This is a genomic window from Mesorhizobium sp. M1163 (assembly GCF_040318415.1).
Taxonomy (GTDB): Bacteria; Pseudomonadota; Alphaproteobacteria; order Rhizobiales; family Rhizobiaceae; genus Mesorhizobium.
In genome coordinates, this window is record NZ_JAMYMF010000023.1 from 1 (window position 1) to 109,650 (window position 109,650).

Genomic DNA, 109,650 nt, shown 5'->3' on the forward strand with positions numbered 1-109,650 from the left:
CCCTGCGCGCCCGCCCACCGAAACGGGAGCGCCCCCCACCCCCCGCTGAGCGCCAAAACCCGGACGGCCCCAAAGGCCGGCTTCTGGTGGGGCGGCGGCGCCCGCGGCGACGACGAGCCGATCGTCATCGGCGCCGACACCAACGTGCAGGAGCACACCATCATGCACACCGACGCCGGCTTTCCGCTGACCGTCGGCCAAGGCTGCACGATCGGCCACCGTGCCTTGCTGCATGGCTGCACGATCGGCCACAACAGCCTGATCGGCATGGGCGCCATCGTGCTGAACGGCGCGAAGATCGGTAACAACTCGCTGGTCGGGGCTGGTGCACTGGTCACCGAAGGCAAGCAATTCCCCGACAATTCACTGATCGTCGGCTCGCCCGCGCGCGTCGTCAGGACGCTCGACGAAGCCGCAATCGCCAGGCTGCGCGCCTCTGCCGCGAATTATGTGGCCAACGGCAGGCGGTTCAGGGCTGGGTTGAAGAAGGTTTAGCGGTGATTGATATTCATGGCATTGACGGGGTAGGCTTGGTTGTTGAGCGTACGATAAGATAAGAAGAAATGACAGATCAAGATCCAGAGGCCGCATTCGTCGAACGCCGCGACAGATACTTTCGTGTTCTTGAGCCCTTGTTTCTGCCATCTTCTCTGTAGCAGGCTTAGCTTTCTCGTCTGTCTTGTCACAGTAGACATATCGCGAGAGAGGAATCGGCGGGCTAACCGAGGTATCGGCTCTCATTGTGCCAGCGCAACGCTGCCGCATCCGGTTGCTGGCTCCTGTTGGCCGGCAGTGAGATCTCTGATCCGTGCAGTTCGTAGTAGTGCCGACCGTTCTCAAATTCCTCTCGGATCCGACGGCTCACCTCAAATCGGTGATCTGGCGACACCGTGACATAACCCTGATCGAAGAGGCTGTGGATATCTCGTCGCATGAGAATTCCATTGCTCGCAGCGTGTTCACCGCCTTCCGCGTAAGGGCGAATGTGTGCTGCTTCCAGAGCCGGTAACGTGCGCTCCTTGGTTATAGCGCAACGTCTTCCGTACAAGTCTGTCACAACCAGGCGAAATGCTCCCTGACCAAGCCGTGGCCGGATCAACGTCGGCTCTCCGTAGCGTACTTGTGATTCGGAGAAGCCTGCGGATTCGATAGCTGGTGCCATGGCATCTTGAACGCGTTCCCAAAGTGCCCGGCCTTCTGCTTGGTCTGTGCCGTATCCCCGAAATGACACAAGGTTTCTTGCCCAAGAAACAGGAGGAGGAAACCACTGGCTCTCGGGCAGAAAAAAAGGCTGTGTGAGTATTCGGCACCCGATCTCCACCGGCCCTGCTGTAGCCGGATCCACCTTTCGGTAGTGAAGAATGCGAGTCCGCATTTCAGCGAGGCTGGTCACGCCGTTCGCTATCCCGAAGGCGTCCCAGGCGAGTGACAGCGGCATAATCGTTGATGAAGCAAAGATGCCACCACCAACGATCATGTTGATGGGATAGTGCAGTTTGAACAGGAACAACTCGCCCGGTTCCAAAGCTCGGAATGATTTTGGCGAAGGCGACCAGAAATTGACTTCAGTAAGGTCCGGTTGACGGCGCAACTGATTGAACCAGTCGCCATCCGTTACGGCTACCACGATCGTGACCGCCATTGAGACCCCCAACCACTATCATGCAGCGTCGCAGACGGTGATCTTAACACCATACACGTTTCGGAGGTGTCACGGCGATGCCGGGCCGTTTTGCAATTAGCGCCAGCTGCTCCCAGAAATGGTGGAGCCGGCCCGGGGACGGGGCCGGCTCCTAAACCCGGTCGTTGGGGACGGGGAGGGTGGGGACTCGACCGGGTTTTCCGTCGCGTCCTCAGCGGACGCTGGCGACCGCGTCGGAGCGGCCGTCGTTGATCGTTACCCAGGCGCCGGAATTGCGGTCGGACTGGCGCTTCAGGTAGGTGTAACTGGTATTGGTCCAGGACAGCACCTTGGGCTGGAGATTGTCGAGGATGAACTCTCCAAGGCTGGTGCGCACGGTCAGCACCGCATGGCCGTCGCCGTTGCGCTGGCGCACGACCGTCATCAGCAGATCGCCGGCCGGCACGCCGATGCTCATCAGCTCGCGGCGCTTTTCCAGCGCGTAGTCCTCGCAGTCGCCGAAGCCTTTGGGAAATGACCAGACTTCTTCCTTGCCCCACATTTCCATGTCGGTGCGCGGCGCCACTTTGCTGTTGACCGAATTGTTGATCTTGACGATCGTTGCCCACAGCTTGCGGGTGAGCTCGACTGGTGCCCGGTTCGGCGTCCTCTGATTGCATTCCTGCGGAATCTGCTGGCACAATTCGTAGTGACCGACCGGCTGCGTGGTGCGACCGCCGGTGTGCATGAAGGCCGGCTCCGCCGCGTTTGCAGTCCCCCAGCCGAAAAGCTGCATCGCTATTGCCGCCAGCAACAGCTTGCCCCTCGTCTTTTTCATTATTCAGTCTCCCCGTTTGAGGAGACAATGACACGGCTGGATTTATTTGACGCAAAAGCGCGAAGTAGACATTAAGTAAAACGCCAGTAGAATAAACATAAAATTTGACGCGATTAAGTATAGAATTATTTAAGGATTCTAGCCGGGTGCATTCCCATGCTTCGTCGCACCGTTCGAACAGCTAGGATGGCGATCCTTCGCGATGGTGCTAAAACTTTCGCGTCAGCCGCGCGGCGAGCTGAATTCGGTGTCGAGCGTTTCCGGCCGCTGGACGACGGCGAACTCGATGGCGACGCCATCTTCGAAATGGCGCACCACCTGGCCGCGCATGGTGCCCAGCGTCACCTGGACGCCGATGGCCGGCTTGACGTCGATCTCGATCGCGGCGCCCGACAGCGACAGATCGATGATGCGGCACTGGTACTGCCGTCCGTCAGCAAGTTGCAGCACGCTCGTCGGGTTGCGCGGTGCCACGCGTTCATGGCGGCGGTCTTCCGGCAGGTCGAGCTCGTGCTTATTGGCAAGCCAGGTCAGTTGCGCGGCGAGCTTGTCCCTCTTGCGGTCCGATGCGATGACGGTCATCGCAAAGCCATCCTGCAAAGTGCGGGTGATGACGCCTTCGATGCGGCCGATGTGATCGATGTAGGCAATGACCTTTTCACCCGGCAGGCCGGCGCGCTCGGTGCGCAGTGCGACGTTGCCGGGCGACATGTCGACCACCTGGCAGGGATGTTCGGTGCGGTCTTCCAGCATGAAACGTCCGTAAATCTTCACGCGGACGCGCTGAAAGTTACGCCTTTCAGCTTGGGACGGCGCATGGTCGACCGCCGCTGACCTCATCACTGCCATACCCCGTTCGGCATTCCGCGCATGGATGCGGGGAATTTCAGCGGAAAACTACAACAAAGCAGGTTAACAAAGGGGAAAGCCCGGCACTGTTGCTTTAAGCTTTGGCATCATTCTTCGCGTCCGCCGTCGAAGACGACCAGGTGACGGATGCGACGGGCCTGGCCGAGCGCCGAAATCGTCTCGGGCGGGTCGAATTCCGATGGGGCGAGCGAGGGAACTTCGATCGCCGGGCGGTTCTTCAGGAACATCGGCTCCTTGTCGGGATCGACGACACGGATCGAATCGATCAACGCGTCGAGAACCGGGTCGGCACCCAGCCAGAAGGGCTTTTCAACGGCGCTTATAACGCCGAGGCAACGCGGGCTCTCGACACCGCCGTCGAGCGGCAGTGCGAGCAGCTCGAACCTGTTGGAACGGCCGTTGCGGCTGAAACCCTCATAGGTGATGAGCACCACCGATTTCAGGTCGAAGATGCCATCGGTCAGCTTCGAAATCAGCCGCTGGTCCTTCTCGCGCCACAGCGAAGGGAATGAAAACCCCTTGAGTTCGCGGCCGTAGACCGCGCAGAGCCTGGTGCCGGCGAGCCGGAACACCGCTTCGCCGCGAGTGTCCTTTTCCAGGATGAACGTGTCGGCCAGCAGCGACTTGATGTCGGCCGGTTCGACTTCCGAGCGCTTCGGGGCAGGGCGTCCGTCACGCAATCGGTTCCAATAATGGAACAGCGTGATCGATCCGGTCTGGTTCATGCTAATGCTGCTCCGCGCATTCTGTCTTCTGATGTCCCATCGGTGAACAGAAGGGCGCCCTCCGAAGACCTACATGCGTTGCGGAGCAGGATGCGTGCCAGCATCGTTAATACTTGTTCACGGGTCGGGGCGGTTAAGGTTAACAACTGGTTTACGTTGCGCGCCGGCCAGGCCTGTGGCACACCAAAACCACTCCAGAAGCGGTCGTTTTGCGACGATCGGCAGCACTTCAGTCAAGAGTTCAGGGGGAGCAAGGGGGCTCGACCAGCCGTTCAAGGGAAACCTTGGACGGCTTCTTTTTTGATTCGGAGCTGCTGATTCGGCGTTTGTGATTCGGTTGGCCGTGATCTACATGCTCGCGAAGTCCAATCCAGCGACTGAGTGCAAGCCATATGAGCGACCCAGAAAGCCCCCCGGAGATCGAGCAGGGGGAGAGTGGGCCTGCCGCCCGCGAACCGGAGCAACGCCGTGAACCGGTGTTCAACCTGCCGCCCGTGGTGCTGGCGGTGATCGGCATCTGCGTCGCCGTCCATCTGATCCGGGTCTATTGGCTGACCGACGACCAGGACTTCGAACTGCTTGTCCGGGCAGCCTTTGTGCCGATCCGCTATTCCGGCCGCTTCGACCTGGATTTCTTCGCGTTTTCAAGCCCTTTTACCTATGCCTTTCTGCATGGCGGTTTTGCCCATCTTGCCATCAACATGGTGTGGCTCGCGGCCTTCGGCTCACCGCTGGCCAACCGCTTCGGCGCGTTGCGCTTCAGCCTGTTCTTCGCCGCGACCGGACTGGCGGCGGTGGCGCTGTTCTGGGCCATGCATCCGCTTGGCGAAGCGCCGCTGGTCGGCGCCTCCGGCGCGATTTCCGGCATGATGGGTGCGGCGGCGCGCTATGGCTTCCGCATCGACCGCTCGTCGGGCAAGGCCGCCTTCGCCGGCCAGCCTTTGCCGATGGCGGCGGTGCTGCGCTCGCGCGGCGTCGTCACCTTTCTCGCCATGTGGATGGTGATCAACCTGGCGACCGGCCTCTTCGGCCTGGCGCCCGGCATTGACGGCCAGATCGCCTGGGAAGCCCATATTGGCGGCTTTCTTGCCGGCTTCTTCGGCCTGCGGTTCTTCGATCGGCGAGAGCAGGCGCTCCAACAGGCGGACGAGCCGGACACCTGAGACCTCCGCACTTGAAATGAAACCGATCGCGGCGCACCATGTTCATACTAGGGAAAGCCGGCCAAGGCAGGAGCCGGCAGGAAATGCAGAGGAGGACGTCATGACTGTTAAGGCAATTCTCGAGGCAAAAGGCCACGACGTGGTGACGCTCGGGCCGAACGAAAAGCTCAGCGAAGCCATCCGCATGCTTTCCGAACACAGGATCGGCGCGCTGGTCATCACCAACGGCGATCACAAGATCGTCGGCATTCTTTCCGAGCGCGATGTGGTGCGGGTTCTCGCCAAGGAGGGGGCGGCGGCGCTCGACCTTGCCATCCGCTCGGCGATGACGCCCAAGGTGAAGATCTGCAATGAGAACCACACCGTCAACGAGGTCATGGAGATCATGACCAAGGGCCGCTTCCGCCATCTGCCGGTGGAAAAGAACGGGCTGCTCGACGGCATCGTGTCGATCGGCGACGTGGTCAAGCGGCGCATCGAGGATGTCGAGCGCGAGGCCGAGGAAATCAGGGCCTATATCGCCACGGCATAGGTGAGGGCGGCCGGGTTGCCGGCCATTGAATTTTTTCAAGCTGCTATAGCAGTCCATCGCGGCAGGTGCGGGCCTGTGCCGCGTCGGCGCCCGCGGCTTTGCGCTTGTCTCTCTTGGCGGTTTGCACTAGCGAAGTTGCACATCAAAATATGCGTTCTCGCATATCCGCAATTCCACTATGCAGGCCACTATGACCCTCATCGATACCCGCACGCCCGACGCCAAGCGCCTGGTTCCCGGCGCCACCGGCGACTGGGAGATCATCATCGGCCTCGAGGTCCATGCGCAGGTGACCTCGCAGGCAAAGCTGTTTTCCGGCGCCTCGACCATTTTCGGCGCCGCGCCCAATGCCAATGTCAGCCTGGTCGACGCGGCGATGCCCGGCATGCTGCCGGTCATCAACGAGGAATGCGTCAAGCAGGCGATCCGTACCGGGTTGGGCCTGAAGGCTGAGATCAACCACAAATCGGTCTTCGACAGGAAAAACTATTTCTATCCCGATCTGCCGCAGGGCTACCAGATCTCGCAGTTCAAGCAGCCGATCGTCGGCGAGGGCAAGGTGATCGTCTCGGTCGGCCCGGACCGGCAGGGCGAATTCGAGGACATCGAGGTCGGCATCGAGCGTCTGCACCTGGAGCAGGATGCGGGCAAGTCGATGCACGACCAGCATGCGACAATGTCCTATGTCGATCTCAACCGCTCCGGCGTGGCGCTGATGGAGATCGTCTCCAAGCCGGATATGCGCTCCGCCGATGAAGCCAAAGCGTATGTCACCAAGCTGCGCACCATCGTGCGCTATCTCGGCACCTGCGACGGCAATATGGACGAAGGCTCGTTGCGAGCCGACGTCAACGTCTCGGTGCGCCGGCCCGGCGGCGAATTCGGCACGCGCTGCGAGATCAAGAACGTCAACTCGATCCGTTTCATCGGCCAGGCCATCGACTATGAAGCGCGCCGCCAGATCGCCATCCTCGAGGACGGCGGCAGGATCGAGCAGGAAACACGGCTGTTCGACCCCAACAAGGGTGAGACGCGCTCGATGCGCTCCAAGGAAGAAGCGCATGACTACCGCTATTTCCCGGATCCCGATCTTCTGCCGCTGGAATTCGACCAGGCCTATGTCGATGAGTTGGCAAAGGACCTGCCGGAACTTCCCGACGCCAAGAAGGCGCGGCTGATCTCGTCGCTTGGCCTGTCGACCTACGATGCCTCGATCCTGGTATCGGAAAAGGCGGTCGCCGATTATTTCGAGAAGGTGGCGGCCGGGCGCGACGGCAAGCTCGCCGCCAACTGGGTCATCAACGACCTCCTGGGGGCCTTGAACAAGGCCGGCAAGGATATTGAAAACGCTCCTGTTTCGCCCGACCAGCTTGGTGCCGTCATCGACCTGATCAAGGAAGGCACCATCTCCGGTAAGATCGCCAAGGATCTGTTCGAGATCGTCTGGAACGAGGGCGGCGATCCGCGTCAGCTGGTCGAAAGCCGTGGCATGAAGCAGGTCACCGATACCGGCGCCATCGAAAAGGCGGTCGACGAGGTGATCGCGGCCAACCCGGACAAGGTCGAGCAGGCGCGTGCCAAGCCGACCATGGCTGGCTGGTTCGTCGGCCAGGTGATGAAGGCGACCGGCGGCAAGGCCAATCCGCAGGCGGTTAACGAGCTGGTCAAGGCCAAGCTCGGGATCGAGTAGGATGTTCGTCCGCACCGCCGGCGAGCGCGATCTGGCGGCGGTGCGCGCATTGCTGATCGAGACATGGCATGCCACCTATGACGCCATCTACGGCGCGGCGCGGGTTACCGAAATCACCGATGAATGGCATTCGATCGCCGCGCTCAAAGCACGGCTGACGCGGCCGAACTCGGAGTTCCTGGTCGCCGACGACGGCAAAAGCATCGGCGGCATGGCTTTCGCCGCCGCCACCACGGATGCCAGGATCGTCATGCTGAACCAGCTTTACGTGCATCCGGCCTGGCACAGGCAAGGCATCGGCCAGGCGCTGCTGGACGAGATCGAGGCCAGCTTTCCGGAGGCCCGAACGCTACGCGTCGAGGTCGAGGAAGCAAATGCCCCGGCCATCACCTTCTACCGCTCGAGAGGGTTCTTGCCCGCCGGCAACACGGCCGATTGCGGCGGCGCCACAGGGTTGCCGGCGCTGGTTTTGGAGAAGGCGATCGGCTAGCTCGTTCGCCTGACGCTCAGTTGCGTTTCACAGGCAGGTTGGAGCAGCCGGCAGCGAGAAACTCGCACGGCAGGCTGCCGCCGCCGCCCGACGTGTGCGGGGGCGTAGCGGCTTCGATTTTTTCGACCTCGTAATATTTCGAGGTGACACCCCATTTTTTGACGCCTTGGCACGTCGAGCGCACGCCAACCTCCGTCGCCTTCGCCGCCGTCTTGTAATAGGTGGTGATCCGGCAGGATTGGCTGACCGGCAGCGCGTTCGCCGGGCTCGTGACCGGCGGCACGAGGTTCGGGAAAGCAAGCAGCGAGATTGCCGCAATGATCCGGGCGGCGGGCATGGTGTGGGGAAGGTGCAGCATCGTTTGTCTCCATCGATGGCGCCGCTCGCTCGTGGCGAGCGGCGCGTTTGTTCCCGCAAGATCAGGCCATGAAGCAGGCGCTGCCGCATCTGCCGCGCGGGGGATGGCGGCAGCGGTCCGAACCGCAGCCGTCATCCGCGAGCGACCGCGTCAGGGCATTTTCGGCTTGATGAGCGTCTTTATCGGAACGGCGACTTTTGGTGGCCGGACCGCACTGGCTCCACCGTCGACGGCCAGCCCGCCGCTGTTGAGATAGCGCACCGTATAGTGCAGCTCGTAGCCCGGAACTCTGATCCATGTAGGCTTGTGATTGAACTGGTCCGGAGGCCTCGAATACCACTTCGGGATCTGCATGATCTTGGAACCGGCACCGAATCCCGCACTCTTGGCCGCTACCGCGAAGGCGCTGTCTCTGGGATCGTTCGGCGGCTGGTCGACATTGCCGATGACGACCAGCGAATCGTATTTTCGCGCGTCGAGCCTGAGTGCGGGAAGGTTCAGCGCAGCCACGTCGCCTTCGCGCATCGTCAGCGCCTTCTGAAGGCCGTCCTCATTGGCGTAGACATTGAGGTTAATGGCCTCGGATTCCGCATAGACCACATTGTTGTGGAAGTCGCGGGCCGCCAGACGCGTGAGGCTGTCGAAGGTCACTTCAACCGTCGGCTTGGCTATGGCGTCCGTCACAATCAGGTTGCGTCGCGGCACCGTCCAGAAGATGAGATCGTCGCCGGTGGCTTGCGTGCCGGCATCGGACCCGTCGATTGCCGAGCATTTCGAATTCGGAACCGGCGTCGTCACCGGCAGGGGTGCCGAAAACGAGCTGCGTACCTGGGCATCGATGTAGTTGCCGATGTTGAAAACATCTTCGAGGATGTTGCCGCCTTCGAAGCTCGCCGGGCCGGGTTGCGAGCGGATGATGACCTGGCTGGAATCGGTCTGCCAGCGGCTGCAGAAGACGTTGACGTCTATGGGAATGCCGATGTGACGGTCGGACGTCAGCGGGATCGAGACCTTGATGGTGAGGATATAGGGAACTTTGACAAACCAGCTGTTCGGCTGGTTCAGCATCTGCGTCGCAAAGCGCGACGGCCGCCATTGCTTCAGCGATTCGATCGATGCGCGAGATGATCGTCCCTGGGCGGCTAGCTGTGCGTTGGTGGCGTCGACCTTGGCCTGCGCCAGGTTGCGGACGGTGTTGGTGATCAGGAACACGCCGAGTTCGGCTTTGCAGGGCCTGTTCGATTGTGTGGGGTTGCATGGGGCAAGTGCCGCACTGGCAACCGGCGGCCCCGAAGGCGGCGGCTGGGCGGCCGCGGTGGCCGCCATCAGACCGAAGAACAGCATCGTGCAGGTTTTCAACATGGTATCCTCGCTCTGTCGTTGGAAACCACCCTCCGGCTAGACAGCAGCATTTGTCCGCTGGCGGTTCATCGCCCGCACGGGGGATGAACCGCGAAAACATCGGGCGGGCCTAGCGACGTCGAGCCGCCGTCCTTTCGGATTGGATGGCTACTGCTTCACGACGCCTTTGGTCGTCGCCTTCGGCGCGACGACCTTGGGCTTGGGGATTTTCGGACCTGGGTCGACTACCAATGCGGCCGTGCAGGAGCATTTGCCCGAACCGCAGTTCAGGTCGCCCTTGCACATTTTGGAATGCCGCATGTCGGTGCAGTCGGCGGTCCCGGAGCAGGAGCAACTGCCTTGCCCGATCGTACCCGACTGACATTTGAAGCTCCATGCCGGATCGGCAGCAAGGCCGGCCACAGCGAGCGATAAGACAAAAAGCGTTGTCGAGATGAGCTTGCGCATGAATACCTCCCGGTTCTATCGAGCGATGGAACCACGGAGCAGCAACGCCTTCATCTCCCGCGCGGGAGATGAATTCGCGTACCGGTGACGATCGTCAATGCTGTCCCTTCAGCACGACGAGATAACCGCGTTCGACGCGAAGCCGGAACGCGATTTGCCCTGCGGTGCCGGGATCCTTGGAAACCTTGTCGATGACATAGCCGCTGGGATGCGAGCCAAGCCATTCTTCCGGTTTGTCGGTGGTTTCGAATGGCTTTTGCAACCGGGCCAGGAAGCCGACTTCGCCTTGATAGTCGAAAGCCACGGCCCAGTCCGCATCCTTTCGCTCGTCGACGAAGTTGGCGAGCGGCGTCAGGTCATAGCGTTTGAACGCGGTTGCCGATGCCACCGCGTGGCCGATGCCGAAAATGACAAGCATGACGACGGCCGAGCTTTTCAGCCTGGCGAGCGGGATCTCCGCCATGAAATACCCGAATAGGATGGTCACGAACGGCAACATCGGCACGACATAGTGGGGCTGCTTGCCGGATATCGCGCTGAATGCCAGCAACACGGCAACGAACGAGAACGACAGCAGGCGCAAGGCGCGCAGATCGGGCGACTTCGTCTCGATCAGGCTGCGTATCCGCGTGCGCAGCTTCAATCGCCATACCTCAGGTATAAAAATCCACGGTATGAACATGACCGGCAGCAGCAGCAGATAGAAATAGAACGGCCGGCCGTGCGAATTGCGCAAATTGCCGGTGACGCGCCCCGCCGATTGGTTCCAGACCAGATCATAGACGAAACTGCCCTTTGTCAGGATGGTCGCCGGCACCAGCCAAATCGCCACCGGAATTAGCGCGGCGAGCACTGCCAGGCCCACTCCAGCGAGGAAGTTCGGTGTCGCCAGTCCCGCCCGCCGGTCGCGCCAGAACGGGTAGAACAGGATGGGCGCGCCGATATGGATGAGCACCACCGGGCCTTTCGTCAGCACGCCCATGCCGATGAACAACCCGGCCAGAACGGCCTGCCAGCGGTCGCCGCTCCGGGCAAAGGCAATCAACGACAACAGCGCGGCGAGCACGAAGACCGTCAGCAACAGGTCGAACAGGATCAGCGTCGAATAGATGACGAACACGCTGCTTCCGACGACCAGCCAGGGGACGCGCCGTGCGATGTCGTCGCGGCCGGGAAACAGGGTCCTTGCCAAAGCCGTCGTCAGCCAGATGACGAGTGAGGAGGCGGCGAAGATGACCAGCATCGCCGCCGGCCGGCTGGCGCCGAAAACGGTCCAGACAAGGTCGATAAGCCAAAACAGCAGCGGCGGCTTCTGCAGATAGGGCGCGAAATTCATCGTCGGGACGAAGATCTGTCCGCTCAGATACATTTCCCAGGTGACGCTGAGATATCGCGTTTCGTCGACGGGCAGCAGTGGCCGGAAAGCGACCGCGATGACGATCAGCCCAAGCAGGAAAAGGTAGGGGAGCAGCCGCTCGGTAGATGTCGGTATCAAAGATCGAGATCCGCGCCAGAAACCATTTTCTTTCCAGCCGAGCATAGTGCCGCGTTTCTGGACCGCGAACGACCGCACCATGATTTTGGCCGAATTGCAACGATGCCGGTTTCGTTTTGCAGATTTTGCGGATGATGTTCTTAAAGGCTTGGAAAACTTACCGGCCGAGCCTTTTGGACCACGGCCGGTCCGGGGGATCTGCGCAAATCAACTGGAGCGCAACGGCGGCGACAATTCGCGCATCAAGAGTTCGAGCTCGCGCTGATCGTCGGTACCGGTCTTGTCGAAGATCGTTGCCAGCTGCGACTTGACGGTGCCGTCCGAGACGCCGCCGGCTGCGGCGATTTCCTTTCGCGTCAGGCCGGCGGCAATGTGACCGGCGACGCGCCTTTCTGCCGCGGTCAGTCCGAACAGCGCCGCAATGGCGTCCAGCGCCGGGATTGGTGCCGAACCGGCCGCGGCGATGAAGATCGCCGCGGCGGCGCGCTGCGAGATACGCGCCGAGATTTCACGCCGCGCCAGCGGCATCACATGGGCCACTGCCGGAACGGCCGTCTTGGCCAGCGGAATGTTGATGCCGCAAGGTCCGAGCGCGAATTCGTCGCGCGTGCCGAGCTGGACGGCACGGCCGATCGCGGCATTGGCGTTGGCATAGGTGAAGGAAAGCTGTCCGCGCACGCAAGCGACCGAGATGTTTTCGGCGAGCAGCGCTTCGGCTGTCGGGTTGGCGAAGATGATGGTCATGTCTTCGGCGACGATCAGCACGGGATGGTCAAGGCTTTCGATGATGGAACGGAAGATTTCGGCCTTGCGCCGCTCCGCCTCGAACAGGTCGCCGATGGTCACCGCGCGCCGCACATGCGGCGCCAGCAGGCAGACAAGCTGGAGGTCCTCGCTGGAAATCTGGCGCCTGTCCTTGTCGGTAACCACCATCAGCGTGCCGATCCGGGTCGGCCGCTTCATCAACGCCACCCAGAAGAAATCGTCCAGCCGGTTGGGTTGCACCCATTCGCGCACGATGCGGCTTTCGAGCCATCTCTGTCGCGTATCCGGACCTTGCAGGGCGTAGATCGAATCGACAGTGAACGGCACGTCGATCTCCATCTTGGGAACCGCCGCATAGAACGGCACTTGCGAGCCGTAGTCATGCTTCAACGGCTCAAGAACTGCGGGATCGCCGCAAGACACCGAAAACCGCGCGGAACTGCTGATCGTGTCGATGACGGCGAGCATGGCAAGCTGGCCTTCCGCCAGGCTGCAGATGGCCTCGAGTGTCGCTTGCCAGCGGCCGACGTCGGCAATCGAATCGTAGATCGCCTCAACGACCTGCGGCAATGCGCGACCGGCCGTGCCCGCCAGCGATGACATGAGCCCCTCTCATTTGCCGCCCTTGAGGCGACGAAGCATCAATTCCTAGAATAACGCTGCGTAAGGTTGCCAACAACCCATTTCATCTGCTTCGCGCGGACGCGAGGATCGCATGAACGTATAGTTTGCCCGCCAGCCATTTGCTCGTCGGTTGCGGCAAGACCCTTGCCTTCGCAATGCCGTGACGCCATAAGCAGGAACAGGCGCCGCGAGGACTTGCTACAAGGACTTGCCACGAGGATTTGGATGAAAACTTTCCTTCTGCAGTTTTTCACCTGGTGGAACAGCCAGACGCTGGGAACGCGCTTCCACACCTGGCGGCACGGCAAGATGGTCGGGCAGGACGAGGTCGGCAACGTCTACTACGAGGGCGGCGTCGATTCGGAAGGCCGCACCCGCCGCTGGGTCATCTACCGCGACTATTCGGAAGCCTCGGCGATTCCGCCCGGCTGGCATGGCTGGATCCATCACCGTGTCGACGTTGCGCCGCCAACGGAAGACTACAAGCCCCGCGACTGGCAAAAGCCGCATGTGCCGAACCTCACCGGCAGCCCCGCAGCCTATCGCCCGAAGGGCTCGGTGCTGACCAACCAGCATCGTCCGCAGGTGACGGGCGACTACGACGCCTGGACGCCCGGTTCGTGATCGATCGCCGCGACACGCGCGCGGTTCCCACAGGCACCGTCCCCACGGGCGCGGTCCTTTGTCGCCACAATTGCTGTTTAGCTGTTTGCTGATCCGACAGCAGCAACTAGCCTTGGCGTTAAGAGAATCACCCGGGCGCAAACCACCGGACCTTGCATGAGCATGTTCAGCCGAATTTTGACGGGCGGATTAACCGCGGTCGTTCTCGCTTCTATGGTGGCGCTTGCTGCTGCGCAGGAGTTGGCGCCGCCTGCGCCGGACGCGTCGGTGGCACCCGCAGCACCCGCAGTATCCGAGCGCATCACCAATCCCGTCGCTGAATTCGCCGGCATCGACAAGATCACCGGCCGGATCATCACCTTCGACGTCTATATCGACGAGACGGTGCAATTCGGCGCTTTGCAGGTGACGCCGCGCATCTGCTATTCGCGGCCGGAAAACGAAGAGCCGAAGACGGATTCGTTCGTCGAGGTCGACGAGATCACGCTCGACCGGAAAATCCGCCGTATCTTCACCGGCTGGATGTTTGCCGAAAGCCCCGGGATCAACGCCGTCGAGCACGCCGTCTATGATATCTGGCTGAAGGGCTGCAAGCAGAAGTCCGACGTGCCGGCACCCGCTGCCCCCAAAACCAACTAGAACCTGTCAGCGCGGCGGATACGGCGTCTTGCGGAACCGCCTTGTTGTCGGAGCGTTGGGGCTTCTCTAGGGAGGAGGTTGCCATGATGATGGCCAACAAAAGCGAGCTTCTCGACATCGAAAAGGGATTCTGGACCGGCGACGCCGACTATTTCAAGGCCAACGCCGACACCGAATGCCTGGTGGCCTTCCCGCAGATGGCGCGGGTGATGAGCAACGCCGATCTGGCCAAAACCGCGACGGAGCCGAAGCGCTGGCGCGAGCTCGACATCGACCTCAAGGGCATCATCGAGCCCGGCAGCGACATCGTCATGCTGACCTACGAGGCGCGTGCGACCCGGCAAAATGGCGAAGCCTATGCAGCACTGGTCAGTACCGGCTATGTCCACCGCGTCAATGGCTGGAAGATGATGTTCCATGCACAGACACCGCTGGTGACGGCGACCAAGGGCTGACCGGCCGGTAGAGCAATTCCAGGAAAAGTGTGAACGGTTTTCCGTGCGGAATTGCGTCAAAACACAAAATAGACCGGTTCGGCGTTTCCGTGAAACGCTGAACCGTTCTAGATCACGGAAAAAACACAGCCTCGCCCTTTAGCGCCTCGGCCAGCATCTTCTCGTACTTGCCACGTGGCACGTCGATTGCGCCGAAACGTTTGAGATGCTCGGTCGTGAACTGCGTATCGAGCAGCGCAAAGCCGCGCGCCTTCAGGCGCTCGACCAGATGAACCAGACAGGCCTTCGAGGCGTCGGTCTCCCTGGCAAACATGCTCTCGCCGAAGAACACCCGGCCGAGCGACACCCCGTAGAGCCCGCCGACCAGCCGGTCGTCGTGCCAGGCCTCGACCGAATGGCAATGGCCCATCCGATGCAGCTCGACATAGGCTTCGCGGATTGGTGCGTTGATCCAGGTCGACCGCCGTTCCTCGCGTCTTTCGGCGCAGGCGTCGATCGTCGCCTCGAAATCGAAATCGATGCGGAATTCGAACAGATCCTTGCGGATCGTCTTCCTCAGGCTCTTCGGGATGTGGAAACCGTCGAGCGGAATGATGCCGCGCGTCTCCGGCCGCACCCAGAACACCTCGGGGTCATTGGCATTTTCGGCCATCGGGAAGACGCCGGAGGCATAGGCTTTGAGCAACAGGTCGGTCGGGATGCGATAGCCGGGTGCGTAGGGGCGGGTCATCGCGTCGCCCCTGTGTCACTCGCCTTTGGCCAGATATTTTTCCAGCCAGTGGATGTCGTAGTCGCCATTGGCGATGTCGGCGTTGCCGACGAGGTCGCGAAACAGCGGCAGCGTGGTCTTGATGCCGTCGACCACGAATTCATCGAGCGCGCGTCGCAGCCGCATCATGCACTCGACGCGGTTGCGGCCGTGCACGATCAGCTTGCCGATCAGGCTGTCGTAGTAGGGCGGGATCTTGTAGCCGGAATAGACGCCGGAATCGACGCGGATGCCGAGGCCGCCTGGCGTGTGGAAGTGGGTGATGGTGCCCGGCGAGGGGGTGAAGGTGCGCGGATCCTCGGCATTGATGCGGCATTCGATAGCATGGCCGTGGAAGCGGATATCTTCCTGGCGCACCGAAAGCCCGCCGCCCGAGGCGACGCGGATCTGCTCGTGCACAAGGTCGATGCCGGTAATCGCCTCGGTCACCGGATGTTCGACCTGCAGGCGCGTGTTCATCTCGATGAAATAGAACTCGCCGTTCTCATAAAGGAATTCGATGGTGCCGGCGCCGGAATAGCCGAGATCGGCGATCGCCTTGGCGCAGACGCCGCCAATATGTGCGCGCTCCTCGGCATTGAGCGCCGGCGAGGGCGCTTCTTCCCAGACCTTCTGGTGGCGGCGCTGCAGCGAGCAGTCGCGCTCGCCGAAATGCACGCCGCGCCCGGCGCCGTCGCCGAACACCTGCACTTCGATATGGCGCGGCTTCTGCAGATACTTCTCGATATAGACGGCGTCGTCGCCGAAGGCGGCGCCCGCCTCCGAGCGTGCCGTCTGCAGCGCCACCTCGAGGTCGGCCTCGCTATGCGCCACTTTCATGCCGCGCCCGCCGCCGCCGGCCGACGCCTTGATGATCACGGGGTAGCCGATCCCGGCGGCAATGCGCTTGGCCTCCTTTTCCTCGGTGACCGCGCCGTCGGAGCCGGGTACCACGGGAATGCCGAGGCGCTTTGCGGTGCGCTTGGCCTCGATCTTGTCGCCCATGATGCGGATATGGTCGCCGGTCGGACCGATGAAGGTGATGTTGTGCGCGGCGAGGATGTCGGCGAACTTGGCGTTCTCCGACAAAAAACCGTAGCCGGGATGCACCGCGTCGGCGCCGGTGATCTCGCAGGCGGCGACGATCTGGTGGATGTTGAGATAGCTGTCGCGCGACGGCGGCGGGCCGATGCAGACGCTCTCGTCGGCGAGACGCACATGCATGGCGTCGGCGTCGGCGGTCGAATGCACCACCACCGTCTGGATGCCAAGCTCCTTGCAGGCGCGCAGCACCCTGAGGGCAATTTCGCCGCGATTGGCGATGAGGATTTTCTGGAACATCTTTCGCCTGTTCCCGGCTCTACTCGATCACGACGAGCGGCATGCCGTATTCGACCGGCTGCGCATCTTCGAACAGGATCGCCGTCACCATGCCGGCGCGCGGCGAGGGGATCTGGTTCATCGTCTTCATCGCCTCGATGATCAGCAGCGTCTGGCCTTCCTTGACCTTCTGGCCGATTTCGATGAACGGCTTGGCGTCGGGCGACGGTGCCAGATAGGCGGTGCCGACCATTGGCGAGGCGACGGCGTTCTTCGACACGTCGGGCGTCGCCGGCGCGGCCGCTGCCGCAGGCTGCGCTGCTGCCGGGGCATAGGCTGGCGGCGCTGCGGCGATCGCATGGACGGCCGGCGCCTGCCGCGAGACGCGCACCTTCAGATCGCCCAGCTCGACCTCGATCTCGGTCAGGTTGGTGTCGTTCAGTATGCCCGCCAGGTCGCGGATCAGCTGCTGGTCAACACCGTTCTTCTTTATCGACATTTTCGAGCCTTCTGTTTGTTGGCCGGTCATAGGCGTGCAGCCAGCGCCTGCAGCGCCAGCGTGTAGCCGAGCGGCCCGAACCCGCAGATCATGCCGACAGCCACCGGCGCGACCATGGAGACGTGGCGGAATGGTTCCCGCGCATGGATGTTGGAGAGATGCACCTCAGCGACCGGCAGCGGCGCGACGGCGCGGATGGCATCGTGAATGGCGATCGAGGTGTGGCCGTAGGCGCCCGGATTGATGACGATTGCGGCGGCCTTGTCGGCGGCCTCGTGGATCCAGTCGACGAGGTCGCCCTCATGGTTCGACTGGCGGAAATCGATCTCCAGCCCAAGTGCGGCACCCGCCTGCTTGCAGTCGTCGGCGATCGCCGCAAGCGTCTTGCCGCCATAGATGCCCGGCTCGCGCTTGCCGAGCGCGTTGAGATTGGGGCCGTTCAGGACGAAAACCGTTTTCAAAAAATGCCGACCTTTCCCGGCGCGGCTAAGCCGGCGCGCCGGACCTCTATAATGGGCATAGACGCTGGCGAAAAGAGCGCAAGTGCGTTCTTTCGCCGTCCACAACAGCCGGAAAACGGCCCGCGCCGGAAACCCGCAGCCTGATCGAAACCCGAACCCTAATCAGAGCGCGGCCTTCGCCGCCTCGATCTTTTCGGCCAGCACTTCCTGGCCGAGCGCGCCGAACACAACCTCGTTGCCGACGACATAGGACGGCGTTCCGGTGATGGCGAGCTTGGTGGCAAGGTCATAGGTCTTGGAGAAGGCCTCGGTGATGCTCTGGTCCTTCATCTTTTCGCGCAGCGCCGCCTCGTCGGCGCCGAGCGACAGCGCCACCTTGATTGCCGCCGCCTCGGTGGCGCGTCCCTGGCCGCCGAGCAGCGCGTTGTGGAATTCGCCGTATTTCTCCGGCTTCATCAAGTGGAAGGCCATCGAAACGACGCTCGCCTTCTGCGAATCAGGGCCGAGGATCGGGAATTCCTTGAGCACGAAACGCAGGTCCGGATCGACCTTGGTCAGCGCGCGCATGTCATCGATGGCGCGTTTGCAGTAACCGCAATTGTAATCGTAGAACTCGACGATGGTGACCTTGCCGTTCGGATTGCCGACAACGCCGTCGAAGGCGGAGTTGAAAATCTGGTCCTTGGCGTCTTTGATGACGCCGAGACTGGCGACGCGCTGTTCTTCCTTCTGCTTGGCCTCGAGCGCCTGCTGGGCTTCCAGAAGCACTTCCGGGTTCTTCAGCAGATAGTCGCGGACGATGCCTTCGACTTCGGTGCGGTCGAGCTTGGTTTCCGAGGACGCCGTCTGGACAAGCTGCGCCGTGCCGGCCGTCGCCGTCTGCGGATTTCCGGCGACGAAGCCGAACGCCAGCATGGCGAGGGCGGCTGCCACTCCGGTAGTGCCCAGCAGAATTGCCTTGGTCATGATCCTCGATCCTCTAGCCTGTGTTCGGGTCCGCTCGGTTCGGCTGTGTCGCAGCGTGCGTCCGAAAGGTTCACTTCTTCTTACCTGATGGTGCGTAGTTTATAATGTCCTGCGCGCGAAGCCAGCCCGGCTCGCCCCGCTTCATGCTCTGCTGCGCCCGCATGGCGAAGATCTTCGCATTCTTGTAGTCGCCGGAATAGAAATGCCCTTCGGCGGTTGCAAGCTCGGCCGCCGGGATGTTGCCGAGTTCGCCATAGGCCTGTGCCAGATAGCGGTATCCGGCGGCGTTTTCGCGATCCCGCCCGAGGCCCGTGTTGATCTGCGCCACCGCCTTCTTCAGCGAATCCGGCGTGCCGATAGCCATCAGCGCCTGGCCGTACGAGACCGGCAGCAGCCCGGATCGCGCCGGATCGAGGCTGACCGACCTGGCATAGGCGTCCGCCGCATCCTTCGGCCTGTTCGCCTTCATCAGGATGTCGCCGCGCAATTCCTGGAAATAGGGATTTTTCGGCTGTTCCTTGATCAGTGCGTTGGTCTTGGTGAGCGCCGAGGCCAGATTGCCGAAGAGATAGGTCATCTGCGCGTCGCCATAGCGCGAGGCGAGACTGCCGGGGTTCTTGCGTATCAATCGCGACGCCGCGGCCTGTCCTTGCATATAGGCGGCGATCTTGATGCGCATCATGTCGTGGCGCTGCTGCAGTGTCGGTGGGTCGACCTTGTCGAGGTAAGGGCTCTGCTTCACCAGCACTTCGAGATTGGCGATACGCTCCTGCGGCATCGGATGGCTGATCTTGTAGGGATCGACTTGGGCGCCCGAGAGCGACAATGCATTCTGGAAACGGCTGAACGTCTTCAGCATGCCCATGCCGGACTGGCCGGTAGCATTGAGATAAGCGATTGCCGAGCGGTCGGCGGTCATCTCTTCGGTGCGCTGATAGGCGAGGATACTGCGTTGCGCCATCTCGCCGCCGCCGGCCATCACGCCCATGCCGGCCCCAGCGAGGCCGCGGCTATTGCTGGTGGCGCCGGCCACCATGGCGCCGGCGCCAAGCAGCGTCGCCAGGATTGCCATCGTCTTGGCGCGCTCGAGCTGTTCGCGCAACTTTTGCTGGTGTCCGCCGGCGATATGGCCGGCCTCGTGGGCGATGACCCCGATGATCTCGTTCGGGGTTTCGGCTGTCATCAGCGCGCCGGTGTTGATGAACATGCGGCGGCCAGCAACAAAGGCGTTGAAGCTCTGGTCGTTGACCAGCACGATGTTGATGGCGTCGCCCGATAAGCCGGCCGCTTTGAAGATCGGCCGTGCGTAATCCCGCACCAGCGCCTCGATCTCGGCATCGCGCACCACCGGCACATTCTGCGCAAACGCGTTGACCGAGCCAGCCATGGCTAGCACCGCGGCAAGCGAAAGCGTCGCGAAGGCGCGCGCTGTCCTGGCGATCGTCGATCTGGGTCGGCTTAACATGGCAGGTCCACTGGTAGACGAGCGGGCGAAGGATGAAAAGTCGGCACCTTAAAACTTACCGAACTTGTGATCCCCACATCAATCGGGCATTTGTGCGGCGCGGCCTGCATGGCCGGCACGTGCGGACAAGTGTGGTGGATTGAAAAATGGTTGTTTCGCTTTCGCGCCGCGGCGCCGTCGAGCCGTTCCACGCCATGGACATCCTGGCCGAGGCGAATCGGCTGAAGGCCAAGGGCGTGCCGGTCGTTTCCATGGCAGTCGGCCAGCCGTCCGACCCGGCACCGGCCGGGGTTCGCGAAGCGGCGGCGAGCGCCTTGAAAGCAGGCCGCATCGGCTATACCGACGCGCTGGGCCTCGCCGGCCTGCGCAAGGCAATCGCGGCCCATTATGGCGAGCATTACGGGCTTGACGTGCCGCCCGAGCGGGTAGCCGTTACCACCGGATCGTCGGCTGCCTTCAACCTTGCCTTCCTGGCGATGTTCGATCCGGGCGACCGCGTCGCCATCGCCGCGCCGGGCTATCCGGCCTATCGCAACATCATGGCTGCGCTCGGCATCGACATCGCCGAGATCGAGCTCGGCGGCGCCGCCTATCTTCATGCCGAGCACCTGAAAACCGCGCACCGCGAAAAACCGCTGAAAGGCGTGCTGTTCGCCAGCCCGGCCAATCCGACCGGCGCGGTCATTCCCGCCGGCGATCTCGAGGCGCTGGTCGAGACGGCGCGCGAGCTTGGCATCGCCGTGATCTCAGACGAGATCTACCACCGGCTGGCCTATGCGGCGCCCGACACGACGGCGCTGTCTTTCGGCGCGGACGTGACGGTGATCAATTCCTTCTCGAAATATTATTGCATGACCGGCTGGCGCATCGGCTGGATGGTGCTGCCGCAGGATTTGGTGCGGCCGATCGAGCGCATCGCCCAGAGCCTCTACATCTCGCCGCCCGAACTGTCCCAGATTGCCGCGATCGAAGCGTTCAAGGCGACAGAAGAGCTGGAGGCGGTGAAGGCGCGTTACGCCTGGAACCGCGAGCTCTTGATGCAACGCCTGCCGGACCTCGGCTTTGCGCTTGCCGCGCCCATGGACGGCGCCTTCTACGCCTTCTGCGACGTCACCCGGCACACCAACGACAGCATGGCGTTTGCGCGCAGGATGCTTGCCGAGGCGCATGTGGCGGCGACGCCCGGCCGCGATTTCGATCCGCTGCAGGGCCATCGCACGATGCGCTTTTCCTACGCCGGCAGCCACGACGACATGGTCGAGGCGATGGCGCGTATCGAACGCTGGCTGAAGTAGCGGGGACGACGATGCCGGAGCTTGAACAGGCGCCGCAACGCGGACAGGCGCCCCAACTTGGACAGGCGCCCCAGCTTGAACAGGCGCCCCAGCTTGAACAGGCACTGCGCGAGGTTGCCGCCGAAATGGCGGAGCGTGCCGATCGCGGCGACGTTGCCAGCTATATTCCGCAGCTGAGCAAGATCGACCCGAAAAAATTCGGCATTGCCGCGGTGACCAATGACGGCCGCGTGCTGACCGCGGGCGACGCCGACGAGGCATTTTCGATCCAGAGCATCTCAAAGGTATTCACGCTGACGCTGGCGCTCGGCAATGTCGGCGACGCGCTATGGCAACGGGTCGGACGCGAACCGTCGGGCAATCCGTTCAACTCGATCGTCCAGCTCGAGCACGAGAACGGCATTCCGCGCAATCCGTTCATCAATGCCGGCGCCATCGTCGTTTCAGACATCCTGCTTGCCGGCCATCAGCCGCGCGAGGCGATCGGCGAGATCCTGCGCTTCATCCAGTTCCTGGCCGATGACGACACGATCATCATCGATCGCGAGGTCGCGGCGTCCGAACGTGCCACCGGCTTTCGCAATTTCGCGCTTGCCAATTACATGAAATCGTTCGGTAATCTCAATCATGCGCCGGAACTGGCGCTGGGCGTTTATTTCCACCATTGCGCGATCGCCATGAGCTGCCGGCAACTCGCCCTGGCCGGGCGCTTTCTCGCCAATGGCGGCAACAATCCGGCGACCGGGCATTCCGTCGTCTCGGCCGAGCGCGCCCGCCGCATCGGCGCGATGATGCTGACCTGCGGCCATTATGACGGCTCCGGCGACTTCGCTTTCCGTGTCGGCATTCCCGGCAAGAGCGGCGTTGGCGGCGGCATATTGGGGATCGTGCCGGGCGTCGCCTCGCTTGCGGTGTGGTCGCCTGGCCTCAATGCCAATGGCAATTCCAGGCTGGGCTCGATCGCGCTGGAGAAACTGGCGAAGATGATGAACTGGTCGATCTTCGCGCCATAGTGCCTGTCGCCTGGAATTGGCACGAAGAAATCCCGCGCAGCCAGTCGGCAGCGCGGGATTCTTTTAATCAGAAAGTCTGGCTAATACACGGAAAAGCTTAGAAAAAGCCCTTCCGCTGCCACCAGCCGGCACGCTTCGGCTTGTCCTCGGCCTTTGCTTCCTCGGTCTTTGCCTCGTCGGGGACGATCGAGGAGACGACCGGCACGACCGGAGCATCCACCGGTGCGGGTTTGCGCCGCGACGGCCGGGCTTTCGGCGTTTCCTTGCCAGCCGCCACTTCGGTCTCCTGCCGAACCGGCGCAGCGGTCTCGCCGGAAGCCACCGCCGCGGCTTCGGCGGCCGATGTCTCGGCGCCCGCAATCTCGGCAACTGCTTCCGCCGCGGCCTTCTTCGGCTTGGCGGCACGGCGCGGCTTCTTCGGCTTTTCGGCGCTCGGCGTGTCGTCGTTCGCCGGAGCACGCACCGCAAGCTCTTCGGCAGGCGGCGCACCTTCCGGCTCGCCAGTCACCGGCTCTGCTTCCGATACGGCACCTTCTGTCATGCCGGCCGGCTCGCCGGCGCTGGCTTCGACGCCGTCCTCACCGTCTTCACGGCGATTGCGCTTGCCGCCGCGCTTGCCGCGCCGGCGCTTCTTGCCGTGACCGTCGTCCGCCGCTTCCGCAGTTTCGGCAACCCCGGCCGGCGCTTCACGTTCCGCTTCGGCGCCTTGATCGCCGGCGGCTACGAGGGCGTCGTCCGTCGGCGCCGAAACGGAAGCACCTTCCCCGGCAGCGGCCTGTTCGCGGTCCCCGTGTTCACGATCCCCGTGTTCGCGATCCCCGTGTTCGCGATCCTTGCCGCCGCGCCGTCTGCGGCGCTTGCGGCGCTTGCGATCGCGGCCTTCGCCGTCCTCGCCGGACCTTGGCTGCTGCGGCTGCTGGGCAGGGCGTGGCTGCTCAGCCTGCACCGGTGCCTCCTCTTCCTCCTCGATGACGATCTCGTCCTCGGGTTCTTCCGGCTCGACATAGGCCGGGAACGTGCGGGCCTCGACAAAGCCTTCCGGCTTTTCGGCCAGCGCGCCGCGGAAGATGGCATAGTGTTGTGCACCGACCGTGTCATCGGCTTCGATGGTGATGGTCACGCCGAAGCGGTGCTCGAATTCCACCAGCGTGCCGCGCTTGTGATTGAGCACATAGAGCGCGGTCGCTGCCGGCGTCCGCACCGTGATGTGGCTGCGCGAATCCTTGAGCAGGAATTCCTCGATTGCCCGCACCACCATCAGCGCAACCGACGAATCGGAGCGCACATGGCCGGTGCCGCCGCAATGCGGGCAAGGCTTCATCGTCGATTCCAGCACGCTGGCACGGATGCGCTGACGCGACATTTCCATCAGCCCGAAATGCGAGATGCGGCCGACCTGGATGCGGGCGCGGTCGTTCTTGAGGTGATCCTTCAGCCGCTTCTCGACGGAGCGGTTGTTGCGGTTCTCCTCCATGTCGATGAAGTCGATGACGATCAGGCCGGCGAGATCGCGTAGCCTCAATTGCCGGGCGACTTCCTCGGCGGCTTCCAGATTGGTGTGAAGCGCGGTGTCCTCGATCGAGTGCTCCTTGGTGGAACGGCCCGAATTGACGTCGATGGCGACCAGCGCTTCCGTCTGGTTGATGATGATGTAGCCGCCGCTCTTCAGCGTCACCTGCGGCTGCAGCATGCGGTCGAGCTGTGCTTCGATGCCGTTGCGCACAAAGATCGGCGTCGTGTCGCGGAACGGCTGTACCACCTTGGCGTGGCTCGGCATCAGCATGCGCATGAAATCCTTGGCCTCGCGGTAGCCTTCTTCGCCGGAAACCAGGATCTCGTCGATATCCTTGTTGTAGAGGTCGCGCACCGACCGCTTGATCAGGCTGCCTTCCTCATAAACCAGGGCAGGGGCCGTGGATTGAAGCGTCAGATTGCGGACATTTTCCCAAAGCCGCATCAAATATTCGTAGTCGCGCTTAATCTCTGCCTTGGTGCGGCTTTCGCCGGCCGTACGCAGGATGACGCCCATGCCTTGCGGCACTTCGAGATCGGCGACCACTTCCTTCAGCCGCTTGCGGTCCTGCGCATTGGTGATCTTGCGCGAAATGCCGCCGCCGCGCGCCGTGTTCGGCATCAGCACCGAATAGCGGCCGGCCAGCGACAGGTAGGTGGTCAGCGCTGCACCCTTGTTGCCGCGCTCTTCCTTGACGACCTGCACCAGCAGGATCTGCCGGCGCTTGATCACTTCCTGGATCTTGTATTGGCGGCGTACCGGCTTGCGGCGGTTGCGCACTTCTTCCAGCGCGTCTTCGGCGCCGACCGATTCGACCTCGTGATCGTCCGAATGCGAGGATTGCACCTCTTCCAGCATGCCGCGATCATTGTCTTCGGACGTCGCTTCGCCGCTTGTCTCAGCCCCGCCTGTCTCGACCTCCTTTGTCTCTACTTGCGGGACGGCTTCCGAGATTACGTCGGCGTCGACGCTGGCAGCGATGGAACTCGATCCGCCTTCGGACGGCTCGGTCTCGCCGCTATCGGCGACTTCATCATTCTGTCCGGCGGCATCCTCGCTCTGTCCGACAGTGTCGGACATAGTATCGCCGCCGTCGGCAGTGGCATCCAGGTTCTCTGCGACGGCGTCTTCGCCGCTCTCGTCATTCTCACCGTCGGACGCGCCTGCCTCGCGCCTGTGCTCGCCGCGGTCGCGGCTCTTGCCGCCACGCCGGCGTCCGCGCTTGCCGCGGTCGCGGCTCTGGCGGTCGTCGCCCTCGGCGGCTTCCTCGTCCTCTTCGTCCTGGGCTTCCTGTGCTTCCGCACGCAGCAGCGCCTGACGGTCGGCGACCGGAATCTGGTAATAGTCGGGGTGTATTTCACTGAAGGCGAGGAAACCGTGACGGTTGCCGCCATATTCGACGAAGGCTGCCTGGAGGGAAGGTTCGACGCGCGTTACGCGGGCGAGATAGATGTTTCCTTTGAGCTGCTTCTTGTCCTGGGATTCAAAGTCGAATTCTTCAATACGGTTACCGCGAACGACGACAACGCGTGTTTCCTCCGGGTGGGAGGCGTCTATCAGCATTTTGTTGGGCATTATTTCGTTTCCCCCCGGCAGCCGTCGGCCGCAGCTTGCGGGGCAATGCCCGCTGCCGTGGACCTGGAACATGGGTGCCGGACAATTGAACGTCCGCCGGCCGCTGCCTGAGCGCCATGGCGGTGCCGCCCGCAGCCGTAGTGGCGCGGTTTGTTGCGGACCTTTCCATGATTGCGCTTGAAGCCATCGTAACCAGCAGAACCTTTTGAACCAAAGCCCGGGAAAAACCGGACCAGCTTGTTTGCTCATACAGAGCCGGCACGGGACAATCCCGGCCGTTTTGCTCACGCAGGCGATTCCCCCGCCACGGGAGCACGCCTGCGAAAATCGTCGCGATCACCGATGCCTTCTTCGCCTGAAGCGAAAGGAGCCGTCTTGCGTCTGACCTGTAGCAGGAAGCTGCGGAGGAGGACGGTTCCAGGATTGCAGTGATCCACCATCGCTTTTATGATTTGGCGGGTTGGAAGGCAACCCCGATTCCCGACGCCGGCAAAAAGCCGTTCCGCAACGGAAGCCCAGGTTCCAAGCCTTCCATGAAAAGGCTTGGTTAACCTTCTCTGGATACCAATCGTTAATCGAGTTCGCGGCCTGCCGGCACTTTGACAAGCAATAGGGCACTTTGACGAACGATCGGGCATGACGCCAAACAGGAGCGACTGGTAGAAAGATGGGACTGGCAGGCTTCGCAGACAAGGGCCGTCATCATGGAGGCTGGTTGTTCCGCACCGCCTGCCTGCTGCCGCTGATCCTGGCTTGCCTAGTCTTTCCGCCACTTTCGCGTGCTGCCGACGTACCGATCGGCGCCACAAGCTACAAGATGGCCGGCGATGCCACCAAGATGCGCATCGTCATCAATTTCGACCGCGATCCCGACATCAAATGGTTCCTGCTGCGCGGCCCCAATCGTCTGGTCATCGATATGCCGGCCACGAGATTCGCCCTCAATGCCAAGGATGTGAAGCCGCGCGGCCTTGTCCGCGCCGTGCGTTACGGCGGACTCGGCGAGGGGAAATCGCGGCTGATTCTTACCGGCAAGGGACCGTTCGCCGTCGACAATCTCGACGTGCTGAAGAACGATGACGGCAACGGCTACCGCATCGCCATCGACATGTCGGCGGCGTCGCAGCGGGAATTCGATGCAGCGCTCGCCAATCAGGCGCTGACCACCGGCTCGACAGTCTCTGCCGACAAGGCCGGCAGGGTCGGTACCGGGCCGGTCTCCAATCCGGGCCATCGTTTCACCGTCGTCGTCGATCCCGGCCACGGCGGCATCGACGGTGGTGCCGAGGGCCTGAACGGCACTGTCGAGAAGAACGTGACGCTCGCCTTTGCCATGGAACTGCGCGACAAGCTCACCGCCAGCGGCAAATATGACGTGTTCCTGACGCGCGAAACGGACGAGTTCCTGCGGCTCGACGATCGCGTGCGCATTGCTCGCCAGCATGAGGCCGACCTGCTCATCTCGATCCATGCCGACACGATCAGCCTCAAGGGCATTCGCGGCGCAACCGTCTACACCGTGTCCGACAAGGCTTCCGATCCCGAGGCACAGGCGCTTGCCGACCGTGAAAATCTTTCCGACCAGTTCGCTGGCATGGAGATCAAGGACGACAGCAAGGAAGTGACCGATATCCTGATCGACCTGATCCGCCGCGAGACGCATAATTTTTCGATGAGCTTCGCGCACACTCTTGTCGGCCAGCTTTCCACCAGCGTCGGCCTGATCAACAACCCGCAGCGTTCTGCCGGCTTCAAGGTGCTGAAGGCGCCGGACGTTCCGTCCGTGCTGGTCGAACTCGGCTATCTGTCGAACGCCAAGGACGAAGCGCAGTTGCTCAGCGCCGATTGGCGCAACAAGGCGACCCAAAGCATAACCAACGCCGTTGCACTGTTTGCTTCGGCCAAGAGCGGAACGGGGGCCGGAGGCTGAAATGCCCGCCGGCGCCCACAACCTGAGGCAGCGTTGCACGGCGACAACACCCTGTGCTTTTATTTCCGGCATTCGAAACCGAAATTCCACGCTGCCGTATTTTGCCCACATGGTCGCGACATGGCTTTTGCGATTACGGGTTGGGATCGTCCCGAAAGCTTGCGCGAAGGGCGGCTTCGTTTAGGAAATTCCCGAACCAAGGACTGGAGCGGGTATGATTCGTCTCATTGGCTATTTCTTCGGCATCGGCACGACGCTGGCCCTTTTGGTCGCGGCGGGCGTGGCGATCTATATCGGCCATTTGTCGAAGGACCTGCCCGATTACGAGGTGCTGGCCAAATACGAGCCGCCGGTGACGACCCGCATCCACGCGTCGGATGGCGCGCTGATGGCCGAATATGCGCGTGAGCGGCGGCTTTATCTGCCGATTCAGGCGATCCCGGATCGAGTCAAGGCGGCCTTCCTGTCGGCCGAGGACAAGAACTTTTACAATCATCCCGGCATCGACGTGACCGGCCTTGGCCGCGCCATTGTCGTCAACCTGCAGAATCTTGGCTCGGGAAAGCGCCAGGTCGGCGCCTCGACCATCACCCAGCAGGTGGCGAAGAACTTCCTGTTGTCTTCAGACCAGACCTACGAGCGCAAGATCAAGGAGATGATCCTCGCCTTCCGCATCGAGCAGGCCTATTCGAAGGATCGCATTCTCGAGCTCTATCTCAACGAGATTTTCTTCGGTTTCGGTGCCTATGGCGTCGCCGGTGCTGCGCTCACCTATTTCGACAAATCGGTGAACGAGCTCACCGTGGCCGAGGCTGCCTATCTTGCCTCTCTGCCGAAGGGGCCGAACAACTATCATCCCTTCAAGCATGCCGATCGCGCCTTGGAGCGCCGCAACTGGGTCATCGACCAGATGGTCGAGAACGGTTACGTCACCCATGAAGAAGGCGAGAAGGCCAAGGCCGAGCCGCTCGGCGTCACGCCGCGCCGCACCGGCAACTATCTCTTCGCCGGGGAATATTTCACCGAGGAAGTGCGTCGCCAGATCATCGCGCGCTACGGCGAGAATGCGCTCTACGAGGGCGGCCTTTCCGTCCGTACCACGCTCGATCCGAAGATGCAGTTGATTGCCCGCAAGGCCATGCAGAACGGTCTCATGAAGTTCGATACGCTGCGCGGCTACCGCGGGCCGGTCACGAGCATCGATGTTTCCGGCGACTGGGGCGTGCCGCTGGGCAACGTCAAGCGACTGGAGGACGTGCCGGAATGGTCGCTTGCCGTCGTGCTCGATAGCTCGGCCACCGGCCTGTCCATCGGCCTGCAGCCGACGCGCCAGATCTCCGGCGAAATCGTCAAGGACCGCCTCGAAGGCACCGTCAGCAAGGAAGACATGAGCTTCGCCATGCGCCACGTGGTCGACGGCAAAACCGTCAAGGCGAAGTCGCCGGCCGACGTGCTGAAGCCGGGCGACGTGATTTTCGTGCAGAGGAACGACGGCTCGGACAACAGCTACAGCTTGCGCCAGGTTCCCGAAGTGGAAGGCGGCCTGATCGCCATGGATCCGCATACCGGACGCGTCCTGGCCATGGTCGGCGGTTTCTCCTATGCGCAGTCGGAGTTCAACCGGGCGACGCAGGCCATGCGCCAGCCGGGGTCGTCGTTCAAGCCGATCGTCTATTCGGCCGCCCTCGACAATGGCTATACGCCCGCCTCTGTGATCATGGACGGGCCGATCACCATCCAGAGCGGCAACACGACCTGGACGCCCAAGAATTACGACGGAACGGTGGCCGGTCCGGCGACCTTGCGCTCCGGCATCGAGAAATCGCGCAATCTGATGACGGTGCGGCTTGCCAACGACATGGGCATGAAACTGGTCGTGGAGTATGCCGAGCGTTTCGGCGTCTACGACCATCTCGCGCCGTATCTGCCGATGGCGCTGGGTTCCGGCGAGACGACGGTGATGCGCATGGTATCGGCCTATTCGATCATGGCCAATGGCGGCAAGTCGATCAAGCCGTCGCTGATCGACCGCATCCAGGACCGCTACGGCAAGACCGTCTTTAGGCAGGACGAACGCGGCTGCTCAAACTGCAACGCCGCAGAATGGCAGAACCAGCCAGAGCCGGAGTTGGTCGACAATTCCGAGCAGGTGCTCGATCCGATGACCGCCTACCAGATCACATCGATGATGGAGGGCGTCGTTCAACGCGGTACCGGCGCCACCATCAACGAACTCGGCCGTCACATCGCCGGCAAGACCGGAACGACCAATGACGAAAAGGACGCCTGGTTCATCGGCTATACGCCCAACCTCGTTGTCGGCCTTTATATGGGCTACGATCAGCCGAAAGGTCTTGGCAAGGGCGCGACCGGCGGCGGCCTTGCTGCGCCGATCTTCAAGGATTTCATGCGCGTAGCGCTGGACGGCACGCCCAATGTCGACTTCAAGGTTCCCGAAGGCATGAAGCTGATTGCGATCAATCGCAAGACCGGCATGCGGGCCAACGAGGGTGACGCCGGAACCATCATCGAAGCCTTCAAGCCGGGTACCGGTCCCGCCGACAGCTATTGGGTGATCGGCATGGGTGCGGACGGCTCCAACGCCACCGGCGGGGCGCTGTCGCCGCAGGCCAACCAGGCTATCCAGTCGGGCGGCGGCGGGCTCTACTGACAATCGTTACATCCGGTCGGGCCGGCTTGACGATCATGGTCGAGCCGGCCCATCCCGCTTTACAGGGGCCGGTGCTTTACAGGGGACATTGCCGTCCCTATGTATCGCGCCACCAAACCGCCATTCAGCAACAGGACAGAACAGCCAGCCATGCGCGCGGAAACGCAAAATATTGTCGACGAGATCAGGCAGGCGATCACCCTGCTGAGGAGGCATCTTTGACTGGGACCAGGCCATAAAGCGGCTTGAGTACCTGAATGTCCGCGCCGAGGATCCGAGCCTCTGGAACGAGCCGTTGGAAGCGCAAAAGCTGATGCGCGAGCGTCAGGGCCTCGAGGAAGGCATTGCCGCGGTCAAAGGCCTCACCCAGGCTCTGGAAGACAATATCGGCCTGATCGAGCTTGGCGAGGAAGAGGGCGACGAGGGCGTCGTCGCGGAGGCCGAGGCGGCGATCCGCTCGATGCGCGGCGAGGCCAAGGCGCGCCAGATCGAAACGCTGCTGTCGGGCGAGGCGGACGCCAACGATAGCTATCTGGAAGTCCATGCCGGCGCCGGCGGCACCGAAAGCCAGGACTGGGCCTCGATGCTTCTGCGCATGTATACGCGCTGGGCCGAGCGCCGCCGCTTCAAGGTCGAGGTGCTGGAAGTGCATGACGGCGAAGAGGCCGGCATCAAGTCAGCCACGCTGCTGATCAAGGGCCACAACGCCTATGGCTGGCTGAAGACGGAATCCGGCGTGCATCGTCTCGTGCGTATTTCGCCCTATGACAGCAATGCGCGCCGCCACACCTCCTTCGCCAGCGTCTGGGTCTATCCCGTCATCGACGATACGATCGACATCGACGTTTCCGAATCTGACGTCCGTATCGACACGTATCGTTCTTCGGGATCGGGCGGCCAGCATGTCAACACCACCGATTCGGCGGTCCGCATCACCCATCTCGCCACCGGCATCGCGGTTGCCTGCCAGGCGGAGCGCTCCCAGCACAAGAACAAGGCCAAGGCCTGGGAAATGCTGCGCTCGCGGCTTTACGAGGAAGAGCTGAAGAAACGCGAAGCGGTGGCGAACGCCACCGAAGCGTCGAAGAGCGATATTGGCTGGGGCCACCAGATACGGTCCTACGTGCTGCAGCCCTATCAGCTGGTGAAAGATCTGCGCACCGGCGTCGAGAGCACCAGCCCGTCGAGCGTGCTCGACGGCGACCTCGACGATTTCATGGAGGCCTCGCTGTCGCAGCGCATCGAGGGTGGCGCCGGAGAAACGGTGGCCGACATCGACTGAAGGCGGGCACCAACCCGGCAATTTCAATCCATCACGCGAGAGTTACGGCCACGGCGCGAGAGTGACGAGTTCTCAGCTTGAACTTACCTGTCGTTCTACAACTTTGTTTTTCATCAGAATTTCCAAAATCGATTTCCGCTTTTGACGCGAATGCTTCGAGCCTGCCGGTGCCGAGCCCGGAACCACTGCGAGCCGAATTCCGTTATTGGCAACCCTCGCTGCCGGGGGTGATCGTACCAGTCTCGTCAACCCGGCCGGCAGGCTGGTTCCGGCCGCAGAGGTCGGCGTTCGGTTTGCGACAGCAATTCCTTGCGCCGACCAAGGAATCAGCCCAGCATCCAAGCGCTGGGGAGGAAAAAAGCATTTATGGCCGGGCGCGGCGTATCTGCGACCTGACGATCCGGCCACTGGGAAGACACGTTCCGGGAACGGGCAAGCGAGATGCTTGACAACCGTTGATAGGAACTGCGCCCATGCCTGCTCTTACAACCAGACCGGCCCATGCCGTTCACACGGCGCGCCGATTTCTGAATTCCCTTGTCGCGGCAGTGGTTTTGATAGCTGCCGCGATGCCATTCGCGGCGCCTGCTCTGGCGCATGATGCCAAGCCGACCGCGGCGATGCCGCAAGGCTGGAGCTATCCGTTCTCCTGCTGCTCGGGCTATGACTGCCGCGAGGTTGCGCCGATATCTATCGGCGAGCGCCCCGAAGGCTATGTCATCAAGGGGACAGGCGAAGTCGTGGCCTATAGCGACAAGCGCATCAAGAATTCGCCCGACGGCGCATATCACTGGTGCTCGGTCGCCGGCGCCAATGACGGAAAGACCATCTGTCTGTTCGTGCCGCCATCGTCCTATTGATGCATGTCGCCCCCAAAAGCTTGCCCTTGGGCTTGACCCGAGGGTGTGCAGGGTTTTTGGGATCGACACGCCCTCGATTGGGTTACAACACTTTTGAAACTGCGCATTGCAGACGACAGATCTGCTGACGGAGAGTTGTCAGGAGCGTTTCTTTATGGTGCCTTGCCGTAGGGCGGCGGGCATTGTGAGGGACCTAATCCATGACCATCAAGGCAAGCTGCCACTGCAAGGCGACCACGTTCGAGGTTTCGCAAGCGCCGCAGACGGTGACGCGATGCACCTGTTCCTTCTGTTCGAAACGCGGGTCGTTGTGGGCCTATTACACGCCATCGCAATTTAGACTTACCAGCCCGCCGGAGAATGTTTCGTTCTACCGATGGGGATCGAAAACCATAAAACACGGTTTTTGCGCCACCTGCGGCTGCGGCACCTTCACCGAAACGCCGGACTGGTCGACGGGCGAGCCGAATTTCGACAATCCGAAGATCAGCGTGAATTCGCGGCTGTTCGACCATTTCGATCTCGACAAGGTCGAAGTGGTGGTCATCGACGGCAAGAATCTCTGGTAGACGGTCGAATTGCGGTGGTCACGCGAGCCGCTGGCAGCCGGGTGGAATGAGCCGGGGAAAGCCGCCGCAGCGGCTTTTGCTGGTCCGCTTTTCGCCGCATTTCATGTTACAAGTCGCTGGAAGGGCTGATGCGGTGCGCCATTGCGCGGCCGTGGAATGGAGAGGGACCACCATATGAAAAAGATTGTGCTCGCCGTCGTGGCGACGGCTGTGCTTGTGAGCGCATGCACCACCGATCCCTACACCGGGGAGCAGAAGGTTTCCAACACCGCTGCCGGCGCCGGTCTGGGAGCGCTGGCGGGTGCCGGGCTCGGTATGCTTGCCGGCGGCAACGACCGCCGCAACGCGCTGATCGGCGCCGGCATCGGTGCGCTTGCCGGCGGCGCCATCGGCGCCACCATGGACCAGAACGAGGCCGAACTGCGCCGGCAGCTTGAGGGCACCGGCGTCAGCGTCACCCGCACCGGCGACCAGATCATCCTCAACATGCCGTCCGACATCACCTTCAACGTCGACCAGGATGCGGTGAAGGCTGGTTTCTATCCGGTGCTGAATTCGGTTGCCCTTGTGCTGAAAAAGTTCCGGCAGACCACCGTCGACGTGTTCGGCCACACCGACTCGACCGGCGGCGACGAGCACAATTTCGACCTGTCGCAGCGCCGCGCCCTGGCGGTCGCCAACTATCTGTCCGGGCAGGGCGTCGATTCCCGCCGCTTCGCCGTCACCGGCTTCGGCAAGACGCGTCCGATCGCCTCCAATGCGACCGCTGCCGGCCGGGCACAGAACCGCCGCGTCGAGATCCAGCTGTCGCCGCTCACCTGAGGCAAGCGCATGAACCGAGAGCGGCCCCGTACGGGCCGCTCTTATGGTATGCCGGACCGCCCGGCCGCCGGCGCTCTTCGTTCGTGATATCAGGACCGGGCCGGCTGATCGACAATCGCGGCAACGATCCGGCGCACGATCGGAAGCACAATCAGCAGGCTGGGAAACGCAACAAGCCATGAAGCGCCCCATGCATAGCTCCAGGCCGCAATAAACCCGTCCGTCCAGCCTGCGCCGATTGCCGTCGAAACCGCCGAGACAATCGAGGACATCAGAATCGAAAGAACCAACGGCATCACCACCGCGCCGTAGGAGGGCGGCAGCTTTCTCAATTTGAAGGCTCGGTCCGGTGATGCTTGCATCGAAATCTCCTAATCAGAACGTGTGCGTAAGCGTTATTGTGGGGACGATCAGGCGGCATGTGCCACCGGCAGCGCCAATTCCCGAATGAAGCTTCGCAGCGAACGCGGCTCGCGGCCAAGCGCGGCGCGCAACGCCAGGCTGTTCCCGCCGAGGCCGTATTTGGCGTAGTGGCTGTGTACTTTGGCCAGCATCTGCAACTGCCGGTCGGTATAGGGAAGGCGGGCTTTCGCCGCCCAGTCCTGAAATGTCGGCTCGCCTGCTGAAACCGGCCGGCCAAGCGCCTCGCTCATCATGGCAACGACCTCTTCGCGGCTGTGCATACCGTCGGCGCACAGCTCGAGGGTCGCATAGGACAAACGCGTTTCGGTCAGTGCGATCGCTGCCACTTCAGCCACGTCGCGATAGTCGACGCGGGCCAGCTTCGCCGTCTTTGGAAACGGCTCGGCGAAAACGCCATGCTCGACGATGGACGGCCAGGCCGCCGCGATATTTTGCATGAAATTGGCCGGGTGCAGAATGGTGTATTCCATGTTCGTCGAATAGAGGGCGGCTTCGACCGGTACCTTGCTTGCGTGGTTCTCCAGCCTCGTGTTGGTGGGCTGGATCACCGATGAGAAGACGAATTTCCGAACGCCTGCACGCGCCGCTGCCTCAACCATGGCAACCCCCATGGCGGCTTCGTCGGGAGCAAAGGCCGGTCCGATGTGGAAGACACCGTCGACACCTTCGACGGCCTGTTCAAGGCTTTGATGGTTGCGCAGATCCCCGATCGCGATCTCGGTTGCGCCGGCTTTCCGGGCTTTTTCGGCAGCCGCGGCGTCACGAACAAGCGCTCTAACCCTGGCATTGCGGCGGGCGAGTTCAGGCACCACCAAACCGGCAACGCGGCCTGCGGCGCCTACGACCAGGACGGTTGGACTGGGTGTTCGCATGACGATCTCCTTCCCTCGAGTCTGCCTTTCGGCCTGTGCAGGGAAGATAAAATCTAGCGAACTGCGTTACAATTGATCGATTTTGCGATAGTTTATCCCGATTTTCGGGAGAAATACGCAATGAGCCGGATAGATGATTTCGAAGCCTTCATTGCCATTGTCGAGCATGGCAGTCTGACGGCTGCCGCACGCCGGCTGAACCGCTCACTGCAGTCGGTCAGTCGGTCTTTGGCGACATTGGAGGAATCCATCGGGGTCGAGCTTCTGCACAGGACGACGCGCCGCTCGACGCCGAGCGAAGCCGGTGCGGCCTTTTTCCAACGCATCAAGCCTGCCATCGAGGAAATAAACGAAGCCAGGTTTCAGGCGGCCAACCGACGATCCGAGCCGTTCGGCATCCTGCGTGTGAGTGCCCCGGTTCTGTTCGGCCCGGATTTCCTGATGCCGGTCATCGCCGACTATATGCGGACATATCCCCAGGTTGAGGTTGACCTCCAGCTTTCCGATGAATTTGTCGATCTGGATGCCGTGGGTCTCGATCTGGCGGTCCGGATCGGCGATTTGCCGGATTCCAGTCTACGGGCGAAGCGGCTGGGGGCGTTGCGGCGCGTCGTGTTCGGCGCACCTGCCTACTTTCGACAACGCGGCCGACCGGCCCATCCGCTTGAATTGCGTGAGCATGAATGCATCGTACGAACTGTTGACGGCCGCCCGGGCGAATGGATGTTTCAGATTGAAGGCAAGCCCCGGCCGGTGAAGGTCGCGGGCACCTTCCGGTCCAATTTGATGATATCGATCTATGCAGCCGCGGTTCACGGCTTGGGTCTGGGCTACTCCCCGCTTTGGCAGGTAAAACACCTGGTGGACGATGGCCGCCTGGAACTGGTTCTGACCGAATTCGAGCCGGTGCCGGTGCCGATACACGCCGTGTGGCCGGAAGGCAGGTCGTCCTCGGCCAAAGTACGCGCTTTTCTGGACCTGTTGGCATCTCGCCTGGAGCTCAGGAACCTTTAGGGCCCAAACCAAACTGAGCGCCGATCTTACCTCATCGATATCAAGTTCGTGATCAGAACTGCCTTGACGGCGTCGGGTGCTGGTTGATGGACCTCCAAATGACCGATGTCGTTCAGCTGATCGATCGTCAAATCTGCCAGTGCCCTGCGTCTTGCGGCGGTCCGCCGCCATCTCGTGAATGCAGCGATCATCATTGCTGCGCTTTTCAAGCCAGACCCAAGCAAGCGTTTGGACATGCCGCGGGCGGCGCGAGTTTCCGTGTGAGCCATTGTTTTGGTCTCCCATTTCGAGTTTGCGGATGGGAGCGTGCCACGCAGGTGTTTTCGGGCTGTTCGGCTGTGTGTGAACAATTGGGAGGAGTCCGACGATCCGCCGTTAAATCGGTGTTAAATCGATCCACCGAGATGCTATTCTGTCGCCGCGGTCAAAGTCTGGAGACGATTTGTGCGCATCCGGTTGCTTGGTGGCCTGGAGGTTACTTCCCCGGAGCGCCGGCCCGTCCGGTTCGCCACACGCAAGACTTCGCTTCTTTTTGCTGCTCTGGTTCTCGCAGGCCGCCGCGGCCATCGTCGCGAGCAGCTTTCCGAAGCCTTTTGGCCGGGGCGAAGCAATGGGCAGGCCCGCAATAGTTTGCGTCAGGCGCTGGTCGACATCAGGCGCACGTTCCCCGCCAGCTCGGATGCCACCGTCTACATCGATGGGGATCAGGAAACCGTCGCGCTTATTGCCGGTCCGGATGAGGCGGACATCTCGATCTTCGACCGGAAGCTGGAGGAGGGCCGGACCACTGATCTCGCCTTCGCCGCCGATCTGTACCGCGGTGAGCTGCTTGCCGGGCAAGCCATTCCTGACGAACTGGACGAGTGGTTCAGACCTTATCTGAGCAAGTATCAGCGCAAAGCGCTGCAGTTGGTCGATCGGCTGAGCCTGGCGCTGCCCGCACCCGGCTCAGCGGAAGAGACGGCCTGCGAAGGGCTCGCGGAGAGATTGCTCGCTCCGGATCCGACGGCGGAGGCGGCCCATCGGGCGCTGATCCGCATCCACGCTCATCGAGGTCACGAAAACGCCGCCTTACGCCAGTTCGAGCTGTGTCGGGCAGCTTTGAAAAAACATCTGGATGCAGAGCCTGAGGAGCAGACAAGCTCGCTGGCGGCTTCTCTGCAGTCCCGTGAACGACCTGAACGTCCGCGGCCGGAGCCAAGCTCCGGCGTCGCATCACTGGCGCAGGTTCTGGCGGCCCCGACGAGGCGCGACGACCACCCATCGATAGCGGTGCTGCCGTTTCAGAATCTAAGCGGTGATATGGAGCAGGAATATTTTGCCGACGGTATGGTGGAAGACATTGTCACGGCCTTGGCTCACTTTCGTCACCTGTTCGTAGTCGCACGGAATTCGAGCTTCACCTACAGGGGACGGTCCGTAGACATAGAGCAGGTCGGGCGTGAGCTGGGCGTGCGCTATGTGGTCGAGGGAAGTGTTCGCCGGGCTGGCGACCGCCTGCGCATCGCCGGGCAGCTCATCGACACCTCGACAGGGGCCTATCTCTGGGCCGACCGTTTTGACGGAGCGCTCGCCGAAGTCTTCGATCTGCAGGACCAGGTCGCCTCGAGCATTGTCGGCGCAATCACACCGAAAATGGAGGAGGCTGAGATCGAGCGTGCCAAACGCAAACCGACTGAAAGCCTCGACGCCTATGACTACTATCTCCGCGGGCTGGCGGCCTTTGACCGGACGATCACTAGTAGGTCGGCCATTGACGATGCCTTGCGCCTCTTCATGAAGGCGATCGACGGTGACCCGGAGTTTGCCGCAGCCTATGCGCGGGCGGCGCGGTGCTATGCTACCCGAAAAAGCAACGGCTGGATGGTCGACCGCGCGAAAGAGAATGCCGAGGCTACTCGACTGGCCAGGAGAGCGGTCGAACTCGGAAGGGACGATGCGATTGCGCTTTCCTTCGGTGGATACGTGCTCGGCTACGTAGGTGGCGACCTTGACGACAGTGCGGCTTGCATCGATCGCGCGCTCGTTCTCAACCCGAATCTAGCGGCCGCGTGGGGCCTAAGCAGCTGGGTCAGGGCTTGCTTTGGCGAGCCAGGCAAGGCCGTCGAGCACGCCGCGCTTGCCATGCGCCTAAGCCCATTGGATCCACGCCTGTTCGCTTGCAATTCAACACCGGGCTCGCTCATTTTTGTGCCGGCCACTACGATGACGCCGCCACTTGGGCGGGAAAGTCGCTGCGGTACCAACCGAACTACGTGAGCTCGATGCGTGTAGTGGCGGCGAGTCATGCCCTTGCGGGGCGCCTGTCGGAAGCGCAGCAGATGATGGCCCGGGTCTGCGAGCTCGATCCCTCGCTGCGGCTTTCGAATCTTGCCGAGGTGCTGCCGCCGTTTTATCGACCGGACGATCGCAGCAGGTACATCGAAGGCCTTCGCAAGGCGGGCCTGCCGGACTAACGCCATCTCAGCGTGAGGCGAGGCCGTCTTATGCCGGCTTCGTGCTTCGCGCGTCGGCGGGACGCGCGAGCGCTGTGGTATCAGACCTTGGCGACGATCCGCATGAAGGCCGGCATGTCGTCGCCGAAGCCCACGGTCGCGTCATTGTCTTCCTGGCGCTGACGGGCAGGGCGCTCGCGCTGTGGCCTGGTATCGCCGCGTTCCGGCGCGCGCCGCTCGCTGCGATCGGGCGAAGCCTTCCGTTCAGGTGAAGCTTGGCGCTCGCTGTTTTCCGAGCGGATCGCCTCTTTGCGGGTACGCCGCTCGCCGATGTCGGCGACCGCGGCTTCGGCCACGACCGGCTGTTCCTCGCTTACCGCTTCCGGCGCCGTTTCCTCGCCACGTTTGGCGTGGCGTTCACGCGGCTTGCGCTCGCCCCTGTCCTTGGCGTCGTCCTTGCGCCCGGCGCGGCGTGGCGCACCACGGCCACGGCGGGGGGCCTCATCCTCGCCGCCTTCGCTGACGACGACCGTCGACAGGTCGCCGTCATGCCACTCGATCTTGGTGCCGATCAGCCGTTCGATGGCGTCGATGTATTTGGTGTCCGATTTGGTCGCGATGGTGAAGGATTTGCCGGAGCGTCCGGCGCGGCCGGTACGGCCGATGCGGTGGACATAATCCTCGGCGTGGATCGGCACGTCGTAGTTGAAGACATGGCTGACGTCGGGAATGTCGAGGCCGCGCGCCGCGACGTCCGAAGCAACGAGATAGCGCAGCTTGCCGTCACGGAAATTGGCCAGCATCTGCATGCGCGCGCGCTGGTCCATGTCGCCGTGCAGGGCGCCGGCGTCGAAATCATATTTCAGCAGCGAGCGGAACAGCTCCGACACCTCGACCTTGCGGTTGCAGAAGATGATGGCGTTCTTCAGCTCGGCATCCTCGGCCTTCATCAGATTGCGCAGCGTCTCGCGCTTGTCCCAAGGCTTTGGCCCGGATTTCACCAGCCGCTGGATGATGTTGGTGGCGGCCGATGCAGCCTTCGACACTTCGACGCGCACCGGCGCGTGCAGGAACTTCTCGGTGAGCTTGGTGATCTCCGGCGGCATCGTCGCTGAGAAGAACAGCGTCTGCCTGGTGAACGGGATCATCTCGCAGATGCGCTCGATGTCGGGGATGAAGCCCATGTCGAGCATGCGGTCGGCCTCGTCGATGACGAGGATCTCGACGCCATTGAGCAGGAGCTTGCCGCGCTCGCGATGGTCGAGCAGGCGGCCGGGAGTCGCGATCAGCACGTCGGCGCCGCGCTCGAGCTTCTTGTCCTGCTCGTCGAAGGACACGCCGCCGATCAGCAGCGCGATGTTGAGCTTGTGGTTCTTGCCGTATTTGACGAAGTTTTCCTCGACCTGCGCGGCTAGCTCGCGCGTCGGCTCGAGGATCAGCGTACGCGGCATGCGGGCGCGGGCGCGGCCCTTTTCCAGCCGGGTGAGCATCGGCAGGACGAAGGACGCCGTCTTGCCGGTGCCGGTCTGGGCAATGCCCAGCACGTCCTTGCCGAGCAAGGCGTGCGGGATAGCACCAGCCTGGATCGGCGTCGGCTCGGTGTAGCCGGCATCGGTAACTGCGGAAAGGACCTTCGGCGACAGGCCGAGGTCTGCGAAGGTCAACGCTTCTTGAGCGATCTGGGTGTCTGAGGACAAGTTTGGCTGTCTTTGGCTGGTTCGGGGGCGCAACATAAGCAGTCGCGGCAAGCGCCGCGCGCCTGCAAGATTGGTATTGCAGGTAGGCGCAAGCCTACGATTTGTCAACACAAACGGGCGGCATTGGCGCGATTGTGAAGTCGTAACCTTAATCGCGATGCTTAATTTGCGCAGTGGCTGCTGCGCCGGCTCAGTAGCGGAACTGTTCGGCGAGAATGCGCTCGTTCCACGAATGGTTGGGATCGAACAGCAGCGTCGCCGTCGCCGTCGGCGATTCCCTCACCGTGACCGTCGTCACCGCCTTGACCTCGGTGTGGTCGGCGGCGGCATTCACCGGCCGCTTTTCCGGCTCCAGAATGTCGAAACGCACGATCGCCTTGTTGGACAGCAGCGCGCCGCGCCAGCGGCGCGGACGAAACGGGCTGACCGGGGTCAGCGCCAGCAGCGGAGCGTCGAGCGGCAGGATCGGCCCGTGCGCCGACAGATTATACGCGGTCGAGCCGGCCGGCGTCGCAATCATAACGCCGTCGCAGTGCAATTCCTCCAGCCGCTCTTGCCCATCCACGGTGATGCGGATCTTGGCGGTCTGGTAGGACTGGCGCCAGAGCGCGACCTCGTTGATCGCCAGCGCCGAAATCGTCTCACCCTCCGCCGTCACCGCCTGCATCTCCAGCGGACGGATCGTTTCGGCGACCGCAGCCGCGATGCGCCCGGTCAAGCCGCTGGCGCGGTATTCGTTCATCAGGAAACCGATGGTGCCACGGTTCATGCCGTAGACCCTCTTTCCCGTGCTCATCGTCTCGCGCAGGGTCTGTAGCAGAAAGCCGTCGCCACCGAGCGCCACGACGATCCCGGCATCCTCGACGGATGCCTGGCCGTAGCGTGCCGAAAGGCTTTCCAGCGCTGCATTGGCGTCGGCTGTACCGGATGAGACGAAGGCGAAACGGCTGGCGGTTTTGCTCATGGCTCTCAACGACAACCGATTGGCAACGACCGATTGGTGGCGACCGGTTGCGGGGTCGCGCCAGCGCCGGGTTAGCATGGGCGGGCATTTCTGCAAAGGGAGGGAGGTGTCTTGAGATGGCGGCCAAACAGGCGCGCTCGCGCATCATGTCGGGGGACAAAATGATGTGATGGTTAAGACCTGCCTTAAACTCTCGTAAAGCCGTATCGATCATGTTAGCCGGCAGTGGATGGGCGGCGTGGGGCTAACCAGTCGAGGCCGATCTATTGCCGCTGGCACGCTTGATTATCGTCTTCCTGATGCTGGCAAGTTTTGCCCTGGCTTTCGCGGAACTGGTGCGTCAGTCGGAGGAAAAGAGTTTTAGACCCGAGCCCACGGCCTCACGCTGCGGCGACGCGGCGGGCACACCCTGCCCGCAAAGGGCGCTTTGACGCTACAACGCTAGTCCCTATCGGGCGAGCAGATGGCAGCCGGCCTGGCGCTTCTGCGCGAGATACTCGTCGACAAGCTGGCGATAGCGGATTTTGCCGAAGCTCGGGAAATGGCCGCCATGCACGACCGAGACATCGAGATCGCGCATGCGCAGCAGCGTTTCGACATAGTCGTCGATATCGGAGTGATAGACATCGTCGATCAGCGGGCCGTCATAGATGATGTCGCCGGAAAACAGGATGCCCGTCCTGTTTTCGTAGAGCGCAATGCCGCCGGGTGAATGGCCGGGCGTATGGATGACCTCGAAGGTACGGTCGCCAAGATCGACGATGTCGCCTTGTTCGAGCAACCGGCCGGCTGGTGCGGGTAGGATCCGGTAGCGATTCGTGTCCCAGCCTTGCGGCGTGCCGTCGAACATCTCCTCGGTGGCATAGCGGTCGGCAACCGTCCATTCGTTGCGCGGGTCGGCGAGGATCTCGGCCTCGGCCGGGTGCACGCAGCGGTCGGGAAATTCGTGATGGCAGCCGATATGGTCGAAATGCGTGTGGCTGGCCACGCAGGTGAGCTTGCGTTCCGTGACCAGCGGTACGTGGCGGCGCAGGCTGAAATGGCCGAGGCCCGTGTCGAACAGCAGGTCGCGGTCGCGGCCCCGCACATGCCAGATGTTGCAGCGGAAGAACGGCTTGATCCACGGCTCGTGGATCAGCGTCACGCCATCGCCCATGCGGATGCTTTCGTACCAGTGGCCGGCGTCGATGATTGGAAGCGTGCTCATGTTCAGTCCGCAAGCAGGATGACGTCGCCAGCATCGCACGATACGGCGACAACGTCGCCCGGCTGGACGGCCGATGCGGAGGGGACCTTGGCGATGAAGTGCAACGCCGGGTCGGTCGTGGAGGTTCCCAGCACGCGCTTGAAGCTACCTTGGAAGACGACGTCGCTGACCTTGGCCATGCCAAGCGCTACAGGGCCGCTGGCAGCGCCGAGGACAAGATGCTCAGGCCGGACGGCCAGCGCAACCGTCGAGCCGGCCGGCAATGTGCCAGCCAGCGAGAGCGACCCAAGCTTCGTGGTGACGGTGATTTTGCCGCTCTTCGCCTCGGTCACTGTTCCGGAAATCAGCGTGCTTTCGCCCATGAAGGTCGCGGAAAAGCGCGTCGCCGGCCGTGCATAGACGCGCTCTGGTGGCCCTTCATCCTCGATGCGCCCGTCATTCATCACCACGCAATGGTCGGCCAGCGCCATCGCCTCTTCCTGGTCGTGGGTGACGTGGATGAAGGCGGTGCCGACACGCTTCTGGATCGCCTTCAACTCGTCCTGCATCTGCCGGCGCAATTTGAGGTCGAGCGCACCGAGCGGCTCGTCGAGCAGGAGCACCGCCGGCTCGACCACCAGGGCGCGCGCCAGTGCCACGCGCTGCCGCTGCCCGCCGGAAAGCTGGTGCGGCTTCTTGTCGAAGGCGGTGGCGAGGCCAACCAGCGCCAGCGCCTCGCGCGCCCTTGCTGCCCGGGTTGCGCCATTGACACCCTGCATGCGCAGGCCGAAGCCGACATTGCTGCCGACGCTCATATGTGGGAACAGCGCATAGTCCTGGAACACGGTCGTCGTCGGCCGCTTCGCCGGTGGTACTGCGGTGCAGTCCTCGCCGCGGATCAGCACCTTGCCTTCGCTCGGCATGACGAAGCCGCCGAGAATGGACAAAAGCGTCGTCTTGCCGGAGCCGGACGGCCCAAGCAGGATCGTGTAGCTGCCCGGCTCGATCGTCAGCGAGACGTTCTTCAGCACCGTGTGCTGGCCGAAGCGATGCGAGACAGAGCTTATATCGACCAGTGGCGCCGTCATGCCGGCTTCCTCCGCAACAGCATCAGTTCGAACAATACCACCAACACGATGGAGACGGCGAAGACCAGCGAGCCGACGGCGTTGGTCTTGGGATTGAGACCGGAGCGCAGCAGGTTCCAGATCTCGACAGGCAGCGTCGTGTCGAAGCGCGTCAACAGGAACGAGATGACGAATTCGTCCCAGGAGAAGGTCATCGACAGGAAGAAACCGGCGAAGATCGCCGGCGCCATCACAGGCACGGTGATCAGCAGCAGCACCTTCCATTCGGGCGCGCCGAGGTCGCGCGCGGCGCGCTCGATATTGATCTGGTGGTCGCCCATCTGACTGTAGACGATGGCAAAGCACAGCGGCAGGTTGATCACGACATGGCCGATGCCGGCGGCAAGAAGCGACTTCGGCACGCCGGCCCAGTTGAACAGCACCAGCAGCCCCATGCCGATGATGAGATAGCTGACGGTCAGTGGCAGCGTGATCAGTCCACGCATCAGGCCCGAGCCCGGCAAGGCGAAGCGTGCAAAACCCCAGGCCGAGAGAAAGCCGAGCGTGACGGCGACAGCCGAAGAGAGGACGGCAACCAGCAGCGAGTTGACCAGCGCCGAGGTGAGCCGCGTATCGGCGAGCACGGCCTCGTACCAGCGCAGCGACGGCCCGGTGAAGGGCGGGATCGGAAACGACGTCGCCTGCAGCGAAAACAGTATCAGCACAACCACCGGCAGGAAGATGAAGCCGTAGATGGCGATGGCGTAAAGGCCGGAGACGAGGCGGATGAGAGCGCGCATGGTCAAGCCCGCTCGATCTTCAGCCAGCGGGCGCAGGCGAGATAGGCGATGGTGACGACCGCCATCAGGATGATCGACAGCGCCGAGGCGAGCGGAAAGTCGCCGCGCCGGCCGATCTGCATCATGACGAGCTGCGGCATCAACAGCTCATTGTTGCCGCCGAGGATCTGCGGTGTGATGTAGTCGCCGATGCACAGCACAAAGGTGAGGAAGGCGCCGACCATGATGCCAGGCAGCGTCAGCGGCAGAACGACATGCAGGAATGTCCGGATCGGCCCGGCGCCGAGGTCGGCTGCGGCCTTGCGGTAGCTGGGGCTGAGCTGCTTCAGATTGGCGAAGATCGTCAGCGTCAACAGCATGACGAAGAAATGCACGAAGCCGGTGACGGTCGCTAGCCGCGTATTGGCAAGCTGCAGCGGTTCGCTGAACAGCCCGGAGCCGGTCAACGCGCGGTTGACGACGCCGTTCTGCGCCAGCACCAGCAGCCACGAATAGGAACGCACGACATAGGAGGTCCAGAACGGCAGCACCGCCAGCATCAGCGCCAGCCGCTGCCAGCGCTCCGGCACCTGCTCGGCCAGGATCCAGGCGAAGGGATAGGCAAGCAGCACCGAGATCACGGTGACGATGGCCGTGACCTGCAGCGAATTCACCATCGCCTGCCAGTAGGATGGATTGGCAAAAAACTGGCTGTAGTTGGATAGCGTGAAGCCGCCGCCTTCATGCGCCGTCAGGCTGGATACCGCCATGGCGACGAAGGGCAGCACGAAGAACAGCAGCGTCCAGCCGAGCGCCGGCGTGACCAGCGCCCAGGGCAGGGCACGCCCGCCCTTGCTGGAAAAGTTCACGACCGGCAGCCGGTCATTGCGCCTGCAGCATTTCGGTCCAGACGTCCTGCATCTTCTTGTCGAGATCGGCGTTCGGCGCCGGATAGGACTGGGCGCGGGCAAGGAACTCCGGCTGCTCGTCGAAGCGCAGGATCTTCTTCTGCTCGTCGCTCAGCGCCGCTTTGGTGTTGGCCGGCATGCCCCAATAGCAGGACGAGGTGGCGAGCCGCGCCTGGCCTTCGGGGCTCATAATGTACTGGATGAATTTAAGTGCCAGGTTCTTGTTCTTGGAATCCTTGAACATTGCCAGCGACTGCGACCACAGCACGGCGCCTTCCTTCGGGATCGAGAAGTCGAGCGCCGGGTTTTCCTTGGCCAGCCCCGCCGTCACCCATTCGCCACCTCCGACCAGTATGTCGACCTCGCCGGTCGCCAGCGCTGTCTGGCTGGCGGTCACTTCGCCGACCAGCTTGGCATTGGCCTTCATTTTGAGCAGCTGTTCCTTGATGGCGGGAAGGTCGGCTTCGGTCAGTTCCGCCGTCTTCTTGCCGATCGCCAGGGCGGCCATGCCGATGACCGGCAGGTAATAGTCGTAGATGGCGATCTTGCCTTTGTATTTATCGCCGGTCAGCGCCGCCATCGACTGCATGTCGGCCGGGTCGACTTTGGTCTTGTTGTAGCCGATCGTGTTGTAGCCGAACTTTTCGGTGATGCCGTAGCGCTTGCCGTCGACCACGGTGGAGCTATCCATCTTCACCTGCGGAAACAGGTCGGCCAGCGGCAGCTTGTCTTCCGGCAGTGGCTCGAACAGGCCTTTTTCGACGCCGCGCGGTATGTCGATGCTGTCGATCACCATCACGTCCCAATCGCCGGGCTGCGATTGTTCGACGATCGCCAGGCCAGCGCCGGTGCCTTCGAACTCCTTGACATTGACCCTGACGCCGTTGGCCTCCTCGAAAGGCTGCAACAGCGCCGGATCGGCGTGATCGCACCAGATCAGCGCGTTGAGGTCCTGCGCCTGAGCGAGGCTGCCCGTCGCCAGCAGCAGTGCCGCCGCGGCACATGCGCTGTGGAGATGGCTCTTCAGAACCGAAATCGTATTCCTGGTAGTTGGATTGGGGGTCTTTGGATTGATGGACATCGAGTGTTCTCCCTTGCCTTTTTGGCTTGTGGCAAAAAATTGAACCAATTCTAAAATTGAGTCAATTCTGTTTTTGTGGCAAACAGCCGCTATGAGCGGATTGCGGGCAAGGCAGAAGGCGGATCGGCACCGCCGCATCATCGAGGCGGCAGCGGACCTATTCCGCGATGCCGGTTATGAAGGCGCCAAGATCGAGACCATCGCGGCGCAGGCCGAAGTCTCGGTCGGCACGATCTACAATTACTACCAGAACAAGGGCGACATCCTCGGCGCCATCGTCTCGCTGGAGGTCAACGAGGTGCTCAATGCCGGGCGCGGCGTCGTCGCCAACCCGCCGGCCAATGTCGGCGACGCGCTGGATACGCTGCTCGGCATCTATATCGAACATTCGCTGCATTATCTCAGCAAGGAGATGTGGCGGCAGGCGATGGCGATCTCGACGCAACTGCCGGACAGCCCGTTCGGCCAGGCCTATACCGCGCTCGACCGGGCACTGACCGAGCAGATCCGTGCGCTGATCGCCCGCCTGCAGGCGCTCGGCCTGGTGCGCCGCGACATCGACGGGCCGGCGCTCGGCGAACTCATCTTCAACAACATGAACATGATGTTCATCGAATTCGTGAAGCGCGAGGAGGCGAGAATTGCCGAACTGCGCACGGCGATACGCAGGCAGAACAGGATATTGGTGGCGGCGATTGGGGTTTGACTGCAGTCACCCAGCCGAAAGACCTGCCCGAGCGAGGGCTTCGGGCGCCGGCGTGACGTGCCCGTGCGGCTTGCAGTAGACGGGGTCGATCGCGTGATAGCCAAGCAGATGGCCGAGTGGCGCCAGGATCCCCAGCGCCACTCGCTGAATCGCAGGTGGCGGGTGCGTGAAGACGATCACGTCGGCAAATTCCCTGGCGATGACTGCTGCCTGAAGCGGCGAAGGCCTGCCTTTTTTGTCCACCTTGCCGGCATTGGCCAGGCCGAAGAGCATGCCAATCAGCAGCTCGAAACGGTTCGGGTCGATATCATCCGCACCTGGTGCCCGGTCGACTTCGACCAGGACATGCGCTTCTTCGGTTTTGCTGCTGTTCCACCAATCATGTGCGACGCCTGCTTCGATCGCGGCGGATTGGCCAGGCCCCAGAGACAAAGTCTTTCCGGCGATGCAAGCGTCGAGCCGGCCGCCGAGGACGGTAAACCGTTCCGTCAGGTTCGGGTGGAAGTGCTCGCCCACCACTGCGGCTCCCGGCCGAGCGGTCAGATGGGCGATGCCTGGCCCATCTCCGCGGTCTTCCGTGCCACGCAGGATGACAGCATATTCGCCGGTCACCTTGTTCTCGTAGACATCTCCACAGCGTGACATGGATCAGCTCGTGGGTTCATAGCATCAGCGCCGCCAACTATACGGTTGAAGGCATGGTGCTTCAACGACTACAGGCGCCGACGTTCTGTTAACACAGGCGCGACGCCCTACCGAATATGCTTTGGAGGCCGCGCTCGCGGAAACGGCACGACCGTCAGTGGCGCCTTGCGGAATTCCGCGATGGCTATTTCTTCAATCAGCGCGTCGAGGGCCTCGTTGACGCGTCGGCTCGTTTCATCCGCGCCGCAGAGGCGGTTTTGTGCGCACTCCAAAAGCTCGCGCGCCGCAGCGAAATCGCTTCGCATGACAACACCCTTTGGTTTTTGGCCCGCCGCACCGACATTGTCGGCGCGCTTAATTGAGCGAGTGCTAATATACACAGGAGCAATTTAATCGAATGGTACGAGATGGCCGAGGCCGGGAGAGCGGGCCGAAACGACGGCTCTGCAACGGCGAAGTCACGCCCGGGCTAAGCGTCTCCAGATATGAGATGCTAACTCGTTGTCTGGCGACAGATTTTGCCAGCAATTTCACGGAAGTTTCTGGTGACCTGACGAGCCCGACACGTACGCCCTAATACGATCTTGGGCGGCTTAGATATTCTCTGGCGGCGGCAATCTGGCGTCGATGCTCGCGAAGGAAGGCCGCACCGAAACAAATGGCAAAGGCCAGTACGGAAAGGCTTGTCGTTGCTCTTGATGCTGGATCGGGATCGGGACTTATCAGGAAACGGAAACCAAGCGCGAAGGCGAAGACGACAAGGCCGCCAAACATACCGTTGATGAAGGGGGCGGTCGTGCGTTTCTGCTCCAACGGAAACTCCCATGGTTTCCGATGGAGTATATGCGTTTGAACTGATGTGCCACCGATCCAGACGAGCAGACCCTGTGGAAATCGGGGATGACCAGATATCGATGCCTGTTGGGAAGTCCTCGCAAGGAGCCGTTGATTGCTGGTGCCCCCGGACGGAATCGAACCGCCGACCTTCGGTTTACAAAACCGCTGCTCTACCAGCTGAGCTACAAGGGCACGGCGCTCCGGTTACCATATTTGCTGCGCCAGTAAAGACAAAACTCCGTTTTCGGCTGCCGCGACCGCGCCGGTTCTGCCGTCAGGGCGTCCTGAAAACGGCCAATTCGCTTCCTATATTGATCGAAGGTGCAATCGCATCAGCGAGGCTGTCGCATGATCAGGTTTGTCATCATTCTCACGCTCGTCGTCGTGGCCTGGGTTCTCCTGGTGAAGCTCGTCAAGGATCTGAAGCGCGCCAATATCGACTGGACCGGCGTCACCACCATCATCGGCTTCATCGCGCTCGCCTTCTGGCTTCGCCATATCACCGGCATGGGCTGAGGTCTGCCGATTGTTCCGGTGAACTGTCGACCGGCGACTGTTCGTGGTCGCGGCTGACGCATCAGGCCGGGCGATTTCTCCCTTCGAGAAAAAATCCAAAAAGATCTTCGAACCTTTTTCCTTGTTGCGACGACTGACGGTCAAGAGGCGGTTGGGTCGCCTCTCACAACAAGGAGATCGTCATGTTCAAGCGCACCATCGTTTCCGGCCTCGTCGCCACCACCGTCGCCGCCGCCATGCTGGTTGGTACGGTTCAGCCTTCTGCCGCCCATCACAAGCACAAGCACCTCGGCATCGGCATTGCTGCAGGTGTCGGCGGCTTCCTGCTCGGCAGCGCGCTCGCCCAGCCGCGCACCGTCTATATCGAGGAAGACGGCGGCTCCTGGCATGTCCGGCGCTGCCTCAATCGCTACCAGAGCTACGACCCGTACTCGGACACCTATGTCGGCTACGACGGTTATCGCCATCGCTGCCACCTTTGAGAGCCACTACCGCCCGCTTTGAGAGGAGGTGACCGTTTCAGGCAACCGGAAGAAGGGGCACCCATTGCCCCTTTTTCTGTATGTCTGAGTTCCTATTCGAATGGTCGACTGCCAATGTCGGCATAGCTCATCATTTTTGAATTGGGCGCCGTCGACGAAACTGCCAATCTCCCCCTTGCGGGGGAGATGCCCGGCAGGGCAGAGGGGGGTGCTGCCCCGCACTACTTGTCAATAGATGACAGTCAAGCCTACGCCAATTCCCAGTTGGAGTGGCTGAACATCGACGTCGGCGATCCTTCGCACCCCCCTCTGTCCTGCCGGACATCTCCCCCGCAAGGGGGGAGATTGGATTGCCGCACGGCTTTCGCCAATCGCCAACACTGAAAACTGCCTTATCCCGCCGTTCGGCTCTTGCCGATGTACAGGGGTTTCCCAGCAGCCTAATCTACAAGCCGAACAGCAATCTACTGCCGAGCCGAAACAGGGAGAGGGCGCTTGGGCGAGCACGATCCGAACGAAGAGCCGATCGAGACGATTTTCCGCAACGGCACAATCACCACCGTCGGCATCCTGCTGGCGTTCTCGCTGGGCTTCATCACGCATTGGGCCGCCAACCCGATACCATGGGAAATCTATCACCTGGCCGCCGTCGTGCCGATTTTGATCGGCATTGCCCTGCAGATACGAGCGCTGCGGTTGCTGCTCGATATAACGTCTCTACAACGGCGCGTTTATGAACGCGCCAATCGCATCTTCATTGCCGGCCTCATCTTCACCGCCTGCGGAGTTGGGCTGGCGATGCTGCTTGATTTCTACGACCTATCGACCAAGAGCGCGGTGCCCGGGGCCTAGCTCTGGCCATCCTGGCAGATGTCGCACCATTCGGCGCTGGTCAGCGCTGCCATGCGCTCGGTTCGCTGCCAAGGCCGGGAGGGGTCGGCAGCCCGCCGATCATCCTCGTCACCTCCGCCGCCGCATCGCGCACCAACGGGCCGATCTCGGCCAACCGTTCCGGCGTGACGCGCACCGTCGGCCCGGAGACCGAAACGCCGCCAATCGGCTCGCCGAATTCGTTGAAGATGGCGGCGGCAACGCAGCGCATACCCGGATGCCGCTCCTCGTCGTCGACCGACCAGCCGCGCAGCTTGATCGTCACCAGGTCGCGGGCGAGAGCCGAGATGTCGGACAGCGTGTTTTCAGTGAAGCGCTCCAGGCCGGCTCGGCGCAGGATGGTGGCGACGCGTTCCGGCTCGAGATGCGCCAGCACTGCCTTACCGATGCCCGAGGCATGGAAGGAACTGCGCGTGCCCGGCCGGAAGAAGGCGCGGATCGCCTGGTGTGTTTCGACCTGGCTGACGAAGACGACGCAATCGTCCTCGGCGACACCGAGATTGGCGGTCTCGCCGGTCTTCTCCATCAATTCCTGCATGACGATGCGGGCGCGATCGACCAGCTTGCGGCGGCGCAGGAACGCCGCGCCCATGCGATAGGTCTCGACGCCGATCGACCACAGCTGGTCGGTGCCGTCGAACTCGACCATGCCATGGTTCTCCAGCGTCGTCAGCATGCGGTAGGCGGTGGATGCCGGCAGACTGGAGCTGGCGGCGATCTCGCTCAGCGACAGGCCACTGCCGTCGGCCACGATTGCCAGGATGCGAAGCGCCCGGTCCAGCGACTGCACCGAAGCGGCCTCGGACGGTCCGTTGAAGGCGCGCGGCCGGCCGCGCTGGCGTTTTTCGGTGGTTTCCATGGATCCATTCTTCCCCTGTTCGCCCAAGCAAGCAATGAAAAAGTTTTTCATCGATTTGCGAAGCGAATTCATGGAAAACAGAAAGGCCAATCAATTCAATTCACAAGAGCCGCTCTCTAGAAATGAAAAAATATTCTGAAAAAATTGAAAAATAGTCGGCGCACTGGCATCATCGGCCATCAACAATTCCGTGGAGGCTGACATGGCCAAGATGCGCGCAGTCGACGCAGCGGTTCTCGTCCTCGAAAAAGAAGGCATTTCCTGTGCCTTCGGCGTGCCGGGTGCTGCGATCAACCCGCTTTATTCGGCGCTGAAGGCGAGGGGCAGTATCCGCCACATCCTTGCGCGGCACGTCGAGGCGGCTTCGCATATGGCCGAAGGATTTACCCGCGCCAGATCGGGCAATATCGGTCTGTGCATCGGCACTTCGGGTCCCGCCGGCACCGACATGATCACCGGCCTCTATTCGGCCGCTGCCGATTCCATCCCGACCCTCTGCATCACCGGGCAGGCGCCGCGGGCTCGCCTCAACAAAGAGGATTTCCAGGCTGTCGACATCGCCGCCATCGCCGCGCCCGTCGCCAAATGGGCTGTTACCGTCATGGAACCCTATCTGGTGCCGATGGCGTTGCAGAAGGCGTTCCATCTGATGCGCTCGTCGCGGCCGGGGCCGGTTCTCGTTGATCTGCCGGTCGATGTGCAACTGGCTGAGATCGAGTTCGACATCGATGCTTATGAGCCGCTGGTGCCGTTCAAGCCGGCAATGTCGCGCGCTCAGGCGGAGAAGGCCCTGAAAATGCTCAATGCGGCCGACAAGCCGCTGATCGTCGCCGGTGGCGGCATCATCAACGCCGATGCGTCGGACCTGTTGATCGAATTCGCCGAAGTCACCGGCGTGCCTGTCATTCCGACGCTGATGGGCTGGGGCGCGATCCCCGACGACCACCGCCTGATGGCTGGCATGTGCGGGCTGCAGACCTCGCACCGCTACGGCAATGCGACGATGCTCGAAGCCGATTTCGTATTAGGCATCGGCAACCGCTGGGCCAACCGCCACACCGGTTCGGTCGACGTCTACACCAAGGGCAAGAAATTCATCCACGTCGATATCGAACCGACGCAGATCGGCCGCGTCTTCGCGCCGGACCTTGGCGTCGTCTCGGACGCCGGTGCGGCGCTTAAAATGCTGCTCGACGTCGCCACCGAATGGAGGACGGCCGGGAAATTGCGCGACTGGTCGGGCTGGGCCGGCGAATGCCGGCAGCGCAAGAAGACGATGAAGCGCAAGACGCATTTCGACCAGGTGCCGCTGAAGCCGCAGCGCATCTACGAGGAGATGAACAAGGCGTTCGGCCGCGACACCACCTACGTCACCACGATCGGCCTGTCGCAGATCGCCGGGGCGCAGTTCCTGCATGTCTACAAGCCGCGCAACTGGATCAATTGCGGCCAGGCCGGGCCGCTCGGCTGGACATTGCCGGCGGCGCTCGGCGTTCGCGCCGCCGATCCGGACCGTACCATTGTCGCACTTTCCGGCGATTATGATTTCCAGTTCATGATCGAGGAACTGGCAGCCGGCGCGCAGCACAGACTGCCCTACATCCATGTCGTCGTGAACAATGCCTATCTCGGCCTGATCCGCCAGGCGCAGCGCGGGTTTTCGATGGATTTCGAAGTCAGCCTGGCCTTCGAGAACGTCAATCGACAGGGCGATGCCGAAGCTGGCTACGGCGTCGACCACGTCGCTGTCGCCGAGGCGATGGGCTGCAAGGCCGTCAGGGTGCGCAAGCCGGAGGAATTCGCCGGTGCCTTCGAGGAGGCGCAGCGCCTGATGAACGAGCACCAGGTTCCGGTTGTGCTCGAATTCATCCTCGAGCGCGTCACCAACGTTTCGATGGGCACCGAAATCGACAAGATCACCGAGTTCGAGGAGCTTGCCGAGCATCACGAAGACGCGCCGACGGCGATCGTCATGCTCGACTAGCTGTTTTATGAGGAATTACTGCCATGCCACGGTTTTCAGCCAATCTTTCGATGCTCTTTGGCGAGCACGACTTCCTCGACCGCTTCGATGCCGCCGCCCGAGCGGGCTTTAGGGGTGTCGAGTATATCGGTCCCTATGACCATGCGCCGGATGTCGTTGCGGCAAGGTTGAAGCAGAACGGGTTGACGCAGGTCCTGTTCAACCTGCCTGCCGGTGACTGGGCCAAGGGCGAGCGCGGCATCGCGATCCTGCCGGACCGCATCCCGGAGTTCCGGCAAGGCATTGCCAAGGTCGTCACCTACGCGCACGCGCTGGGTTGCGAGCAGGTCAATTGCCTCGCCGGCATCGCGCCGCAGGGCGTCGATCGCTCCGTGCTGGAAGACGTCTTCGCCGAAAATCTGGCTTTCGCGGCGGAAAAGCTGGAGCAGGCCGGCATCCGGCTGCTGATCGAGCCGATCAACACCCGCGATATCCCGGGCTTCTTCCTGAATTACTCGGACCAGGCGCTGGCGCTGATCGACCGCGTCGGCTCGAAGAACCTGTTCCTGCAATACGACATCTATCACATGCAGATCATGGAGGGGGATCTCGCCCGTACCATAGAGGCAAACCTCAACCGCATCGCCCATATCCAGCTTGCGGACAATCCCGGCCGTCATGAGCCGGGGACGGGCGAGATCAATTTTCCTTTTTTATACAAGCACATCGACAGGATCGGGTACCCCGGCTGGGTCGGGGCGGAGTACAAGCCGAAGGGCGGAACGGAAGCCGGGCTCGGGTGGTTTCGGGACGGGGCCGGGCAGGGGAGTGCGGCGGCATAGACGCTACGGATCGCACGTCGCGTTCCTGCGCGCCCCCCCTCTGGCCTGCCGGCCATCTCCCCCACAAGGAGGGAGATTGGATGTCACCGCCGCTTTCGCCAATTTTCGAGGTCGGGAAAGTTTAAGGGCCGGAGCGCGAACTGCCGATCTCCCCACTCGTGGGGGAGATGGCCGGCAGGCCAGAGGGGGGCGCGACAGAACGCGGCCTCAACAAAAAGACGGAGAACAACAATGGAAACCATCGGCTTCATCGGCCTCGGCATCATGGGTGCGCCGATGGCGGGGCATCTGCTTGATGTCGGCTATCAAGTCGTCGCCAGCGACCACCGCTCGAAGCCGCCGGCCGACCTCGTCGCCAAGGGCCTGAAGGCCGTCACCGGCCATGATGCCGTCGCGCGTGCCGCCGACATCGTCATCACCATGGTTCCGGACACGCCGCAGGTGGCCGATGTGCTGTTCGGCGAGAATGGCGTCGCGTCCGGCTTGACCAAAGGCAAGCTGGTCATCGACATGAGCTCGATCTCGCCGATCGAGACCAGGGCATTTGCAAAAAAGATCAATGATCTCGGCTGCGACTATCTCGATGCGCCGGTGTCGGGCGGCGAGGTCGGCGCCAAGGCGGCTTCGCTGACGATCATGGTTGGCGGTGAGGAAAAAGCCTTCGAACGCGCCAGGCCCATCTTCGAGAAGCTTGGCAAGAACATCACTCTGGTCGGACCCAACGGCGTCGGCCAGACCACCAAGGTCGCCAACCAGATCGTCGTTGCGCTGACCATCGAGGCCGTCGCCGAAGCGCTTGTTTTTGCATCGAAAGCCGGCGCCGACCCGGCCAAGGTCAGGCAGGCGCTGATGGGCGGGCTCGCAAACTCGCGCATCCTGGAAGTGCATGGCGAGCGCATGATCAAGCGCACTTTCGCGCCCGGCTTCCGCATCGAACTCCACCAGAAGGACCTGAATCTCGCCCTTGAAGGCGCGAAAGCGCTCGGCGTCGCCCTGCCCAACACTTCAACGACGCAGCAATTGTTCAACTCGTGCGCGGCGAATGGCGGGTCAAAGGAGGATCATTCGGCGCTGGTCAGGGCTTTGGAAAGAATGGCGAACTTCCAGATTGGCTAGAGAGTTTGCTGGCTGCTGCCAGTCAATTTGAACTTACCGACATTGGCAGCTATCCGCTCAAGGGCTGGGACAAGCGTGCCGTTCTCGAACGCTTCGCTAAGAGCTCCGTCAACCCACCTTTCATCGGCCAAGTTGCTGGCGACCCGATAATGGATCTCTGTGACGTCCATGGAGGCCAGGGCTTCGGCGTTCTCCGGCAACCAACTCTCCCGGCCGGCGTTGACGTCGAGAAATTTTCCAAAATCGGCTGGATTCTCAAGGCCGTGGACAAGCTGGAATATGTCATCCATCACGGCGTGGTAGCGGTCGTTCGCCTCGTCATAAAACTCCGGCGGAGTGAGTGTTCTTAATGTGCCGATCGTACTCGCGAGAAGCGCGAGCCATTCTCCCTGGTTTGAAAACGCCTTTAACATACCAATCGCTCGATCAATCCGCCGAAAGAAACTTCCTCGCCGCATAAAGCGCCACCGCCGCCGCATTCGACACGTTGAGCGAGCGGATGGCGCCGAGCATGTCGAGCCGGGCCAGCGTCGTCACCGTCTCGCGCGTCTTCTGGCGCAGGCCCTTGCCTTCGGCGCCGAGCACCAGCGCTATTCTGTCGCCGGAAAAACTCTTTTCAAGCTCCGCCGGTCCATCCGAATCGAGACCGATGGTCTGGAATCCGGCATCGTGCAGCTGGCCGAGCGCATCGGCGAGGTTCTTTACCTCGATTTGGTCGATATGCTCGAGCGCGCCGGAGGCCGACTTCGCCAGCACGCCGGATTCCTGCGGGCTGTGGCGCGCCGTGGTGATCAGTGCGCCGGCACCGAAGGCCACCGCCGAGCGCAGGATCGCGCCGACATTGTGCGGATCGGTGATCTGGTCGAGCACCAGCACCAACCTGGTGTCGCCGAGCGCATCGAGGCGTTTCGGTTTCAGCGGCTCGGCCTCGATCAGCACGCCCTGGTGCACGGCATCCGAGCCGGTGACCTTGTCGATGTCCCTGGGTTCGACCAACTCCGCCTTGAAGGGCAAAGCGCCGAGATCGGCGATTGCCAGCCGCTCGGCAGCGTTGCGCGTCACCAGCATTTTCTTGATCTTGCGGCGCGGATTGTCGAGTGCGGCCCGCACCGTGTGCAGCCCGTAAAGCCGCACCAGCCCGTCCGCCGCGTTCTCCCCGGGCGGCACCGGCTGGCGTGGCCTGAACGCCGGCGCGCCGCCGCTCTTCTCGTCGCGATGCGCGCGGCGCAGCTTGGCGTAGTGGGTATCTTTCGGGGTCTTCGATTTGTTATCGTTGCTCATGGCGGCCTCTATAGCCGTGTCGTCCGGCGATGGATACAGCTGCACAAGGTGCTTGTCAGGCGAGGTGCGAAATTCAGCGCTTTTTGCCGGGCTGTTGTGGTTGACAGTTTTGGGCGCTGCCGCCATAAGGCGCTTCGCGGAAGGGCTGCTTTGGCGGCCGCGACGCGTCGATGCCTCGTTGCATGGCTCCGGCGGCAGACTGGAGAGGTGCCCGAGTGGTTAAAGGGGACGGACTGTAAATCCGTTGGCTATGCCTACGTTGGTTCAAATCCAACCCTCTCCACCACTGCCGGCCCGGAAGCCCTGAAACGCAGAGCGAGCGTCGGAGCGTATCCGATGCTTGACTGAAAGGCGCGGGTATAGCTCAGTGGTAGAGCAGCAGCCTTCCAAGCTGAATATGCGGGTTCGATTCCCGCTACCCGCTCCAGCCATCCACTTGAAATCATTGATGAAATCGCTTTCCAAAAAATGCGCCGTGTCACGCGTGTCACTGGCGTGTCACTGTCTTAGCTTGGCCCGCGCCTCGGCCACTTTGCGGTTGTTGTCGAGATCGCCGTTGCGGACGTAGCCTTGCGTCGTCTTGGTGGTTGTGTGGCCGGCCATCTTGCGGGCCGATTCGAGATCGGTTGCGATCTCGGCTTCCGAAATCGCGCCGGCGCGGGTGTCCATCGACCAGACGCTTGCCGGCACCTTCGCCGCGGTCGCCACCTCGCGCCAGTCGGTGGCATAATAATTCTCCCGGTAGGGCAGGCCGGTCGCTTCCGAGACGATCAACGGTCCGAAGGCGGGCAGCTTGATGCGCTTCAGCACCATCTGCACCAAAGGGCATTTGCTGAGATCGTGCTCGGTCGCCGCCTTGTTCTTGGCGGTGATGGGCACGGTCAGGACATGGTCGGCGGAGATATCGGCCACCGTCAGCCCGCGCCATTTGGTGTTGCCCCGCACAATGCCGCCGGCATCGCCCACTTCCAGGGGAAGCCATTCGCCGATGATGTGGATGCGGCGCAGCGCCGTGTCCCACTGCAGCGCCTGCGTCAGCGCGATCGATGGGCGCTTCAGCCTGATCGCCGTGGCGCAGATGGCGAGCGCATGCCTGTATTCCATCTTGACGCGGCGCGGGTCCGGCGTGGCGAATTCCATCAAGGACAGGATCTCGCGCGCCTGGGAACAGCCAGCCAGGCGTTCCGTCGTGCCGAAGGACAGCACCGATCGCAGCTTACGGATGGCGCCATGCGCACGGCGCATGCGGCCCTTCGAACCCCATTGCTCGAACCAGCGACGGAAATCCGAGCCGACCAGGTTGCGCACCAGGCGCTTGCCGACGGTGTCGACGATGAGCCTCAGCGACGGGTCATAGTCGCGGATGCGCGTCGGGTGCTTCAATGCCTGATAGGGCGATTGCGGATGCGTCTTGTAGACCAACACCGCCGAGGCGACAGAACCGTCATATTCCGGGCTCTTGCCGTGGCCCTCCAGATCGGCGAGCAATTCATCGGTCCAGGCCTGGCAGATTTTCGAGATGGCATCGTCGACGCTTGTGACGTCCGGATGCTCAAGCAGGGCTTGGGCGATCGCTTCATCGGTGATCGGCCGCGGGCCGAGCGCTTTCGGCGCCTTCTTGCAGGCCCGCTGCGGCACCCAGTAGTGGGCGCGGCTGCCATCCGCCCTTGGCCGGTATTTGTAGCCGGGCCGGTCCTTTCGCTGTTCAGTCATTAAAATTTTCCTCTCCGTCCACGGCGGCGGGAATGCCGCCGGCACGGGAAGGAGAGTCCAAACCGGCGCGCCGGTCAAAGAAAACTTCGACGGAACGGCGATCGGTCTTGTTCACAAGCTCGTCGCGGCGTGGAAAATGGCGCGTGGCGCGCAGCCGGTCGAGCGCGCGCTCGGACAGGCCGAACCAGGCGCGCAGCTCCTGGTCTGTCATGAAACGCGGTACGAATCGCTCGTCCCGCTTCATGGCTTTGCCTTGCGGATGGCGTTGCCGCTGGTGACCATCTTGCAGCCGTCGGCGAACTCGACGCGGATCGAGTTGAAGCGAGCCAGCTTTGGTTGCCCGAAGCCCGGCAGCGCGAACGAGGCCGCGCCTGGCTTGCTTCGGGCCGTCACTGCACAGAGCTGGCCCTTGCGGCCGTGGCGATCCCAGCGATAGATATAGGGAAGGGCGATCAATCCGGCCTCCAGTCCCAAAAACCCTGCAAACCCTTGGCCGGCTGGATCGGCTCCAGCGGCACGATGTCGGTCAGCGGCCAAGCCCAGTTGGAATGTTCGTCGCGATCGCTGTCGTTCAGTTTCGCCCCGAATTCCGAAACGATGTCGAAGGAACGCTTCGGCTCGCCGAGCACGGCCGTGCCGAGGATCGAGGCGAGGGGCAGCGCGAAGGGGTTCGAATACCAGCGCTCGAGCATGGCCAGCGCCTCCGGCTTCAACGCCGTCGACCACGATTCGGAGGAGCGCAGGCGGACTATCAGGTCCGCCAGCTCGGCCTTGCGCACCGGACGGGCGCCGGCGTGAATGGCGATCCGCGTGCCGCGCAGCGCTTTTGGCGCTGGCCAGCCGCGAAACTCGTAAGGCTTGACGCCGGCGATGATCAGCGTCGCCCAGGGCTGCCAGATGGTGAGCGCTTTCATATAGCCACCTTCGGAAAATGGTAATGCTCGACGCCGTCGAGCAGGTTGCCGGAAGCGCCTTTGCCGACATGGCGAACGGCTACGAGCCTTTCGCCGTGGAAGCCGCAACCTCCGGCAAGGTTGAGGAACCGCGTAGCGCCTGGTCGCATCTGGTCGTCAACATGCGGAACGCGCCGCCAGTCGGGATCTTCGACCTGTCGATCGTAGAATGATGTCCAGGCGCCCCACTGCTTGAAGAAGAACGGCGCGCCGGCGGCCGTGCATTGGTCGCGGATTGATCTGGCCCAGTCCGGATGCATCGGCCGGGCGTTGTGGCCGCTCTCGCCGCCAACGATGATCCAGTCGAGGCGCGCTGAACGACCACCATGCGGGCGCAGCACTCCGTGCGTGCCGTTCAACGCGTCTATTTCGACGGGCGGATCACCGGGCTGGAGATAGCGGAAATCGATCGGTCCGAGCAGCGGCTCGGCCGAGACGAAGCGGATCGTCGCCAGCGTCGCCAGAAGGTCGGGCACGCGCTTGTCGGCGGAGGCCTGATCCTCGGCCGAGACGCCCAGCCAGACGTTCGGCAGCGGCAGCCATGGCGCGCGGCGGCCGAGGATCGGATGACAGACCTTCATCAACTCCGGGGTGGCTTCGAGACGGTGCGCGACCGCATTCATCCACAGGGCTTCGCGCTCGACATTTGCCATGTAGGCGCGCAAGCGCGCCGCGCGTTTGGTGAGAAAGATGAATGTGTGCTGGGGCGACAGTGCTGCGATGGCGAAGATATCGTCCAGCTCGGCGTCGCTGACAAAAGGCGCAAACAGGTCTGTCATCGAGCCGCAGAAGATGGTGCGCGCCGCCTTCCAGCGCAGCGGCGCGGTCAGCGTCTTCTCGTCGAGGAAGATCTCGATGTCGCGCTCATGGCCGGGCTTGTAGGCCAGGCCGGTGCCGAGGCGCAGGTTGAAGCCTTCGGCGTAGCAGAAGCGGCAGCCCTCGGAATCGTGGGTGCAGTGCCAGCCGACCTTGCCGGTGGCGCGGTTGCGCGCCCGAATCGGGTTCCAACTGGCGCCCTTGGTGCCCGGCCGCTGCGTCCACTCGATCGAGGTGCCGTCAGCCATTCTGGCCTCCCTGATCAACCAGGCCCCAGCCATACTCGCCGTCGACCAGGCGCGGCTCGATCCTGCCCTGCTCATAGAGTTGCAAAGTCGCTTCGAAGAGGTCTGGCGGCATCTCTGCGCGCGCGGCTGCAATGGCGCGTTCAGCAAAAGCGCCGGTGTCTTTGGGAGCGTCAGCCATTTAGCGCCTCCAGCGTCTTGCCATCGGCCGAGACGCGGAACTTCACACGGTCGGACCAATAGCCCATGTCGACGGTGATCCGCACGCCGTCGGCGGCGATCGGGGCGGACATGTCCGCGAGCGCCTTGGCGAATTCGTCCATCGTGTCCATGCAGGTTTCGTAGTCTTCGTCCCAGGCGAACCAGTTGGACGCGGCGATGCGGGCGGATGGCGGCAGGTCGACGGGCTGGACCGGCAGCGTCTCGGGCCGGAACATGTCGACGGTCTTGTCGTCGCGGGGATCGTCCAGCGACCAGGTGCCGTCGGGCATCAGCGTGATCTCGACGGAGCCGCGCGGTTCGTGCCAGACGAATTCAACGACCTCGCTCGGCTCCAATGTGGCGACGACACCGCCTTGCGGATCGTCGTCTTCATTGCGGATGATGGTAACGCCGGACACGGTCGGCGAAAGCCAGTCCTCGGCGCGAACGCGGCCGGGCGGCATCGATTCATCGAACAGGGCGGCTGGCCACCATTTGCGCGACGGGCGGAAGGTCGGAAGATCAAGCATCCTCTAAGCCTCCCCGCGATCGCGAATGCGTGTTTTCAGCGCGGATACGAAGTTCCAGAAGCCCTTCTCTGTAATGTAGTGGGTTTCAACATGCGGCCCGTGCTGGCGGCCGCCATGTTCTCGCCATAGCCTCCCTATGTCACCTTCGGTCAGTCGATTGGCCGAAGCCTCCGGCAGCGGCCCATGCTTCGGCTTGGCCGCCTGTTTGGCGCGGATCTTGTCGATCTTCGACCAGCAGCGGGTCAGCTCGGTCTCGCCGGCAATGTCCATGTCGATCTTGTGGGCGTTGCAGAGAGCGGCGAGCGTCACCGCGACGCCGCCGGCCTCCTGGTTAGGCTCGCCGATCGGACGCCCGAAGACATAGTCGACGAGCTGGTGCGCCTCGCTGGCGGTGCAGCCGAGCGCCTGGACCAGTTCGAGCGATTCCTCGAGGAAGCGATGGTTGCGTTCCATGCCGTCGGCGGCGATATCCGCGCCAAAGCAGGCGAGCATGAAGGAATGGACCCGGTCCTGGTAGCCGCCCTTCAGCGCCGCGCGGGCGTCGCGCGCCTCCTGCTGGTAGCGATTGTTGGCTTCCAGCAATTCGGTCACGCGATGGCCGACGTTCGCGTCGAACTGGTCGAGGGTGCTTTTGGCCTGCGTCCAGAAGTCGTCGGCGTCCGGGTTGGTGCGCGCACCCGTCGAGGGGTTTGGGGCAGGGTTTTCGGCCGTCATCTCTATACCCTCATTGGCATCAGGACGAAGAGCGGCTTCAGGCCGGTCTCGTCGGCGGTTTCCGGCTGGATCAGCGTCGGCGAGGCTGGGTCGCCGAGGCTGAACACCAGGCGCTTGCTTTCGCTGGCGTTGAGCAGGTCGAGGCAGTAGCGGCCGTTGAAGCCGATCTCGACGCTTGATCCTTCGCCATGCTCGATCGTGACTTCGTCATTGGCGCTGCCGGCGTCGGGATTGTTGGTGGTCAGCACCAGGTTGCCGCCAGCCTCGAAGGCGAACTTCACCGCGCTGCCGCGCTCGCTGGACACTGTGGTGACCCGGTCGACGGCGCTGGCGAGCGCTTCCCGCTCGACCGTGAAATGGTTCTGGTTGCCGGTCGGGATGACCCTGACATAGTCGGGAAAGCTGCCGTCGATTAGCTTCGACAGCAGCGCTGCCTTGCCGGTCTCGACGCGGATCTTCGTGTCCGACAGGCTGACCTTGACCACGCCCTTGTCACCCAACAACTGCCGGATCAGCCCGACCGTCCGGCGCGGGATGATGATGCCGGGCATGCCGGCGGCGCCCTCAGGCAGTGTCGCGGTGAACTTGGCCAGCCGGTGGCCATCGGTGGCGACGGCGTTCAGATAATTTTCGCCGGCATGCCAGTAGATGCCGTTGAGATAATAGCGCGTCTCCTCGCTCGATATGGCGAAAGAGACCGTGTCGAGCATGCGCTCGAACAGGCCGGCGTCCAGGTCGAAACTGTGGCTGAAGGTGCCCTCGCTCATCGTCGGGAAATCGGTCGACGGCAGCACCTGGATTTTGAACCGCGACCGGCCGGCGGTCAGCGTGGCGAAATCCTTCTCGGCCAGCAGCGCGATCTCCGCGCCCTCCGGCATCTTGCGCACGGCGTCGTGCAGGATCGACGCCGGCAGGGTGAAAGTCTCGTCCTTGCCGGCCTGGCAGGCAAGCGACGCGCGCAGCTCGCAGTCCATGTCGCTGCCGGTGATGGTCAGCGTGCCCGCCTTGGCATCGACGGCCAGCATGACGTTGGCCAGCACCGGGATGGTGGTGCGCCTCTCGACGGCCTTGCTGACCAGGCCGAGCGCGGGAAGCAAAGCTTCCCGCGCCATGATGATGGTGTTGGGCTTGCTCACGCCGCCATCTCCGGCGTGCCTTCATAGGTCGGCAGACCCGTCTTTTCCCGCGCCTCGCCGAGCACGTCGCGGACATGCTGGGTGATGAACTGGTCGGGCCGGTAGATCTGATAGAACCAGACGACCTTGCCGCCCGCTGGCCGGTAGCGCAGCCGCACCGGGATGCGCACCTTCTCGCCCATGAAGAACGGGGCGATGTTGAGCATGAAGATGCCCGGCACCTTCAGCGGCTTGCCGTCGGCTCCGTTATGCGTCTCCTCCCAGGCGATCTGGCCTTCGCCGCTCTGCAGTGTCGTCGAGGCCTTGACCTTGCTCTCGACATTGACCTGCAGGCCGCGCGACAACTCGACCAGCTGCGCCGGCGTGGCGATCGTGGTGGCGAAGTCGCGCTCGTACTGAAGCTTCTCGTCTTCAGTTGGCGACGACAGTTCGGCGACGCGATCCTCGAGGAACCAGGCGAAGTCGCCCTGGTCCATCTTGGCGCCATCGCCGGCCACCCATTTCTGCCATTCTTCCGACAGCGGGAAGGCATAGTGCACCCGGTGCTTGCCGAAATTGGCATGGCCTGCGTCAAGCTCGTGATAGTCGACGATCGTCGTCAGGGTCGGCTTGCGCCAATCCATGTTGGCGAAGATGGCGCTGTGCCCGGTCTGGTGGCGGACCGTCAAGTTGCAGAAGGCCTCGAAGGTCTGCGCCATCGCCTGGCCGGTCTTGCGGCTGGGGTACAGGCGGTACCTCTCGAACAGGCCAGACACGTCCTCGACACCGGGATGATCGCCGCGCTTGAGCGCGACGGGGATGACGTCCGGCAGGCCGGCCATTCTGGCTGCGTTGGTAAGGGTCGACAGCTCGACGCCTTCGGCTTTGGCGCCGAGCTTGGCTGCCGTGTCGAGATCGACGCCAAAGGGAGAAAGCAGTGCTTCGGCGGAAGTGCCGGCAGTATCGGTCATAGAGGTAATCCTTCGGGTTTGAGGGGCGAGGTTCAGGACTGCTGGCGATCGGCGGCCGCGCGCGGGCCGCCGAACATGTCGGTCTGCTGCGGATGCTCGGTCGACAGCGAGCCGTCATCCAGCACCCAATAGAAGGAAGAGCCGCGCGCCGGCTTCGGCCGCTTCGAATCGATCTCGCATGAAATGGTCGCCGTGCCGGCCTCGACCTCGAGATTGAGCTTGAGGGTGACGTTGCCCTTGATCTTGGTTTTCGGCCGGTCGCAGGACAGCTCCTTCAGCTTGGCCAGCGTCTCGGTGATCTCGGTCGACATGGCCGCGGCGACTTCGCCGCCTTCCAGCATGCCGATGATGGTCTGTGCATCGCGGATTTTCTTCATGGTGTCCTCACGGGCTTTTCTGCCCCCGCCCTTAAGCTTCGCTTCGCTCGCTGGCGGGGACCCCGAGCGCGCCTGCCGTCGAGTGTGACCGAACCGAAGGTGCCGGCAGGCTGGCCTCCGGACGGGGCGGGCAACGATGCCCGGCCCGCAGTCGCGGGCTAGAAGGGGATGTCGTCGTCGAGCTGCCGGCGCGCGATCACTTGCGCGTCAGCCTCGGTCAGCAGGCCGCTCAAGACCCTGATGGTCTCATGCGCACGGACGTTGCGATTGAGTGCGGCCGTCAGCTCCTGGTAATATTGCGAGAGGCGCGTTCTCGAGACGTTCGACCTCCGACTGCAACTGCAGGATCTGCTTTTGGTAGGCAGCATTGCCTTTGCCGCTGACGGCGATCTTGCGCGCGCGGTCCATTGCTTTGGCCTTGGCGACTGTAACCATAAGCGTTCTGCCATTGATCTTACGCTTGACGTGCGTCTGCATCGTCCACTCCTCAAAACGGGATTTCGTCGTCGAGCGTTTCGCGCAGGCCGGGCGACTGCTGGTCTGGAGACGGGCCACGCTCCTGGCGGCTCGATGCACCGCGCTGGGTGCCGTAATCGTCAGGGCTGCGCGCCGGATGATCGGCCTTGTCGAGCATCTGCAGTTCGCCGCGGAACTTTTGCAGCACCACCTCTGTCGAGTAGCGCGCGGCGCCCGACTGGTCTTCCCATTTGCGGGTCGAGAGCTGGCCCTCGACATAGACCTTCATGCCCTTCTTCAAATACTGCTCGGCGACCTTGCAGATGTTCTCGTTGAAGCAGACCACGGTGTGCCACTCGGTCTTTTCCTTGCGCTCGCCGCTGGTCTTGTCGCGCCAGCTTTCCGATGTGGCGATGCGGAAATTGACCACGCTGTCGCCGCTGTTCAGCCGGCGGATTTCCGGGTCGGCACCGAGGTGGCCGATCAGAATGACCTTGTTGACGCTGCCGGCCATCAGTAGCCTCCCGCCGCCTGGAGGCGGAGCAGCTTCGCCGTTTTCTTCAGCGTCGACGTGCATCCAGCCGGCCTACTACGGCGCGACATGTAATTCTTCGCGCCCGAGCCTTTCCAAATGACCGGGGTCCCCTTCGCGATCGGCTTGCGCTTCTTGCGGCTGACGGGCTGGCTGACCGGCGCCGAAAATTGCGGCATGATTGCTGGCATCGGTTGAAGTGCAGCCGCCGAGGCGAACATCGCCGCCGCCAGCAAGGTCGGCTTACCAAGTGAGAAGGCCATTAGGCAGTCCTTTCTTCGGGCAGGGTGATGAGCGCATGGCCGGCTGGCGCGTTCGGGTCTGGTGGCGTCAGCGCGGCGATCTGTGCCTCGATGTCGGCGATCAGATCCTTGCGCAGGCTGGCGGCGAACGGCGCGGCGAGCATGATCTCGCTCGAATTATAGAGTTTTTCCCCGATCAGCAGGCGCAGCGGCTCATTGGCGCGCAAGCGCTCGACGGTGTCGTGCCAATGGCGGATCGCGGCCTCGCTCATCAGATGAAGCCCTTCGACAGCGCCAGCCATTCCGGCATGGTGACGACGACGAGGCCGCCCGGCTTCTTGACCATCTCGATTTCGGAAACCGGCACCCAGACGGCCTTGGCGTCGTCCCCAGTTTCGGAGACGCGCACGGCCTTGCCGGTTGTGGCGTGCAGCGCCAGCGTCAAGTCGATCAGGTCGGAGCGGCCGCTGGTCATGCCGCCCTCACCACAATGCCGAGATAGCGATCAAGCCGGTCGAGGAAGGCGATCTCGGCCTTCATCGCGCCCCATGGTTCGATCGCTCCGGTCAGCCTTGGCGCCGACGCCACCTTGGGCAAGCACTTCTGGTCGGCCTTGGGCCCGAACAGGGCATGGGCTTCGGCGACCAGCATGCGATCGTCCATGTCCTTGACCTGGCGGACATAGAGCGGCATGCGATTGATGTCGGGCAGCCTGGCGGCTTCATAGATGGCGAGATCGATGCAGCGCTTCACCTCGCCGATCGCGCGATGGACGAGCTTTTCTATGAAGGCCGGGCGATCGAGCTTGGCTTCGGCGGCGAGTTTCGCCACCTGGTACTGGATCAGGTCGACGGCCGGCCGCGTCACATCGCCGAACGGATATTCGTGGCCGTCATGAATGACGAAATAGCCGGCCAGCACGCTGTCGCCGGTCTCGCGGAAGATGGCGTCCGCGCCCATCACCGAATGCTGCGCCACCGAATAGGCCGCACAGCGATAGATGCCATTGAAACGCGCGATCTTCGACAGCGCATTGGCCATGTCGGCGAAGTCGATGTCGGCGGCGGTCGGGCTGACAAGGTTGAACGCCGACCCGTCAGGCCGGAAGGCCGGGACAATTGAAGGAATGCGGTTGGCCGATTGCTTCACTGGGACACCTGCGGCAGCGCCTGTTCGACCGCCTTGATCACCGTTTGGCGGCTGGCCGGAAAGATCGGCAGCCGGTCCAGATAGGCGGAGAGCACCTTGAGGCAGCGCTCGCGCTGGCCGGACCACGGGTCGAGCACAAGGGCGGCGCGTGCCGTGCAATAGCGGCCCCAAGCCACGAGCAGTGCCTGTGTCTCCTTGGTGTCGCGCGGCAGCGGCGGCCGGTTCGGCAGAGGCGCGCGCGCCTTCTCGATGATGTCCGCCATCAGGTCGGGACGGCTGGTCAAATGGCGCACGCTGGCGTCTGTAGCGAGTTTCGCCGCGGCATCCTTGAACTCGACGATCTCGGCCCAAGTGAAGCCGGCGCCGATCAGATCCTTGGACCGGACGCCGCCGCCGACCGAAAACAGATCGCGCATCGCCTCGGCCATTTCGCGGCAGCGCGGATGCGCATCGTCGGCATCCTCGGGAAAGATCGGGCGCGTCTGCGTTGAGCGAAAGTCAGCTTGGCTAAGCATAACAATTGGCCTCCTGGGTACGTGCCATTGCGGAATGAAGTTCTGCCTGCCGGGCAAGCGCAGCCTGGTCTTCGAACCGGCCCTCGATGCCGGTGATGATCGTCGCGAGCTGGTCGTCGGACAGGCGGTCGCGCCAGTCGGTCCAGTCGCGTTGAACGCCGGGCATGGTGTCGTAGCCGAGGCATTCGAGCGTCTCGATCAGATCGCGCCTTTCGGCCGACATACCCTCAGGATGCTCGCCGACGTTCATCGGACGGCACCGAAGATCACGGCGGCGCAGAACAGGATCGCTGTGACCGCCGCCAGCGAGGCGAGATTCTTGGCCAGCGAGTAATCCTCGTGATAGCCTCGTGCGCGCTGCAGGCGCTCACCTTCGATGACGCCGAGATTGCGCGGGGGGACAGGATGCGACCATTGATACTGGCGGCGACGCTGGTGGCGGCTTGGGCCGGACAGGGGCGAGCAGACGATCCTTCCGTTCTCGGCCGGTCTGGCATGGAACGGGTCTACGTTTGGCTGGACTACGAATCGTGGAGCGAAGGGCTGGCGCTCATTCGGGCCGGTGTGCACGAGACCGACCCGCAAATGGTCCTTCGCCTGATGGCGTGCGTTGCCAGCAAGGGCGACCACGCGGTTGTCATCGGGCGTCCTTCCCTTGCGGCAAAGACCATCCTCGTCATTGACGGCGCCCAAAAGGGCTGTCGCGGTTTTGTGACCGACGAGGATCTTGGATTGCGATGACACTGAAGCGCTCCACCGAATGTGCGATGGGCAAAGTGTGAATTACTCACATCGAAGTGTCAAGCGTAAATGTGATAAACTCACACTTCAAAATGCGGGAGTGAGAATCATGCGGGTTTTATGGGGCCCGTTTGCGCGGCTTGGCGATTAGCACGGCCGCCAGTTCGCTCGCCAGATCGACGACCTTGGCGCGCTCCTCATCGTCGAGCGGCGCAAGGTAGGCGGCGATGACCTCTCCGAACTGCGAGGCCAGATCCTCTCCGAACGACCGCTCCAGCCTGTCGACCACCTCCCGGTTGAGGCTCTTGCCGCCGCGAACCGCCTCAAGCCGTGCTTTGAGTTCGGGCGGCAGGCGGACATGGAAGCTGGGGCGTAACGGTCGGGACATGACCCCGACTTATCGCCGAAAGGTCAAGTGTTCGAAATGGTTCCAGATTTTGTAGAAAACTGGTACTAGTTTCCCCGCTATTCACAGGGCATCGTTACAGGTTGAAACAATCTGGTGATCATTCAGCAATGGTTGTATGCGTACCGAAATGGGACACTGGACGGCGTGAAAAAACTGATTTGACAGCCTAGAGGAAATTGTTCCTAACTTCACTGCCGTTCGGTTTGGGAGAAGAGACAAGTGATCCAGTACGAATCGCGCGAAGCTGCGGGCGATCAGGCAATGGACAAATTGCGAGCGATCGCGACATCGCCTCAATCAAGAGCAGCGACGATCTCCGAGCGCATTGCCAGGGACACGCGATCAATCGCAGAGGCGATGAGTGAAATCCATGGTGGGCACTGGCGCGTGCTTATCGATCACGATGTTGGCGTGGTGGCGGTTTCGCGGGATTTCTCGGTGCCGCTCGGCTCGCCCAGCGCGAATCTGGCATAGGTCAGCACGGCGGCCTGGACCTCCCGTGGCGCCGCCGCCAAGCGCATGAAAATCTCGCGCAGCTCGTCGCTGCCGTCTATATCCTGCGGTGAGCCTTCGCCGGTGATGAGCCAGGCTTCCCTGACCCTGTAGGCGCGGGCATAGTCCTTGACCGCGCGGGTGATGCCGGTCCGACCGCTTTCGTGCTGGATGTAGGTGTTGTAGTTAAAGCCGAAACGCTTCGCGGCGGCCTTCGCATTGTCGAAGCCGCGCATCTCGCGCGCCTGGCGCAGCCGCGCCGCCTGCTCGTCTACTCGGGTTACATCCGTCATGGCGTGACTTTTTCACATTTCTGGTGTGAGTTTCTACTTGACAGATTGATGTGACTTTCTCACACTATCGGTCATGATGGATCATTCGTTCGAACTAGAGACGGTTGTCGACGTGGTCGCCCTGCGGGGCGAGCTCGGCTGGACGCAGCAGCAACTCGCCGAGCATTGCGGCGTCGACCGCTCGACCGTCTCCACCTGGGAGACGAGGCCGCCGACCAAGGGGCCGGCGCTGATCCTGTTGCGCCAACTCCAGGCGTCGCTTTCCGATGCTGCTCGCCCCGGCGGCGTCGCGGCCGGTCCCGAAAAATTCCCCCAAGCCGGGACCGGCCACCCTCTTTCTAGCGAGGCGGCCGAATGACCGCCGTCCGCTGCTCGCCTTCACTGACCTTGTTGCAGCCGCCAGCGGAGCCGGTTCGCCAGTTGCCGGCGCCGACGCTGCGCATGTTGAAGCTGCTAGCCGCCTTTGCCTGCGAGCATCCTGCCGACCTTCTGGCGCGCTTGTTGCGTGATGAGGCGCGGCGGACGCTGCGTTTGCCGAGGGAACCGCCGTGAGGCTGTGAATGCGGGTTTTCATGCCCGTGAGTTGAACCGCTTTCCACCTCGTCCCGCCATGGGAAATGCAGACAGCATTTCCCGCGCCGGGAAAACTGTGCCCGGAGCCCGACATGGCCGAAATTTCCAGTCAGTGGTTTTACCGCCTCAAGGCAGCGCAGCGCGACCTGATCGAACGCTGCGGCACGATCGAGCGCGCCGCCGCCATCGCGTCGTTGTCGAAGAGCCAGATGGGCCGCTTCAACAATGCCGGCGATCCCGAGCTGATGCCGCTGTCGGCGGTGCTTTTGCTCGAGGCCGAGTGCGGCACGCCGCTGGTCACCAGCGTCATGGCCGAATTGAACGGCCGGCGACTGGCCGATGCCGATGCGGCTGGTGCTGCCAACGCCACGATGATGGCGGCGCATGCCGATGTCGTCGTGCAGTTCGGCGAGCTGATCGCCGCCGCCGCTATGGCCTTCGCCGATGGCCGGCTGACGCCGGCCGAGCTTGCCGGCATCGACCGCGGCGCGGCGAAACTGGAAATCGCGATTGCTGAACTGCGCAAATCGGCGGCGGCGGCGCGCGGCGCCGGCGGCCTCAGCATTGTCAGCGGTGCGGCATGAGGCTCGTCAAGCAGTTGTTCCGGCACGATCCGGCAAACGGTGTCTGGGGCGATTGCGCCCGCACCGTGATCGCATGCCTTTGCGACGTGCCGGCCGAAGAGGTGCCGCACTGGCACGAGGACCTGTCCGGAGCTGAGCAATCAGCAAGACACGACGCCTGGCTGCGAGAGCGGGAAATCCTGCGTATTTCGATTCCGGTAGTAGCCGATGCGCTGGAAAAGGCCCTCGAATGGGGCGCGTACTATAGCCGGGGAATGGCCTACATCCTCGCCGGCAGGAGCCGCAATGATACCAATCACGTCGTGATCTGCCGCGGGCAAGAGATCATTTGGGATCCTGCCATAGATGACAGCGGCGTCGTAGGGCCGTGTTCCGACGGCTACTTCTGGTTCGAATTTCTGGTTCGGCCGCTGGAGGGGGCATCCGGCATGAGCGAGTGGTCCGCCGAAGATCTGCAGATGCTGCGCGATCTGGCCGGCCAAGGGCTTTCTGCCGCGCAGATTGCCGCTCGCCTGCCGGGTCAGCGCAGCCGCAATGCCGTCATCGGCAAGCTGAAGCGCGGCAAGGGCACGTTTGGCGCATTGTTGGGCCAGCCGAAGAACCATGCGATCGGCCGGGCCACGCCCAAGACCGAGAAGCCGGTGAAGCGGAAGTATCATCCCGTGCGCCCGGTCATGGCGGTCACGCCGGCCTCGCCAGTCGAGCTTCTGTTCACTTCTCCGGATTGCACGCACTTTTCCAAGCCGATCGAGGTCGTTCCGAACCTGCCGGCGACGCTGCCAATCACCTTCCTGCAAGCAGTGATGACTGACCGGTGCCTGCACTATGCCGGCGCGCCCTACGATCCTGACGGGCCCGACATGCCGGTCTGCGGCGCCGAGCGGGCGGCGGAACCGCTGCATACGCGGTACTGCCGGCGTCACCTGATCGCGAAACGGCAGGTTGCGGCATGAACGCGCTTGGCATCCAAACTATCTACGGCACCGATGGCGAGTACGAGACGCCCTACATGACGCGCGTCTGGATTGGCCGCCTACGGTTGCACATCTTCCATCGCGGCGACGCCGACCCCGATCCGCACGATCATCCGTGGGATTTCTGGACCTTCCCGCTAACGAGCTATGTCGAGGACTTCACACTACGCATTCTCGACAGTGATCGCAGCCATGATGCGTTGCCGATGGTCGCCCTGAAAATGGGCTGGGTGACAAAGCGCAGACTAGTGCGCGCTTTTCGTATCCACCATCGCCGGGCAAATTATCTACATAGGGTGCTTGGCCGATTTTCTGGAAATTGGTGGCACGACTGGCCAGGTCGATTGCGCGGTCATCCACCTTTGCCATGTTTCGATGGACGCAAGATCGTCACCATCGTTTGGGTCGGCCGGCAGTCCAGAAAGTGGGGCTTCCTCCGCTACCGTGACGGCAACTGGTGCTGGACGCCGTGGCGAGAATACGTCTTCGGCGGCGGCAAGCATGCGCCGTGTGAGCCACGCGATGGGGGCGCGCAATGACACTCTCTGATCGGCCACGAGTTTACACGCTTTGTGGGAGTAGCCGCTTCCCTGAAGCTTTCCACTTGGCAAATGCTCACCTCAGCATGTGCGGCCACATCGTTATTTCGTTAGGCCTGTTTGGCCACGCTGATGAACCGCGCGGCTCTCGGTTCCTGACATCAGACGGTAACGAAGCCTCGCCCGAGAAGAGGAACTTGGATCAGCTTCATTTCCGGAAGATCGATCTCGCTGATGCGATTTTCGTGATTAACGTAGGCGGATACATCGGCTCTTCGACAAGGCGGGAGATTGCATATGCAGTATCCCAGGGTAAGGCCGTCGAGTGGCTGTTTGCGCCCACGACATCGGTCGACGGTGCTGCCGCATGACCGCGCATCCCGACTATGCCGAATTCCTCAAGGCAAAGGTGCGGCTGGCGCCGGCGCTTGGCTTCGACGTCGACCCGGCGACGGTGAACCCGCTGCTGAAGCCGATGACGCAGGCGATCGTGCCGTGGGCCTGCCGCGGCGGCCGGCGTGCGCTGTTCCTGCGCTTCGGCCTGCACAAGACATCGACGCAGCTCGAGGTGATCCGGCAATGCCTGGTGCATGCCGGCGGTCACGGGCTGATCGTCGTGCCGCTCGGCGTGCGCCATGAATTCTTCCTAGAGGTCGAGAAGCGCCATCCGAACATCCGGCTGAAGTTCATCAACCGGCCCGGGCAGATGGAAGCGCCGAACGAGATCGGCGCCGAGAGCGTGCTGATCCACCTTACCAACTACGAGACGATCCGCGACGGCAAGCTCGACCCCTGCCTGTTCACCGCTGCCTCGCTCGACGAGGCTGCCGTGCTGCGCGGCTTCGGCGGCACCAAGACCTTTCGCGAGTTCATGGCGACCTTTGCCGGCGACGATCGCAAGACCGGTCGCAAGCATGCCGGCGTGCGCTACCGCTTCGTCGCCACCGCGGTGCCCGATCCGAACGAATATATCGAGCTGCTCGCCTATGCCGCCTTTCTCGGCGTCATGGATGTCGGCGAAGCAAAGACCCGCTTCTTCAAGCGCGACAGCGAGAAGGCCGACGCGCTCACGCTGCATCCGCACAAGGAGGAAGAGTTCTGGTTGTGGGTCGCGAGCTGGGCGCTGTTCGTCCAGAAGCCGTCAGATCTCGGCTATTCCGATCAAGGCTACGACCTGCCGCCGCTCGATATCCGCTGGCACGAAATCCCGTCCGACCATAGCGCTGCCGGCGAGGAGCGCGACGGGCAGGGCAGGCTGTTCGCCAATTCGGCGCATGGGGTGACCGAGGCCGCGCGCGAGAAGAAGCGCAGCCTTGACGCTCGCATCGCCAAGGTCATGGAAATCCGCGCCGAGGATCCTGGCGCGCATCGCATCCTCTGGCACGATCTGGAGGCCGAGCGGCACGCGCTGGAGAAGGCGATCCCGACCGTCAAATCGGTGTGGGGAACGCTCGACGACGACACCAAGGAAAAGCGCGTCGTCGGCTTCGCCAGGGGCGAATTCGAAGAGCTTGCGACCAAGCCGGTCATCAACGGCTCCGGCTGCAATTTCCAGGACTATTGCTGGTTGGCGATCTACACCGGGATCGGCTTCAAGTTTCACGACTTCATCCAGTCGGTGTTCCGCATCCAGAGATTCGGACAGACGCATACCGTGCGCCTCGACCTGATCTACACCGAGGCCGAGCGCGAGATGCGCCGCACGCTGGAACGGCGTTGGCGCCAGTTCGAGGCGCAGTCGGAAAAGATGGCGGAGATCATCCGCCGTTTCGGCCTGGCCGAGCAGGCGATCGAGGGCGCGCTGAAGCGCTCGATGGGCGTTGTCAGGCGCGAGGTGCGCGGCGAAAACTACCTGGTCGTGCACAATGACACGGTCGAGGAAACCCGGTCGATGGCTGAAAACAGCGTCGACCTGATCGTCACCTCGATCCCGTTCTCGACGCAGTACGAATACACCCCGTCCTTCAACGATTTCGGCCACACCGACGACGACGCGCATTTCTGGGCGCAGATGGACTTTTTGACGCCTCAGCTGCTGCGCGTGCTGAAGCCCGGCCGGCTCGCCGTCATCCATGTCAAGGACCGGATCGTGCCTGGCGGCGTCAACGGTTTTGGCTTCCAGACGGTCAACCCGTTCTCCGACGATTGCTGTTCGCATTTCCGCCGGCACGGCTTCGCCTTCATGTCGCGCGTCACCATCGGCACCGATGTGGTGCGCGAGAACAACGGCACCTATCGGCTCGGCTGGAGCGAGCAATGCAAGGATGGCACCCGGCAGGGCAACGGCATGCCGGAATACACGCTGACCTTCCGCAAGCCGCCCACCGATCGATCAAACGGTTACGCCGACCATCCAGTTGCCAAGCAGAAGCCGCTGTCCTTCACCGATCACACCGAGCAGCCGGACAAGTCGCTGCCGCTAGGCGAGGGCGTGCGCACCCAGACGTTCGAACGCGCGCTGCGCAGCGTGCCCGGTACCGGCTATTCGCGCGGCCGTTGGCAGATCGACGCGCACGGTGTGCGCCGGTCGAGCGGCGACCGGCCGCTGCTGCCCGACGAGTTGCGCCGCCTGGTGAAACTCGACGCCAAGCTGATCTATCGCGGCTGGAAGAAATGGGCGGAAGAGAACGTCTACGATCACGCACTGCACGTCGAATTCGCCGAGGTGCTCGACGCCGAAGGCAGGCTGCCGCCGACCTTCATGATCGCGCCGCCGCATAGCGACCATCCCGAGATCTGGACCGACGTGGCGCGCATGCGCACGCTGAACATGCTGCAGCAGCGCAAGGGCCGCGAAATGCATCTGTGCCCGCTGCAGTTCGACATCGTCGAGAGGGCGATCGAGCAGCATTCGATGCCTGGCGAGACGGTGTTCGACCCGTTCGGCGGCATCATGACCGTGCCCTATTGCGCGCTGCGCATGGGCCGCAAGGCGGTCGCGGTCGAACTCAACCCGGATTATTTCGCCGACGGCGTCACCTATGCCGAGATCGCCGCCGGCGGCGGGCAGGGCCCAGGCCTGTTCGACCTGCTGGCGGCCGAGCAGGCCGGGGCGGAAATGGACGAGGCGGCGGAATGAACCTCGCCCCGATCTGCACGGACGCCTTCGATCCCAGCCATGTCGATTTCGACGTGTTCGCCATATTCCTCGAGGCGCGCCGCGTCCACCGCCGCAAGTCGGCGCGCAAAGTTGCCAAAGAGGCCGAGGTCGAGCTTGACGCGGTGCTACGCGCGGCGCGCGGGCGCAACCCCGGCAGCTATGAGTTCTTCGCGCTTTGCGACTGGATCGGCGAGGAGCCGGCGCTCTTCCTGAAGAAGGAATTCAGGCATGGCTAGGCTCGCGACCTACGACTATCGCGGGCTCGGCCGGCTGCTGCGCGCTCGGCTGGAGGACGATGGGCGCGGCTGGCGCGTCTGCGCCGCCGAGATCGGCGTTTGCGCCTCGGACCTGTCGCGCATCTGCAACGGGCAGAGCGTGTCGGCGCCGAAGGCGATCGCCGTCTGCGACTGGCTGAAGCTTTCCTTCCGCGCCTTTTACGACCCGCCGGACAGCGCTGATGCCGAGCGTGAAACAACGGAAGAGTTTCACGGGAAGAGCACTGAAACAGAGGGGCGGGCAGATGGCTGATGATCCCAAGCGCTACGTCTATTGGGTGCAACTGGTCAACGGCTTCGGGCCCAAATCAAGAGCCTTCGTCGTCGTCTTCGAATGCTTGCACGCCACCACCGCCGACATCGACCGGGAGCTGCGCCAGCACGGCGTCGTCAACGGCTCGCGCCTCGACACTGTCGACGACGGCAAGGGCGGGCGGATGATCCGCAGCCGCGCCGATTTCATGTTCGGCGTCGCCGGCGTGGTCTCCATCCAATCCTACCACAAACCTTGCTGGGAGCCCGAAGAATGGCCGCTGTGAAGAAATCTGCCGCACCCGGCTTCGGCAAGCCGGGCAGCATCGACCCGGCCAGGCTGATGAAGCTGCCGCTCGCCATGCAGGCCGAAGGTATCAGGCTGCTGTTCGAAATGGGCCTGACCGCGAGCCAGGTGAAGGCTCGCCTCGGGCTGTCGTCGGGGACAATCAACCAAATCCTCGACAAGGCGCGTCCGTTCACGCGCGGCGGCGATGTCAATGTCGTCGCGGAGGGGATGTGATGTTGCGCCAGACGGTTTCCGCACACGACTGTTCCGAGGTCGAACTCCGGCAAGCGCTGATGCGGCTGGGCGGGGGATGGCTGACCGGCGACGCCGCACTTGCGGCGATCGTGCTTTGGTCCAGCGGCCAGTTCGACACAAACGCCATCGCCACCGTCCTGACCGTTCGCGAGGATGCGGTCTGCCGCACCTTGGCGATGGCGCGCGACGGCGCACGTGCGGATGCGAGGGCTCAACGATGAACGCGATGACTGGTTTTGCCCTCGATAACCGCATGACGATCGTGCTGTTCGCCGGCATGGGCGGCGGCTGCGACGGGCTGGAAGAAGCCGGTTTCCACGTCCATGTTGCGATCAACCACGACCCGGTCGCGGTCGCCGTGCATGAGAAACGTCATCGCCACACGAAACACCTCCGCTGCGACGTGTTCGAGGCCGATCCGCGCAAGGTCACCAATGGACGCGGCGTGCGTGTCCTGCATGCCTCGCCGGACTGCACCCATTTCTCGGTCGCCAAGGGCTCGAAGCCGGTCAGCAAGCGCCGCCGTTCGCTGGCCTGGGTGATCTGCCGCTGGGCCGGCACGGTGCGGCCCGAAACCATCACCATGGAGAACGTCCAGGAGATCAGGACGTGGGGCCCTCTGATCGCCAAGCGTGACCCGGCGACTGGGCGCGTGATGCGGCTCGACGGCTCGGTCGCAGCCAAGGGCGAGCGCGTGCCGGTGCAGGATCAATGGCTGATCCCGGATCCTCGCCACAAGGGCCGCATCTGGCGCGCTTGGCTGAAACATCTGCGCGGTCTCGGCTATAGCTTCGATTACCGCATTCTGGTCTGCGCCGACTATGGGGTCACCACGATCCGAAAGCGCTTCTTCGGCGTCGCCCAGGCAGACGGCCGGCCGATCGTGTGGCCGGCCCGCACGCACGCGCCGCGCAAGGATGCCAAGCAGCTCGGCCTAAAACCATGGCTCGGCGCGCATACGATCATCGACTGGTCTCTGCCGGTGAAATCGATTTTTGGGCGCAAGAAGCCGCTGGCCGAAGCGACATTGCGCCGGACGGCACGCGGCGTCATGCGCTACGTCGTCGATGCAGCAAAGCCGTTCATCGTGCCGATCACCCATTCGGGCGGCGACAGGGTGCACGATGCCGGCGAGCCGCTGCGCACGCTGACCACGGCGCATCGCGGCGAGCTGGCGGTGGTGGCGCCGGCCTTGATCCGGACCGATCAGCAGAGCGCGGCGGCTCGCAACGGCGTGCATTCGGTCGAGGAGCCGATCAATACGCTACACACTTCGTCTGGCATCGCGATGATGGGCGCGACCATCGTCGGGGCCGGCGGGCGGGCAGCGCAGTCGTCGCCTCGCGATCTCGAGGATCCGCTTGGAACGACCACGGGCAAGGAAGATCGCGTTCTGGTCGCCGCCCATATGACCAAGTTCAACCAGAACGGCGACGGCTACATGCCGACCGAGCCGTTGGATACAGTCATGGCCGGCGCGCCGCGGCATGCCGTGGCTGCCGCCAGCCTGGTGCAGGCGGGCTATGGCGAACGCGAAGGCCAGGCGCCGCGCAGCCTCGACATCCAGGCGCCGCTTGGCGCACAGGTGGCCGGCGGTGGCAAGCATGCGCTGATCGCGGCTTTCCTTGCGCAGCACAACGGCGATCCGCGTGTCGACGGCAGCAATGAGGCTCGGCCGGTCCGACCGATCGATGAGCCGGTCGGTGCTTTCACGACCAGCCCGCAAGTCGGCGTCAGCGCAGCGTTCATCGCACAGCACAACACGGGCGAGCCGGGCCGATCAGCGGAAGATCCGTTGTCGACCATCGTCACGCTTGGCTCGACGCAAGGCGTGGTCGCCGCAGCGCTTGGTAACATGCACGGCACCAATCGCGACGGCCGGCCCATCGACGAGCCGCTGTCGACGGTCTCGGCAGGCGGCAGCCATGCCCATCTGATCCTCGGCTTCCTCCAGCACTATTTCGGCTCTGGCAAGCAGGATGACGACGTGCGCCAGCCGCTCGGCGCCCTGACCGGCAAGGCACGCTACGGCCTGGTTGAGGTGATGGTGAAGGGCGTCCCACACTACATCGACGACATCGGCATCCGCATGCTTGAACCGGAGGAGGGCGCGGCTGCGCACGGTTTCGAGCCCGGCACGCTACCGGCCGAAATCACCGTCGACGGCAAGACGCGCCGGCTGACCAAGACCGAGAAATATCACCTGGTCGGCAACAGCGTGCCGCCGCGCATGATCAAGCTGATCGCGGAATGCAACGTCCGCCACGCCTTCGCTGTCGATGTGGAAGCAGAGAGGGTGGCAGTCGCATGAGCGGCGCTTCGTGGATCGGACCAGAGAGCAGATGGTCAGGCGGGCTCGCCCACTGGACTGTAGGCGATCGTGCGTTTTTATCTGTCGCCTTCACCTTCCGGCTCCCAGATGCGCGCAAACTTGCCATCTACTACGGCGCACTCGGGCTAAAGGTATTCGCAGGCGGTCCAGCTCTCGCCCACATGAAAACGCAGCGCTACATGCAGGATGTTGCGTGGGTTCCGAAAGGCGCTGGCAATCCAGGCCGTCTAATCGGCGCCCTTCAGCGCCATAATCCGGCGGCGACCATTGCGAGCCGAGGGTGTTCGGAAGATTGTTCTTTCTGCATTGTCCCCTTTATGGAAGGTGGTTTCACGCAATTGCCGGACTTCCCGGTTTTGCCGGTCCTCTGCGACAACAATCTATCCGGTCTTCCTGCCGACTATCAGGACTTCATAGTTCGGCGCTACCAGGAAGCGGGCGTGCCATTACTAGACGCCAACAGCGGCTTCGAGCCAAGGACCTTCTCAGCATCTGTTTTCGATAGATGGCGGATCATCAATCGAGGTGTCTGGCGGCTCGCCTATGATGATTTGGTCGAGCGCGATTTCATTCGCAGTGCGATGGCAATCCTGCGGCGAGCTGGTGTGCCGCCTCGCAAGATCCAAATCTACACCCTGCTTGGGAACGAGCCTTACGACGCCTGCATGCAGCGCGTGCGGGAGGTCATCGAGTGGGGCGGCGAGCCATTCTGTCAGCCGCTGATGAAGTTGGTAGCGCTCACCCGCGATCCGCACGTCAAGCACGATTGGACAGCTAGAAAACTTCGCGCCGTCGCCCGATGGGCGAACAACCACATGTGGCGGTCGGATGCCCCTCGCTTCGAGGATTACAATCCGAACGTTCGTCGTGCCCCTCGCACGCGCTACGACGAGCGACAGGGGCTCTTCATATGAGCGCCAATGGGCACGGTTTTCAGGGACGGCTCTGTTCAGCCGCTTCTGTTCTGATATGAGCGAAGCGATCAAGCTCTTCGTCGAGGACGCGCGCGCGGTGTCGATCGAGGATGCCGCGAAGATCATGCGGCTGACCTTCAAGCGGAGCGGCGTCGAGCATCCGCAGCCTTGCCCGCATTGCTTCGGCACGGACACGTTTTCGTTCAACACGAAGAAGGAAAAGTGGAACTGCCGCGCCGGCGGCATTGGCGGCAACGACGCGATCGGCATGGCCGCCCATTGCGAAGGGCTGGACGTCAAGAGCCTCGAAGGCCTCCTCGAGGCCTGCTCGATCGTGCTCGACAGGGACATTCCGGAGGAGGGCGAGCGCGAGAGCGACGAAGATCGCGCGGCGCGCAAGAAGCGGCTGGAAGAACGGCGGCTGCAGAACGATGCCGCCTTCGCCGAGCGCGCGGCCAGCCAGGACAAGTTTCGCGAGCGCGAGCGGCAGAAGGCGCGCGGCATCTATCAGTCGCTGACGGCCCTGCGCACGGCCGCACAGATGCATGGCCGGTTCTATCTGCAGTATCGTTGTGGCGGCTATCCCGACGCCACATGGCTGCGCATCGGCGGCGACGTGACGTACTGGCACGGGCAGGATGAGCGCGGCAGCCCGCTCGCGCTCTATTCCGGGCCGGCCATGGTCGCGCCCTTCATCATGCCAGACCTGGCGCCGATTGGCTGTCACATCACCTGGATCGACCTTGATCGGCCGCCGAAGTTTCGGCCGCAACTGGTCGACCCGACCACCGGCGAATTGCTGCCGGCCAAGAAGATGCGCGGCTCGAAGAAGGGCGGCCTGATCCCGATTGCCGGCCATCCTGACTGCAGCCGCTGGGTCGGCGGCGAAGGCATCGAGAACGGCGTTGCCTTCGGTGTCTGGGAAGGTTTTCGCGCCGACACGTTCTATTTCGCGGCCGGTGACCTCGGCAATCTGTCTGGCCCGGCCGATCCCTCGTCGCGCTTTGCGCATCCGACGTTGAAGAAGCCTGACGCCAAGGGCGTCGCGCGGCCGGTGATGGTCGCCGGGCCCATACCGAAGCGCGACCAGGATGCCGACGACGCCATGTGGGTGACCGATCACGTCCGCGAGCTGGTGTTGCTTGCCGACGGCGATTCCGAGCGGGTGATGACGGCTGCCGCAATGGCTCGGGCCCGTGCAAGGCATGCCCGGCCGGGGCGCATCATCCCGATCGTCTGGCCGCGCGCCGGATATGACTTTTCACGCATGGCAGTCGAGACGGGGGAATAGTGGGCAAGAAAAAGACTGGCATGCCTGAAGAGGTGGCCACCATTCTCGACGAAGCGACGCGCCAGGCCGAAGCAGCCGGGCTGCCCCGCACCCCGCTCGATGTCGATGCGACTGTCGATGAACTGGATGACGGTGAGCCGGGCACCGGGCCGCGCCGCGGCAGCAAGGTCGATATGGAGGCGGTCAAGGCTTGTGCAGGCCTCGACCATTCCGACACCGACAATGCCGAGCGTCTGCTTGCCCACTTCGGCGAAGATCTGCTTGTGCTGGCCCAGGCGAAGGCGCGCAAGGCCGCCTATGCGGTTTGGACTGGCACGCATTGGGATATCGACACCGGCGATCCGCGCTCGCTGGCGGTGGCACAGAACCTCGGCGGGCGCATCGCGCTGGAGATCGAATACATCGATCACACACCGGCTGAGAAGATCGCGATCGAGCGCGGCCATGAGGCGCTGAAGAAGCTGGAGCAAGAGCGTTCTCCTGGCGAGAAGAAAGTCGCCAAGATGGCGGAGGCGGCCCAAAAGAACCTCGCTGCGCGCATCAGCCGGCGCATGTCGCACGCCGTCTCCTCGAAGAACAAGGGGCGGCTCGAGGCGATGCTCGCCTGTGCAGCACCCCACGTCATGCGCGGGCCTGACGAATTCAACGCCGACCCGCTGAAGGTCGCGCTGCGCGGCCATACACTGTGCTTCCGCAAAGTGATCAAGACGGTGCGCAATCCGGCCTTCGACGATCCCGACGACAACCGCGAAAACCTGCCTGAATTCATCGTGGCGCCCGTTGCCGAACTGAAGGTGGTCAAGGGCCATCGCCGGCAGGATCTGATCACACAGGTCGTGCCGGTCGATTACGACGCAAAGGCCGACTGCCCCAAATGGCTCGCCTTCATGACGCGCATGCTGCCGCACGAAGAGGTTCGGCGCATGGTCCAGGTGGCGGCCGGGCTCGGCCTGATCGGGCTGACCGTGCAAAAGCTATTTTTCCACTATGGCTTCGGCGCCAACGGCAAGTCGGTGTTTCTCGAGGTGCTTTGCCGCCTGCTCGGCGAGGCCTCGGTCACGCTGCCGTCAGAATCGTTCACCGGCGAGGGCAAGGCCGGCGGTTCGGCCAATCCGGATATGGCGCGGCTCTATGGCCGCCGGTTCCTGCGCGTCAAGGAGATGCCGGAGGGCGAGGATCTGCGCGAGAACCTGGTCAAGGACCTGACCGGCGGCGAGCACTTTGCCGTGCGTGACCTGTTCCAGGGCTATTTCGACTTCAAGCCGATCTTCACCGGCCACATGTCCGGCAACGGCTATCCGAAGATCTCCGGCACCGACAACGGCATCTGGCGGCGCATGGCCGTCGTCCACTGGCCGGTCGTCCTCGAGGCGAGCGAGCAGCGCGAGTTCGAGGAGGTCGTTTCCGAATTCCTGCCGGAGCACCCCGGCATCCTGAACTGGCTGGTCGAGGGCGTGATGATCTTCCTGCGCGAAGGCCTCATCGTGCCCGAGGCGGTGCTGGCGAAGACACAGGAGTATCGCGACCAGATGGACCCGACGGCGGCCTTCGTGGCGCGCTGCGTGGTGCGCGAGGAGGGCGAGCCGGTGACGGCCAAGCAGTTCTATCAGGCGTATGTCGACTTCACGGTCGACCAGGGGGGCAAGCCGGTCTCGCTGACCCGCTTCGGCCTGATCATGCAGAAGAAGTACCGGCGCGAGGATGGCCGGATCGTCCACTACCACGGCATCCGCCTCGTCGACGTGCCGCCGCCCAAGCGCGAAGGCGGCTCAGGCCAGCATGATTTCGAGGAGCATCTGCGATGATGACGCGCCTCCCCGTAACCCCTCACTTGGCTTGCATTTTGGCCCGCAAACCCATGCGCGCCTTGAATTCATTGGTCTTTTCATGGCGACACTTGGCGACAGTCGCGCCAGTTCGAGCTACTCGCTTCGCAGTGAATAAGACAGCGAAAACAAAGGGTTGCGACAGTCTGCACCACTTTGGCGAGGGCTATAGGTGTGAAGAGGGGTCCGGGGGAGAAAAGGTTTTATGCGTATAGGCATCGAATAACTATCGCTACTCCCGCAACGACACGTCAACACATTGAAATCGCTAAACAAACTGTCGCTTCATAACTATCGCTAAACTCCCGCAAACTATCGCAAACTGTCGCAAGGATAAGAAGATGAAGACCGTGACCATTGAGGAATTGCTGACCTGGGCCTTCGTCAATGAATTGCCGAAGGGCGGCGGGGTTGACGGGCTGGACAACGCTAACTCGGCCTGGCGGATGCTGGAGGCGTCGTCATGGGGCAAGATCACCAGCTTTGCCGAGCTTGGCGCGATCATCGACAGGGGAAGGGGCGATACCGAGAATTACTGGATCGAGCAGGGCGAGCCGCATGACGACGCGGTTGCGGTCGGGCGGGCGGTTGCCGGGCTGTCGCGCTGCGACGTGGCGATCCCTGCGAACTGGTATGCTCTCGCCGACTGGCCCAATACCGAAGGCATGGCCGAAGCGGCGGTCAAGAAGGCCGTCGAGCGCTACATGGTGCGCACGCCGCAGCGGCGCGCGGCCGGCATCATCAGCCTCGTCGTCGGCACGGCCATTCTCGGCCGCGAGCCGGACTTCGCGGCCGAGCCGTCCAAGACGCGTATGATGGAACGCAGCGGCAAGCCGGCCTGGTTCGTCATGAAGCGGCTGACCGACATCCATAACCAGACCTATGACCTGGAGGTTCACGGCTACGACGAGCGCAAGCAAAGGCCGGTGAAGGGCGCCTATCGTAAATACGAGTTCTCGACCGATCCGACCGGCGACATCCTCGGCCGGCTCGATTACCAGATATGGGTCGCGGCCCTGCGCCGGCTCGAGGTCGAGATCGCCACGCAGCTCATCGGGCACAGGCTGGTCTATTCGGATCGCTCGATGACGCCATGGCTTGAGGCCGACAGGCCTGGCGTCGCCATCGTCGAAAGGGCAGCAGATCGGCCCGCGAAAAAAACTGCCGTTGCTTGTTGACGTGCGGGAGAAACTTGACATACATCTGAACACGGTAAAAAAGAAATCACCCCGGCGCCCCAAGCGACCGGGGTTTTTCATTGGGAAAAGCGCGTGACGGTCGAACTCCATGTCGATGCGTCCGACTTCGAGCACCTCGGCCGCGCCATTGCGCGACTGCCGGAGCAGATCAAGGCCAAGGCTGCTGCCCGCGCCATGCGCCGCATCACCGAGATGGCGCGCAGCCGCATCGTCAAGCGCAATGCCGAGCGCATCGACATCCCGCCATCGCGGGTGCGGGCGGTGACCACGGCGCAGTTCAATGCGGGCGGCAACACGTCCGATGTTATCCTGAGATCGGGCTGGCTGCCCCTCTACAAGCTCGGCGCAACCCAGACTGCCAAAGGTGTGCGCGTCCGATTGAGAGGATCATATCGCTCTGCCTTCATCGCTGAGATGAAGAGCGGCCATGCTGGCGTGTTCAGGCGACAGGGCAAGGACAGGCTTCCTATCCGCGAGCTGTTCGGGCCGAACCCGGCGCACGACATCACGAACAACCCGGAGGTCTACCTCCAGGTGCTGACCGAGCTGATCGAGCAGAGCCTGATGCCTCGGTATCTGCACGAGGTCGAGAACCTCTTGCCCCGCTGACCCCACCCCCGGTGTAGGGACCGTATCAGCGTTTCCAACCCATACGGGCCCGGGGGAGCCCGGGATTTTTCTAGTAGGCGCGTCGGAAAGCGGTACACGCAAGAACGTGTGATGCACGCGTGCCGCACGGGACACTGCACGCATGGTCATCGAAACCGACGCCGACGCCGGCGAGTGGATTTCGATCACGGACGCCGCGGCGCGTTTGAGCGCGGCCGGTGACCGGATCGACCGCTCGACCTTGTCGCGCTACCTGAAGCAGCACGCGCAAGCGTTGCCGACGCGCGAGGAGGGTAAGTCCCACCTGGTCGAGTTCGGCGCGCTGGTCGCGCACCGTGGCGAGAACATTCGGCTGCGCGCGGTACCGCCGGTCTCCGGGCAGGCTGCTGGCCTCGGCCTCAAAGCGAAGGCGCCGCCTTCAAGGTTCGCCGGCAGCCAGTCTGACGGCTTTGCCCGCAAGGCGCAGGCCGATGCCGAGATGCGCGAGATGGACCTCGCCAAGCGCCGCGGCGAACTGACGCCGACGGCCGAGGTCGACAAAGCCGGCCGCGACGCCATCGCGCTGATGCAAAGCGCCTTCGACCGGGCGATCGAGAGCGAGGCGGCGAGCCTTTCGGTCAAGTATGGATGGGACGAGCGCGTCGCGCGCATCGCGCTGAAAGGTTTCGTCCGCGTCGGCCTCGACGACTTCAACCGCGAGATCCGCGAGCGCCTCGACCAGCACGAGCGCGAGCGCGCCGCCGGCGACATCGCGCCGTTCGACCAGGCATCGCTGCAATGAGCTACCACGATGCGCGGCTTTCCTTTCCGGATCTGCCGCATGGCGCCGAAGTCCTGTTCGCCGGACTCGAGGCCGCCAGCCGGCCCGTCGCTGACCTGACGATCTCGGAATGGGCCGACCGCTACCGCTTCGTCTCGCCGGAATCGGGGTCACCCTGGCCCGGCCAGTTCAAGACCGACCGCGTTCCCTACCTGCGCGAGCCGCAGGATTGCCTGCATCCCGACCATCCGGCACGCCGCGTGACCTGCCGCTGGGCGGCGCAGCTCGGCAAGTCGACGGCAATCGAGAACTGGTTCGGCTTCATCGTCGACCAGGCGCCCGGCTCGATGATGATCGTGCTGCCGACCCTCGAGGAAGCGACTAAGTTCAACCGGGTCAAGCTGCAGCCGACCATTGAGGCCAGCCCGCGCATCGCCCACAAGGTGATGCCGGTCAACAGCCGCGACGAGCAGGGCTCGACCACTTCGTTCAAGCGCTACGCAGGCGGCTTCTGCCAGATCGTCAATGCGGGCTCCTCCAAGGGCCTGCAGATGGTGTCAATCAAATACCTCGCGATGGACGAGGTCACCGGCTATCCGCGCGACGTCGACGGCCGTGGCAGCCCGCGCGACCAGGCCCGGGCCCGCCAGAAGATGTATGGCGACCTCGCCAAGGAATGGGAAGGCTCGACGCCCGGCATCTCCGGAGAATGTGCAATCACCGGCGATTTCGAAGTCGGCGACCAGCGCTACTACTACGTGCCCTGTCCGCATTGCGGCATATATCATGTGCTGGAATTCGACCAGTTTCGCGAGCAGCTGCGCGATCCTGATCCGGCGCGCAATCTGCCGGTTCATGTGGCCTGCATCGCCTGCAACGGCGCCATACTCGACGGCCACAAGGCCGAGATGAACGCGCGCGGCCACTGGATCGCCCGCCGCATCCATGACGGCGAGGAGAAGGTGCCGGACGCGATCGCGCCCCAAGATATCGGCCGCTGGCGCTGCGACCCCTGTGAGGGCCGCTGCCGCGACTGGCAGCCGAGCTATCATCTGTGGGCGGCCTACGCGCCGCGCGAACGCTTCGCCGACATCTGGCACCGCTTCAAGGACGCCGAAGGCGACACGACGAAGCTGCGCACCTTCTACCAGCAGGATCTGGCGTTGCCCTACGATCCGGGCGGCGTCGCCGTCGAATGGGAAAAGATCGTCGAGGCGGCGCGCAAGTTTCCGTTCCCGCGAGCGGTCATCCCGGCCGAAGCGGGCATCATCGTCTCGGCAGCCGACGTCCAGGGCTACGGCATCAAATGGTCGGTGTGGGCGATCGGACCGCGCGACCGCGCCTGGCTGATTGACCGCCAGGTCTTCATGGGCGCGCCGGACCAGGTCGACGATGCCTGGATTGAACTCGCCGACGCGCTCGGCAAGACCTACCGCACGGCCGGCGGCGGTGAGAAGGGCATCGATATTTCCGGCGTCGATTCGGGCTTTGCTACCGATCGCGTATACCGCTTCTGCGCCTCGCGGCCGAACGTCTACGCGCTCGACGGCCGCCATCAGATCGGCCTGCCATGGCTCGGCACGCCGGTGAAGAAGGATATCCGCGACCAGCGCAAGCGCATCATCGCCAAGGTGATGCTCTATCCGGTCGGGCTTTACGACATCAAGACCTCGGTGATGGCGGCGCTGGCCAATTTCGTGCTCGGTCCCGACGAGAAGGGCAGCTGGCCGCGCAACACAATCCATCTGTCGAACGAGCTCTGCGACGACGAGTTCGCCAAGGAGATGACGGCGGAGCGGCTGGTCGATCCCGACGAGGAAGCGCGTGCGACGGTCTCGCGGCGGGCCCGCAATCTGATCAGTCCGAAGGCGCCTCGCGAGTGGAAGAAGATTTTAGGCCGCGCCAATGACTGGTTCGACACCACGGTCTACGCCTTCGCGCTGGCGTGGCACCTGAAGCACAAGCGGCGGCTCAACGCCGAGCGCTGGGCCGATCTGTTGACCGAACTGCACGGCAAGCCGGCCGAGCCGGACCTGTTCGAAGCGGCGGAAGATGGGCCGTTCAAGGGCAAGACCAGAAAAGCCGATCCGGAGCGCGACGCGCGCCGCAAGGCAAACCGTGAAAAATGGGCGACGCGAACGTGAAACTGATCGACCGGCTCATGGGACGAAAGGCGGGCACGGATGTTTCCGCGCGCCCGCTTCCCGGCGCCGCGTTCCTGCGCGATTCTCGCTCGGCCATCATCAACACGCGCCCGGCCGTCCTGCGCGACAGCCGCGACGAAATCCGCCTCGCCTGGCGCCGCGCCGCCGGGCTCGCCATCGATCTGATCCAGAATTCCGGCCGGCTGAAGGGCGCCGCCGACCAGGTGCTTGCCGACACGGTCGGCGTCGAGCTGGTCCTCAACCCGACGCCTGACCTGTCCGGCCTCGGCTACAGCGATGCCGAGACGGCGGAGCTGATCAAGCTCATCAAGCGCCGCTGGAAGCGCTATGCCTGGAGCCCCCGCGAATGCGACATGCGCGGCAAGTTCACCGTGCCGCAGATGATCGACATCGCGCTGCGCTGGGACATGGCCTATGGCGAGGCCACCGGCGTCATTTCCTACATGCCGATCGCGCAGCGCCGCGGCTACGGCATTTCGACCGGCACCAAGGTGTGCATGGTGCCGCCGACAGCACTGGTGCAAGACACCAATGACTATGAGGGCCTGTATCAGGGTGTCATCCACGAAGCGAACGGGCGGCCGATCGCCTACCGTTTCGAGGAAAAGGAAGGCGGCATTCGCACCAAGCGCGACTATCGCGCCTATGATGCTGCCGGCCGGCTGCAGGTGATGCACGTCTTCGACCCGTGGGATGCGACCGACGTGCGCGGCATCTCGCGCATCGCGCCGGCCTTCCGCAAGCACATCCAGCACGAGATCCTCGTCGACGCCAAGATCCAGACCGGCATCCTGCAGACGGTCTTCGCCGCGGCATTGACCAGCCCCAACCCGTCGAAAGAGGCCTTCGACGCGATCGAGGCGCTGCCGGACGACAGCGAATTGCACGGCGATTTCTACGACTATTTCGCCGGCGCTCTCAGCCGCGCGGCGGAAGGCAAGATTTCGATCAGCGGCGACCCGCAGGTCTCGCATCTTGCGCCCGGCGAAGAACTCAAGCTGCTGACCACGAGCACGCCCGGGCCGGAGTTCCTGCCGGTGTCGGACGAGCTGTCGCGCGATATGGCGCGGGCCATCGGCATCACCTTCGGCGGCCTGACCATGAACCACACCGCGGCCACCTATTCGAGCGTGCGGATGGAGAATTCGTCGATCTGGCCCGTCGTCACCCGCCGCCGCGAGCGGATCGCCGCGCCGATCGCGCAGTCGATCTACGAAGCCTGGCTGGACGAGGAGATCGGCGAAGGCCGCATCCCGTTCAAGGGTGGCTATGAGGCCTTCGCCGCCAATCGCGACCGCGTCAGCTGGGCGCTGTGGCAGGGACCAGCCAAGCCATCGGCCGATGACGGCAAGAGCGCCAAGGCGGCGACCGAGCGCCTGGTCAACGGCACCTCGACGCTGGCCAGCGAATGCGCCGAACTCGGCTACGACCCTGACGAAGTGTTCGAGCAGCGCGTGCGCGAGCACCAGAAATACGTCGCTGCCGAAATGCCTTCGCCCTTCGTGCCGCGCAATGCCGGCCCGCCCGACACCGCCGCGCCCGAAGAGCCGGTTAAAAAGGCCGCCGCCTGATGCCAACCATGATCAAAATCGCCGGCGTCTCGGTGGACGCGGAAGACCCGTGCGCGCTCTATCAGGCGCTTTATGCGGCAAAGCTGAAGCTGATTGCCGGCGAACGGGTCGAGGAGACGGAAGTGCGATCGCCGGTAACCCACCGGCGCGTCCGCATATCGGTCGGCAGCGTCGCCGCGCTCGACGCCGAGCTGATGCGGCTCGCCGCAGCCTGTTCGGCCAAGCAAGGCAAGCGCTCCCGCTACGCCAAGACGATACGCTTTGTTGGAGGCGGTCCATGTCGATAGCCTTTGAACGAATCTGCGGCGCCCTCTTCGACAGGCCGCATCTCTACCATCCCGGCAAGGCCGAGACTTTGCTGCAGATGCTCGGCCCGCGCCTCACAGGGCACCCGATCACCATCGTCAACGCACCAGGCGCGATCGACCATGTCGCCTTTGCCAATGGCCGTCCGTCTGCTGGTGTGCTGGGCGATAACATGGGTCGCCGCCTCGACCAGCGCGGCATCGTCCCGTTCGAAATCATCGAGAATGTCGCTGTCATTCCGGTCGAAGGCACTTTGGTCCAGAAGGGCGCGTGGATCGGCGCGTCGTCGGGCGAAACGTCGTACCAGGGACTGATCACGCAATTCGCCCGTGCCGAGCGCAGCACGGCTGTCAAGGGAGCCGTGGTCGAGATCGACAGTTTCGGCGGGCAGGTCAACGGCGCCTTCGAGGCTGCAGCAGCACTTCGGTCGCTGTCCAAAGCCAAGCCGACCATCGCCATCCTGACCGACTTTGCTTATTCGGCTGGCTATCTCCTGGCCAGCCAGGCGCGGCAGGTCATCATGCCGGAGTTCGGCGGCGCCGGTTCGATCGGCGTCGTCATGATGCATGCCGACTTTTCCGGCAATCTCGAGCAGGAAGGCATCAAAGTCACCTTCATCCATGCCGGCAAGCACAAGGTTGACGGCAATCCCTACCAGCCGCTGGCCGCCGGCGTTCAGGAGAAATGGCAGACCGAGGTCGAGCAGATGCGCGACCGGTTCGCCGGCGTCGTCGCGCAAGGGCGTGGCAAGCGGATGTCAAAAGCGGCGGCGCTGAAGACCGAGGCAGAAGCCTTTTCGGCAGCCGAAGCTGTCGAGCTCGGCCTCGCCGATGCGGTCGGCGACAGCCAGGAGGCTTTCGCGGCCTTCATAAAGGACATCAACGGAAAGGCCTGACAGATGGCGAACAGCATGTTGGCCGCAGTCCGCGCAGCAACGCTCGCGGCAGCGGATGAGCTTTCCCCCGAAGGGGAAAATACCGGCGCCGATGCGCCTCACAGCAAGGAGACTGACATGTCGAAAGACGCGCAGCCCGCCGGCGGCAGCAACACCGAAGCCGGCATTCCAAAAGCAGATCACGATGCGGCTGTAGCAACCGCCGAAAAGACCGGCCGAGCGGCTGGCGCACAGGAGGCGACGGAACGCCTCTCCGCCGCCATCGGCGCCGAAGGCGTCAAAGGCGATGCGGGCCGCATGTCGGCGGCGCTCGATCTGGCGGTCAAGTCGCCGGGCATGAGCGGTGCCGATGTCGCCGCCTTCGTCGTCGCCAATGTTGCGGCGGCCAAGCCAGCAGCGAGCGCGGATGCCGCGGCTTACGAGAAGACCCGCTTGGCCGCCGCCGGCCTGGCGCAGCCCGGCGGTAAGGACGCATCTCAGGACGCGACCAGCCGGATCCTCGGCAACTATCGCGCCTCCACCGGAGCGCCTGCCAAACAAGGCTGACGGCCGCGCCGGCTGACAGCTCAATCCCAGCAACGACAACCACAACTCACCGAAAGGGTTGATCATGACCAGCATTCCTTTTGCACAGCCGGGCATGGCGGCCCGCGACGTGTCCGAAACCTTTACGTCCGCCGAGATCTTTAACTCGGCCATTCCCCATCCGGTCACGGAAGATTTTCCGGTGGCTGCCGATGTGGCCCTGCCGGCCTTCTCGGTCGTCGGCCTCGCAGCATCCGGCCTGAGCCTCGCCATGGCGACGCTGCTTTATGCGCCTGGCAGCAAGGCCACCGGTCGGCTGGTCTTCTCCGGCGTCGGCACCGCCGACGACACCATCACCATCGGCACGACCGTCTACACGCTGAAGGCGGCGCCGACCACTGTCGCCGGGCAGGTGAAGATCGGCGCCACGGCGGCGGAGACCGCCAGCAACCTGATCGCGGCCATCAATGCCGGAGCAGGCGCCGGTACTGCTTATGGCTCTCTCACCGTGGCGCATCCGGATGTCAGTGCGCAGTCCGATGCTGCCGGCATCGTCGGCCTCGTCGCCAAGGTTGCAGGCGTGGCAGGCAATGCGATCGCCACGACGGAGAGCGGAACGGCGACGGCCTTTGCCAACGCCACGCTGGTCGGCGCTGCCGATCAGGTCGGCGTCGCACCGATCGGGATCACCACGGCTCCCGTGGTCGACACCGATGCCGCGCAGCGTGTCGCCATCTATCGCGCCGGCAACTTCAACCCGGATGCGCTAAACTGGCATGCCTCCTTCGACACGGACGCCAAGAGGGAAGCCGCCTTCCGCGGTGCTCCCACCCCGACCAACATCGTCGTCCGCAAACGTCTCTGACGCGAAAAACAGCATCCCCTTCCACGCAATCGCGGCTGAGGCCGCCTCTTTTCACAAAGGGCCACGACCATGGCGGACTTCGACCACTATGAACTCTGGGACACGCATACTCTGTTGGGTGTGTTCCGCGAACTCGACATCGTGCCGAGCTACTGGCTCGACCTCCTCTTCCCCAACCAGATGTCGTCGACCGACGAATATATCGACCTGGAGAAGATCCCGCGCTCTGGCCGCAAGCTCGCGCCCTTCGTCGCGCCGATGGCGCAGGGCCGCGCGATCTACGAAGAGGGCGCTCGCCTCGAGCGTTTCAAGCCCGGCTATGTGAAGGCCAGCGATCCCGTCTCGCCGCTGCGCGCCTTGACCCGGCGTCCGGGCACGCTGCTCGGTCCCAACGCCCAGAGCCCCGCCGCCCGCTACGATGCGGTGAAAGCCGACATCCTGCAGTTTCATCGCGTCGCGGTCGAACGGCTGTGGGAATGGATGGCGGCGAAGGCGATCATCGACGGCAAGGTCGTCATCGAAGGCAAGGATATGCCGCAGCGTCTGGTCGATTTCGGCCGCGCCAGCGGCCACACCGTCGTGCTCGGGGTTGGCGCCCGCTGGGGCGACGCCGGCGTCTCCATCCTGGACGACATTCAGAGCTGGGCCGACATGATGCATTCGGCCGAGTTCGGCGGCGCTCCGAACCGCATCACCGTTGGCACTGATGCCTGGGGCGTCATGCGCCGCGACCCGGAAATTCTAGGCGAAATGGACCTGACCCGGCGCGGCAATGCTGATTTGACGATCAAGACCGGGCTGATGACCACCGGCGAGGTTCGCTATGGCGGCACGCTCGGCGGCGGCATCGAGGTCTGGGTCTACAAGGACTATTACACCGTCAGCGGCGTTGTTACGCCGTTCATGTCGCCGAAGGACGTGGTCTTGTCCGGCCCGAATGTGCAGGGCTATCGCTGCTTTGGCACGATCGTCGACCTGCATGCCCAGTTCGAGGCGCTGCCGATCTTCCCGCGTAACTATGTTCCGGAAGGCGATGTCGCCATCGAGCAAATCCTCACCCAGTCGGCGCCGCTGATGGTGCCGGTCAACCCCAACGCCACGCTGAAGGCGACCGTCCTGGCCTAATCGCCACCGGGTCCGCCCTCGTTCGTCCGGCAATCCTCAAATAGAACTGGAGACTTATCATGGTCAAAGCCATCGCTTTGAACACGGTGCACCTGTGCAAGACGCCGGGCGAGAAGACCCCGGAAGGCAAGGTGGCCAAACGCGCCGAAATCGAAATCAAGGCGCCAGGGGCCATCCTCGACCTCGACAAGAAGCAGTTCGAGGATCTTGTCGCCAAGGGCGCGGTTCGCTCGGCCACCAAGGTCGACCTTGCCCGCGCGGATACGGCCGCCGAAATGGACCTCGGAACGGCCTGATGATCGACTGGAACGAGGCTTTGGCGGCGACCGATTCGACCGTCGCCCAGGTCTTCGACCGCGAAAGCTTCCGCGTCGTGCCGACGGCGCGGCGCGTCGGCGTCAACGATACCCGCATAGCCGATCCGGATCGCGTCGGGTTTTCCTTCCTCGGCTCGATCGATTTCGGCCCTGCCGCCCTTGCGCCGGGCTTCTCGCATCCCTCGACACTGTCATCGGACCGCGACCGGGCGCGTGAAATGCCGGCGCATGAGGCTGTCGTCACCGCGCTGTCTACCGACTGGCCCGAGCCGATAAAGGTGGAAGACCAGATCGTCTGGGTTGACCTGGAAACCGGCGCTGAAAAGGGCCGCTTCATTGTCGCGGCCATTCCGGTCGACGGCGGGCAGCGGTTTGCCATCTTCGTCAACCGCACCAAGGGCCGGCCATGACCATTGCAGCCGAAATCACCCGGCTGGCCGCTATCGAAAGCCTGTGCCCGACTGTCGCGATGCTTGCCGGCACCACGCTGCCGACCTTGGCGCGCCACCGCGTCTTCGACAGCCGCCGGCCATCGATCGATGAACTCGACGCCGGCGAGGAATACACGCCGGTCCTGTCGCTGTTCACCCGCAAGTCGGAATCGCCGCGCCGCGGCCAAGGCCAAGGCAGTGTAGCGAGGAACGGCCGCGCCATGCTCGAGGTCGTGGCGGAGCTTTGTGTGTCGGCGCAGGACGAGGACGGCTCGCCCTATACCGACGCCATGGTCGGATCCGACCCGAAGGCGCGCATCGTGCTGTCGGCGCTCTGCGCCCAGGTCCGCTTCGTGCTCACGCAAGGGCCGACAGGCACGCTCTTTCGCCAGATCGTTATGGCCATCGAAAGCATCGACGAGGAGGGCTTTGCCGTCCCCGAGCTCGGCCTGCGCTGGCAGCGCACGACGATGATGTTCGACTGCCAGATACCCGACGACGATTTTTCCGGCGGGGCAGGTCTGCCGCAGCCGGCCGCGCGCATCGCAGCGCTTCTGCCCGACAATTCCTACGCCAAGGCCACCCTGGCCAATATGGCCGCGCAGTTCGTCGCCGCCGCACCATTGCCGATCATCGACACGATCGCCTTCGAAGTGAAGCAGGCCGGCATTTCGGGCGAGATGGGGCCTGCAGCGTCGATCGCGCCGCCGTTTCCGGACATCGAGGATTAGACCATGGCCAATCTTGTTCACGTCAAGCTCGCCGATGCCGACCACCGCATGCCGCACCCGTTCAATCCGACTGTCGATTTTCCGGCAGAAGGGCTGACCGTCGACCGCGAGGACCCGGCATGGCTGCAGCTCATCAATGACGGCTCGCTGATCGCCGAACAGCCAATCGAAGCGCCTGCCGCCCCGGCCGCAGGCAAGCGCAAGGAGAAATAGAGCCATGGGCATCCTGTTCAACAACATTCCGGGCGCAGGCCTGGTCGCGCCGCTGTTTGCCTTCGAGGTGACCTCCGGCGGCAGCTACCAGTCGGCCTCGCGCCTGCTGCTGATCGGCCATAAGAACACCGGCGCGCTCATTGCAGACAATACCCCGACGCCGGTGGGCTCGGCGCAGGAAGCCGTAGCACTTTGCGGCGTCGGCTCGATGCTGGCCGAAATGGCGCGTGTCGCGTTCTTGAATGCGCCGACGCAGGAGACCTGGATATTGGCGGTACCCGCGACCGGAACGGCGCGCGTCGACACCATCAAGGTCAATTCGGTTCCGGCCGGCGGCGGCGTCGCCACCATCGAGATCGGCGGCGAGCCGGTGCAGGTGCAGATCGCTGCAGGCGACAGCGTCAACACGGTCGCCGCGGCGCTGTCGGCCGCCATCAATGCCTATTTCAACGCGCTGACCGGCGCCTCTCTCTCGGTCACCGCGACCGTCGGCACCGACACGGTGACCGTTACCGCTCGCCACCTCGGCCTGATCTATGTCGACTATGATTTCTATGTGCCGACCGTCGTCGCCGGCAACGCCTTTGCCGGCGCTGCCGTCACCATCACCAACACCGTGGTGCCGACCGGCAGCCCGGACCTGTCGGCGGCTCTGGCCGCACTCGGCGACGATCCCTTCGACTGGATCGTCTCGCCCTTTTCGGATGCCACCAACATCGCCCGCTACACGGCGGCGATGAACGATGTGTCCGGCCGCTGGGCGTACAATCGCCAGGTCTATGGCCATGTCTTCACCACCGCGGCCGGCACGCTGTCGGCGTTGACCACCATTGGTCTCGCCCTCAACGATCGCCATCTGACCATTCATCCGCGCCTGCCTGTCGCCGCAGGCAACCCGACGACGGCCTGGCTGGCCGCCGCTGCCCGCACGGCGCGCATCGTGCCATGGCTGTCCGACGACGCGACGGGCAATGTCTCGCGCAACCAGAAGGGCCTTGTCGTGCAAGGCGAAAGGCCGCCGCGCGATCGCTCACTGGTGCCGACCTATGCCGGCCGCAACACCATGCTGCGCTCCGGCATCTCGAGCGTCATCGTCAACACCGATGGCGGCGTGGCGATCGACAAGGTCATCACCACTTACCAGAAGGATGCCAACGCGCAGCCGGACGAGACGTTTCGCGATATCCAGGCCATCGGCCAGCTCGTCGCTATCCTGCGCTATTTTCGCGCGCAGCTGTCCTACGAGCACGGCCAGAAGGCGCTTGCCGACGAAAACCCCGGCGGCCTCGGCGCGATCTCGACGCCGAAGTCGATCAAGGCGACGCTGGTGCATGCCGCCGACACGCTGGAAAATCGTGGCGTGCTGGAAAACGCCCGCGGCTTTGCCGACCGGCTGATCGTCCAGCGCAACAGCCAGAACGCCAATCGGGTCGACATCATGGCGCCGATCGACCGCGTCAATCCGCTCGACGTGATTGCCGCAAACGCGATGCTCTACAGCCAGTATCGCGCCGCCTGATCGCCGCAGCCATCCCATCCAACTGAGAGGAAAAACCGATGCAGAATTTCGGCGGAGAAATGACGTTCGGTCTTTCGACCGGCGAGCGGATCGTGGTGCGCGGCGCGGCCGAGATCATGCCGTCCAATGTCGACATATCAGGCGCCGCCAACCAGGACGGCTCGGTGTATCGCACGGTCGAGCCGACCGGCTTCAAGGCCAACCTCACCTTCGAGGATTTGCCGACCGACGATTGGAACCGGCTGATGCGCGCCTCGGGCTTCAACGTGACGCTCAACGAAAGCTTCACCGGCGTCCAGCATCTGTGGACCGAGGCCGCCTTCACCGGTACGCCCACGATCAACCGCGCCACCGGCGAAGTCACCGGCGTGGCGTTGCTCGCCCGCGTCTACCGGAAGATCTGACGATGGCGGAAACGGTCGTTCCGCTGTCGAAGCGCTATGAGGCGCATGGCGAAGTCTTCAACGGCGTCACACTGCGCGAGCCGCGCTTCGAGGATCTGCTGGCATTGGGTGAGCCCTATGAGGTGCAACGCGCTGGCGGCAACAATGTCGTCATCGAGAATGTCGACACTGTCGCCGCCTATGTTCGCCGCTGCGTCACCGCGCCGGGGATCGACAAGCTGGGCGTGCTCGAGCTGGCGGATGCCAGGCTAGTGCGCGATGCGGTGATCGGTTTTTTTATGCGTACCGCGCCAGCGGTTACCGAGTAGGCGAGGTCGTCGGTATTCAGGCCGACGACCTGATGTTCTTCTTCGGCTGGCAGCCCGGAATTGTGCTGCCGATGCCGTTTTCCGAGATCGCCATGCTGCACAGGCGCGGCATTGAATTCCTGAAGCGCAGGCCGAAGACATGAGCAACCGCACGATCGAGGCCATATTGCGCCTGTCGGCGAAGCTCGGCCCGATGGGCGCCTTCGGCCAATTGTCCAGCAAGCTCAACCAGGTCAACCAGAAGGCGCTGGCATTCAATCGCACCCAAGGGCTGATGGCACGCAACAGCATGCTGGCGGCAAACGCCGTGCGCGGCCTTGTCGCCTATGGCCTGGTGCGCGGGGCCGGGCAAATGGTGACAAACTTCGCCGGCGCTGAACGGCGGCTGAACCGCATCGCCATCAATGCCGATGCCGGCAAGGACAAGCTGGGCGAGATGTTCCGCACGGTCGATCGTGCTGCGCTCGACTATTCGATGACGCAGGACAGCATCACGGACGGTCTCGAATCGCTTGTGGCTTCTGGCCGCAGCCTCGACGATGCGCTTTCGTTCCTGCCTTCCGTCGCCGCAACCGCGCAGGCGGCCGGTGCCGAAATCGCCGACATAGCAACCACGGCCGATGCGATCGGCAGCTCGTTCCATTTCGCCGGCAACAACATGCAGCGCGCGTTCGACATCCTTGTGACGTCGGGCAAGCAAGGCAAGTTCGAGTTGAAGGACATGGCCCAGTACCTTCCGTCGCTGGCACCCGCCATGGCCTCGCTTGGGTATGAGGGTGAGAAGGGGTTGGGCAAGCTCGCCTCCATGCTGCAGACGGTGCGCCTGCAGACTGGTGATGCGAGTTCTGCCGCTACCAATTTGCAGAACGTCTTGCAGAAGATGGAATCGAACGAGACGGCGAAGAGCTTTAAGAAGTTCGGCGTCGATCTGCGCAAGGAAATGGCCAAGGCGCGCAAGGAAGGCCGTGACCTTATCGATGTGTTCATCGAACTGACCGAACGGGCGCTCAAAGGCGATCTGTCGAAGATCCCGCAACTGTTCACCGATGCCCAATTCCAGCAAGGCATGCGCGCCCTTTTGCAGGGCCGCGACGCCATGGAGGGTTTCCAGAAGGCGCTCGAAAATGTCGATGGCGCGACGATGCGCGATCTCGGCCGCGTCCTCGATGACAACCAGTCGAAGATCGACCGCATGGGCGCATCCTGGGAGCGCATGGTGCGCGCGATCGGCTCGGGTATTGCACCCGCCGCCACCGGCGCCATGGACTTCGTCAGCTCCAACATGGACAAGGCGCAGTTCATCAATGCCGAGCTCGACAAGCAGGGCATGGGCTTCTGGGAAAAGCGCATGTGGTGGCTGCGCAATGGCTTCGACAATCAGGACCAGGGGCTGAAGGCGTTCAAGGGCGGCTGGCGTTCCCCGGAAGGATTGCGTGCCGCCAAGGGGCCGATGAGCGCCAGCCCGGAATTGCCGTCGCGCCGTCAGGACCAGCCGGGTCGCACGCCGATCCCGACACCGCGCCCGGTTGCGCCGAGCGTGGCCGAGCAATACCGGCTCTACGGTCGCGGCCACGCAGCCGCCGTGCGCAACAGCGTTCAGGTCGAGAAGCCGTCCGGCTACTTCGGCAACGAAATCGATTTCAGCGCGATGGAACGAGCTACAGACGCCGCAGCCGCCGACCTGAAGGGCGCCGGCGTCGAGACGGCATCGTCCGTTGCTGACGGCGGCAAGCAGGCCGGTGACAGCATCAAGTCTGGTGCCGACACTCTGGCATCGGTCGCGGGCAAGCTGGAAGCGGCAATCGTCGCCGGCGCCAATGCGCTTGCCGGCGCCGCCCGCAGTGCTGCCGCCGACCTGTCGCGGCCCATCGGCTCGCTTAAGGCGGTGCGCGCCGACACCGGCAAGTCCAATGCCGGCCATCTGATGGGGCCACGTTGATGCGCGACTGGCTGAAAGCCTTTCGGCCCGCCTCATTCCGCGGCGTGCCGTTCTTCGTCGAGGCCGAGGAAGCCGAAGGCGGGCGGCGCGTCGCCATCTCGCCGATCGCCTATTCCGATCTGCACATTACCGAGGACATGGGCGGCGATGTCAGGCGTTTCAGCCTGTCGGCCTATGTCGCTGGCGACATTGCCGATGCCAATGCCCGAGCCTTCACCGCGGCGCTCAATGCGCCCGGTGCGGCGACGTTGGTGCTGCCGATGGGCGGTCCGGTGCTGGTTCGCGTGCCGCGCTGGTCATTGTCGCGCGAGCGCGGCCGTGCCGGCTATTTCGGCTTCGAGATCGAGTTCGTTTTGGCGGGCCTCGCCTCACTGCCTTTCGCCGCCGTGCCCGGCGCCTTTGCCATCGCCGCCAAGATCGCCGCCGGCATCGACATGATCGCCTCGGCCGCCGCGTTCCGCATGCGCGATGTCGCGCCTGGTCAGGCGGCACCCTCGGCACTCGCCGCCGCATCTGCCGCGGTGGCGATGGCCTCGGTCGCCGATGCGGCGGAAATGCCGGCCGAAACGCGGCCCGTCATTGCCGATCAGATTGCGACGATCACGCGCCTGTCGTCTGAGCCGGTCACCCAGGCCGGGCCGATTGCCGCGGCGATCGTCTCCACGGTCGGCGCTATTGCCGATGCGGCGAGCCCGACCGAAGCCACTGAAGCTTTTGCGGTTGCCGCCGCACCTTCCGGCAACGATGTCTTCGCCCTGGTGTCGGCCGCCGCCTTCGCCGCCGGGTTTTGCCAGGCGCTTGCTGCGGGCGATTATGTTTCGCGCCAAGATGCGCGCCGTGCCCGTGACCGCATTGCGCCGGTCGTTGATCCCGTCCTCGAGGCCCTGTCGACAAGCCTCGACGTTGCGGTCAGTGAATGGCTGTCGGATATCGCGGCGACTGCGGCATCCGACCTCAGTGCCGTTGCCGCCAATCGGGCGCCGCTGGTCAGCGTGCAGACCGAAATATCGCTGCCGGCGACGGCGCTGGCCTACGCGCTTTATGGCGATGCCGGCCGCGCCGGCGAGCTGGTCCAGCGCAACAGCGTCGCCACGCCGGCGGCCATGCCGATCAGCTTCGAGGCCATCGCCCCCTAGCCTACGTGTGCACGCTGCCCTACAGGGCGGCCTGAGAGGATCGTGTCTTGCCGCTTGAGACCATTGCCATCCAGGCGGGCGGGCTGTTCCTGCCCTGGCAGGATGTCTCGATCTCGATCTCGGCAGAAGAGGCTGTGCGCAGCGCCGTCGTCACCGGGCATATACCGCCAGGCGCCTCGCCGCCTTGGCCCGATGACAAGGCCAGTCTGACGGCGAACGGCACGCTGCTGCTGACTGGCTATGTCCGCGACCTCCGGCCCGACCAGGGATCAGACGACTGGCGCGCGACCATCTCGCTAGTTTCGCGGACGGTCGATGCTGTCGAGACATCGATCCTGCACAAGACCGGCCTGGTCGAGAACAAGGACATCAAGGGCATCGGCGAGGCCTTCGACAATTGCGGCATCGGCATCGAGGCGAAGGGATCGTTCGAAACCATTGCCAAGCATCAGATCGAGCCGGGCGAATCGCTCTACTCGACACTGGAGCCGCTGGCGCGCGCCGAGGCGGCGATCATCCACGACACGCCGCAAGGCAAATTACGCATCGTCCAGAAGCCGGAGGGATCGCATAGCGGCGGCCTGGCGGCTGGCGTCAACATCATCTCCGCCGCAGCGGAATTTTCGGGCGAGGGCAGGTTCAACCCGGTCATCGTTCGCGGCCAGCAATCGCGCGGCACGACTGCGCAGGCATTGCGGCCGGAGGCCAAGGCGTCCGATCCATCGGTCGGCCGCAGCCGCCCCAAGATTGTCGTTCTCGATGGCGAGGCGACGACGAAGCATATGAAGAACGCGGTCGAATGGGAGGCGCGTGCAGCGGCTGGTCTCGCGGTGAACGCGACGATCACCGTGTCGGGCTGGCGCGATGCTGGCGGCAGAATCTGGACGCCGAACTTTCTGGTCTATGTGCGCCATCCTCGCGTCTATCTCGACCAGATGATGGTCATCAAGTCGGTGGAACTTACGCAGGACACGCAAGCCGATGGTGACGGCACGCGGGCGACCCTGACGCTTACCGATCCGCGCGCGCTCGGCGGCTCTTCGTCCGGGTCGAAATCGGGCAAGGGGTGGTCGGCGCCGGAGCCAAAGGCGGAGTATTCGGCGCAATGAAATCCTCCGCGCACCTGACGCGTTTCGAGATCGACTCTTCGCGCTTCGACAACGGCCAGCTGCTGATCTCCGGTCGCGGACTTGCCGGCGAGACGTTCAAGGATTTGCTCTACGTCCAGCCGCATGGCGCCGCCAGTCGTCCGCCCAAGGGCGCGATCGGCGTTGCCATGGTCATGCCTGGCCGCCGCACCCAGGCGATGCTGATGGGGATCGAGCATGCGCAGCACCGGCCCGACCTGCCGGACGGCGCCGCGGCGCTTTACGACGCGTCTGGAAACATCATCAAACTGTTCGCCGGAGGCGTGACCATGGATTTCGGCTCGCGAACCATCACGCTGACCGGCGGCACCTGGAATGTAAAGGGCGACCTCAACGTCGACGGCAACATCACCGCCACCGGCTCGATCATCGACGCCGGCGGCAACACACCGCACCACACGCACTGATGATCAGGATCGTACCGCTCACCGGCGACGGCGAACCGCTTTTGTCGCCCGATACACTATGGGACGGCACGTCGGGCGACTGGGCCATAGCCGGCGACGACAAGGCCAATGCCGGCGGCCTGCGCGCCAAGGCGGAACTTGCCACCGCCGTGCTGCTCTGCCTGATGACCGATGCGCGCGTCGAGCCTGACGAGCTGCCGCCCGAAGAGCAGAACCGCGGCTGGCCGGGCGACAGTTTCGACCTGCGCACCGATCTCGGCGAGACGGTGATCGGCTCGAAACTCTGGCTGCTGCGCCGCTCGACTGCAAACGACGCGACCGCGCTGCGCGCTGAAGACTATGCCCGTGCCGCCCTGCAGACGCTGATCGACCAGGGCGCGGTCTCCTCCGCCGAGGTGATCGGCACGGCCGACCCGGCGCAGCGCCGTATCGACCTGAAAATCACTTTGAAGGACCGCGATGGCGCGGTCGTCTTCGATCGCCGCTTCGGCGTCTTGTGGGAGCAATTGCGTGGCCTGGACCGTCCTCTCGCCAACTGAGATTTCGACCCGGCTGCGCGGCACCTTGCGGCGCTATTTGCCGGGCACCGATGCGCTGGTCTGGCCGAACAATTTGACCGCGATCGTGAAGACCGTCGCCGCAGGCATGCACGACATGCATTTGCGCGCCGCCTGGCTTTACGATCAGATTTTCGCGACCACGGCGAGCGTCCAGCACTTGGAACGGCACGGCGCCGAGCTCGGCATCTATCGCCGGCCGATGGCGCGCGCCGAAGGCGTGGTGACGCTCAATGGCTATGCCGACACCATCTATCCGGCCGGCATCGCCTTCATCGCCGGGAACCGGCTCTATCGCTCGGTTTCCGATGCGCGCTCCGACCTGGCCGGGCAGCTCGCGCTGACCATCCTCTCCGACGATTATGGCGTCGCCACCAACATCGCCGCCGGCGAGACGATGCAGCGCGCCGACCCGACGCAGTTCCCGAACCTGGAGCTGGAAGCGACCGTGGCCAGCGGCGGCATTGGCGGCGGTGCCGACACGGAGACGGATGCCAGCCTTCGCGCGCGCATCCTTGACCGCAAGCGCAGGCCGCCGCAGGGCGGCGCCTATTCGGACTATGAGCAGTTTGCCCGTGCCGTGCCCGGCGTCACTCAGGCCTGGGCCTTTCCTTTCGCCGACGCGCCCGGCACGGTCGGCGTCTGGTTCCTGTTCGAAGGCCGCGTCAACGGCATTCCCGAAGCGGGCGATATCGCCCTGGTCCAGGATGCGTTGGACGCGCGGCGACTGATCCGTGCCGGCCTGTCGGTTTCCGCGCCGATCCCGTCGCCGCTCGACATCACCATCGCGAACCTTGTCGTCGACACGGTGCAGACTCGTGCGGCGATCGCCGCATCGATCGCCGCCATGCTGGTCAGGCGCGCCCGGCCAGGTGTCGCCTCGGCACCCTTTACACTGTCGCGCTCGTGGATTTCCGAAGCGATCAGCCTTGCGGTCGGCGAGGACCGGCACTTTCTGATCAACCCGTCCGGCGACATCATCTATGTCGGCGGCGAAATGCCGGTGCTGGGCACGGTAAACTATGTCTGACGCCGTGCGCTGGCCGCGCTATCCGGGGGAGGACGAGCTTGCCTTCTTCCACTTCGCCCCGGACGATCCGTTCATCGGTGCGCCGCCGCAGGGCGATGTCCTGTCCGATCCTTCGGATGAGGCCGCAGAAGGTTTTCTGACGGCGCTGCTGCCGAAGGGGGCGGCATGGGGCACGCCCGACAACCAGGCGCTCGATCCGCTGTCGGTGCTGTCGCGGTTCTGGCGCGCGATCGGCTCGGCCCTTGCCGACGCCTATCGGGCGCTGTTCGGCGTCGTGCTGGAATCGACGGCAGTGACGCTGGTCACTTCGCTGGACGACTGGGAAATCGAATACGGGCTGCCCGATCCCTGCCTCGGGCCGGACCAGACGATCGACGCGCGTATGCGCTCGCTGCTCCTGAAAATCCGTTCCGGCGGGACCATCACGCCGGCCGATTTCATCAAGCTAGCCGCCGATGCCGGCTATGCCATCTCGATCGAGGAGCCGGCGCCGTTCCGGGCCGGTGCATCGACCTGCGGCGGCCCTGAGGCAATCGCCGGTGGCGAGGTCGTTGAATATGTCTGGATCGTCAGGGTGCCTGGCGTTTCGGTCGAATTCTTTCGCGCCGGCGACGGCCGTGCCGGCGAGACGCCGCTCGGCCGGCTCGGCCTGCCTGACGATCTGATCTGCCTGTTCAACGCGCTGAAGCCAGCCTGGACCACCATCGTTTTTTCCGTCTGAAAAGAGGCCGCCATGAAGTTCGTCAATCCGCGCAATGCGCCCGTATCGAGCGAGCGCATCCCATACTGGAACGAGAACCGCGCGGCTGGCCTGACCGGCGCGATCCCGCCGGCCGATGTCTTCAACGATCCGCAGGACGAGATCCTGAAGGTGATCGTCGAAGCTGGCCTCACACCCGATCCCGCGGACAAGACGCAGCTCTGGCAGGCTCTGCAGGCGCTGATCGCCGACATTGTTTCGGGCAGCACGCCGTCGATCGAGGTGCCGCCCGGCTCGGTCTCGATGTTTGCTGCCGCGACGGCGCCGACCGGCTGGCTGAAATGCAATGGCCAGGCGGTCAGCCGCACCACCTATGCCGATCTGTTCGCGGCGATCGGCACCAGCTGGGGCGCCGGCGACGCGGTCTCCACCTTCAACGTGCCCGACTTCCGCGGCGAATTCTTGCGCGGCTTTGATGATGGCCGCGGCATCGACACCGGACGCGTCTTCGGCAGCTTTCAGGATTACGCCACGGCGCGGCCGCAGACGGACGATGTCGCGCGCGTCAATGGCGATGGGTCGCTTGGAACGCTTCGGCAAGCAGGCAATGCGACACCATCGACCAACCCGTCTGAGGTCGGCTTTGCCCGTGTCGCCAAGACCGGCGAGCGCAACGTTAATGACGGCTGGGATCCGGGCGGCGGCGGTAATCCTTATGTCGACATCGTCAATGTCACGACCGGCGATGCCGAAACGCGGCCGCGCAACCGGGCGGTGCTCTACATAATCAAGACCTGATTGCCTCACGGCCGCATCGTCGCCTTTTCGGCTGCTGGCCCCCTTTCTCCTTTACCGGATTGTAAATCATGGCCGCACCTGACCTGTTCGGCATCCTCGATGTCGTCAAGAAGCTGACGCCGCCGGCGGACATGGGCACCGCCCATGTCGACGGCTTCTCCTGGGCGCGCAACGGCCTCAGCTATGGCGATTCGACCAAGCTGACCGCCGACGACTGGAACCGCATCATTGCCAATCTGCGCGTCGTGCTGATCGCCTCCGGCGTCGATCTCGCGACCCTCGATCCGGCCGACCCGGCGCTGTTGCAGACGGTGCTGCAGCTCTATCTCGGTGCTGCCGTCACTGACATCCTGTCCGGCGTCGATGTCGGCGGCTACGGCATGATGGCCAAGGCCATCTATGACGCCAACAATGACGGGCTGATCGATATCGACCATGGCGGCACCGGTGCTTCGAGCCTGGTCGATGCCGCCGACAATCTGTCGGCCATGTCGACCGACATGGCTAGTGGGGCCACCACCGATCTCGGCGACGCCACCGGCATCAATGTCCGCATCACCGGCACGGACGCCATCTCTTCCTTCGGCTCGGCGCCGAACGGCGCCATCCGCCGCCTGACCTTCGCCGCGGCGCTGACGCTGACCCATAACGCCACCAGCATGATCCTGATCGGCGGCGCCGATCTTGCGACCGAGGCCGGCGATACCGCGTGGGTGCAGTCGCTCGGCTCCGGCAACTGGCGCATGCTCGGCTTTTTCAGGGCCAGCGGCGCGCCGTTGAGCAGCATTCTGCGGCAAGGCTCAAACCCGCTACCGACTGCCGAAGGCGATATCCGCTGGGATACCGACGACAACGTCATCGTGGTCGGTGACGGCGCTGGACAGAAGCTGTTCCTGGCGGCGCCGGCCGGCCTGGTGGCGGGCGACCTGCTTTATGCCACAGGGCCGAAGGTTCTGGCGCGAGTGCCCAAGGGCACGGCGCGGCGCACGCTGCGCATGAATGCCGCCGCGACCGCACCGGAATATGGCGGCGGCAACGGCTTGCCTGATGCCGTGCTGGAGGACCAGAAGGCCTCGGGTGTGAGCGGCGGTTCTTCGGCGCCCGGCAATGGCGCCTGGGCTGTGCATATCCTGAACACCAAGGTGCGCGATCCCTACAATCTGATGGCGCTGGCCAGCAACGTCTTCACGCCGGCCAACGATGGCCAGGTTGAATGGCAAGTCGTCGGCTATGGCACCGAACTGCAAGTTCGACTGTTCGACGTGACCGCCGGAGCCGAGGTCGGCATCGGTATGGGCGCTGGAGGCAACACGTCTCCCGATACCGGTTGCATTGCGGTCGGCGGGGCGATGGTCATCGGCGGCCACGCCTATCGCCTGGAATGGCGCACTTCACACACACACGCCAACGGCCTCGGCCTCGCCTTCGGCTTCGGCTCGATCGAGGTCTATGCCCGCCTTAAATATTGGGGAGACGCATGAGCAATTTCGTCCTCGTCGAAAACGGCATCGTGGTTCAGTCCGACCGCTCGGGCGGCCAGCCCGATGGCTTCGTCGAAGCTGGCGACGAAGTCTGCCCCGGCTTCCTGTTCGACGGCGAAGTCTTCACCGCGCCCGTACCGGTGCCGGTCATCCCCGATCGGGTTTCGGCACGGCAGTTCAAGCTGCAGCTGCTCGCCGCCGGATTGCTGGCCGAGGCCGAGGCCTGGATCGCGGCGCAAGGCCTGGCCGTGCAGATCGCCTATGACAACAGCGGCATCTTCGTGCGCGCCGATCCGACGATGCAGGCCGGCTTTGCCGCTCTGGGTTTCACCGGCGCCCAGGTCGGCGCCTTCTTCACAGCGGCATCGGTCCTCTGAAATCATGGCAAAATATGTCTTCCCCGACGTCGAGCCGATCCGGCCCGGCTACGATTTCCAGATGCGCCTCCAGTTCCCGCAGGACCTGTGGGATGCCGAAGAGATCGGCAGCGGCCGGCTGGTGGCGCAGTTCCGCGCCGCCGTGCCCGGCCCGGTGCTGTTCGAAGCCGACACGATTGATCTGACGATTCAGCGCGAGGCGCCGCGCACGCTGGCCTTCTTCCTGTCGGAGGATGCGACCAAGCCTTTCGTCGCCTCGACGATCGTCGTGTTCGATATCGCCCGCATCGACGGCGACGACAGCAGCATGGTTCTCGACAAAGTGATCTGGCCAGTTCTGGAGACGGTGACCCGCGATGTCGTATAGCGCGATCCTCGAAATCCCAAATGTCGTCGTCGTCTCCGGCCCGGCTGGCCAGTCTTTCCTTGTCGTCCAGAATGCCGGCGATCTGGTCGCAGATTTCGGTCGCGACGGCGACCGCGCCATCATTCGGGCGAGCGGCGACGAGTGGCGGAAGACTGCCGGCGGCTGGGCGGCGACCGGCGGCAATTTCTGGGGGACGTTGCTTCAGCAAGCCGCCGACAAGGTGGAGCTTGCCCGTCGCTGGGCCGAGGAAGCGCCCGACGTCGAAGTCGACGGCGGCTTTTCCGCAGTGCACTGGGCCGGCCGCTCCCAATATTGGGCGACAAGGCCCGAAGTCGTCACGGTATCGATGAACATTGCCGCCGTGCTTGCGGCCTCCGACAACATGGCGGCGATCATCGCGGCACCGGCGCAGGCGACAGCTGCCGCGACCTCGGCTGGCAACGCGCTAACCTACAGGAATCAGACGTCTGGCTATCGCGACGAGGTGGCGTCGATCGCGGTGACCTTCGGCGACCTCGCTTCGGCCATGACCGCGATCAACGCGGCACGCGATCTCGCTCAAGCCTATGCTGTCAGTCCGACAGACGTGGGACCCGGCAGTCCGAGCGCAAAGACCAGCGCCGACCTTGCCGCGGCGAAGGCGGCCGCCGCTCTCGTCAGCGAAACCAATGCCGGAGTATCTGCCGGACAGGCCCTTGCTGCGGCTGGCGGGATTATCTACGACACCACCACCGCCGGCATCGCGGCGACGGTCAATGGGCAGTTCTTCATCGTCAAGGGCGATGGCACCACGACCTATGCGCTGATGTATAAAAATGTCGCGACGGTGGCGACGCTGGTTGCCAGCTACCCAAGCAAGACAGCGCTGGACAATGCGCTGCTGCTCCTGGCTCAAACTCTTCTTCGTGCTGATGGACCAACCGAATTTTCACTGACTGACCAGGATGGCTATCGCTGGTTGCGTGTCACGCCGACGGTATTTCAGCACCCCGTCATTGACAGCATCCGCGTCGATCTGGCGATCGCCAAGGCGGTCACCGATCGCAGTAAGCAAAAGAGCGGACCAACTGAATTTTCGCTGACTGACCAGGATGGCTATCGCTGGATGCGTCTATCGCCGACTGTTTTCCAGCACCAGGTAATGGACAGCGTTCGGTCAGACCTCGCAGCGGCAAAGGCGGTGACCGATCAGAACAAGCAAAAGAGTGGGCCGGCGGAGTGGTCTCTAACCGATGTAGATGGCTCCAAGTTTTTCGAGGTGAAGCCGGCGACGATGCGACATCCGGTTATCGATCGTTTCGCCCGTAGGATCGACAGAAACGAGCGGCCATTACCAGATCCGGCATACGCCTTGATGGCGACGCTTGCCGAGCGAATTGGCCTCCATATGCTTGGCGAGTCTCTCTCCATGGGGCATCTATCGAACCCACCGATCTCGACGACGCCATCGACCCGTGCGGACATGTTCAACGGTGGTGTCCGCCCGGAAGACCGCAACGACACTGACTTTAGCGGAAACCGTGCGTCGCTGACGAGTGCATTCGAGGTGACCAAAGCGCCAGGTATCGACGATTTCGTGACAGATGGCGGCGAGACGCCCATGTCTGGCATGGTCGAAATGATCGCGCAGCTTCTGGTCGAAGAGGATGGGTACGATCCGCTCGCCCTCGGGCAGAAGTTCCTGCTTGCGGCAGACGGCCACAACGGCCAGCCGATCTCTGGCATGCTGCAGGGCAGCGTCGCGTCGGATGTGTATGAGAGGGTACTAGCTTCGATCGGCCAGGGCGCTTCGCTCTACGAGGCAGCCGGCAAGTCCTATGTACCGGGTGCCCTGACCATATTCGAGGGCGCGAATGACAATTTTAGCGATGTCACCTACCAGTATTACTTAGACAATCTGAGGCTGGTCAGATCGCAGTTCCAGGCTCCGGTCGATGCTATTCTTGGTTGGCATCGGCCCTTGCCGATGGCAGTCATACAAACGTGCACACACCCAACCAATGGACTACCGGTTCCGAATGTCGCCTTGGCCAGCTTGGCGGTGTGCGCTGATGCCGAAATGGTTTTCGCCGGCCCAGCTTACCCATTCCCGCAAATCTCGGTCGGAGATCTCCATCTTTCGGCGCGAGGTTCGAAATGGGCCGGTGCCTATTTTGGCCTGGTACTCAAGCGACTGCTGTTCGATCAGATCAAGGTCGCGCCGCTCGTCCCGGTCATCCATGCGCAAGGTAACAACATTATTGCCCGGTTTCCCGTTGACCGTGGGCGCCGCATTATCGGCGGGGCAACCAGCCCGGAAGTGCCGGCTGTCACGAATTGGGGGTTGGCCGCGGTGAGTGCTGCCGGCGCGACCAAAACGCTGTCCAACCCTCGCATTGCCGGCCGCGACTGCATCGTCTGGGATGCTAGCGAGACGCCGGCTGATGCATGGAAGTTTCGCTTCGCTTGGACAGGTGACGCCTACAAGGGCTACTCCAACATCCGCGACGACAACCCCCTGATTTTCGATCGGTCTTTCCTGAAGCTGCCCATGCAGAAGTGGGTGCCAATCTGCGAGGTGATACTCACATGAGCAAAGTCGCCATTCAATTCGACGGGAGCTTCGCCTCAGGGCTTGGCTACGGCAAGTTCCAGGATCTTCCGGACATCGGCGGGACTGGTGTTCTGGGTTATCTGCTCGGCAGCAAATTGACATCGGCCCCAACCAAGAACATTTTCACGGGTGCGACGGACGGTACTCTGTTCGGCACGCCCGGTCAGGTTGGACTAGCGCAGCTGCCAGGCGGCATCGTTACCGGCAGCATTGCGGGGACCACTCTCACCGTCAGCGCCGTTGCTGCAGGCGTGATCGCCGTCGGCCAGCAGATCAGCGGCTCGGGCGTCACTGCAGGCACGACGATCACGGCGCTTGGGACGGGCAGTGGTGGCACAGGAACCTACACGGTCAGTGCATCGCAGACGGTGTCCAGCACCACGATCAGTGCCTATGGCGCTTACTTCGATATGGGCGCGCAATTCTCACGATCGCTGTTCAATTTGAACAACGAGATTACTCTAGTTGCTATCGCGAAGGCGCCGGCCACGCAAAGCCTGATCGCGGACGACGGCAATACGAGCTCGCTCGTCAGCGTGAGCCTGTTGACCCCTGGTGGCGGCGGCGGCGCGCAGGCATTCGGCACCGATGCCAACGCTGTTGCGGCAAGCGCTACTGCCGCGAGCACGCTCGGGACGGACAATTCTTCAAAATGGTCGATGTTCGCAGCGCAGTTCAATTTGACCGCCGCCCAAGCGCATATCCAGCGTTCGGGCAGCGCCAGGGTTTCCAGCGCTGTGGTGAGCAGGGCAAGCGGCGCGCTAGGTTCGACCACAAAGAAGCTTCGCTTCGGCCGCCGGCCGCTTGGCGCGACCACTGAGGCGAGCGCGGGGGCGATCCTTGCGATCTATAGCAAGTTTCTGACCAGTACCGATCTCGACGATATCTTTGCGGCTTCAGTAGCGATCATGGCCGATGTCGGGGAGACGCTGTAAAATGAGCCGCTTGTTCTGTTAACCGAATTGCCATAGACGAACATCTCCGTTTAAAACAACGAGGCGCGATCTATGCTGAAGCAGATCACTGCGGAAATACACCCAAGCACGTCCGCAAGGATATTCAGGGCAATGCGCTGGCTGGATCGATTCCGCGGCTGGCGCCGAGTCGCCCGCATCACACCCAGCGAAGCGCTCTTCACGGTGGTCAACGGTTCGACAGTTTATTCGGGTACCTTGGCGTCGAGGCTCGATCGCGAAGTCTACCTGTTCGGCGGCTATGAAGATGATCTCACTGAAGCATTCCTCAACTTCATCCC

The 109,650-nt window shown here is 63.3% G+C and carries 125 protein-coding genes and 3 tRNA genes (1 of these 128 only partly in view); 74 read left to right on the top strand and 54 right to left on the bottom strand.

The window, feature by feature from the left end:
- Positions 1-495: gamma carbonic anhydrase family protein (locus NKH43_RS21160; protein WP_352859679.1), on the top strand; the 495-nt coding region annotated here is incomplete at its 5' end.
- 223 nt (positions 496-718) lie between these two features.
- Here the strand turns inward: NKH43_RS21160 and NKH43_RS21165 are convergent.
- The 4 genes from NKH43_RS21165 to NKH43_RS21180 all read right to left on the bottom strand — a co-directional run bounded on the left by NKH43_RS21165 (position 719) and on the right by NKH43_RS21180 (position 4,054).
- Positions 719-1,642 (bottom strand): HNH endonuclease, encoded by a 924-nt coding sequence (locus NKH43_RS21165; RefSeq protein WP_352859681.1) that lies wholly within the window; start codon positions 1,640-1,642, stop codon positions 719-721.
- Between the two features lie 211 nt (positions 1,643-1,853).
- Positions 1,854-2,459 carry a transglutaminase-like cysteine peptidase gene (locus NKH43_RS21170; protein ID WP_352859682.1) on the bottom strand — a complete coding sequence of 202 codons (606 nt, stop codon included), beginning with the start codon at positions 2,457-2,459 and terminating at the stop codon, positions 1,854-1,856.
- A gap of 222 nt (positions 2,460-2,681) precedes the next feature.
- On the bottom strand, positions 2,682-3,299 hold the full coding sequence (locus NKH43_RS21175) for a PilZ domain-containing protein (RefSeq protein WP_023717461.1): 618 nt from the start codon (positions 3,297-3,299) through the stop codon (positions 2,682-2,684).
- 116 nt (positions 3,300-3,415) lie between these two features.
- Positions 3,416-4,054: a PAS domain-containing protein gene (locus tag NKH43_RS21180; RefSeq protein WP_352859684.1), complete on the bottom strand. Its 639-nt coding sequence runs from the start codon at positions 4,052-4,054 to the stop codon at positions 3,416-3,418.
- Positions 4,055-4,446: 392 nt separating this feature from the next.
- On the opposite strand from NKH43_RS21180, the gene NKH43_RS21185 reads away from it, so the two are divergent.
- The 4 genes from NKH43_RS21185 (at position 4,447) to NKH43_RS21200 (ending at position 7,929) form a co-directional block, all read left to right on the top strand.
- Positions 4,447-5,217 (top strand): rhomboid family intramembrane serine protease, encoded by a 771-nt coding sequence (locus tag NKH43_RS21185; protein ID WP_023717463.1) that lies wholly within the window; start codon positions 4,447-4,449, stop codon positions 5,215-5,217.
- A 100-nt stretch (positions 5,218-5,317) separates the two neighbouring features.
- Entirely contained in the window at positions 5,318-5,749 is a 432-nt protein-coding gene (locus NKH43_RS21190) for a CBS domain-containing protein (RefSeq protein ID WP_023717464.1), read from the top strand.
- A 190-nt stretch (positions 5,750-5,939) separates the two neighbouring features.
- Positions 5,940-7,439 carry an Asp-tRNA(Asn)/Glu-tRNA(Gln) amidotransferase subunit GatB gene (gatB, locus tag NKH43_RS21195; protein WP_352484544.1) on the top strand — a complete coding sequence of 500 codons (1,500 nt, stop codon included), beginning with the start codon at positions 5,940-5,942 and terminating at the stop codon, positions 7,437-7,439.
- Between the two features lies 1 nt (position 7,440).
- Entirely contained in the window at positions 7,441-7,929 is a 489-nt protein-coding gene (locus NKH43_RS21200; RefSeq protein WP_352859686.1) for a GNAT family N-acetyltransferase, read from the top strand.
- Between the two features lie 16 nt (positions 7,930-7,945).
- Here NKH43_RS21200 and NKH43_RS21205 read toward each other — a convergent pair whose 3' ends face one another.
- The 5 genes from NKH43_RS21205 to NKH43_RS21225 form a co-directional block, all read right to left on the bottom strand.
- Complete coding sequence (locus NKH43_RS21205) at positions 7,946-8,287, bottom strand: hypothetical protein (protein ID WP_352859688.1); 342 nt, start codon at positions 8,285-8,287, stop codon at positions 7,946-7,948.
- Between the two features lie 150 nt (positions 8,288-8,437).
- Positions 8,438-9,649, bottom strand: coding sequence for a hypothetical protein (locus NKH43_RS21210; RefSeq protein WP_352515791.1), 1,212 nt, complete (start codon positions 9,647-9,649; stop codon positions 8,438-8,440).
- Between the two features lie 147 nt (positions 9,650-9,796).
- Entirely contained in the window at positions 9,797-10,096 is a 300-nt protein-coding gene (locus NKH43_RS21215) for a hypothetical protein (RefSeq protein ID WP_352859690.1), read from the bottom strand.
- Between the two features lie 94 nt (positions 10,097-10,190).
- Complete coding sequence (locus tag NKH43_RS21220; RefSeq protein ID WP_198030459.1) at positions 10,191-11,591, bottom strand: ArnT family glycosyltransferase; 1,401 nt, start codon at positions 11,589-11,591, stop codon at positions 10,191-10,193.
- A 207-nt stretch (positions 11,592-11,798) separates the two neighbouring features.
- On the bottom strand, positions 11,799-12,959 hold the full coding sequence (locus tag NKH43_RS21225; protein ID WP_352859691.1) for a helix-turn-helix transcriptional regulator: 1,161 nt from the start codon (positions 12,957-12,959) through the stop codon (positions 11,799-11,801).
- A gap of 246 nt (positions 12,960-13,205) precedes the next feature.
- Here NKH43_RS21225 and NKH43_RS21230 point away from each other — a divergent pair, with 246 nt between their 5' ends.
- The 3 genes from NKH43_RS21230 (at position 13,206) to NKH43_RS21240 (ending at position 14,698) form a co-directional block, all read left to right on the top strand.
- Positions 13,206-13,604 carry an NADH:ubiquinone oxidoreductase subunit NDUFA12 gene (locus NKH43_RS21230; RefSeq protein ID WP_352484551.1) on the top strand — a complete coding sequence of 133 codons (399 nt, stop codon included), beginning with the start codon at positions 13,206-13,208 and terminating at the stop codon, positions 13,602-13,604.
- A gap of 156 nt (positions 13,605-13,760) precedes the next feature.
- Positions 13,761-14,243, top strand: coding sequence for a DUF2155 domain-containing protein (locus NKH43_RS21235; protein ID WP_352451095.1), 483 nt, complete (start codon positions 13,761-13,763; stop codon positions 14,241-14,243).
- Positions 14,244-14,329: 86 nt separating this feature from the next.
- Complete coding sequence (locus NKH43_RS21240) at positions 14,330-14,698, top strand: hypothetical protein (protein ID WP_023717474.1); 369 nt, start codon at positions 14,330-14,332, stop codon at positions 14,696-14,698.
- 112 nt (positions 14,699-14,810) lie between these two features.
- Here NKH43_RS21240 and aat read toward each other — a convergent pair whose 3' ends face one another.
- From aat to NKH43_RS21270, 6 genes are all read right to left on the bottom strand, one after another.
- Entirely contained in the window at positions 14,811-15,428 is a 618-nt protein-coding gene (gene aat, locus NKH43_RS21245; protein ID WP_023717475.1) for a leucyl/phenylalanyl-tRNA--protein transferase, read from the bottom strand.
- A 15-nt stretch (positions 15,429-15,443) separates the two neighbouring features.
- The gene (accC, locus tag NKH43_RS21250) at positions 15,444-16,787 is read right to left on the bottom strand and encodes an acetyl-CoA carboxylase biotin carboxylase subunit (RefSeq protein WP_352859693.1); all 1,344 of its coding nucleotides are present in this window, start codon (positions 16,785-16,787) and stop codon (positions 15,444-15,446) included.
- A 19-nt stretch (positions 16,788-16,806) separates the two neighbouring features.
- Positions 16,807-17,265 (bottom strand): acetyl-CoA carboxylase biotin carboxyl carrier protein, encoded by a 459-nt coding sequence (accB, locus tag NKH43_RS21255; protein ID WP_023717477.1) that lies wholly within the window; start codon positions 17,263-17,265, stop codon positions 16,807-16,809.
- Positions 17,266-17,291: 26 nt separating this feature from the next.
- Positions 17,292-17,726, bottom strand: coding sequence for a type II 3-dehydroquinate dehydratase (aroQ, locus tag NKH43_RS21260; RefSeq protein ID WP_023717478.1), 435 nt, complete (start codon positions 17,724-17,726; stop codon positions 17,292-17,294).
- Positions 17,727-17,888: 162 nt separating this feature from the next.
- The gene (locus NKH43_RS21265) at positions 17,889-18,692 is read right to left on the bottom strand and encodes a DsbA family protein (protein ID WP_352859695.1); all 804 of its coding nucleotides are present in this window, start codon (positions 18,690-18,692) and stop codon (positions 17,889-17,891) included.
- 70 nt (positions 18,693-18,762) lie between these two features.
- Positions 18,763-20,157, bottom strand: a complete 1,395-nt coding sequence (locus NKH43_RS21270; RefSeq protein ID WP_352496196.1) for a M48 family metalloprotease — start codon at positions 20,155-20,157, stop codon at positions 18,763-18,765.
- Between the two features lie 146 nt (positions 20,158-20,303).
- On the opposite strand from NKH43_RS21270, the gene NKH43_RS21275 reads away from it, so the two are divergent.
- Together NKH43_RS21275 and NKH43_RS21280 are read left to right on the top strand one after the other, a co-directional pair.
- Positions 20,304-21,452: a pyridoxal phosphate-dependent aminotransferase gene (locus tag NKH43_RS21275; RefSeq protein ID WP_023717481.1), complete on the top strand. Its 1,149-nt coding sequence runs from the start codon at positions 20,304-20,306 to the stop codon at positions 21,450-21,452.
- 11 nt (positions 21,453-21,463) lie between these two features.
- Positions 21,464-22,465: a glutaminase gene (locus NKH43_RS21280; RefSeq protein ID WP_084642445.1), complete on the top strand. Its 1,002-nt coding sequence runs from the start codon at positions 21,464-21,466 to the stop codon at positions 22,463-22,465.
- A gap of 97 nt (positions 22,466-22,562) precedes the next feature.
- Here the strand turns inward: NKH43_RS21280 and NKH43_RS21285 are convergent, their stop codons facing one another.
- The gene (locus NKH43_RS21285; protein ID WP_352859697.1) at positions 22,563-25,553 is read right to left on the bottom strand and encodes an Rne/Rng family ribonuclease; all 2,991 of its coding nucleotides are present in this window, start codon (positions 25,551-25,553) and stop codon (positions 22,563-22,565) included.
- A gap of 667 nt (positions 25,554-26,220) precedes the next feature.
- Here NKH43_RS21285 and NKH43_RS21290 point away from each other — a divergent pair.
- The 6 genes from NKH43_RS21290 (at position 26,221) to NKH43_RS21315 (ending at position 33,687) form a co-directional block, all read left to right on the top strand.
- On the top strand, positions 26,221-27,483 hold the full coding sequence (locus tag NKH43_RS21290) for an N-acetylmuramoyl-L-alanine amidase (protein ID WP_352859699.1): 1,263 nt from the start codon (positions 26,221-26,223) through the stop codon (positions 27,481-27,483).
- Positions 27,484-27,697: 214 nt separating this feature from the next.
- Positions 27,698-30,154 carry a penicillin-binding protein 1A gene (locus tag NKH43_RS21295; RefSeq protein WP_023717485.1) on the top strand — a complete coding sequence of 819 codons (2,457 nt, stop codon included), beginning with the start codon at positions 27,698-27,700 and terminating at the stop codon, positions 30,152-30,154.
- A gap of 150 nt (positions 30,155-30,304) precedes the next feature.
- Positions 30,305-31,436 (top strand): peptide chain release factor 2 gene (prfB, locus tag NKH43_RS21300; protein ID WP_352496193.1). Its coding sequence is split into 2 segments (ribosomal slippage): positions 30,305-30,370 and positions 30,372-31,436, totalling 1,131 coding nucleotides; the frame shifts between segments, so codons are not numbered across the junction.
- Positions 31,437-31,909: 473 nt separating this feature from the next.
- On the top strand, positions 31,910-32,296 hold the full coding sequence (locus NKH43_RS21305; protein WP_023717488.1) for a hypothetical protein: 387 nt from the start codon (positions 31,910-31,912) through the stop codon (positions 32,294-32,296).
- Positions 32,297-32,496: 200 nt separating this feature from the next.
- Positions 32,497-32,865 carry a GFA family protein gene (locus NKH43_RS21310; RefSeq protein WP_352496192.1) on the top strand — a complete coding sequence of 123 codons (369 nt, stop codon included), beginning with the start codon at positions 32,497-32,499 and terminating at the stop codon, positions 32,863-32,865.
- Between the two features lie 174 nt (positions 32,866-33,039).
- Complete coding sequence (locus NKH43_RS21315; protein WP_023717490.1) at positions 33,040-33,687, top strand: YiaD family glycine zipper/OmpA-like lipoprotein; 648 nt, start codon at positions 33,040-33,042, stop codon at positions 33,685-33,687.
- An 89-nt stretch (positions 33,688-33,776) separates the two neighbouring features.
- Here NKH43_RS21315 and NKH43_RS21320 read toward each other — a convergent pair whose 3' ends face one another.
- Both NKH43_RS21320 and NKH43_RS21325 read right to left on the bottom strand, forming a co-directional pair.
- Positions 33,777-34,049 carry a DUF2798 domain-containing protein gene (locus NKH43_RS21320; protein WP_023717491.1) on the bottom strand — a complete coding sequence of 91 codons (273 nt, stop codon included), beginning with the start codon at positions 34,047-34,049 and terminating at the stop codon, positions 33,777-33,779.
- Between the two features lie 48 nt (positions 34,050-34,097).
- Entirely contained in the window at positions 34,098-34,982 is an 885-nt protein-coding gene (locus NKH43_RS21325) for an NmrA/HSCARG family protein (RefSeq protein ID WP_352859701.1), read from the bottom strand.
- A 120-nt stretch (positions 34,983-35,102) separates the two neighbouring features.
- Here NKH43_RS21325 and NKH43_RS21330 point away from each other — a divergent pair, with 120 nt between their 5' ends.
- The 3 genes from NKH43_RS21330 (at position 35,103) to NKH43_RS35360 (ending at position 38,452) form a co-directional block, all read left to right on the top strand.
- Complete coding sequence (locus NKH43_RS21330) at positions 35,103-35,996, top strand: LysR family transcriptional regulator (RefSeq protein ID WP_352859703.1); 894 nt, start codon at positions 35,103-35,105, stop codon at positions 35,994-35,996.
- 444 nt (positions 35,997-36,440) lie between these two features.
- Positions 36,441-38,255, top strand: a complete 1,815-nt coding sequence (locus tag NKH43_RS21335) for a BTAD domain-containing putative transcriptional regulator (RefSeq protein WP_502906501.1) — start codon at positions 36,441-36,443, stop codon at positions 38,253-38,255.
- A gap of 62 nt (positions 38,256-38,317) precedes the next feature.
- Positions 38,318-38,452: a hypothetical protein gene (locus NKH43_RS35360; protein ID WP_502906502.1), complete on the top strand. Its 135-nt coding sequence runs from the start codon at positions 38,318-38,320 to the stop codon at positions 38,450-38,452.
- An 80-nt stretch (positions 38,453-38,532) separates the two neighbouring features.
- Here the strand turns inward: NKH43_RS35360 and NKH43_RS21340 are convergent, their stop codons facing one another.
- The 7 genes from NKH43_RS21340 to NKH43_RS21370 all read right to left on the bottom strand — a co-directional run bounded on the left by NKH43_RS21340 (position 38,533) and on the right by NKH43_RS21370 (position 46,113).
- Positions 38,533-40,128, bottom strand: coding sequence for a DEAD/DEAH box helicase (locus NKH43_RS21340; RefSeq protein ID WP_031193535.1), 1,596 nt, complete (start codon positions 40,126-40,128; stop codon positions 38,533-38,535).
- 190 nt (positions 40,129-40,318) lie between these two features.
- Entirely contained in the window at positions 40,319-41,092 is a 774-nt protein-coding gene (locus tag NKH43_RS21345) for an NAD kinase (RefSeq protein WP_352496188.1), read from the bottom strand.
- Between the two features lie 448 nt (positions 41,093-41,540).
- Positions 41,541-42,299 (bottom strand): MBL fold metallo-hydrolase, encoded by a 759-nt coding sequence (locus NKH43_RS21350; RefSeq protein ID WP_352859705.1) that lies wholly within the window; start codon positions 42,297-42,299, stop codon positions 41,541-41,543.
- 2 nt (positions 42,300-42,301) lie between these two features.
- Positions 42,302-43,366, bottom strand: a complete 1,065-nt coding sequence (locus NKH43_RS21355; protein WP_023717498.1) for an ABC transporter ATP-binding protein — start codon at positions 43,364-43,366, stop codon at positions 42,302-42,304.
- The gene (locus tag NKH43_RS21360; protein WP_023717499.1) at positions 43,363-44,145 is read right to left on the bottom strand and encodes an ABC transporter permease; all 783 of its coding nucleotides are present in this window, start codon (positions 44,143-44,145) and stop codon (positions 43,363-43,365) included. Before NKH43_RS21360 ends, NKH43_RS21355 begins: the two co-directional genes overlap by 4 nt.
- A 2-nt stretch (positions 44,146-44,147) precedes the next feature.
- Complete coding sequence (locus tag NKH43_RS21365; RefSeq protein ID WP_352859706.1) at positions 44,148-44,993, bottom strand: ABC transporter permease; 846 nt, start codon at positions 44,991-44,993, stop codon at positions 44,148-44,150.
- Between the two features lie 13 nt (positions 44,994-45,006).
- Entirely contained in the window at positions 45,007-46,113 is a 1,107-nt protein-coding gene (locus NKH43_RS21370) for a polyamine ABC transporter substrate-binding protein (RefSeq protein ID WP_352643518.1), read from the bottom strand.
- Between the two features lie 91 nt (positions 46,114-46,204).
- Between NKH43_RS21370 and NKH43_RS21375 the strand changes: the two genes are divergently transcribed.
- On the top strand, positions 46,205-46,819 hold the full coding sequence (locus NKH43_RS21375) for a TetR/AcrR family transcriptional regulator (protein WP_352587612.1): 615 nt from the start codon (positions 46,205-46,207) through the stop codon (positions 46,817-46,819).
- Positions 46,820-46,825: 6 nt separating this feature from the next.
- On the opposite strand, the gene NKH43_RS21380 is transcribed toward NKH43_RS21375, so the two are convergent.
- The 4 genes from NKH43_RS21380 to NKH43_RS21395 all read right to left on the bottom strand — a co-directional run bounded on the left by NKH43_RS21380 (position 46,826) and on the right by NKH43_RS21395 (position 48,493).
- Positions 46,826-47,464, bottom strand: a complete 639-nt coding sequence (locus NKH43_RS21380) for a cupin domain-containing protein (protein ID WP_352496181.1) — start codon at positions 47,462-47,464, stop codon at positions 46,826-46,828.
- Between the two features lie 107 nt (positions 47,465-47,571).
- On the bottom strand, positions 47,572-47,769 hold the full coding sequence (locus NKH43_RS21385) for a hypothetical protein (RefSeq protein WP_352496180.1): 198 nt from the start codon (positions 47,767-47,769) through the stop codon (positions 47,572-47,574).
- A 268-nt stretch (positions 47,770-48,037) separates the two neighbouring features.
- Positions 48,038-48,277, bottom strand: a complete 240-nt coding sequence (locus NKH43_RS21390) for a hypothetical protein (protein WP_352859709.1) — start codon at positions 48,275-48,277, stop codon at positions 48,038-48,040.
- Positions 48,278-48,417: 140 nt separating this feature from the next.
- A tRNA-Thr gene (locus NKH43_RS21395) sits at positions 48,418-48,493 on the bottom strand.
- Between the two features lie 156 nt (positions 48,494-48,649).
- Between NKH43_RS21395 and NKH43_RS21400 the strand changes: the two genes are divergently transcribed.
- The 3 genes from NKH43_RS21400 (at position 48,650) to NKH43_RS21410 (ending at position 50,151) form a co-directional block, all read left to right on the top strand.
- A complete protein-coding gene (locus NKH43_RS21400; protein WP_352859710.1) occupies positions 48,650-48,817 on the top strand; it encodes a hypothetical protein in 168 nt (55 codons plus the stop codon).
- Positions 48,818-48,999: 182 nt separating this feature from the next.
- Positions 49,000-49,299 (top strand): BA14K family protein, encoded by a 300-nt coding sequence (locus tag NKH43_RS21405; protein WP_352859712.1) that lies wholly within the window; start codon positions 49,000-49,002, stop codon positions 49,297-49,299.
- 495 nt (positions 49,300-49,794) lie between these two features.
- The gene (locus NKH43_RS21410; protein ID WP_352484569.1) at positions 49,795-50,151 is read left to right on the top strand and encodes a hypothetical protein; all 357 of its coding nucleotides are present in this window, start codon (positions 49,795-49,797) and stop codon (positions 50,149-50,151) included.
- A 40-nt stretch (positions 50,152-50,191) separates the two neighbouring features.
- Here NKH43_RS21410 and bhcR read toward each other — a convergent pair whose 3' ends face one another.
- Positions 50,192-51,049: an HTH-type transcriptional regulator BhcR gene (gene bhcR / locus NKH43_RS21415; protein WP_352484570.1), complete on the bottom strand. Its 858-nt coding sequence runs from the start codon at positions 51,047-51,049 to the stop codon at positions 50,192-50,194.
- 202 nt (positions 51,050-51,251) lie between these two features.
- On the opposite strand from bhcR, the gene gcl reads away from it, so the two are divergent.
- The 3 genes from gcl to NKH43_RS21430 all read left to right on the top strand — a co-directional run bounded on the left by gcl (position 51,252) and on the right by NKH43_RS21430 (position 54,970).
- On the top strand, positions 51,252-53,033 hold the full coding sequence (gene gcl / locus NKH43_RS21420) for a glyoxylate carboligase (protein WP_352859714.1): 1,782 nt from the start codon (positions 51,252-51,254) through the stop codon (positions 53,031-53,033).
- 23 nt (positions 53,034-53,056) lie between these two features.
- Positions 53,057-53,854, top strand: a complete 798-nt coding sequence (gene hyi / locus NKH43_RS21425) for a hydroxypyruvate isomerase (RefSeq protein ID WP_352484572.1) — start codon at positions 53,057-53,059, stop codon at positions 53,852-53,854.
- Between the two features lie 231 nt (positions 53,855-54,085).
- Positions 54,086-54,970, top strand: a complete 885-nt coding sequence (locus NKH43_RS21430; protein ID WP_352817983.1) for a 2-hydroxy-3-oxopropionate reductase — start codon at positions 54,086-54,088, stop codon at positions 54,968-54,970.
- Here NKH43_RS21430 and NKH43_RS21435 read toward each other — a convergent pair.
- Together NKH43_RS21435 and NKH43_RS21440 are read right to left on the bottom strand one after the other, a co-directional pair.
- On the bottom strand, positions 54,967-55,383 hold the full coding sequence (locus NKH43_RS21435) for a DUF6508 domain-containing protein (RefSeq protein WP_352587600.1): 417 nt from the start codon (positions 55,381-55,383) through the stop codon (positions 54,967-54,969). The genes NKH43_RS21430 and NKH43_RS21435 overlap by 4 nt on opposite strands.
- 13 nt (positions 55,384-55,396) lie before the next feature.
- Positions 55,397-56,251 (bottom strand): TrmH family RNA methyltransferase, encoded by an 855-nt coding sequence (locus NKH43_RS21440; RefSeq protein WP_352859716.1) that lies wholly within the window; start codon positions 56,249-56,251, stop codon positions 55,397-55,399.
- A gap of 201 nt (positions 56,252-56,452) precedes the next feature.
- Between NKH43_RS21440 and NKH43_RS21445 the strand changes: the two genes are divergently transcribed.
- Positions 56,453-56,537 (top strand) — tRNA-Tyr (locus NKH43_RS21445).
- 67 nt (positions 56,538-56,604) lie between these two features.
- Positions 56,605-56,678 (top strand) — tRNA-Gly (locus NKH43_RS21450).
- Between the two features lie 71 nt (positions 56,679-56,749).
- On the opposite strand, the gene NKH43_RS21455 is transcribed toward NKH43_RS21450, so the two are convergent.
- From NKH43_RS21455 to NKH43_RS21560, 22 genes are all read right to left on the bottom strand, one after another.
- Positions 56,750-57,964 carry a hypothetical protein gene (locus NKH43_RS21455; protein WP_352859718.1) on the bottom strand — a complete coding sequence of 405 codons (1,215 nt, stop codon included), beginning with the start codon at positions 57,962-57,964 and terminating at the stop codon, positions 56,750-56,752.
- Positions 57,957-58,208, bottom strand: a complete 252-nt coding sequence (locus NKH43_RS21460) for a hypothetical protein (protein ID WP_352859719.1) — start codon at positions 58,206-58,208, stop codon at positions 57,957-57,959. Before NKH43_RS21460 ends, NKH43_RS21455 begins: the two co-directional genes overlap by 8 nt.
- Positions 58,205-58,420, bottom strand: coding sequence for a hypothetical protein (locus NKH43_RS21465; RefSeq protein WP_352859721.1), 216 nt, complete (start codon positions 58,418-58,420; stop codon positions 58,205-58,207). The genes NKH43_RS21460 and NKH43_RS21465 overlap by 4 nt, the downstream gene beginning before the upstream one ends.
- Positions 58,417-58,878: an ASCH domain-containing protein gene (locus NKH43_RS21470; RefSeq protein WP_352859723.1), complete on the bottom strand. Its 462-nt coding sequence runs from the start codon at positions 58,876-58,878 to the stop codon at positions 58,417-58,419. The genes NKH43_RS21465 and NKH43_RS21470 overlap by 4 nt, the downstream gene beginning before the upstream one ends.
- Positions 58,875-59,981: a DUF5131 family protein gene (locus tag NKH43_RS21475; protein WP_352859724.1), complete on the bottom strand. Its 1,107-nt coding sequence runs from the start codon at positions 59,979-59,981 to the stop codon at positions 58,875-58,877. Before NKH43_RS21475 ends, NKH43_RS21470 begins: the two co-directional genes overlap by 4 nt.
- A complete protein-coding gene (locus tag NKH43_RS21480; RefSeq protein WP_352859726.1) occupies positions 59,974-60,159 on the bottom strand; it encodes a hypothetical protein in 186 nt (61 codons plus the stop codon). Before NKH43_RS21480 ends, NKH43_RS21475 begins: the two co-directional genes overlap by 8 nt.
- Complete coding sequence (locus tag NKH43_RS21485) at positions 60,152-60,709, bottom strand: hypothetical protein (RefSeq protein WP_352859728.1); 558 nt, start codon at positions 60,707-60,709, stop codon at positions 60,152-60,154. Before NKH43_RS21485 ends, NKH43_RS21480 begins: the two co-directional genes overlap by 8 nt.
- A gap of 3 nt (positions 60,710-60,712) precedes the next feature.
- Entirely contained in the window at positions 60,713-61,423 is a 711-nt protein-coding gene (locus tag NKH43_RS21490; RefSeq protein ID WP_352859730.1) for a hypothetical protein, read from the bottom strand.
- 2 nt (positions 61,424-61,425) lie between these two features.
- Entirely contained in the window at positions 61,426-62,559 is a 1,134-nt protein-coding gene (gene dnaN / locus NKH43_RS21495) for a DNA polymerase III subunit beta (protein WP_352859731.1), read from the bottom strand.
- On the bottom strand, positions 62,556-63,509 hold the full coding sequence (locus NKH43_RS21500) for a DUF2303 family protein (RefSeq protein WP_352859733.1): 954 nt from the start codon (positions 63,507-63,509) through the stop codon (positions 62,556-62,558). Before NKH43_RS21500 ends, dnaN begins: the two co-directional genes overlap by 4 nt.
- Positions 63,510-63,541: 32 nt before the next feature.
- The gene (locus NKH43_RS21505) at positions 63,542-63,886 is read right to left on the bottom strand and encodes a YfdP family phage-associated protein (protein ID WP_352859734.1); all 345 of its coding nucleotides are present in this window, start codon (positions 63,884-63,886) and stop codon (positions 63,542-63,544) included.
- 246 nt (positions 63,887-64,132) lie between these two features.
- Entirely contained in the window at positions 64,133-64,363 is a 231-nt protein-coding gene (locus tag NKH43_RS21510) for a hypothetical protein (protein ID WP_352859735.1), read from the bottom strand.
- A 10-nt stretch (positions 64,364-64,373) separates the two neighbouring features.
- Positions 64,374-64,856, bottom strand: coding sequence for a single-stranded DNA-binding protein (gene ssb, locus NKH43_RS21515; RefSeq protein WP_352859737.1), 483 nt, complete (start codon positions 64,854-64,856; stop codon positions 64,374-64,376).
- Complete coding sequence (locus NKH43_RS21520; protein WP_352859739.1) at positions 64,856-65,137, bottom strand: hypothetical protein; 282 nt, start codon at positions 65,135-65,137, stop codon at positions 64,856-64,858. The genes ssb and NKH43_RS21520 overlap by 1 nt, the downstream gene beginning before the upstream one ends.
- Positions 65,137-65,388 carry a hypothetical protein gene (locus NKH43_RS21525; RefSeq protein ID WP_352859741.1) on the bottom strand — a complete coding sequence of 84 codons (252 nt, stop codon included), beginning with the start codon at positions 65,386-65,388 and terminating at the stop codon, positions 65,137-65,139. Before NKH43_RS21525 ends, NKH43_RS21520 begins: the two co-directional genes overlap by 1 nt.
- The gene (locus NKH43_RS21530) at positions 65,388-65,591 is read right to left on the bottom strand and encodes a hypothetical protein (RefSeq protein WP_352859743.1); all 204 of its coding nucleotides are present in this window, start codon (positions 65,589-65,591) and stop codon (positions 65,388-65,390) included. Before NKH43_RS21530 ends, NKH43_RS21525 begins: the two co-directional genes overlap by 1 nt.
- Complete coding sequence (locus tag NKH43_RS21535) at positions 65,588-66,265, bottom strand: hypothetical protein (RefSeq protein WP_352828844.1); 678 nt, start codon at positions 66,263-66,265, stop codon at positions 65,588-65,590. The genes NKH43_RS21530 and NKH43_RS21535 overlap by 4 nt, the downstream gene beginning before the upstream one ends.
- Complete coding sequence (locus NKH43_RS21540) at positions 66,262-66,780, bottom strand: hypothetical protein (RefSeq protein ID WP_352859745.1); 519 nt, start codon at positions 66,778-66,780, stop codon at positions 66,262-66,264. The genes NKH43_RS21535 and NKH43_RS21540 overlap by 4 nt, the downstream gene beginning before the upstream one ends.
- Complete coding sequence (locus NKH43_RS21545; protein ID WP_352828841.1) at positions 66,773-67,030, bottom strand: hypothetical protein; 258 nt, start codon at positions 67,028-67,030, stop codon at positions 66,773-66,775. The genes NKH43_RS21540 and NKH43_RS21545 overlap by 8 nt, the downstream gene beginning before the upstream one ends.
- A complete protein-coding gene (locus NKH43_RS21550; protein WP_352828839.1) occupies positions 67,027-67,524 on the bottom strand; it encodes a hypothetical protein in 498 nt (165 codons plus the stop codon). Before NKH43_RS21550 ends, NKH43_RS21545 begins: the two co-directional genes overlap by 4 nt.
- A gap of 115 nt (positions 67,525-67,639) precedes the next feature.
- On the bottom strand, positions 67,640-67,909 hold the full coding sequence (locus NKH43_RS21555; protein ID WP_352828837.1) for a hypothetical protein: 270 nt from the start codon (positions 67,907-67,909) through the stop codon (positions 67,640-67,642).
- Between the two features lie 419 nt (positions 67,910-68,328).
- Positions 68,329-68,715, bottom strand: coding sequence for a helix-turn-helix domain-containing protein (locus tag NKH43_RS21560; protein WP_352828834.1), 387 nt, complete (start codon positions 68,713-68,715; stop codon positions 68,329-68,331).
- A 73-nt stretch (positions 68,716-68,788) separates the two neighbouring features.
- Here NKH43_RS21560 and NKH43_RS21565 point away from each other — a divergent pair, with 73 nt between their 5' ends.
- The 46 genes from NKH43_RS21565 to NKH43_RS21790 form a co-directional block, all read left to right on the top strand.
- A complete protein-coding gene (locus NKH43_RS21565; RefSeq protein WP_352859748.1) occupies positions 68,789-69,073 on the top strand; it encodes a helix-turn-helix domain-containing protein in 285 nt (94 codons plus the stop codon).
- Positions 69,070-69,267 (top strand): hypothetical protein, encoded by a 198-nt coding sequence (locus NKH43_RS21570; RefSeq protein WP_352859749.1) that lies wholly within the window; start codon positions 69,070-69,072, stop codon positions 69,265-69,267. Before NKH43_RS21565 ends, NKH43_RS21570 begins: the two co-directional genes overlap by 4 nt.
- A gap of 113 nt (positions 69,268-69,380) precedes the next feature.
- A complete protein-coding gene (locus NKH43_RS21575; RefSeq protein ID WP_352859751.1) occupies positions 69,381-69,872 on the top strand; it encodes a hypothetical protein in 492 nt (163 codons plus the stop codon).
- A gap of 86 nt (positions 69,873-69,958) precedes the next feature.
- The gene (locus tag NKH43_RS21580; protein WP_352859752.1) at positions 69,959-70,825 is read left to right on the top strand and encodes a GcrA family cell cycle regulator; all 867 of its coding nucleotides are present in this window, start codon (positions 69,959-69,961) and stop codon (positions 70,823-70,825) included.
- A complete protein-coding gene (locus tag NKH43_RS21585) occupies positions 70,822-71,385 on the top strand; it encodes a hypothetical protein (protein WP_352859754.1) in 564 nt (187 codons plus the stop codon). The genes NKH43_RS21580 and NKH43_RS21585 overlap by 4 nt, the downstream gene beginning before the upstream one ends.
- 367 nt (positions 71,386-71,752) lie before the next feature.
- Entirely contained in the window at positions 71,753-74,464 is a 2,712-nt protein-coding gene (locus NKH43_RS21590; protein WP_352859756.1) for a DNA methyltransferase, read from the top strand.
- The gene (locus NKH43_RS21595) at positions 74,461-74,721 is read left to right on the top strand and encodes a hypothetical protein (protein ID WP_352859757.1); all 261 of its coding nucleotides are present in this window, start codon (positions 74,461-74,463) and stop codon (positions 74,719-74,721) included. Before NKH43_RS21590 ends, NKH43_RS21595 begins: the two co-directional genes overlap by 4 nt.
- The gene (locus NKH43_RS21600; protein WP_352859759.1) at positions 74,714-75,013 is read left to right on the top strand and encodes a hypothetical protein; all 300 of its coding nucleotides are present in this window, start codon (positions 74,714-74,716) and stop codon (positions 75,011-75,013) included. Before NKH43_RS21595 ends, NKH43_RS21600 begins: the two co-directional genes overlap by 8 nt.
- Positions 75,006-75,299, top strand: a complete 294-nt coding sequence (locus NKH43_RS21605; protein ID WP_352828803.1) for a hypothetical protein — start codon at positions 75,006-75,008, stop codon at positions 75,297-75,299. Before NKH43_RS21600 ends, NKH43_RS21605 begins: the two co-directional genes overlap by 8 nt.
- The gene (locus NKH43_RS21610) at positions 75,287-75,535 is read left to right on the top strand and encodes a sigma factor-like helix-turn-helix DNA-binding protein (RefSeq protein WP_352828800.1); all 249 of its coding nucleotides are present in this window, start codon (positions 75,287-75,289) and stop codon (positions 75,533-75,535) included. The genes NKH43_RS21605 and NKH43_RS21610 overlap by 13 nt, the downstream gene beginning before the upstream one ends.
- Positions 75,535-75,777: a hypothetical protein gene (locus tag NKH43_RS21615; RefSeq protein ID WP_352859761.1), complete on the top strand. Its 243-nt coding sequence runs from the start codon at positions 75,535-75,537 to the stop codon at positions 75,775-75,777. Before NKH43_RS21610 ends, NKH43_RS21615 begins: the two co-directional genes overlap by 1 nt.
- Positions 75,774-77,867 carry a DNA cytosine methyltransferase gene (locus NKH43_RS21620; RefSeq protein WP_352859763.1) on the top strand — a complete coding sequence of 698 codons (2,094 nt, stop codon included), beginning with the start codon at positions 75,774-75,776 and terminating at the stop codon, positions 77,865-77,867. The genes NKH43_RS21615 and NKH43_RS21620 overlap by 4 nt, the downstream gene beginning before the upstream one ends.
- Entirely contained in the window at positions 77,864-78,802 is a 939-nt protein-coding gene (locus NKH43_RS21625; protein ID WP_352859765.1) for a hypothetical protein, read from the top strand. The genes NKH43_RS21620 and NKH43_RS21625 overlap by 4 nt, the downstream gene beginning before the upstream one ends.
- 55 nt (positions 78,803-78,857) lie before the next feature.
- Positions 78,858-80,093: a P4 alpha zinc-binding domain-containing protein gene (locus NKH43_RS21630; protein ID WP_352859766.1), complete on the top strand. Its 1,236-nt coding sequence runs from the start codon at positions 78,858-78,860 to the stop codon at positions 80,091-80,093.
- A 20-nt stretch (positions 80,094-80,113) separates the two neighbouring features.
- Positions 80,114-81,898: a DNA primase family protein gene (locus NKH43_RS21635; protein ID WP_352859768.1), complete on the top strand. Its 1,785-nt coding sequence runs from the start codon at positions 80,114-80,116 to the stop codon at positions 81,896-81,898.
- A gap of 362 nt (positions 81,899-82,260) precedes the next feature.
- Positions 82,261-83,097: a hypothetical protein gene (locus NKH43_RS21640; RefSeq protein WP_352859770.1), complete on the top strand. Its 837-nt coding sequence runs from the start codon at positions 82,261-82,263 to the stop codon at positions 83,095-83,097.
- Positions 83,098-83,190: 93 nt separating this feature from the next.
- Positions 83,191-83,727 carry a phage tail protein gene (locus NKH43_RS21645; protein WP_352859772.1) on the top strand — a complete coding sequence of 179 codons (537 nt, stop codon included), beginning with the start codon at positions 83,191-83,193 and terminating at the stop codon, positions 83,725-83,727.
- A gap of 142 nt (positions 83,728-83,869) precedes the next feature.
- On the top strand, positions 83,870-84,508 hold the full coding sequence (locus NKH43_RS21650; protein ID WP_352859774.1) for a hypothetical protein: 639 nt from the start codon (positions 83,870-83,872) through the stop codon (positions 84,506-84,508).
- Positions 84,505-86,631, top strand: coding sequence for a phage terminase large subunit family protein (locus tag NKH43_RS21655; RefSeq protein ID WP_352859775.1), 2,127 nt, complete (start codon positions 84,505-84,507; stop codon positions 86,629-86,631). The genes NKH43_RS21650 and NKH43_RS21655 overlap by 4 nt, the downstream gene beginning before the upstream one ends.
- Positions 86,613-88,223: a phage portal protein gene (locus NKH43_RS21660; RefSeq protein ID WP_352859777.1), complete on the top strand. Its 1,611-nt coding sequence runs from the start codon at positions 86,613-86,615 to the stop codon at positions 88,221-88,223. Before NKH43_RS21655 ends, NKH43_RS21660 begins: the two co-directional genes overlap by 19 nt.
- 8 nt (positions 88,224-88,231) lie before the next feature.
- Positions 88,232-88,510, top strand: coding sequence for a hypothetical protein (locus NKH43_RS21665; protein WP_352859779.1), 279 nt, complete (start codon positions 88,232-88,234; stop codon positions 88,508-88,510).
- Positions 88,501-89,424 (top strand): S49 family peptidase, encoded by a 924-nt coding sequence (locus NKH43_RS21670; protein ID WP_352859781.1) that lies wholly within the window; start codon positions 88,501-88,503, stop codon positions 89,422-89,424. Before NKH43_RS21665 ends, NKH43_RS21670 begins: the two co-directional genes overlap by 10 nt.
- A 117-nt stretch (positions 89,425-89,541) precedes the next feature.
- Positions 89,542-89,970 carry a hypothetical protein gene (locus tag NKH43_RS21675; RefSeq protein ID WP_352859783.1) on the top strand — a complete coding sequence of 143 codons (429 nt, stop codon included), beginning with the start codon at positions 89,542-89,544 and terminating at the stop codon, positions 89,968-89,970.
- A gap of 64 nt (positions 89,971-90,034) precedes the next feature.
- Positions 90,035-90,814 (top strand): hypothetical protein, encoded by a 780-nt coding sequence (locus NKH43_RS21680; protein ID WP_352859785.1) that lies wholly within the window; start codon positions 90,035-90,037, stop codon positions 90,812-90,814.
- 69 nt (positions 90,815-90,883) lie between these two features.
- Positions 90,884-91,939, top strand: coding sequence for a major capsid protein (locus NKH43_RS21685; protein ID WP_352859786.1), 1,056 nt, complete (start codon positions 90,884-90,886; stop codon positions 91,937-91,939).
- A gap of 59 nt (positions 91,940-91,998) precedes the next feature.
- A complete protein-coding gene (locus NKH43_RS21690) occupies positions 91,999-92,235 on the top strand; it encodes a hypothetical protein (RefSeq protein ID WP_352859788.1) in 237 nt (78 codons plus the stop codon).
- Complete coding sequence (locus tag NKH43_RS21695; protein ID WP_352859790.1) at positions 92,235-92,666, top strand: hypothetical protein; 432 nt, start codon at positions 92,235-92,237, stop codon at positions 92,664-92,666. The genes NKH43_RS21690 and NKH43_RS21695 overlap by 1 nt, the downstream gene beginning before the upstream one ends.
- Positions 92,663-93,418, top strand: coding sequence for a hypothetical protein (locus tag NKH43_RS21700; RefSeq protein WP_352859791.1), 756 nt, complete (start codon positions 92,663-92,665; stop codon positions 93,416-93,418). Before NKH43_RS21695 ends, NKH43_RS21700 begins: the two co-directional genes overlap by 4 nt.
- A 3-nt stretch (positions 93,419-93,421) precedes the next feature.
- Positions 93,422-93,631, top strand: a complete 210-nt coding sequence (locus tag NKH43_RS21705) for a hypothetical protein (protein ID WP_352828750.1) — start codon at positions 93,422-93,424, stop codon at positions 93,629-93,631.
- A gap of 4 nt (positions 93,632-93,635) precedes the next feature.
- Positions 93,636-95,150 carry a phage tail sheath subtilisin-like domain-containing protein gene (locus NKH43_RS21710; RefSeq protein WP_352859793.1) on the top strand — a complete coding sequence of 505 codons (1,515 nt, stop codon included), beginning with the start codon at positions 93,636-93,638 and terminating at the stop codon, positions 95,148-95,150.
- A 38-nt stretch (positions 95,151-95,188) separates the two neighbouring features.
- On the top strand, positions 95,189-95,554 hold the full coding sequence (locus NKH43_RS21715; protein ID WP_352859795.1) for a phage tail tube protein: 366 nt from the start codon (positions 95,189-95,191) through the stop codon (positions 95,552-95,554).
- A gap of 2 nt (positions 95,555-95,556) precedes the next feature.
- Positions 95,557-95,862 (top strand): hypothetical protein, encoded by a 306-nt coding sequence (locus tag NKH43_RS21720; protein ID WP_352859796.1) that lies wholly within the window; start codon positions 95,557-95,559, stop codon positions 95,860-95,862.
- A 139-nt stretch (positions 95,863-96,001) separates the two neighbouring features.
- Complete coding sequence (locus NKH43_RS21725) at positions 96,002-97,801, top strand: phage tail tape measure protein (protein ID WP_352859798.1); 1,800 nt, start codon at positions 96,002-96,004, stop codon at positions 97,799-97,801.
- Complete coding sequence (locus tag NKH43_RS21730; RefSeq protein ID WP_352859800.1) at positions 97,801-98,937, top strand: DNA circularization N-terminal domain-containing protein; 1,137 nt, start codon at positions 97,801-97,803, stop codon at positions 98,935-98,937. The genes NKH43_RS21725 and NKH43_RS21730 overlap by 1 nt, the downstream gene beginning before the upstream one ends.
- 47 nt (positions 98,938-98,984) lie before the next feature.
- A complete protein-coding gene (locus NKH43_RS21735) occupies positions 98,985-100,046 on the top strand; it encodes a phage baseplate assembly protein (protein ID WP_352859801.1) in 1,062 nt (353 codons plus the stop codon).
- Positions 100,043-100,492: a phage baseplate assembly protein domain-containing protein gene (locus NKH43_RS21740; protein WP_352704903.1), complete on the top strand. Its 450-nt coding sequence runs from the start codon at positions 100,043-100,045 to the stop codon at positions 100,490-100,492. The genes NKH43_RS21735 and NKH43_RS21740 overlap by 4 nt, the downstream gene beginning before the upstream one ends.
- Entirely contained in the window at positions 100,492-101,031 is a 540-nt protein-coding gene (locus NKH43_RS21745) for a phage GP46 family protein (RefSeq protein WP_352859803.1), read from the top strand. Before NKH43_RS21740 ends, NKH43_RS21745 begins: the two co-directional genes overlap by 1 nt.
- The gene (locus NKH43_RS21750; protein ID WP_352859805.1) at positions 101,003-102,079 is read left to right on the top strand and encodes a baseplate J/gp47 family protein; all 1,077 of its coding nucleotides are present in this window, start codon (positions 101,003-101,005) and stop codon (positions 102,077-102,079) included. The genes NKH43_RS21745 and NKH43_RS21750 overlap by 29 nt, the downstream gene beginning before the upstream one ends.
- Positions 102,072-102,800, top strand: coding sequence for a putative phage tail protein (locus NKH43_RS21755; protein ID WP_352859807.1), 729 nt, complete (start codon positions 102,072-102,074; stop codon positions 102,798-102,800). The genes NKH43_RS21750 and NKH43_RS21755 overlap by 8 nt, the downstream gene beginning before the upstream one ends.
- 12 nt (positions 102,801-102,812) lie before the next feature.
- The gene (locus tag NKH43_RS21760) at positions 102,813-103,577 is read left to right on the top strand and encodes a phage tail protein (protein ID WP_352859808.1); all 765 of its coding nucleotides are present in this window, start codon (positions 102,813-102,815) and stop codon (positions 103,575-103,577) included.
- A 68-nt stretch (positions 103,578-103,645) separates the two neighbouring features.
- A complete protein-coding gene (locus tag NKH43_RS21765) occupies positions 103,646-105,058 on the top strand; it encodes a hypothetical protein (RefSeq protein ID WP_352859810.1) in 1,413 nt (470 codons plus the stop codon).
- Positions 105,055-105,435, top strand: coding sequence for a hypothetical protein (locus NKH43_RS21770; RefSeq protein ID WP_352859812.1), 381 nt, complete (start codon positions 105,055-105,057; stop codon positions 105,433-105,435). The genes NKH43_RS21765 and NKH43_RS21770 overlap by 4 nt, the downstream gene beginning before the upstream one ends.
- Before the next feature lie 4 nt (positions 105,436-105,439).
- On the top strand, positions 105,440-105,802 hold the full coding sequence (locus tag NKH43_RS21775; protein WP_352859814.1) for a hypothetical protein: 363 nt from the start codon (positions 105,440-105,442) through the stop codon (positions 105,800-105,802).
- A gap of 220 nt (positions 105,803-106,022) precedes the next feature.
- Positions 106,023-108,374, top strand: a complete 2,352-nt coding sequence (locus NKH43_RS21780; protein WP_352859815.1) for a hypothetical protein — start codon at positions 106,023-106,025, stop codon at positions 108,372-108,374.
- The gene (locus NKH43_RS21785) at positions 108,371-109,330 is read left to right on the top strand and encodes a hypothetical protein (RefSeq protein WP_352859817.1); all 960 of its coding nucleotides are present in this window, start codon (positions 108,371-108,373) and stop codon (positions 109,328-109,330) included. The genes NKH43_RS21780 and NKH43_RS21785 overlap by 4 nt, the downstream gene beginning before the upstream one ends.
- A gap of 72 nt (positions 109,331-109,402) precedes the next feature.
- Positions 109,403-109,650 carry the beginning of an FkbM family methyltransferase gene (locus NKH43_RS21790; RefSeq protein ID WP_352859818.1) on the top strand. The gene runs 625 nt beyond the window's last position, so the window shows 248 of its 873 coding nt (coding positions 1-248); it begins with the start codon at positions 109,403-109,405; the stop codon falls past the right edge of the window.

Coding starts and splice junctions, on each gene's coding strand:
- NKH43_RS21510 (WP_352859735.1), bottom strand. CDS start 64,363: ATGCAGACGCACGTCAAGCGTAAGATCAATGGCAGAACGCTTATGGTT.
- NKH43_RS21180 (WP_352859684.1), bottom strand. CDS start 4,054: ATGAACCAGACCGGATCGATCACGCTGTTCCATTATTGGAACCGATTG.
- NKH43_RS21325 (WP_352859701.1), bottom strand. CDS start 34,982: ATGCGAACACCCAGTCCAACCGTCCTGGTCGTAGGCGCCGCAGGCCGC.
- NKH43_RS21665 (WP_352859779.1), top strand. CDS start 88,232: ATGATCAAAATCGCCGGCGTCTCGGTGGACGCGGAAGACCCGTGCGCG.
- NKH43_RS21615 (WP_352859761.1), top strand. CDS start 75,535: ATGTTGCGCCAGACGGTTTCCGCACACGACTGTTCCGAGGTCGAACTC.
- hyi (WP_352484572.1), top strand. CDS start 53,057: ATGCCACGGTTTTCAGCCAATCTTTCGATGCTCTTTGGCGAGCACGAC.
- NKH43_RS21275 (WP_023717481.1), top strand. CDS start 20,304: ATGGTTGTTTCGCTTTCGCGCCGCGGCGCCGTCGAGCCGTTCCACGCC.
- NKH43_RS21170 (WP_352859682.1), bottom strand. CDS start 2,459: ATGAAAAAGACGAGGGGCAAGCTGTTGCTGGCGGCAATAGCGATGCAG.
- NKH43_RS21715 (WP_352859795.1), top strand. CDS start 95,189: ATGCAGAATTTCGGCGGAGAAATGACGTTCGGTCTTTCGACCGGCGAG.
- NKH43_RS21385 (WP_352496180.1), bottom strand. CDS start 47,769: ATGCGAAGCGATTTCGCTGCGGCGCGCGAGCTTTTGGAGTGCGCACAA.
- NKH43_RS21280 (WP_084642445.1), top strand. CDS start 21,464: ATGCCGGAGCTTGAACAGGCGCCGCAACGCGGACAGGCGCCCCAACTT.
- NKH43_RS21205 (WP_352859688.1), bottom strand. CDS start 8,287: ATGCTGCACCTTCCCCACACCATGCCCGCCGCCCGGATCATTGCGGCA.
- NKH43_RS21545 (WP_352828841.1), bottom strand. CDS start 67,030: ATGAACGTCGGCGAGCATCCTGAGGGTATGTCGGCCGAAAGGCGCGAT.
- NKH43_RS21570 (WP_352859749.1), top strand. CDS start 69,070: ATGACCGCCGTCCGCTGCTCGCCTTCACTGACCTTGTTGCAGCCGCCA.
- NKH43_RS21520 (WP_352859739.1), bottom strand. CDS start 65,137: ATGGCCTTCTCACTTGGTAAGCCGACCTTGCTGGCGGCGGCGATGTTC.
- NKH43_RS21405 (WP_352859712.1), top strand. CDS start 49,000: ATGTTCAAGCGCACCATCGTTTCCGGCCTCGTCGCCACCACCGTCGCC.
- NKH43_RS21355 (WP_023717498.1), bottom strand. CDS start 43,366: ATGACGGCGCCACTGGTCGATATAAGCTCTGTCTCGCATCGCTTCGGC.
- NKH43_RS21635 (WP_352859768.1), top strand. CDS start 80,114: ATGCCTGAAGAGGTGGCCACCATTCTCGACGAAGCGACGCGCCAGGCC.
- NKH43_RS21655 (WP_352859775.1), top strand. CDS start 84,505: ATGAGCTACCACGATGCGCGGCTTTCCTTTCCGGATCTGCCGCATGGC.
- NKH43_RS21530 (WP_352859743.1), bottom strand. CDS start 65,591: ATGACCAGCGGCCGCTCCGACCTGATCGACTTGACGCTGGCGCTGCAC.
- NKH43_RS21540 (WP_352859745.1), bottom strand. CDS start 66,780: ATGCTTAGCCAAGCTGACTTTCGCTCAACGCAGACGCGCCCGATCTTT.
- NKH43_RS21690 (WP_352859788.1), top strand. CDS start 91,999: ATGGTCAAAGCCATCGCTTTGAACACGGTGCACCTGTGCAAGACGCCG.
- NKH43_RS21770 (WP_352859812.1), top strand. CDS start 105,055: ATGAGCAATTTCGTCCTCGTCGAAAACGGCATCGTGGTTCAGTCCGAC.
- NKH43_RS35360 (WP_502906502.1), top strand. CDS start 38,318: ATGATGGCCCGGGTCTGCGAGCTCGATCCCTCGCTGCGGCTTTCGAAT.
- NKH43_RS21235 (WP_352451095.1), top strand. CDS start 13,761: ATGAGCATGTTCAGCCGAATTTTGACGGGCGGATTAACCGCGGTCGTT.
- NKH43_RS21620 (WP_352859763.1), top strand. CDS start 75,774: ATGAACGCGATGACTGGTTTTGCCCTCGATAACCGCATGACGATCGTG.
- NKH43_RS21330 (WP_352859703.1), top strand. CDS start 35,103: ATGAGCCGGATAGATGATTTCGAAGCCTTCATTGCCATTGTCGAGCAT.
- NKH43_RS21605 (WP_352828803.1), top strand. CDS start 75,006: ATGGCTGATGATCCCAAGCGCTACGTCTATTGGGTGCAACTGGTCAAC.
- NKH43_RS21695 (WP_352859790.1), top strand. CDS start 92,235: ATGATCGACTGGAACGAGGCTTTGGCGGCGACCGATTCGACCGTCGCC.
- NKH43_RS21650 (WP_352859774.1), top strand. CDS start 83,870: ATGGTCATCGAAACCGACGCCGACGCCGGCGAGTGGATTTCGATCACG.
- NKH43_RS21185 (WP_023717463.1), top strand. CDS start 4,447: ATGAGCGACCCAGAAAGCCCCCCGGAGATCGAGCAGGGGGAGAGTGGG.
- NKH43_RS21555 (WP_352828837.1), bottom strand. CDS start 67,909: ATGTCCCGACCGTTACGCCCCAGCTTCCATGTCCGCCTGCCGCCCGAA.
- NKH43_RS21480 (WP_352859726.1), bottom strand. CDS start 60,159: ATGGCTGACGCTCCCAAAGACACCGGCGCTTTTGCTGAACGCGCCATT.
- NKH43_RS21460 (WP_352859719.1), bottom strand. CDS start 58,208: ATGAAGCGGGACGAGCGATTCGTACCGCGTTTCATGACAGACCAGGAG.
- NKH43_RS21315 (WP_023717490.1), top strand. CDS start 33,040: ATGAAAAAGATTGTGCTCGCCGTCGTGGCGACGGCTGTGCTTGTGAGC.
- gcl (WP_352859714.1), top strand. CDS start 51,252: ATGGCCAAGATGCGCGCAGTCGACGCAGCGGTTCTCGTCCTCGAAAAA.
- NKH43_RS21500 (WP_352859733.1), bottom strand. CDS start 63,509: ATGACCGATACTGCCGGCACTTCCGCCGAAGCACTGCTTTCTCCCTTT.
- NKH43_RS21190 (WP_023717464.1), top strand. CDS start 5,318: ATGACTGTTAAGGCAATTCTCGAGGCAAAAGGCCACGACGTGGTGACG.
- ssb (WP_352859737.1), bottom strand. CDS start 64,856: ATGGCCGGCAGCGTCAACAAGGTCATTCTGATCGGCCACCTCGGTGCC.
- NKH43_RS21595 (WP_352859757.1), top strand. CDS start 74,461: ATGAACCTCGCCCCGATCTGCACGGACGCCTTCGATCCCAGCCATGTC.
- NKH43_RS21740 (WP_352704903.1), top strand. CDS start 100,043: ATGAAATCCTCCGCGCACCTGACGCGTTTCGAGATCGACTCTTCGCGC.
- NKH43_RS21745 (WP_352859803.1), top strand. CDS start 100,492: ATGATCAGGATCGTACCGCTCACCGGCGACGGCGAACCGCTTTTGTCG.
- NKH43_RS21610 (WP_352828800.1), top strand. CDS start 75,287: ATGGCCGCTGTGAAGAAATCTGCCGCACCCGGCTTCGGCAAGCCGGGC.
- NKH43_RS21680 (WP_352859785.1), top strand. CDS start 90,035: ATGACCAGCATTCCTTTTGCACAGCCGGGCATGGCGGCCCGCGACGTG.
- NKH43_RS21525 (WP_352859741.1), bottom strand. CDS start 65,388: ATGAGCGAGGCCGCGATCCGCCATTGGCACGACACCGTCGAGCGCTTG.
- NKH43_RS21775 (WP_352859814.1), top strand. CDS start 105,440: ATGGCAAAATATGTCTTCCCCGACGTCGAGCCGATCCGGCCCGGCTAC.
- NKH43_RS21660 (WP_352859777.1), top strand. CDS start 86,613: ATGGGCGACGCGAACGTGAAACTGATCGACCGGCTCATGGGACGAAAG.
- NKH43_RS21175 (WP_023717461.1), bottom strand. CDS start 3,299: ATGAGGTCAGCGGCGGTCGACCATGCGCCGTCCCAAGCTGAAAGGCGT.
- NKH43_RS21380 (WP_352496181.1), bottom strand. CDS start 47,464: ATGTCACGCTGTGGAGATGTCTACGAGAACAAGGTGACCGGCGAATAT.
- NKH43_RS21305 (WP_023717488.1), top strand. CDS start 31,910: ATGCCTGCTCTTACAACCAGACCGGCCCATGCCGTTCACACGGCGCGC.
- NKH43_RS21640 (WP_352859770.1), top strand. CDS start 82,261: ATGAAGACCGTGACCATTGAGGAATTGCTGACCTGGGCCTTCGTCAAT.
- NKH43_RS21440 (WP_352859716.1), bottom strand. CDS start 56,251: ATGAGCAACGATAACAAATCGAAGACCCCGAAAGATACCCACTACGCC.
- accC (WP_352859693.1), bottom strand. CDS start 16,787: ATGTTCCAGAAAATCCTCATCGCCAATCGCGGCGAAATTGCCCTCAGG.
- accB (WP_023717477.1), bottom strand. CDS start 17,265: ATGTCGATAAAGAAGAACGGTGTTGACCAGCAGCTGATCCGCGACCTG.
- NKH43_RS21435 (WP_352587600.1), bottom strand. CDS start 55,383: ATGTTAAAGGCGTTTTCAAACCAGGGAGAATGGCTCGCGCTTCTCGCG.
- gatB (WP_352484544.1), top strand. CDS start 5,940: ATGACCCTCATCGATACCCGCACGCCCGACGCCAAGCGCCTGGTTCCC.
- NKH43_RS21785 (WP_352859817.1), top strand. CDS start 108,371: ATGAGCAAAGTCGCCATTCAATTCGACGGGAGCTTCGCCTCAGGGCTT.
- NKH43_RS21560 (WP_352828834.1), bottom strand. CDS start 68,715: ATGACGGATGTAACCCGAGTAGACGAGCAGGCGGCGCGGCTGCGCCAG.
- NKH43_RS21165 (WP_352859681.1), bottom strand. CDS start 1,642: ATGGCGGTCACGATCGTGGTAGCCGTAACGGATGGCGACTGGTTCAAT.
- NKH43_RS21295 (WP_023717485.1), top strand. CDS start 27,698: ATGATTCGTCTCATTGGCTATTTCTTCGGCATCGGCACGACGCTGGCC.
- NKH43_RS21290 (WP_352859699.1), top strand. CDS start 26,221: ATGGGACTGGCAGGCTTCGCAGACAAGGGCCGTCATCATGGAGGCTGG.
- NKH43_RS21765 (WP_352859810.1), top strand. CDS start 103,646: ATGGCCGCACCTGACCTGTTCGGCATCCTCGATGTCGTCAAGAAGCTG.
- NKH43_RS21565 (WP_352859748.1), top strand. CDS start 68,789: ATGATGGATCATTCGTTCGAACTAGAGACGGTTGTCGACGTGGTCGCC.
- NKH43_RS21455 (WP_352859718.1), bottom strand. CDS start 57,964: ATGACTGAACAGCGAAAGGACCGGCCCGGCTACAAATACCGGCCAAGG.
- NKH43_RS21285 (WP_352859697.1), bottom strand. CDS start 25,553: ATGCCCAACAAAATGCTGATAGACGCCTCCCACCCGGAGGAAACACGC.
- NKH43_RS21625 (WP_352859765.1), top strand. CDS start 77,864: ATGAGCGGCGCTTCGTGGATCGGACCAGAGAGCAGATGGTCAGGCGGG.
- NKH43_RS21755 (WP_352859807.1), top strand. CDS start 102,072: ATGTCTGACGCCGTGCGCTGGCCGCGCTATCCGGGGGAGGACGAGCTT.
- NKH43_RS21485 (WP_352859728.1), bottom strand. CDS start 60,709: ATGCTTGATCTTCCGACCTTCCGCCCGTCGCGCAAATGGTGGCCAGCC.
- NKH43_RS21350 (WP_352859705.1), bottom strand. CDS start 42,299: ATGAGCACGCTTCCAATCATCGACGCCGGCCACTGGTACGAAAGCATC.
- NKH43_RS21490 (WP_352859730.1), bottom strand. CDS start 61,423: ATGACGGCCGAAAACCCTGCCCCAAACCCCTCGACGGGTGCGCGCACC.
- NKH43_RS21710 (WP_352859793.1), top strand. CDS start 93,636: ATGGGCATCCTGTTCAACAACATTCCGGGCGCAGGCCTGGTCGCGCCG.
- NKH43_RS21215 (WP_352859690.1), bottom strand. CDS start 10,096: ATGCGCAAGCTCATCTCGACAACGCTTTTTGTCTTATCGCTCGCTGTG.
- NKH43_RS21210 (WP_352515791.1), bottom strand. CDS start 9,649: ATGTTGAAAACCTGCACGATGCTGTTCTTCGGTCTGATGGCGGCCACC.
- NKH43_RS21400 (WP_352859710.1), top strand. CDS start 48,650: ATGATCAGGTTTGTCATCATTCTCACGCTCGTCGTCGTGGCCTGGGTT.
- NKH43_RS21370 (WP_352643518.1), bottom strand. CDS start 46,113: ATGTCCATCAATCCAAAGACCCCCAATCCAACTACCAGGAATACGATT.
- NKH43_RS21320 (WP_023717491.1), bottom strand. CDS start 34,049: ATGCAAGCATCACCGGACCGAGCCTTCAAATTGAGAAAGCTGCCGCCC.
- NKH43_RS21700 (WP_352859791.1), top strand. CDS start 92,663: ATGACCATTGCAGCCGAAATCACCCGGCTGGCCGCTATCGAAAGCCTG.
- NKH43_RS21585 (WP_352859754.1), top strand. CDS start 70,822: ATGAACGCGCTTGGCATCCAAACTATCTACGGCACCGATGGCGAGTAC.
- NKH43_RS21670 (WP_352859781.1), top strand. CDS start 88,501: ATGTCGATAGCCTTTGAACGAATCTGCGGCGCCCTCTTCGACAGGCCG.
- NKH43_RS21230 (WP_352484551.1), top strand. CDS start 13,206: ATGAAAACTTTCCTTCTGCAGTTTTTCACCTGGTGGAACAGCCAGACG.
- NKH43_RS21725 (WP_352859798.1), top strand. CDS start 96,002: ATGAGCAACCGCACGATCGAGGCCATATTGCGCCTGTCGGCGAAGCTC.
- NKH43_RS21685 (WP_352859786.1), top strand. CDS start 90,884: ATGGCGGACTTCGACCACTATGAACTCTGGGACACGCATACTCTGTTG.
- NKH43_RS21505 (WP_352859734.1), bottom strand. CDS start 63,886: ATGAAGAAAATCCGCGATGCACAGACCATCATCGGCATGCTGGAAGGC.
- NKH43_RS21375 (WP_352587612.1), top strand. CDS start 46,205: ATGAGCGGATTGCGGGCAAGGCAGAAGGCGGATCGGCACCGCCGCATC.
- NKH43_RS21475 (WP_352859724.1), bottom strand. CDS start 59,981: ATGGCTGACGGCACCTCGATCGAGTGGACGCAGCGGCCGGGCACCAAG.
- NKH43_RS21675 (WP_352859783.1), top strand. CDS start 89,542: ATGTCGAAAGACGCGCAGCCCGCCGGCGGCAGCAACACCGAAGCCGGC.
- NKH43_RS21575 (WP_352859751.1), top strand. CDS start 69,381: ATGGCCGAAATTTCCAGTCAGTGGTTTTACCGCCTCAAGGCAGCGCAG.
- NKH43_RS21200 (WP_352859686.1), top strand. CDS start 7,441: ATGTTCGTCCGCACCGCCGGCGAGCGCGATCTGGCGGCGGTGCGCGCA.
- NKH43_RS21310 (WP_352496192.1), top strand. CDS start 32,497: ATGACCATCAAGGCAAGCTGCCACTGCAAGGCGACCACGTTCGAGGTT.
- NKH43_RS21225 (WP_352859691.1), bottom strand. CDS start 12,959: ATGTCATCGCTGGCGGGCACGGCCGGTCGCGCATTGCCGCAGGTCGTT.
- NKH43_RS21360 (WP_023717499.1), bottom strand. CDS start 44,145: ATGCGCGCTCTCATCCGCCTCGTCTCCGGCCTTTACGCCATCGCCATC.
- NKH43_RS21730 (WP_352859800.1), top strand. CDS start 97,801: ATGCGCGACTGGCTGAAAGCCTTTCGGCCCGCCTCATTCCGCGGCGTG.
- NKH43_RS21430 (WP_352817983.1), top strand. CDS start 54,086: ATGGAAACCATCGGCTTCATCGGCCTCGGCATCATGGGTGCGCCGATG.
- NKH43_RS21345 (WP_352496188.1), bottom strand. CDS start 41,092: ATGAGCAAAACCGCCAGCCGTTTCGCCTTCGTCTCATCCGGTACAGCC.
- NKH43_RS21270 (WP_352496196.1), bottom strand. CDS start 20,157: ATGTTAAGCCGACCCAGATCGACGATCGCCAGGACAGCGCGCGCCTTC.
- NKH43_RS21590 (WP_352859756.1), top strand. CDS start 71,753: ATGACCGCGCATCCCGACTATGCCGAATTCCTCAAGGCAAAGGTGCGG.
- NKH43_RS21600 (WP_352859759.1), top strand. CDS start 74,714: ATGGCTAGGCTCGCGACCTACGACTATCGCGGGCTCGGCCGGCTGCTG.
- NKH43_RS21720 (WP_352859796.1), top strand. CDS start 95,557: ATGGCGGAAACGGTCGTTCCGCTGTCGAAGCGCTATGAGGCGCATGGC.
- bhcR (WP_352484570.1), bottom strand. CDS start 51,049: ATGGAAACCACCGAAAAACGCCAGCGCGGCCGGCCGCGCGCCTTCAAC.
- NKH43_RS21240 (WP_023717474.1), top strand. CDS start 14,330: ATGATGGCCAACAAAAGCGAGCTTCTCGACATCGAAAAGGGATTCTGG.
- aat (WP_023717475.1), bottom strand. CDS start 15,428: ATGACCCGCCCCTACGCACCCGGCTATCGCATCCCGACCGACCTGTTG.
- NKH43_RS21470 (WP_352859723.1), bottom strand. CDS start 58,878: ATGAAAGCGCTCACCATCTGGCAGCCCTGGGCGACGCTGATCATCGCC.
- NKH43_RS21630 (WP_352859766.1), top strand. CDS start 78,858: ATGAGCGAAGCGATCAAGCTCTTCGTCGAGGACGCGCGCGCGGTGTCG.
- NKH43_RS21760 (WP_352859808.1), top strand. CDS start 102,813: ATGAAGTTCGTCAATCCGCGCAATGCGCCCGTATCGAGCGAGCGCATC.
- NKH43_RS21705 (WP_352828750.1), top strand. CDS start 93,422: ATGGCCAATCTTGTTCACGTCAAGCTCGCCGATGCCGACCACCGCATG.
- NKH43_RS21265 (WP_352859695.1), bottom strand. CDS start 18,692: ATGACCAAGGCAATTCTGCTGGGCACTACCGGAGTGGCAGCCGCCCTC.